The following is a 113283-nucleotide window of genomic DNA, read 5'->3' on the forward strand; positions in this document are numbered from 1 at the left end:
TCGTCGGCCTTAATGGGCTGACCTGTTTTAGGGCGCGGCTTCGGATGCTGCCGTTTTGGGATAGCGAAGGGTTTTGGCAAGGGCCTAGCATCGAATCCAGCGTGCAACCAAAACAATAAGCATCTGGACAGCGGTGAAGCTGGCCGCGCCCCGATCCTACAGCGACTGCCTCATACAATAAGGTCAAGAGAAATGAGTGTGTCTTTCCCGATCAGCAGCTCGACGGAGCTGAAGCGAGGCGCCCTGGGCGTTGGCTTCATTATTTTCTTTGTGATTTCGGCGGCGAGCCCCTTGAGCGTCATCGCCGGCGGTTTCCCCATTGGCATCATGCTAGGCAATGGCGCCGGCACACCGGCTTTGCTGCTCCTGGCGCTACTGGTGTTACTGGCCTTCTCGGTGGGCTACACCGCCATGTCCCGTCACATGACCAACGCCGGTGGATTCTATGCGTTCACCGCTCGCGGTTTGGGTGGCTTGGCCGGTGGTGCGGCGGGGGTGCTGGCGATGTTTGCCTACAACATTCTCCAGGTCGGCCTGTACGGCATGTTCGGCGGCGTGGTCAGCGGCACGATGGCCAGCGTCTTTGGCCTGGATTTGCCGTGGTGGACGTATTCGCTCCTGGCGATGGCGAGCATTGCGATTCTGGGTTATCGCAAGATCGACCTGTCGGCCCGGGTGCTGTCGGTAGTGGTCATTGCCGAGTACCTGGCGATCCTGACCCTGGATTTCGCCATTCTGAAAACCGGTGGTGACAGCGGTATCAATCTCGATTCCTTCGACCGCAGCCATGTGTTCAGTGGTACGCCGTCCATCGGCTTGCTGTTCTGCTTTGCAGCGTTTATCGGCTTCGAGGCCACGACTATCTATGGCGAAGAGGCCAAGAATCCGCACCGTACGATACCCATCGCAACCTACAGCTCGGTGCTGCTGATCGGTGCTTTCTATGCCCTGTCGGTCTGGGCGATGGTGATTGGCGTAGGGGCCGACAAGATCGTGCCGACCTTGCAGGCACTGCAGGATCCGACCACGTTCATCTATGGCATGTCCGATCATTTTGTCGGCCCGCACCTGACCCAGATCATCCGCGTGCTGTTCATGGTCAGCATCTACGCTGGGCTGTTGGCGTTCCACAACGCCGCGGCGCGTTACTTCTATGCCATCGGGCGTGACGGTTTGCTGCACAGCCGGTTGGGCACCACCCATCGCGTGCACCAGAGTCCGCACATGGGCTCAGTCCTGCAAAGCCTGATCGCGGCGGTGGTGGTGCTGATCTTCGCCGCGCTGGATGCCGATCCGATCCTTCAGTTGTTCGCTTGGTTTTCCAATCTGGCGACGCTGTGCGTGATCTTGCTCATGGCCCTGACCTCTGCAGCGGTATTTGTCTATTTCCGCGCGCACCCGGAACTGAAGCTGGGACTCTGGCGCGGTCGGATTCTGCCGGGTTTTTCGTGCCTGGCATTGCTGGCGGTCCTGGTCCTTGCAGTGATTCATTTCGACGTGCTGACCGGCGCCAGCCAGCTCTTGTCCTACGGTCTTTGCGCGATCATTCCCGCCGCACTGATCGTCGGCGTGTTCCTCGCCGCCCGATTGCGCAAGGCCTCGCCCGAGCGGTTCATGGCGCTGGGCAGCCACAAGCTCTAGGGCGTCCGCGACATCGTCAAACCCCACAAAAAACAACTGCGCTGTCGTTCGGGACGGTCCGACAGCGCGTGAAAGGAAGGTGTCATGCACGATTATCAAATGCTCATCAATGGGGCCGGGGTCGACGGCGATAACGGTCACTTCGATGTGGTCAATCCGGCGACCGGTACGGTGTTCGCCCGGTGCTCGGCAGGTTCCCTGGCCCAGCTGGACCTTGCCGTCGAAGCGGCGCAGTCGGCCTTTGTCGAGTGGCGCCACAGCACCCACGAAGACCGCCGCCAGCGCCTGCTGAGCATCGCGGCGCAGATCGAGCAGGACGCCGAGTCGTTGGCCCGACTGATTGTTCTGGAGCAGGGCAAGCCGCTGGAACTGGCGCTCTTTGAAGTGATGGGCGCGGTGGCCTGGACGCGCTACACCGCCGAGCAGCAGATCCCCGTGGAGCTGGTGGAAGAAACCCTGAGCCAGCGCATTGAACTGCACCGCAAGCCGTTGGGTGTCGTCGCGTCGATCACGCCCTGGAACTGGCCGTTCATGATTGCCGTCTGGCACATCATGCCGGCGCTGCGTGCCGGCAACTGTGTGATCAGCAAGCCGTCCAGCCTGACCCCGTTGAGCACCCTGCGCCTGGTGGAGATCATCGCGCGCCATGTGCCTCGAGGCGTGATCAATAGCGTGACCGGTGAGCAAGGGTTCGGCAGTGCGATCACCGCGCACGCCGGTATCCAGAAGATTGTCTTCACCGGCTCGACCGCCACCGGCCAAAGCGTGATGCGCGGCGCCGCCAGCAACCTCAAGCGTCTGACCCTGGAGCTGGGCGGTAACGATGCCGCCATCGTGCTGCCCGGCACGCCGGTCGAGGAGGTCGCCGATGACATTTTCCAGGCGGCCTTCCTGAACATGGGGCAGACCTGCGCCGCCCTCAAGCGTTTGTACATCCACCAATCCCAGTACGAGGCCTTTGCCGAGGCCCTGGCCCTGATCGCTCGGCGTCAGGTGGTAGGGGATGGTTTGGCGCCTGGGGTCACGTTTGGACCGGTGCAGAACCTCGAACAGCTAGCGCTGGTGGAGGAACTGGTGGCGGATGCCCGTGCCCATGGGGCGCGGGTGTTGTGCGGCGGTGCCCGCCTGGACCGACCGGGCTTTTTCTATCCGCCGACCCTGGTCGCTGACGTGACCGACGGACACCGACTGGTGGACGAAGAACAGTTCGGTCCGGTGCTGCCCCTGATTGCCTACCAGGATGTCGAGGACGTCCTGCGCCGCGCCAATGCCAGCGACATGGGGTTGGGTGGATCGGTCTGGGGCCCTGATGTCGAGCAGGCACAGGCATTGGCCAGTCGCCTTGAAAGCGGCGTGGCCTGGGTGAATTGCCATGCACAAATTCAGCCCAATACGCCATTTGGCGGCAGCAAGATGTCCGGATTCGGTGTCGAGTTCGGCCTTGAAGGGTTGCTGGAATTTACTGGCCAGCAACTGCTGTACGTACGCAAGCGTGAAACAGAATGAGGACTGCAACCATGTACGAGCAATACAAGACAGCACAGAAGAAGTTCTGGCACCCGATGAGCTCTGCGGCGCCAGCCAATCGCTCCAAAACGTTGATCATCGCCCGTGGCGACGGTAACTACATCACCGATATCGAGGGCCATCGCATGCTCGATGGTGTCGGCGGCCTGTGGAACGTGAACGTGGGCCATAACCGGGCTTCAGTGAAAGCGGCCATCGCTGCGCAACTGGACGAGCTGGCTTATTACCAGACCTTCGACGGCATTGCCCATCCCCGGGTGTTCGATCTGGCCGAGCGACTGACGTCGATGTTCTCCCAGGAGAACATGGCGCGGGTGTTGTTCAGTTCCGGCGGTTCCGATGCGGTCGAGACGGCACTGAAAATGGCCCGCCAATACTGGATTGCCAGCGGCGAGCCAGGGCGCACGCGCTTTCTGTCGTTGCGCAATGGCTACCATGGCGTGCACGTGGGCGGTACATCGGTGGGCGGCAATGGGGTCTATCACTACAACCACGGGCCGCTATTGGCCGGCTGTCATCTGCTCGATACGCCCTGGCTGTACCGCAACCCCTGGGACTGTCGCGATCCGCAAGAGTTGACCGCTCATTGCATTCGCCAGTTGGAAGACCAGATCGCGTTGCTTGGCCCACAGACCATTGCCGCGCTGATTGCCGAACCGGTACAAGGCGCCGGCGGCGTGATCGTGCCGCCCGCACACTACTGGAAGCAGCTGCGCGAAGTCTGCGATCGCCACGGCATCCTGTTGATCGCCGATGAAGTGGTGACCGGCTTCGGCCGCACCGGCTGCATGCTCGGCAGTCGTGGCTGGGGTGTCGCGCCCGACGTACTGTGCCTGGCCAAGGGCATCACTGCCGGCTACATCCCCATGGGCGCCACGGTCTTCAACCAGCGCATGGTCGATGCCATCGAGAATGGCCCGGGCTTCAGCAGTGTGATCATGCACGGCTACACCTACAGCGGTCATCCAACCGCATGTGCCGCGGCCCTGGCGGTACTGGATATTGTCGAAGCCGAGGACCTGCCGGGCAATGCCGGAAAAGTCGGTGCCCAGTTGCTGGAGCAACTACAACCGCTGACCGAGCGTTATGCGGTGGTGGGCGAAGTGCGTGGCAAGGGCTTGATGATTGCCGTGGACCTAGTGGCGGACAAGGTAACGCGCGAGCCGCTTGACCCGGCCAACGGCCTGGCCTCGCGCATTGCCGAGCAGGCGCGCCGGGCCGGCGTACTGGTGCGCCCGATCGGCAACAAAATCGTGATGTCGCCACCGCTGACCCTCACCAGCGACGAGGCCGCCCTTATGGTCGGCGCGTTGGACAGCGCGCTCGCCGACTGCCGCTAGCCTGTTCGCCGGCGCAGTGTCTTGCGCCGGCTCCTGAATACAAAGACAGCCTTCAAAGGCGCACCACAAGGAGCTCCAGCCATGCGGTCTCTATCGCGTATGGATTTTTTCGGCAGTGGCCTTGCCTGTACGCTGGCGCTTTGTGCCACGAGTCAGGTCCAAGCCTATGAGTTGTATGCCGATGAAGACACTCATCTCAACGCCGACATGCTGGCGGTGTTCGGTCATTTCAACAGTCGCAAGAACTACGACGGCAGGTCCGGTGGTTCAACCTGGCGCGAAGGCTTCATCAAGTATGGCGTCAGCGGCGACCAGGGCCTGGCCGGCCGGGGCATCGCCTACGGTGCGTTCAGCCTTGTCAGTTCCGCTACTTGGGGCGATGGCGACCCTTCCGGGAATACGCTTGGGAGCGAGCGCACGACGAAGATTGAAGACGCTTACCTGGGCTGGCGTTCCGCGGATCTTTTTCCCGTGTTGGGACAGGACGGTGTCGATATCTCTGGCGGACGCCAGGTGGTCAAGGTGGGGCGAGGTTTCCTGATCAACGATGACGGGCCAAACCTGGGCAAGGGGCCTGCCGATGGCCGCTTGAATCGAGGGGGCGCCTATTACCTGGCGGCTCGGCACGCGTTCGATCAAACCGCCGTTCTGCGTCTGGGAGGGCAGGACGGCATGCATGGCAGCGTGGCGTGGCTCAAGTCCGATAACCGCGCCCAGGCCGAAACCGAACTCACCGCCGCTACGCTGGATTACACCGCCAAGGCCGGTACGTTGGGCCTGACGTGGATACACGGCATCGACGTTAATGACCGCTGGGCCAGCGATTTCCAGAAGCAGCGCAAGGGTATGGATGTCTACAGCATTCGCGGTGAAGGCGATGCGGGTATCGAAAATGTCAGCCTGGCATTTGAATACGCCTGGCAAGACAAGGACGCCGGACCTGAGAAGGCCTGGTACGCCGAGGCCGGATATACCTTTGCAAGCGTTGCCTGGGCGCCGAAGCTGACCTATCGCTACACCCGCTATTCGCAGAAGTGGGACTCACTGTTCACCGGGCAAAGTACCGGCTATGGCACCTGGTTCCAGGGCGAAGTCGCGGGTAACTATGCCGGACCCTTCAACAGCAATACGGGGATCCACCATGTCGGTCTGAAGGCCACACCATTGGAAAACCTGACCCTCGGTGCGTTGTACTTCGACTACAACACAGTGCGTAAAAGCAATGCCCTCAACCTCGACGCCCGTGAGCTGGATGTTTATGCCGAGTGGGTCGTCAATGAGCACTTGATCGTCACGCCGCTGATAGGTCTCTACAAACCGGATCGGGACGCCACGACGGGGGGCAATCAAGTGACAGGCAATGGCACTAACGTGTACAGCCAGGTGAGTGTGGCCGTGCCGTTCTGAAACAGGGGTTGTTCGGTAAACCCTGTGGCGAGGGGATTTATCCCCGCTAGGCTGCGCAGTAGCCCCATACAGCCAACTCAATCTATCTGACACACCGAGTTGTTTGGCTTTTAGGACTGCTGCGCAGCCCAGCGGGGATAAATCCCCTCGCCACAGAGGCATCGTTTCCCTTTAGTGAGCCGCGCCTGGCTGTTAGCCGACTGCAGGCGGATGTTGCATCCGCTCGGCAATCCTCCGGGTGGTGTCCATCACCATTTCAACCACGGTTTCCTGGCGCAGTAGCTTGAAGCTGTCGGTGCTGCCCACGGCCGAAAGGCTGCCCACCACTTCGTCGAGCTCCGGGTTGAAGATCGGCGCTGCGATGCCGGTGAGCCCCAGGTTGAGTTCGTCGTGGGTCATGCAATAGCCGTCTTTGCGGATCTTTTTCGCGGCCTTGGAGAAGCTTGTCCAGTCATGGCCGCTGTCGGGGTCGTGGGCCAGGTGTTCTTCGAACAGGCGTTGCAGGCGCCGACCCTTCTGGAAGGCGATCAACACCTTGGATTGCGCACCGCGAAAAAACGGCAGCGGTTGGCCGCGGCCGAATGAAAACTGATAGGTGTCACTGGGTTCGGCGATGTAGGTGTTGATGATGCGCCCGTCGTAGAAAACGCTGGCGAACACCGCCAGGCCGGTGGCTTCAGACAGCTCGTGCATCAGCTCGCGGCCTGCCACCAGGATCGGGTCGTACTGGCGCATCATCCAGTCCAGCTCAATGATGCGTGGCCCCAGGCCGTAGCTGCCGGCATCCACCCGCACCAGCAGGCCGGCATCGCACAAGTCCTTGACGTAGCGGTACACGGTCGCCCGTGACAGGCCCATGCGCTCGGCGATGGTATCGGGGTCGATCTTCAGTGTGGCCGGGCCGAACAGGTCCAGGACACTCAGCATTTTGCTCAGACTGCTCATTTCGCTCCTAAAGGGGGAATGGCGCGTAGGGGGCGTTGGGTGAGCACTATAGGTAGCCGCGGCGGTGATGAAAAGCCCGCGTGCTCGCTCAGGAGCGCCTTGTCACGGTAATCCATTGCTTGAGAAATATGAATGGATTTCCAATATTTTGATCTGATAAAAACTGCATTAATCTCAAAATATGATTTTAATGTAGAAAAACAGCTTGTTTTGTCGATCTTCATGTGTGATAAATCTCAGCCACTGCAAACGCTCGAGCGAGAGGGCTGGAAATGAATGGTGCGCAACTGATAGTGAAGGCGGCGGTGGCGAGCGGTATCGAATACTGCTTCGCCAATCCCGGAACGACCGAAATCCCCTTGGTGGCCGCCATGGCCAGCGCACCTGCCCTCAAGCCGGTGTTGTCCTTGTTCGAGGGGGTATGCACCGGTGCTGCGGACGGCTACGGCCGGATTGCCGGCAAGCCGGCGATGACCCTGACCCACCTGGGGCCTGGCTTTGCCAATGGTATTGCCAACCTGCACAACGCCCGTCGCGCCAATACCCCGATCGTTAATGTCATCGGCGATCACGCGTCATGGCACGTCAATTACGATCCGCCGCTGGCCAGTGATATCCAGGCGCTGGCCGGGAGTGTTTCCGGGTGGGTGCGCACATCGCGCACCGCGTCAGGTGTAGGGGAAGATTTCCAGGAAGCCGTGCGTGCGGCCTGGCAAGCCAAGGGGCAGATTTCCAGCCTGATCCTGCCGATGGACTTGCAAGCCAACGAGGTGGAGCGCGAGCGCGCCTTCACCGCGTTGCAGGCCCCGGTTCGTCGTTTTGCCGGTGACCGGATCGAAGCCGTGGCCCAGGCACTGCGCAATGGCCAGCGCCTGGTGTTTATCGTGGGTGATCAGGGCTTGTCCGTCGCTGGCCTCGAAGCGGCGGGGCGTTTGGCCCAACTGCCGGGTGTGCGGATGTTCGCCGAAACCTTTCCGCGCCTGAGCTATCGCGGTGGTGGTTTGCCTGATCTGGATCGCTTGCCGTATTTCCCCGAGGTTGCCATTGAGATCCTTGATCAATACGACGCCGTGGTTTGCGCCGGGGTCCCGGATCCGATCAGTTACTTCGGTTACGAAGGCATTCCTTCGCGCCTGGCGGAACGTGATCGCCTGCTTTACCTGGCAGAAGTAGGGGACGACGTTGCGGGTGCGCTCACTGCGCTGGCTGATGCGCTTGAGGCTCCGGCTTATGTGCCCACGTCGCGGGCTATCGAGCTACCAGCGGGCAGTGCCGAGCTGACGCCGCAGTCGATCGGGCAGGTGTTGGCCGCCTCGCTGCCGGACGATTGCATCGTCTCCGTGGAGGGTGGGACCTGCGGTTATCCATTCTTCACCGCTTCGGCCCATGCCGCACGGCATCGGGTGTTGACCAACACCGGTGGGGCCATCGGCCAAGGCATCCCGGTGGGATTTGGCGCCGCCCTGGCGGAGCGCGGCAATACGGTGTTCTGCCTGCAATCGGACGGCAGTGCCCAGTACACCATCCAGACTTTGTGGAGTATTGCCCGGGAGCAACTGCCGGTGGTGATTCTGATTGCCGCCAACCATCGCTACGCGATCCTGCAGAACGAGTTGCGCCGCTTTGGTATGACCGAGCTGGGCCCTGAGGCCCTGAGCCTGACGGTGCTGGACCGTCCTCGCATCGATTGGAAAGCTCTGGCCAAAGGCTACGGCCTGCCGGCCAGCACCGTACACACCAATGCTGAATTGCAGCGCGCCCTGGCCAACGCCAAGGCCGATGGCGGTCCGTGCCTGATTGAAATGGCGCTGTAAAGGAGGAGCTATGAGTCAGATCCAATTGTTACCTGCCGTCGAACAATTCCTGTCACAACCTGGGCGCCTGTTTATCGGCGGCACCTGGCAGGACGCCGCCAATGGTCGCCGGTTTGCCGTGGAGAACCCGGCCACTGAACACACCCTCGCTGAAGTTGCCGAAGGCGGCGAACGCGATGTGGATGCCGCCGTCGCTGCCGCCCGCGCGGCCTTTACGGGGACTTGGGCGCAGCAGTCGCCGGCCCAGCGCGGCCTGCTGTTGTTTCGTCTGGCTGAACTGCTCGACCAGCACCGCGAGGAGCTGGCGCAACTGATCACCCTGGAAAACGGCAAGCCGATCGCCGCGGCCCGGGGTGAAGCGGCCAGCGCGGCCAACATCATCCGTTACTTCGCTGGCTGGCCGACCAAGATCGAAGGCAGCACGCTCCCGGTATCGCCCTCCAGTGGCGCGCCGATGCTCAATTACACCTTGCGTGAGCCGGTGGGTGTCTGCGCGTTGATCGTGCCGTGGAACTTCCCGTTGACCATGTGCGTGTGGAAGCTCGGTCCGGTGTTGGCGACCGGCTGTGTCGCGGTACTCAAGCCCGCCGAACAGACGCCTCTGGTTGCGATTCGCCTGGTGCAACTGATCGAAGCCGCTGGTTTTCCGGCCGGGGTGGTCAACCTGATCACCGGCCTGGGCGTGCATACCGGCGGACCGCTGGCCCAGCACCCGGACGTGGACAAGATCGCCTTCACCGGCTCGACCCAGGTGGGGCGGCTGATTGCCCAGGCGGCCACCGGCAACATGAAGAAAGTGTCCCTGGAGCTGGGGGGCAAGTCGCCCAACATCATCTTGCCGGACGCCGATATCGTCCGTGCGGCCAAAGGCGCCGCCGATGGCATTTTCTACAACCAGGGCCAGGTCTGCACCGCCGGCTCGCGCCTGTATGTGCACGCCAGTGTTCTTGACCAGGTACTTGAAGAACTCCAGCGCCATGCCGCCGCCCATGTGCTGGGGCCAGGGCTGGATCCGGCCAGCAGCATGGGCCCGCTGGTCTCGGCCCGGCAGTTGGGCACGGTGCGTGGCTACCTGCAACGGGGCCAGGAAGAAGGTGCCGAACTGATCTGCGGCGGCGACCGGCCGGCCCATCTGGAGCGCGGCCACTTCATCCGCCCCAGCGTGTTTCTCGACCGCGCCGAGCGCGCCTGTGTCGCCCGGGAAGAAATCTTCGGCCCTGTGCTGACCGTCATGAGCTGGACCGAAATCGATGAACTGGTGCTGCGCGCCAACGACTCGCCCTACGGCCTGGCGGCCGGTCTGTGGACCCGCGACTTGCGTTCAGCCCATCGCGTGGCGGCACAACTGAAGGCCGGATCGGTGTGGATCAATTGCTGGAACGTCGTAGACCCGGCCTCGCCGTTTGGTGGTTACAAACAATCCGGATGGGGCCGGGAAATGGGTAAGAACGTGATCGATGCCTACACCGAAACCAAAAGTGTCTTCGTCGATCTCGCCTGAGCCGAACAATCACAAGAGGAACTGCTATGGATCTGGAATTGCAAGGCCGCGTGGCGATCGTCACGGGCGGTGGTATGGGCATCGGCAAGGAAGTCGCGCGTTTTCTGTCCCAGGAGGGATGCAAGGTGGTGATCTGTGCGCGGCGCATGGAGTATCTCCAGCAGGCCGCCGAAGAAATCAGCGCACAGACCGGCAACGAAGTGCTGCCGCTGTTCTGTGACACCAATCAGATGTCGGCCGTTTCCGACATGGTGGAAGCCGCCCATAAGCACTTTGGCCGCATCGACATCCTGGTCAACGGCGCCGCCGCACCGTCCGGCGTGGTGCGCAATGACATTGAACATGCGGGCGACGATGAGTTGCTCTCCGACCTCAACACCAAGGTGATCGGGTATTTCCGGTGTGCCAAGGCGGTGACCCCGCACATGAAGGCCGGGGGCTTTGGTCGCATCATCAACATCGGTGGCTTGACCGGGCGCGGCAGCAAGGTCCTTTCGGGCATGCGCAACCTGGCCATCGCCCACATGACCAAAACGCTCTCCGATCAACTGGGCCCTTCGGGCATCACCGTCAATCTGATTCACCCCGGTGTGGTGGATACCCCGCACATCCAGGAGCTGTACGAGCGCGAAGGCGTCAAGCAGGGCAAGACGCCGGAGCAGGTGGAGCAGGGCTACATCGACGCAACGCCGATCCGCCGCACGTTGGCGCCCATCGAAATGGGCTGGCTGATCGGTTTCCTGGCGTCGCCCAAGGCGGGCGCCGTGACGGGAGAGTCCATCGGCATCGATGGCGGCCTGACCCGTGGCATCTTCATTTGAGGAGCAACAGTGATGAGTAACGGAACCCTTTTGGTCGCCACTGTGGGACAAGCGGTGATCCGCAGCGCCGACGATGGTCATACCTGGCATCGCCTGGGTCTGGGACAGGATCTGGAGTTTGATGCAATCACTCGATCCCTGAGCGTTCATCCCGATGCGCCTGAAGTGATCTATGCCGGGACCGACGTCGGCCTGTGTGTCAGTCATGACGCCGGAGGCCATTGGCAGCGAGTGGATTCGCCATTCAACGGGCAGACCGTGTGGAAGGTTGCAGTGGATCCACAGGATGCGCAGCGCATCTTCGTCGGTACTGGTGCACCTTCGCGCGCCGTGCTGTGGCGCACCCTCGACGCCGGCCTGAGCTGGGAGCGCGCGCCGGTGGATATTCCGGAGTTCTGCGAAGGTGTCAGTCGGCCGCGCTTGCTGGCTTTCGCTTATGACCCGACTGATCGCGACCAGCTCTGGTTCGGCCTGGAGGAGGGCGGGTTGTTCCACAGCCGTGATGGCGGTGATTCCTGGACCCGTGTCGATGATCGGCTGCTGTGGGACTTCAACTCGGACGTCCACAACATCCTGGTCCTGCCCAACCATGGCCAGAAGGTCATCGTGGTGGTGTGCGTCAACGCCGTTTACCGCAGCCTCGATGAAGGGCAAACCTGGACTGGCATCATTGCCCGGGAAACATTCGGCCTGTACTACGTGCGCGCCATGAACGCACCGCTGGGCAGTGAAAGCACCCTCTACCTGAGTATTTCCGACGGTACGCCTGGCACGACCAGCAAGGTACTCATCTCTCGGGATGCGGCCCTCAGCTGGGAGGTGCTGCCGCTGTCACAACAACCCAACTCGTGTGTCTGGGCCATTGCCTTCAACCCTGGCAACCCTCGTCAGATCGTTGCCGGGACCAAATACGGACACCTGTTCACCTCCGAGAACGGTGGGGACGGCTGGCAGAAGCAGTGGCGTGAGTTCAGTGAAATTGCTGATGTGCTCTGGACGCCCGCCGTGGCGCAGATCAAGTCCGGGCATCAATCCATCGTCAAACAGAACTGAGGTATCGCACGATGAAAATCGAGGTCGTTCGAACTCACCTGTCGCTGTTTGTCAGCGACCCTGAAACCTCGGCACGTTGGTACGCCGATGTTCTGGGTATGCACGAAAGCGCCCGGGGTGACAGCTGGGTCATGATGGCGTTTGGTGCCAAGCATCACGATATCGCTTTGATCCGCGCAGAGCCGGGGGCCCATCAGGGCGGCCTGGGCTTGCAGCACTACGGGCTGGAAATCGCCGGCGACATGACTACCCTGCGCCAGCTCTACGGCATGTTGCTTGCCAAAGGGGTTGAGGTGGTGAAGATCACCGATCACGAAATCGGTAACGGCGTGTACTTCAACGATCCCGATGGCAATCGCATGGAATTTTTTCTCGAGACCGAACATGACGACGCGCGAGGCAAGGCCCGTTTCAAGGCTGCCGGAGCGCCCAGCCGAAATTTTGATCTCGACCCACTTTGAAAGAGACCTGTCCGATGAAAACCGCAAATTTCGCCAGTTACCACATCCGCAAATGGTATAGCTTCGTCGAGGAAACCCTGGCCAACGAAAGTGGCCAGTTGGCCGATGGTGAACCGTTGTTCAAATACGCCATTGGCGCCGTGATCGCCAATCCCTATGCCGGGCGCTACAGCGAAAGCCTGGCCGAGCTGGTCGAGCCATCACCTTTGTTGGGGCAGGAGTTTGGTCGTCGCATCCAGGCACTGGCTGGCCAGCGTGAGATTGTCAGTTATGGCAAGGCGTGTCTGGTGGGCAGCCAGGGCGAGTACGAACATGGCAATGCACTGCTCACCAATCCAGCAGCGGATCCGATTCGGGTGGCATTGGGCGGTGGCAAATCCTGGGTGCCTTCCACGGGCAAGCGTGGCGGGCCTGGCGTGACCATCGATGTCCCGCTGGCCCATAAGGATGCGCTGTATGTCCGCTCGCACTACGACAGCATTTCGCTTTCGTTCGGTGATGGCCCCTCGGCGGACGAGTTGATCATCATCTGGGCCTTCGCCACTCGCGGGCGTTTGCATGCGCGCCTGGGTGGTCTCCAGGCTGCCGACATCAAGGGCAATGATGGCCTGCATTGAGGTGGGTTGACCGTGGAGACCAAACGAATGTCTGCAAACAGCCACTTCTTCACCAATCGCTCGCAGATGCGCCTGCACTATCTGTCGTGGGGCAACCCGTCGGGCATCGCGGTGGTGTTGTTGCACGGGCTGCGCTCCTATGCCCAGACCTGGGATGGCCTGGCTAATGCGCTGGGGGAGCAGTACTGTTGCTATGCCCTTGACCAGCGCGGTCGCGGTTACAGTGACTGGGCGGATCCCTCCAGTTACCGAACCGAAGCTTATGTCAGTGATCTTGAAGATCTGGTGGCGCACTTGGGACTGCAGCGTTTTGTCCTGGTGGGGCATTCCCTCGGCGGAACCAATGCACTGGAGTATGCGCGACTCAATCCGGGCCGACTGCAGGCCTTGGTGATCGAGGACATCGGTCCGGGCTCGTCGGTCAGTGGAGATGGTGCCGAGCGCATTCGGCGCGAGATGAGCCAGACACCGCTGGTGTTTGCTGACTGGGAGAGTGCCGCGCAATTCTGGCGCCAGGCTCGACCTGGCCTGTCGCTGGAGGGGCTGGCCTCCAGGCTGATGTACTCCATGAAGGAAACACTGGCCGGAATCGAATGGCGTCACGACCAACAGGGCATTGCCCAGGCGCGCCTGAGTATTGCTCCGACTGACCTTTGGCCTGCGGTACGGGCACTGGATTGCCCGACGCTGTTCATTCGAGGCGCGCGTTCCGATTTCCTGCCCTTGGCGACCCTTGAGGCGATCAAACAGACCAGTCCATGGGTGCGGGCAGAGGAAATCGCCGACGCCAGTCATTACGTCCATGATGACCAGAGCGAAATGTTCAACCTTGTCGTCATGGATTATTTGTACGACCAACGCCTACAACCACAACAACAAAGCGGTGAATAGCGATGAAGCAGGAGAAAACCCAGGTTGTCATCGTGGGTGGCGGCCCGAACGGGATCACGGCTGCCCATTACATGGGGCTGTACGGAGTCGACTGCGTCGTCCTTGAATTGGCTGACGGCGTCCTGCCGTATCCGCGCGCGGTGGGCATGGATGACGAGGCGTTACGTGTGTTGCAGGGCATCGGCATCGCCGAGCTGGCCGCGCGCGACATGATCTGCAACGTGCCCTTGCGTTACTACAATGCGCGAGGCGTCTGTTTTGCCGAGGTCAAGCCGAGCACGGCAAACTATGGCTGGCCGATGCGCAATATCTTCATGCAACAGTTGCTTGAAACGACGTTGCGCGAACAATTGGGCAAACACGCCAGTGTCGAGTTGCGCCAGGGCCATGAAATGCTCGACCTGGAGCAGGATGCCGAGGGCGTGACCTTGCAGGTGCGCGATGTCGGGGGCGAGCTCTATCAATTGCAGGCGCAGTACGTGATCGGCGCCGATGGCGGACGTTCCAGCGTGCGCAAGAAGCTCGGTATCGAATTGCTGGGGCTGACTCATCCACGCAAATGGGTGGTGATCGACACGGCCAACGACACCCTGGATGCACCTTATACGGCCCTGCATGCCGACCCTCAGCGGCCCTTTGTCTGCATCTACCTGCCATATCAGCAACGGCGCTGGGAGTTCATGCTCCTGGAGGGCGAAGACGAGACCAGGATGTGCGAGGAGGCAACGATCCGGGACTTGATCCGTGGGCATATCGGCGATGCGGTCGATCAACTGGAAATCATCCGGATCCGCGCCTACACCCATAACTCCCGGGTCGCGGCGCGCTTTGTCCAGGGCCGGGTGGCACTGGTGGGGGATGCGGCGCATATTTCCCCGCCATGGGCCGGGCAGGGGCTCAATTCGGGCTTGCGAGATGTCGCCAACGTCACTTGGAAGCTTGCGGCGATTCTCCAAGGGCGAGCATCGCCGGCGATTCTTGCCAGTTACGATCAGGAACGCCGTGGGCATGCGACCGATCTCATCGCGTTGGCCGACAACATGGGCGCCGTCCTGGGGCTGACCAACCCGCTGATGGCCGGTGTCCGGGACTGGTTGTTCCAGGCCGTCAACAGCGTCGACAACCTGCGTTCGCACTTGTTGGAGTTCAAGTTCAAACCCAAGGCGACCATCACCAAAGGCCTGGTGTATCACGAGCGCGCCGAGCTGCATGAGGATGATCTGGTCGGGCAGTTGTTCATCCAACCCTCTATCGAAGATGCCCAGGGCCAGCGCCGGCGTCTGGACGAGGTGTTGGGGCATTCCTATGCGGTGCTGGGGTATCGGGTCAATCCGAGCGAACCGCTCAGCGAGCAAACCGCTGCCTATTGGGCGCGCTGGGACACGCGCTTCATCCAGATCAATCGTTCGCGCAGTGGCGTGGGGCGCAACCAACCCTTGTCTGCCAATGGTGCCCTTTGCGTCGAGGACGTTGATAACCGCCTGGGCGAGTGGTTTGCCAAGGTGCGTGACTGCATCGTGGTAGTGCGGCCGGATCGTTTTGTCGCCGCGATCACCACACCCGAGCGGCTCGAAGGCGTATTGCGCAAACTGGCGGAGCAACTCTCATGAGGCGTGAAGATGATCTGCTGGTCCGGCTTCACGATGCCGCACACGCCGTACACGCCTTGCCTTCGTTGGAGCCTCAGGCCTTCGACCTGTCGGCGGGCTACACTTTGCAGCGCGAGGCATTGCGCCGGCGCCAGGTCGCTGGTGAGCAGTTGACCGGATGGAAGGTGGCCTTCGCTGGCCGCGCCGCCCAGGACCGTTTCGGTATCGATGAACCGGTATTGGGCGGGCTGACCGATGCCATGGCGGTGGAGCCCGGCAGTACGGTGCCGCTTGCACGGCTGATCCAGCCCAAGCTGGAAATCGAGTTGGCATTTGTCCTGGGGCGTACCCTGGAGTCAGGTTTCTACAGCGACGAGGACATTCTGGCCGCCGTGTCCGAGGTCGCGCCGGCGTTCGAGATTGCCGATTGTCGCTGGCAGGGCTGGCGTTTCGGTGTCGGGGCGTTTCTTGCCGACAATGCCGCCGCGGGACTTTATTGCCTTGGCTCGCGGATCAGGTTTCATCCTGAGCTATTGGCCCACGTGACCTATCGCCTGGAATGCGACGGGGCGCCCTGCGGCGAAGGCGATGCCCTGGCGCGCGAGGACACGCCCCAGACAAACCTGTGCTGGCTAATCCGGCGCCTGCTGGCCGACGGACAATGTGTTGAAGCGGGTCAGGTCGTGCTGTCCGGAGCGTTGTTGCCACCCATGGCTATCCAGGCGGGCGAGTACCGGTTGCATATGCTTGGCACGGAACTGGCTTTGGCTTTCCAGGCATAAACCCCAGCCATCGTCAGGGAGGATCGAGCCACTTAAGACAGGCCGACAATAAGAACAGCGCCTCTGAGGAACGATGACCATGCTCGCCGAAGTCCGTACCTTCAATGATCCCCAGCAACACGCCGGTTCCATCCTGGGCTGGCAACAGGTCTATGACCAGCTTGGTCGTGGATGTCTTTCCAGTGAGCTGCGACAGATTTGCGCCGACCGTTTTCAGATTTTCCAGGAAGTGTTGGATAAACGTGTGGTGCAGCGAGGTTGCGCACCAAAAGGGCGATTGTGCATTGCCATGTCGCTGGGCAGCGCGCCGGTGGTCCAAGGGCATCAGGTGGGCGCCCACAGTGTGGTGCTGCTGCGAGATGGAGAGGACTTTGTCTTGCATGCCCCGGAAGGTACGCACTTCTTTGCGGTCAACGTCGACACTGTTCGTTTCGCCAAACTGGCGGCTTACGAATTGTCGGGCGAACAGCTCAAGCGTTTGAAAAGCGAATCGCAGATCAGCGTGGATGAGGCGGTGTTGCTGAGCGTGCAGCAAAGGATCCATCCGTTGTTCCGTCACCTTCTGGAACAAGCGGACGCCATCACTCCAGCCTCGGAAAAAATGTTGGAGGAGGTGCTGCTTAACGCATTCCTCGATCTGTTCAGTCACGCCTCTGACGAGGTTCGTGGCCGTCGCGGCAACGTCGCTGTCAGTGCCTATCTGGTCAAACGTTGCCAGGAACTGGTCGTAGACAGTGGTGACACATCGCTGAGCATTCTTGATCTGTGCGAGCAATTACGGGTGAGTCGCCGGACCCTGCAGAACAGTTTCCAGGCGGTAACCGGGATGCGTCCGGTCGAGTACCTGCGTAACTTGAGGCTCAATGCCGTACGGCGGCGCTTGATCACGACCCGTGCGACCACGCTGAATGTCGGTGAGATCGCCGTTGCCATGGGCTTCTTCCACCTAAGCCACTTCGCCGCTCATTACCGAGCGCTGTTTGGTGAGTCACCTTCGGACACTCCCAGGGCTGGCTGATTGAGTGTTACCCGGCTACCACTGTGCACACTAATGGGCGTCGCTTGAGCCATTTGGTAGCACGTCTACCCAATTGACGCCGGGCCCGTGCACGCCCCATAGCAAGACCCTTTCCTTCAAATCAATCACTTGCACATCGATCCATTCAGTTGGCACGCATTCTGCTTTTTTGAATTTATGGATAATTGGATACAAAAATTCAAAAGGTGCTGCCATGCAATTCGCTCCGAGTTACGTTGGGCGCCCGCCGATGACGGCCGAGGAGGAGGCTTACAACTTCCTGCTGGACGCCATTTGCGGGGGACGATTGCGCAAGGGTGACCGGCTGATCGCTGAAGACATCGCCAGCGAGATCGGTATGAGCCGGATGCCGGTGCGCGAGGCGTTCCGTCGATTGGACGCCCAGGGCCTGGTGACCCTTAGGCCCAATCGCGGGGCCGTTGTCAGTGGCCTGGATATCGATGAGCTGCACGAAGTCTTCGAGATGCGCAGCGTCCTCGAAGGCCTGGCGATCCGTGTCGCGGTAGCCAGGATAGGCGAGCGCCAATTGGCAGCCTTGGAGCGTCTGCTGGACGAGATGGACGATTACCGCGAGGAAAGCGCCGAGTGGGTCAGCCGGCATCGCGCCTTTCATGAATACCTGTGCAGCCTCAGCGGTCGTCCCCGGTTGCTGAAGCAGATCAGTGCCCTCTATTCCTTGATCGAGGCGCCCATGCGCCTATGGCTTGAGCACGTGGAAAAACCGCTGAGTGCGCGCCAGGAACACGCGGTGATTCTCGAGGCGATTCGTACTGGCGACGCCGATAAGGCCGAGGCAGTGGTGCGTGCGCACATCGAAGGCACCGTTCCTGAGTTGATCCAATTTCTGCAATCGAAAAAATAACCAGTGCGGGCCCCGAGCCTGCCGTTGTTTTGACTTTGAGTACTGCCCGTTACTAACTGAACTGGAGTGTCTGGTCATGCATAAGCCTCGCCTGTTGGTTGCCGCCCTATCCTTGGGATTCTGTGCTCAGTGGGCGGTTGCCGCGCCCGTTGTTCCGGAGCGCTTGCTCAAGGTCGAAAAACTCGTCTATTGCTCAGGCATGGATTCGCCGCCCCTGGTGTCCTTCGATGAAGCGCAGAAACCCAGGGGCTTGACCGTTGACCTGGGCCTGGAAATCGCCAAGCGGCTGGGCGACAAGAAAGTCGAGTGGCGGGTGATTCCCTTTTCCGGGCTGCTCCCGGCTTTGCTCGCCAAGCAGTGCGACATGATCGTCGACCAGTTGTTTGACAAGCCCGAGCGCCGTGAGGTGATCGATATCGTCAACTACATGTACTCCAGCCAGGCGGTGGTCGTGCCCAAGGGTAATCCGAAGGCAATCAAGACGCTGTCGGACCTGTCCGGGCATAAAGTCGCGGTGCTCAATGGCTCCACCATCAAGACGCTGCTCGACGCCGAGAATGAAGCGCTGACCAAGGCTGGCAAGCCTGGAATGAAACTGGTGGTCTACAACACCGACACCGATGCATTCCAGGCCTTGCGCATCAGCCAGGTCGATGCCTACGGCACCACGGTGGAAACCGCCGGTTATTACGCCACCATGGCCCCCGATTTGTTTGAGGAAGGGGTGCCTGCCTTCAGCCGGATTCTTACCGGACTGGGTATTCGCAAGGACGACACGCAACTGAGCGCCGCAGTGCAGCAGGTGATCAACGACATGCGCAGTGATGGCAGCTACAGCCAACTGCTCAGCAAATGGCATGTCGCCAGTGACACTCTTGATTGAGGTGAGCGTTGATGAACTTCAATTGGGATGTGTTTTGGCAGTACCTGTTGCAGCCCAGTGATGTTTACCTCACCGGGCTCTGGCTGACCTGCGTGATCAGTGTGTTGGCGATGCTGCTGGGCTGCTTCCTGGGACTGGCCGCGGCGTTGATACGGTTGTCGAGCAATCCGTTGCTGCATTTACCGGTGCGTTTTTATGTGTGGCTGATGCGCGGCACGCCGTTGCTGGTGCAGATTGTCTTTCTCTATACAGCACTGGCGGCAGGGGGGATTTTCCGCTTCGAAGACATCGATCTGTTCGGCCTGGTGATTCCCGGCAATATCCAGGCGGCGATCATTGCCCTGGGGCTCAACGAAGGTGCCTATATGGCCGAGATCATCCGGGCCGGCATCGGCGCGGTGGACAAGGGCCAGTACGAAGCCGGGCGTTCCCTGGGCATGACGTTCGCCAAGCTGATGCGCCGCATTGTCTTGCCCCAGGCGTTCCGGGTCATCGTCCCGCCACTGGGCAACGAGTTCAACGTGATGCTCAAGAACACCACGTTGGTCAGCGTGATCGGCGTACAGGAACTGTTGCTCAGTACCCAAATGGTCACGTCGGCGACGTTTCGGGTGTTCGAGTTGTACCTGGTGGTGGCGATCTATTTCCTCTTGTTGACCACTCTCTGGGGCTTTTTCCAGCGCTGGCTGGAAGCCCGTTTCGGCCAATCGGACCGACCCTCGTCACCACCGCCGGCGTCGACGCGGATGTTCGGTCGCAGCACCCTGAACCTGTTGAGGGCACGTTAGCCATGGCGCACAAAAGTGAAGAGCTGATCATCGAGGCGCTGGATGTGCACAAGTCCTTTGGTGAGCTACAGATCCTCAAGGGCATATCCCTGCAAGTACGGCGCGGCGAAGTGGTGGTGCTGATCGGTGCCTCCGGCTCGGGCAAGACCACCTTTATCCGCTGCATCAATCTGCTGGAAGACATCCAGGGCGGGCGCATCCGCGTCAATGGCCGGGCCATGGGCTATCGCGAGCGGGCTGACGGCAGCCTGATGCGTGAGTCGGAGCGCAACATCGCCCGCCAGCGCCGGGACATCGGCATGGTGTTTCAGCGCTTCAACCTGTTCCCCCACATGACGGCCCTGGAGAACATCATCGAGGCGCCGATCCAGGTGCTCGGGATGCCTCGCGCTGCGGCGCTGGAACAGGCCCGCAACCTGCTGGAGCGGGTCGGTCTGGCGGACAAGGCCAACCACTACCCGTCGATGCTCTCCGGCGGCCAGCAGCAACGGGTGGCGATTGCCCGGGCGCTGGCGATGAAACCTCAGGCCATGCTGTTCGATGAACCCACCAGCGCCCTCGACCCGGAAACCGTTGGCGAGGTGCTGCAAGTGATGAAAGCGCTGGCAGAGGAGGGCATGACCATGGTCGTGGTCACCCATGAAATGGGCTTTGCCCGCGAAGTGGCAGACCGTGTGGTGGTGCTGGACCAAGGTGAACTCATCGAGCAAGGCCCGCCGGAGCAGATCTTCAGCCATCCCACGCACCCGCGAACCCGGGCTTTCCTCAGTCGCGTGTTATGACCGTTCCGGGGTGTTCGCCCTGAGTCCCGCCAATGAATCCTTGTGTTGAAGAGTCTTTGCCATGCTGAAATTTTCTGCTCACGAGTACCCTTATCCGTCGCAACGCCAGAGCGTTTTTGCCCGCCGGGGCATGGTCGCCGCGTCCCAGCCTCTGGCTGCCCAAGCGGGCATCGAGATCATGCAAAAGGGCGGCAACGCCATTGATGCGGCCATCGCCACGGCGGCGGCGCTGACGGTGGTCGAGCCCACGGGTTGTGGCATCGGTGGCGATGCTTTTGCCTTGGTCTGGTGCAAGGGCCAGTTACATGGCCTCAACGGCAACGGCCATGCACCGGCGGCCCTGAGTATCGAGGCGGTCAAGGCGGCCGGCCATGAACGGATGCCGCTCTATGGCTGGACGCCGGTAACCGTCCCGGGTTGCCCATCGGCCTGGGCCGAGTTGTCGCAACGCTTTGGCAAGCTGCCCTTTGCCGTGTTGCTGCAGCCGGCGATCAGCCTGGCGCGGGACGGTTTTGCGCTGTCGCCGGTGGTTGCCCATCAATGGCAGATCGCTTTGAACGAATTCACGCCTCATCGTGATCAGGTCCTGGATGCCTGGTTCCAGACCTTTCTGATTGACGGTCGCGCACCACGGGCCGGGGAGATTTTCCGCAACCCGGCCCAGGCCCGTACCCTTGAAGAATTGGCTGCCACCCGCTGCGAGAGCCTGTATCGCGGCGCCTTGGCCGAACGCCTGGATGCCCACTCCCGGGCCAGCGGCGGCTACCTTCGCGCCACGGACCTGCAGGATTATCGCGCCCAATGGGTGGCACCGATCCACGTCAACTATCGAGGCGTCGATGTCTGGGAAATCCCGCCGAGCGGACAGGGGCTGGTGGCCTTGATGGCGCTGAAAATACTGGAGGGCTTCAGCTTCGATCACCGCGACAGCCAGCAGACCTGGCATCGCCAACTGGAGGCCATGAAGTTGGCCTACAGCGACGGCCTGCACTACATCACCGACCCTCTGCACATGCGTGTGGCGGTGACTGACCTGTTGAGCGAGGAGTACAGCGCCTGCCGTCGCGCCCAGATCAGCGAACAGGCCCAGGCACCCAAACCCGGCGATCCCCACGCCAGCGGCACGGTGTACCTGGCGACTGCTGACGGGGAAGGCAACATGGTCTCGTTCATCCAGAGCAACTATCACGGATTCGGCTCCGGCGTGGTGCTGCCCGACAGCGGGATTGCCTTGCAGAATCGCGGACAGGAATTCAGCCTGGATCCGAGCCACGCCAATTGCCTGGTCCCGGGCAAGAAGACTTTTCACACCATCATCCCTGGTTTCCTCACCCAGAATGGCCAGGCCCTTGGCCCTTTCGGCGTGATGGGCGGTTACATGCAGCCCCAAGGCCATGTGCAGATGGTGATGAACCTAGTGGACTTCGGCCTGAACCCGCAAGCGGCGCTGGACGCTCCGCGCTGGCAGTGGCTTGGTGAGATGAAAGTTGGCATCGAGCAGGGTGCCTCCGGCGACTTGGCCAATGCCTTGGCGCGGCGCGGTCATGAAGTGCAGATCGCCAGTGACCGGACTGATTACGGACGAGGCCAGATCATTCTCCGCGACCCGGTCAGCGGTGTCCTGTGCGGCGGCACCGAGCCCAGGGCGGATTCTCATATTGCTGTGTGGTAGGCACGATGAACCGGCCGTGCTTGCAGGGACTCCCGGGGGCGTATGGTTGAGAACCCGGGAGGACGAGCGCCGCCGCAGGCAACACTCCATGACCGATGAAACACTCATTGCGTCGTGATAGCACTCAAGTGAATAAAAACGATTGAAAAAACCCTCTGGACGCTATACACCGAAGGCTCACTGGCATATTGCCCGGCAATCAGTCATTCAATCTCGCCACTGTGGCGCAGGGAGCGCTGATGAGTTTTCGCCCATTGAGCGATCCCCCGCAGCCATCGAACCATTACGGTGTGGCAATTCACCTGCAAGAAAACCCGGATGCGGCCGGCATGGCATACGTTGGCAACGAAGACGCGATCGAACAATTGCTGGAATCAGCGCGCACCTGGACCCACACTACCCAGTGGGTGGTTTATCGCGCCGGTGAACAACTGCATCTGCTGGGGCAGGGCGACCCAGGGCAACAGTGGCCGGCCAGCGTTGCGAACGCAGAGTTCGAGACCTTCTGCCGGACCAGACGGTTGTGCCGCTGGCCGACCGGTCGGGGCGAAAGTGTGCTGGGTTGGCTACTGGCGCCAGTCACCGATACCGAGGAGCCGGCCCTCGCCGAGTTTGCCCGATGCCTGGGCATCCAGGTACAGACCAATACCCTGGCCCGGGCCCAGATTACTCAGCGTGTGCTGTATGAAATTACCTACCTGGCCAGCTCCACCCGCGACCGCTCCGTGTTCCTGGTGGGGGTTCACCGGCTGCTCGCCAGCCTGATCGATGCCGAGAACTTTTATCTCGCGCTGTATGACCCCCACAGCGGAAAAATCGACTACCCGTACTACGTCGACATCATCGACGTCGATGCCGTGGAGTCCCAACACTACGAATACCTTGACCCTTCACGTCTGTCGTTGACCGGCCAGGTGCTGACCTCGGGCCAGCCGTTGCTGATCGATGCCGCGGGCATTTGCGCCGCTCAGGCCGAGGGTCGTTTCTATTGCGTGGGTGATCGTCCCGAATTCTGGATGGGCGCTCCGCTGAAAAATGCCGCCGATGAAGTGTTTGGCATGCTTGCCATGCAGGTCTACGACGTTGCACGCACCTACAGCGCCGAAGACCGCGCGCTGTTTCTGGTGGTGGCCCGGCACGTGGCCATGGCGCTGGACCGGATTCTGCACCGTGAGGGCATGGAAGAGACGGTGATGCGTCGCACGCTGGAACTGTCGGCAGTCAATGACGCGCTGAGGCAGGAAGTGGCAGATCGAGAGCGCGCCGAACACCTGCAGAGTGCGCTATTTCAGATTGCAGAACTGTCGAGCCAGCCTGGCGACATGGCGGAGCTGTTCCAAACCTTGCATGGCATTGTCGGGGATCTGCTGTTCGCGGAGAACTTCTACATCGCGCTGTTCGACGACGCGATCGGTGAAGTGACCTTTCCGTATTATGTCGATGAGCGCAAAACCACCCTGCCTGAGGCACGCCGTGGGTGCCGGGGCCTGACCGAGTACGTTATCCGCCAGCGTCGTCCTTGCCTGATTGATCCTTTCGACGCGGATCGGTTGTCTGCACAGGGTGAACTCGAAGTGGCCTACGAGTCGGTCCGCTTCCATTCCTGGCTGGGCATTCCGTTGTTCGATGGCGATGTGGTACGGGGTGTGCTGGCGGTGCAAAGCTATACCTCCCAGGTGCGCTACACCTTGCGCGACCAGGAACTGCTGACGTTCGTGTCACGGCACATTGATACGGCATTGTCGCGCCGCACGGCCGCAGAAGCGATCCATGCCGCCAACCTCAAGCTCGAAGCCAGGGTGCAGGACCGCACCCGCGAACTGGATCACGCCAACGCCAAGCTGCAACACGAAAACGCCCATGATGCGCTGACCGGGCTGCCGAATCGCTCCTACCTGCAGCAGCGCCTCAATGTGGCCTGGGCGCGGTTCGAGAGCGAAGGCGGGCAACTGTCGGTGATGTTCATCGACCTCGACCGCTTCAAGATGGTCAACGACAGCTTCGGCCACCATTTTGGCGATTTGCTGTTGATGCAGGCCGCCCACCGCTTGCGCAGTTGCCTGCGTGACACCGACATGCTGGCCCGCCTGGGGGGCGATGAGTTTTCAGTGCTGGCGCCCGAGGCGACACTGGAGGTGGTGATCGAAATCGCCGAGCGGATTCTGTCGGTGTTCGACCTGCCGTTTTTCATCAATGGCCACGAAGTGTTTTCGTCGTGCAGTATCGGTATTGTCAGCGCCGACAGTCAGTTTCACCACGAACCCGCGGACTTGCTGCGCGATGCCGATGCGGCGATGTACCGGGTCAAGAATGCCGGGCGCGACAGTTACGCGGTGTTCAACCAGGAAGTGCGTCGTGAAGTCTCGGACCAGGTTGAGCGTGAAGGGCACCTGCGCAATGCGCTCAAGCGTACCGACGAACTGCTGCCGTATTTCCAGCCGATTGTCAGCGTCGAAAGCGGCGAGCTGGTGGCCCTTGAAGCGCTGATCCGCTGGCATCAACCGGGTGGCCGGATCATCGCGCCGGGCGAGTTTCTGCCCGATGTCGAGGGGTTGCGTCTGATCGGTCGACTGGATCTGTACATGCTCACCAGCATCGTGGCGATCCTCGCACTACCGCAACACGCCAATTGGCCACCGGTGCATGTCAATTGCTCCAGCTACAGCATGACGCGCCCGGATTTTGCCGATGATGTGCTGGCACTGTTGGCCCGTTACAACGTCGCGCCGTCGCGGATCTGCCTGGAGTTGACCGAAGGTGCGCTGGTGGCCGAGCCCGCCATTGCCCGACTGACCATGCAGCAATTGGCCGACAACGGCATGTCGGTGGTGCTCGATGATTTTGGCGCAGGATTTTCCTCCCTGAGCTATGTGCATCAATACCGTTTCAGCGGTTTGAAGATCGACAAGTCGTTCATTTTCGAACTGACCACCAGCCCCCGCAGTCGCGCGATCGTCCGGGCGATCGTGCGTATGGCCGAATCACTGGACCTTAGCGTGGTGGCCGAAGGTGTCGAAGATGAAGCAACGTTGCTCTTGCTGCGGGAGATGGGGGCAGGGCAGGCCCAAGGTTATTATTTCGCCAAGCCGATGGGGCTGGAGGCATTGCTGGCGACTTCGCTGGTTGGTGGCTAGGTGCGTGGAACGGGCGGTTATTTCTGCCTGAGGGCGGCGATGGACAGGCCTGAGACGATGAAGGTCAATCCCGCCCCGAGGTTCAGTCCGTTGGCAAGGCGAGGGCGTTGACAGATGTATTGCGACAGGCGCGTGGCGAAGACCCCCATCAACGAGAACCCCACGGCCGTCAGCAGGGCGAACCAGAACCCGTAGACCAGCATCTGTACGGTGACCGAGCCGAGCGCGGGGTTGATGAATTGAGGGATGAACGCCAGGACGAACAACCCGGGTTTGGGGTTTAGCGCCGCCGAAAGAAAGCCTGTAAGCAAAATGCTTCGCAGTGGCTGTCGTGCGGCGGGCGCGAAGGTTATCAGGCTTCTGGAGCGCAGCACCTTGATCCCGAGCCAGACCAGATAGGCCGCCCCTACCAATTTGACGACCCAGAAGGCAACCGTCGAGGTCTGGATCAACAGCGTCAGCCCCAACGAGGCGGTGGTGACGTGAAACAAAATGCCCAGCCCAGACGACAGGCCGGACACGATGGCGGCCAGGCGACCCTGGCTCAGCCCCCGTCCTATGGCCAGCAGATTGTCAGGACCGGGTGACAAGACCAGCAGCACGCAGGCTGCGGTGTAGGTGAACCAGATATCCATCGGAAACACGGTGAAGCTCCCTGTGAGGTATGAATGGGGTCAACGGATGATGCCCGCGAGGCTGTCCTGGATTGTGGCGCTGGCAGAGACAAGGCCAAGGTCTTTCATTTCTAGCAGCGGTGAACCGGTTCGGCAACTCAATAACGGGCCCCGAACTCCTCGGCAGCGGGGCTGATGGGGGGAGTAACGCTGGGATCAACGACCGTTTCATGAGGATTCGCTTCACCCACTTGAACGTCTGCTACCACGCGGCCTCTGACGTAATGCAGGGCGAACATACGCCGCTCATTCCGATTTGGAGGATAGGTTTACATGAACATTCTAATGGTCCTGACGTCCCACGATCAGTTGGGTGACACCGGCAAGAAAACGGGGTTTTGGCTGGAAGAATTCGCCGCGCCCTATTACGTGTTTGTCGACGCCAAAGTGACGGTTACGCTCGCCTCACCAAAGGGAGGGCAACCGCCGCTGGACCCCAAGAGCGACGAGGAACAGGCCCAGACGGACGCCACTCGCCGCTTCAGCGCCGATACCCGGGCCCAGGCAGCGTTGGCCGACACGGTGCCGCTGGGCGAAATTGATCCCTACGACTTCGATGCCGTGTTCTATCCCGGAGGTCATGGGCCGCTGTGGGATCTGGCCGAGGACACTGATTCCAAGACCCTCCTCGAAGCCTTTTACGCCGCGAATAAACCCATCGCGGCCGTCTGTCACGCGCCTGGGGTGCTCAAGAACGTCAACGCGCCGGATGGCCATCTAGTGGTCAAGGGCAAGAAAGTGACCGGGTTCACCAACTCTGAAGAAGAGGCCGTGGGATTGACCCAGGTGGTGCCATTTCTGGTGGAGGACATGCTCAAAGCCAGAGGTGGCGAGTATTCAAAGGCGGCAGACTGGGCGAGTTACGTGGTCGAGGATGGCCATCTGATCACCGGCCAGAACCCGGCTTCTTCCGAAGCCGCCGCCAACGCGCTGCTCAAGCGCTTGCAGCAAGAGCAGAAGGCTTGAGTCAGCTCAAACAAGGGCCGGATCGCAACCGACGCGTCGGCCTTGAGGCCGTCGCGCGTTCACCTCGCAAGGGCGCATGCCGTTATGTTCGAATGCACAGTCGCGGACAATCAATGAGACTCGCGCAAGACCTCGATGAAGGCCTGCAAGCCTGATGGGATATAGCGGTGCCCCGGATAATACAGAAACAGCCCAGGAATCCTGGGGCACCAATCCGCGAGGACCTCGACCAGACGGGCGTCTGCCAAAGGTTGCGATACCGTCTGCTCTGGCACGTAAGCGATGCCGAGCCCGGATATGGCTGCATCGACCATGATTTCGGCATTATCGAGGGTTAGCTGTCCTTTGGGCTCGATGACCAAGGATTGTCCGTTCCTGGAGAATTCCCATCTATAAGGTTTACCACTGGGCATCCGGATGCAGATGCATTGATGTCCTGGCAGATCATCCGGCGTAAGGGGGACAGGATGAGTCTTCAGGTATTGGGGGGACGCCACGGTAATAAATCGCGTATCCGTTCCTATCGGCACGGCGATCATGTCTTGGGGGATCGCTTCACCTAAACGGATACCGGCGTCGAAGCCCTCGGCTACGATATCGATCAGACGGCCCTCGGTCACGAGGTCAACCGACATCTGGGGGAAGCGTTCCAGGAATATCGGAAGGGCAGCTTTCATCAAAACGCGCGCGGCCTGTTCGCTGGCATTGATCCGTAAAGTGCCGCTGGGAAGATCCCGGTATTCATTGACTTCCTCAATCGCCAGCTCGAATTCGCGCAACACAGGCGCCAGTCGTCTTAGCAGACGCTCTCCCGCTGCCGTCGGTGAAACGCTGCGCGTGGTGCGGTGCAGCAAACGCACCCCAAGACCGGCCTCCAGCGTTTTCATCATATGACTCAGGGTAGAGGCTGACAGGCCCAACTCATCGGCCGCTTTACGAAAGCTGCGATGAGCAACGATGCGGGTCAGCGCGCGTAAATCGGCAAGCGAAAGGGGCAATTGATTCATGGCTATATTTCATTAGCTCATCCGAATTCTGCCCCATAGTAGCAGCAGTCCGGCTGACGTAGTTTGGTCTCACATCGATGGCAACTCACCCTTCATTCGGAGATCAAGCACATGAGCAAAACTTGGTTAGTGACTGGAAGTTCGTCCGGCATTGGTCTGGCGGTGGTCGAACAATTGCTGGAACGGGGGGACCGTGTGGCGGCTACTTTGCGTAAGCCTCAGGCCTTGAGTCACTTGAAGACACGCTACGGCGAGCAACTGTGGACAGCGTTGCTCGATGTAAACGACGCATTGGCCATCCGCGCTGTGGTTCATCAGGCGTTCACCGAGCTAGGACGTATTGATGTTGTGGTGAGCAGTGCGGGCTACGCGTTGTTTGGTGCGGCGGAGGAAGCCAGCGATGAACAGATCGACCAGCAGTTGCAAACGAATCTGCTCGGTTCTATTCAACTCATCCGTGCCTGCCTACCGTTTCTGCGCAAACAGGGGGGCGGTCGAATTCTTCAAGTGTCCTCGGAGGGCGGGCAGCTCGCTTACCCGAACTTCAGCCTTTACCACGCAAGCAAATGGGCCATTGAGGGATTCGTTGAGTCGGTCGCTCTGGAGGTTGCGCCTTTTGGGATCGAGTTCACCCTGGTAGAGCCGGGCCCGACACGAACTAATTTCGGCGCCGCGCTGGTTCGTCCGCCCGCGATGGCTGAGTACGAGCAAACGCCTGCCGGTGAAGTGCGTAAAGCAATCGCCGAGGGTACTTTCCCGCTTACCGGAGACCCGCAGAAAATGGCCAGGATCATGCTCGAGATTGTCGACGTCGATCCCGCACCCAGGCGTCTACTGCTAGGCAGCGGGGCTTACGAGCGTGTTCGCAATGCCCTGGTCCAACGGCTGGCTGAGCTGGAGCAATATCAAGCGCTTGCAATGAGCACGGAGGTTGACTGAGATCGGCCCGTTTCTCATCCAGTCCTGATCATGGACCCCGAAAAATCAGTGTTCCCATTGTTCAAGCAATATCGAGACAAATTTTTCCGCGGCCGGGGAGAGTGATGCGCCCCTTCGATAGACCAGGCCCAGCGATCGGTTTACCACCGGATCAATCAACGGCACGCTGACCAATGTCGGGTGATCCTCGGCTGGCATTGCGAGGCTGGGCATGGCCGACACCCCGAGGCCGGCCTCGACCAACCCCAACGATGTAGACAAGTGCTGCACTTCGTAGAACCACTGCGGACGCCAGCTCAAACCCGATAAAGCATGGTCAAGCAGCATTCGGTTGCCGCTGAGACGACCGACACCGATCAGTCGGTAATCGCTGAGCTCAGACCAGCTTACCGAGCTGCGTCTGGCCAGTTCATGGTCGCGTCGACAAGCTAAAACGAAAGGTTCGTTGACCAATGGCACGAACTCGATATCCGGGTGCTGGCCACTCATCATATTGATACCGAAATCGGCTTCGCCACGCAGTACCGCCTCGAGCCCTTCGTTTGCGCTGAGGTCGAGCAGGCGGATGCGGATTTTGGGGTAGCGCTCGTTATAGAGGCGGATCACCGAAGGCAGGAAATAGAAGGCCGCGGTGGGGATGCAGGCCAAGGTCACCCGACCGATCTGGCGCTCCGCCAGTTCGCGAATATTGAGAATCGAGTCGTCGAAATCATCCAGCAAGCGCCGCGCCTTGGGCAGGAAATCGCGCCCGACGCTCGTCAGGCTGACCTTGCGGGTGGTGCGATCCAGCAAGGCGGTCCCCAGGCCTTCCTCGAGTTTTTTCATGCGCCGGCTCAGGGCCGGTTGAGAGAGATGCAACGCATCGGCGGCTTCATGAAAACTGCCTAGTTCAGCGATTTTCACGAAAGATCGTATGTCCTGAAGCTCGTATTCCATGTTCTTTCTCACCGGGCAAGAGCGATGCGCTGGGAAATCATCGTAAATTAATTCATTCGTGAAACGCAATAATTGCTCTGATCTTTGCATTGGAAACACTTTTAGAACCCTGCCACTCTTGTGTCCAGAACATCAATTATCCAGATTGATCAACAAGAGTTAGTGTTCATGCAGCGAATTCCTTGTGTGCTGATGCGCGGTGGTACTTCCAAAGGGCCCGTATTTCTTGCCTGGGACCTGCCCAGTGCCATCGCCGAACGTGATGAGCTGCTGCTCAACCTGATGGGGTCCGGCCATGAGCTGGAAATCGACGGCATCGGTGGCGGCAGCCCGCAAACCAGCAAAGTGGCAATCGTCAGCCCATCGTTGCACCCGGACGCGGATGTCGACTATCTGTTCGTCCAGGTCATGGTTTCCCAGCGCCGGGTCGATACCGCGCCCAACTGCGGCAATATGCTGTGCGCCGTCGGCCCGTTCGCCATCGAGCAGGGGCTGGTCAAGCCTTCCGGCGATCTGACCCGCGTGCGGATCCGCAACCTCAATACCGGGACCTTCGTAAATTCAGAGGTGCAAACCCCTGAGGGCAAGGTCAGCTATGAAGGGGACACCGCCATCGACGGCGTGCCTGGCACGGCGGCTCCGGTGCAACTGACCTTTCTGGATGCGGCTGGCAGCAAGACCGGCAAGCTCTTCCCGACGGGGCAATCGCTGGACCTGATCGATGGTATCCCGGTGACCTGTATCGACATGGCGATGCCGATGCTGATCGTCGAGGCCAGTCAGCTTGGCAAGCGCGGCGATGAAAGCCCCGCTGAACTGGACGCCGATAAGGCGTTCCTGCAACGCCTGGAGTCCCTGCGACTCAAAGCCGGCCTGGCCATGGGCCTGGGTGATGTCAGTGACAAGGTCATCCCCAAGCCGGTGCTGGTGTCTCCTGCCAAGTCGGGCGGGACGGTCCAGGTGCGCTATTTCATGCCGCACAACTGTCATCGCGCCTTGGCGATCACCGGCTCCATCGGTCTGGCTACCGCTTGCGTGACTGAAGGCAGCGTAGTGGCGCAGTTGCTCGGCGGCATCAGCGAGCCGCGTCTGCAGCAGGTTCGTATTGAGCACCCAAGCGGCGGTATCGATGTCGTGCTGTCCTATACCGGCGAAAAGGGTGAGACCATTCGTGCCTCGGTGGTGCGTACCGCCCGCCGGCTTTTCTCAGGTTTCGTCTACGCCACCGCTTCACACCGGCTGGCCGGATAGTCCAGGCAGTCATTGTCGTTTGCATCAGAACAATTCTAAAAATGGGTGATGCCATGAAAGTTGTTAAATCGCTCTACTTCCAGATCATCTGCGCCGTGCTGCTGGGCGTGCTGGTCGGGCACTTCTGGTCGCAACAGGCGATTGCCTTGAAGCCGCTGGGTGATGCTTTCATCAAGTTGATCAAGATGATGATCGCACCGGTGGTGTTCTGCACGATTGTCACCGGCATCGCCGGCATGAGTGACAAGCGCTCGCTGGGGCGCTTGTTGAGTAAGACCATGCTGCTGTTCCTGGCGCTGACGGTGATCAGCCTGATCATTGGCCTTGTGTCGGTCTACCTGTTCAAGCCCGGTGCAGGCATGAACATAGACCCGACCCAGTTGAGCACCCAGGGCCTGTCGCAATACACCGACTCCGCTGCGAAGCTGAGTGTGGTGGACTTCTTCATGCACATCATTCCCGACACCTTTATTGGCGCTTTCAATAAAGGCGAGGTGCTGCCGGTGCTGTTTATCGCAGTGCTCTGCGGCTTTGCCCTGTCGTCCTTGGGCGAGCGCGGCAAGCCAGTGCTGGATGTGCTGGAATCAGCTTCGCACATGGTGTTCAAGATATTTTCCTACCTGATGCGTTTTGCTCCGATCGGCGCTTTCGGAGCCTTGGCCTTCACGGTCGGGCAGTACGGCATCACGTCGCTGGGCTCGCTGGCCAAGCTGATCATGACCCTGTACGTCGCTTGCGCCTTCTTCGTCTTCGTTGTGTTGGGCAGCATTTGCCGTGCACACGGCTTCAGTTTGTGGAAGCTGTTGCGTTATCTGCGCGAGGAATTCCTGGTGATGCTGGGCACTTCTTCGACTGAACCGGTGATGCCGCGGATGTTGGAAAAGCTCCAGGCCCTGGGTTGCAAGAAGGGAGTCGTGGGGCTGGTGCTGCCAACCGGTTACTCGTTCAACCTCGATGGCACGGCGATCTACCTGTCGCTGGCGGCCATCTTCATTGCACAGGCCTGCAACATCGACCTGACGCTGACCCAGGTCATCACCATGCTGGCGATCATGTTGCTGTCTTCCAAGGGCGCCGCAGGTGTTACCGGCAGCGGCTTTGTCGCGTTGGCCTCGACCCTGACCGTCATCCACGATATTCCTCTGGCCGGTTTGGCCCTGTTGATCGGGATCGACCGGTTCATGTCCGAGGCGCGGGCGCTGACCAGCCTGGCGAGCAACGCAGTGGCGACCGTGGTGATCTCCATCTCGGAGAATGCCTGCGACCGCGATGTGCTGTTGCAGACCCTGGATGGCAAACCCTCCCCGAGGCACATCCAGGCAACGGAGCACGCCTGGGACGACACAAAGGTCGCGAATCACATCTAACCGGTCACGGCTGACCCGACATCACCGCGTTATCTTCCTGAATACCTGCGCCAGGCAATCATTCGCGTGTCGCCTGGCGAGTGGGATGGCGTGCGCCTGAATGTCGGCCAAGCTACTCATAACAACAAGAGATCTGACTTATGCTCGCTTTACTTGGCTTGGCCATGGTGGTGGTCTTCACCTTCCTGATAATGACCAAACGTTTGTCACCGATCGTCGCCCTGACGGTGGTGCCAATAGTCTTCGCGGTGATCGGCGGGTTTGGCGGTACCACCGGCAAGATGATGCTGGACGGCTTGAAGATGGTCGCGCCGTCGGCGGCGCTGCTGTTGTTCGCAATTCTGTTTTTCGGCCTGATGATCGATGCCGGTCTGTTCGACCCGCTGATCCGCAAGATCCTCAAGCGAGTTAACGGTGATCCGATGAAAATCGCCGTGGGCACGGCGCTGCTGTCGCTGTTGGTGGCGCTGGACGGTGACGGCACGACCACGTACATGATCACCTGTGCAGCGATGTTGCCGCTGTACAAGCGCATCGGCATGAACCCGATGATCCTGGCGACCATTTCCATGCTCTCGTTGAGCATCATGAGCGGCATGACGCCCTGGGGCGGCCCGGCGACCCGTGCGATCGCAGCGCTGGGCCTGGATGCCGGTGAGTATTTTGTGCCTTTGCTGCCGACCATGATCGGCGGTGCGATGTGGGTGGTGTTCACGGCGTTCCTGCTGGGGCGTGCCGAACGCAAGCGCATCGGCAACACCCATCTGCAAAGCGGTGGGGGTAATTGCTACATCAAGGCGATTATTGAAGACACGCCGCACAAGCGCCCGAAACTGGCCTACGTCAACCTGCTGCTGGTGACGGCGGTGATGGTTGCGCTGGTCATGGGCCTCATGCACTCGGCGATCCTGTTCCTGATCGGTTTTGTCCTGGCGTTGATGATCAACTATCCGCAACTGGATATTCAGAAAGAACGAATTCTCGCTCATTCGGGCAACGCCATGACCGTGGTTCTGCTGGTGTTTGCCGCGGGTATCTTTGCCGGGATCTTCTCTGGGACGAAAATGGTCGATGCGCTGGCGCAAACCCTGGTCGACTGGATCCCGCCATCCTGGGGCCATTTGTTCCCGCTGGTGGTTGCCATTACCAGCATGCCGCTGACCTTCGTACTGTCCAACGATGCCTACTACTTCGGTGTCGTGCCGATCCTGGCCAACGCCGCAGCGGCCTATGGCATTGATCCGGTCGAGATTGCACGGGCCTCCATTCTCGGCCAGCCGGTGCACCTGATGAGTCCGTTGGTGGCCTCGACCCTGCTGCTGGTCGGCATGGTCGACCGTGACCTGGGCGACTTCCAGAAAGCCACCGTCAAATGGGCGGTGCTCACTTCCCTGGTGGTAACTGCGTTGGCCTTGCTGACTGGGGCAATCAGCCTGTTCTCCTGATCCTCCAAACCTCTTTGACATCTGACGCCCCATGCCAGTGGGGCGGACGGTCAGCTGCATTCCAAATAACAACAATGAGTAGTTTGATATGACCTCTGTTTATAACCGTGGAGCTTTATTGACTCTCCTGGCTTTGTTGCCGCTGGCCAATGCCAATGCGCAAGGCTTTATCGACGACAGCAAACTCAAGCTGCAATTGCGCAATGTTTACATCAATGAAAATTTCCGCGATGAACATGGCATGAGTGCGCGAGCGGCAACGACCGCCAAGAGCGAGCGCACCGAATGGGGCCAAGGCTTTTTGCTTGATTATCAGTCGGGATTCACGACTGGCAGCCTCGGCCTGGGTATTGATGCGTTGGGCCTGCTGGGGATCAAGCTCGACTCGGGCCGCGGTCGTAGCGGCACCGGCCTGCTGCCTGTGCATGATGACGGCCGTGCCGCCGATGAATTTGCGAGCTTCGGGATGACTGCCAAGGCTCGATTTGCCAAGACCACCGTCAAATACGGTACGTTGCTTCCTAAAACGCCGGTGCTCATTTACAACGATTCCCGACTGTTGCCTCAGACCTACCAGGGCGGCCAGTTCACTAGCGCCGACATTGACAACCTTAGCCTGACGGGCGGCTATCTTGATCGTTTCAAGTTGCGAGATTCGAGCGACAGTATGCCCATCGTGCCGGACGGCTATCGTGGCGATAAATCAGGAGATTTCAGTTACGTCGGTGCCGATTACAAGTTGGGCAAGACGATTCGCCTCAGCTACTTTCATGGCGAACTGGAGAACTTCTATCGGCAGAACTTTGCGGGTGTCCAACATGATCTGCCGCTCGGCCCAGGCGTGCTGACCAGTGATCTGCGCTACTTCCGCAGCGTTGATAGCGGTTCTGCCTATGGCGGTAAAATCGACAACCATATGCTCAGCGGCCAGCTGACTTACGCTGTCGCAGGCCATACCGTAGGCGGCGGCTATCAAACACTGAAGGGCGACGCCGGGCTGCCCTACATCAGTGGCGCGTCCGTTTATTCTTTCAGCAACGCCGGCATAGGCAAGTTCGTAGAGGAAGACGAGAAGACATGGATGCTCAACTACGGCTACAACTTCGCCGCCCTGGGCGTCCCCGGCCTGACGTTCTCCACGCGTTACCTTAGCGGCGACGATGGAGAGTCCAACACCACCATCAAAGAGTGGGAGCGCGATGCTGAACTGGCTTATGTGGTGCAGCAAGGCTCCTTCAAAGGGTTGGGCGTGAAGCTGCGCAATTACGTCTACCGCTCTGAATTCTCGAGGGGACGGGACAGTAACCGGATCTACCTTACCTACGATATCGCCCTTTGGTGATCGTTCGTCGCCCGCCTGATGGCGGAGGGGTGGGCGGTCATCGTCGATTTTCCAGGGCCGGGCAGGGTGGCCCAGCAAGGGCCACCAAGCCTGCAACGGTCTACTCCTGAACGCTCACCGCGTGTTGCTGTAGCCAGAAAAATGGCAAACAGCAGTACGAGGTTGATCCAGATCAAACGGCATTCGTTGATCGGCGCCATTCTTTTGATAAGCATGGGGCAGAGATACGGTCATGACAAACAACAGACCCATCAGCGGGGCGCAGGTGGTTCAGGACCGGAGCAAATCCGCATTGCCCGGGTTTTTGCATCTTCGGGGCACACGCTCGAGAAAACGTCAGGCAGCCATTTTGCTGTCGATTCTGGCGGTGCTGACCTCGGGATATTTCACGGTGTCGTATTTCGCCACCCATGCGATGCAGGATCTGGCAGACACCTGTACCGAGCGTTATGAGCTTGAGCTGGAGAATGCCGATATAGGCCCGCTGCCAGAGGCGCTGCCGCGTTCCTTGTGTGAATGTCTGGCAAGTTCGCTTCTCGACAAAAACGGAATCATGCGTCTGGCATTGGTCGACAGGGGCCTGCTTGAACCGCTGGCCCTTGAACCTGTGACGCAGAAGGACGCTTCGGCCTGCATTGATGCCCTGTGGGTGCCGAATGTCGAACTGGCCACGGGCTTGCCCCATGAATGAAGTTCAACAGGACTAAAAAGCCGCTCTATGCGGCACCTGTCCACCCAAGCAGGAATGCGCAGGGACGCCATTTTTATCATCGGATGCCGAGGTGTGAAATGACTCATCCATTGCGTTTACTGTTTCTTGCCCCCCCTCAGGCAGCTCACTCTCCCGGATTGGAGTATGCCGGCGATCTGGCACGCGCCCTGGGCGTGCCACTGCACGTGGCGATGTTCACTGAGCCCCACGGTGTAGAGCCGCCCGGCCATGCAGTCACCGAGAGGCCCGACATCGTGCGCGATAACTTAATGTCGTCGCGTCGCAAATGGCTGGAAAGTGAAAGTGCGCACCTGCAGGAAAAAGGCGTGGATGTCCATCCAGAGCTGGTATGCGCCAGTTCCTCGGCAGTCGAATGCGTTGCCTATGCGCAGCGTGTTGAAGCGGACTTGATCATCAAGGACATCCAGGAACGCCCAGGCCTGGCGCAGCGCGGTTTGTCAGCACTGGACTGGGAACTCTTGAGCGTCAGCCCGATTGCCGTGCTTTATGTGGTGCCGGGCCCGATTCAGACACCCAGCAAGTTTCTGGTAGCGGTTGACATGGAGTCACAGGCGAAAGGAAACCGCGACAATCATTCGCTCATCGAGGCGGCCAGGCACCTGGCAAACGCCTGCGGTGCCTCATTGCACGTGATCAGCGTTTACGACTGTGCCGCTGCCAGCCACGGTGACCTGTCCCTCTATGAGGCCCAGGTACAGGCGTTCGATGCCTTGGCCAGCCAGCATGGTATTGCCAGCCAGCATCGGCACTTCATTCCCGGCGCTCCGGCGAATGCAATTCATGCTTATCTGCAGCGCAGTGCTTACAACCTGTTGGTCATCGGTGCGGCCGATCATCATATGCAGGCCTCTGATATCGGCTTGACCGCTGAAGGGATACTCGAAGACCCCATGTGCAGCGTCCTGATGATCAAGTTGCCAGCCGACGCAGCGCCGCAGCAGGCCAAACGATACGGTTAGACCGCTGCCTCTATGCCGCTGTGGCCTGCCGGCGGCGTGAAGAACGGCAGCCTTGCTCCGGTTGATATTTATCAACGTCAGGCATCTTCCGACGGCGCAGTCTGAAATGACGCTGGTGCCCGATCCGGCGCAGATGTCACGGCTGAATGTGTAGCTGGCAGTGGCAGAGGTTGAGTTTCACCTGTCTGGAGGCAGATCATGGGCCGGTATCAACAGCTGTTACTCATCACCCACCTGGCCCTGCGCCATTCTCCGGTGATCGACCATGCCGCAGCGCTTGCCAAGGCCAGCGCTGCACGCTTGCATATAGCGGCGTTGATTCCTGCCTTGAACCTGTTGTCGCTGCTTGAAGAGGGTGACCGTGAAAAGACACGCGAGCGTTACCTGCAGGACCACCGCGACTGGTTGGGGGAACAGGCGAAAAAGCTACATGCCAGAGGGGTCGATGTGACCACCGAGCTGGCGTGGGCTGATGACATGGAAAAGGACATCCTGGACCACTTCAGCGAATTGCAGCCTGACCTGTTGATCAAGGAAATCCAACATGAGTCGGTGCTCAAGCGTGCTTTTTTCACCCCGTTGGACTGGCACCTGCTGCGTTACTCACCGGTACCGGTGTATCTGGTGGGCGGGGTTCGACCTGCCTTGCCGTGCAAGGTCGTGGCGGCGGTAGAGGCGTCGCTGGCCGAGCCTGGACAAAATGAACTCAATGATCGCGTTATTCGCCAGGCCTGCAGTCTCGCCGAACAGTGTGATGCTGAACTGCACTTGCTGTATGCCTACGACATATCCCAAGACTACCAGGCGTCAGACACAGGCTTAACGCTGTCGGAGCTGACCCGATGGCAGCGCAAAGCGTTGGAACAATCGTTTCTGAAACTGGCCAGTCGATACAACGTTCCGCCTGGCCGCAGGCATTTCGTTCTGGGACACCCGGTTGCGGCGCTGAGTGAGTTTGCCAACACACATCACATGGACGTCATCGTGATGGGCAGAGTCCAGGATCCAGGCGGAGAGAAACTGCTTGGCAGCACCACCGAGCATATCTTGTATCAGGTGCCTTGCAGTGTTTTGGCGGTCTAGCGCAACTGCATCGGGCTCACCCCGAGCCGTTGCTTGAACGTGGTTGCCATGTGCGCCTGGGAATTGAACCCGCAGGCGAGGGCGATTTCCGACAGCCTGGCGGTGGAATCACGCATCAGTGCCCGGGCCTTGGCCAGACGCCGGTCGATCAGGTAGCTGTGCGGGCTTTTGCCCGTGGCGAGCTTGAAGGCCCGCATGAAATATCCTTCGGACAACCCCAGCAGACCTGCCATCGCCGACACGCCCAGCGACCCTTCTAGATTTGCCTCGATAAACTCATCAAGCAGGCGCATGCGCCGGGGAGTGATAGCGCCTTGGTCCAGTGTCGATAACGCGCTATCACCGGTTGCCCGTTGCGCCAGCGCCAATGCCCAGGTTTCCCAGTCGTCTTCCACGCAGGCACGTAACAGCGCGCCGCGCATTCGCAGCGCGAGGTCAATGGCCTGTTGATCGATGTGATTGTTGAATGGGCGATCCCCGCTCAGGGGGATGCCGTCGGTCCGCGTTACGCGCAGGTATTCACCGCCCATGAGCGACTCGGAGAACACGTCGCAGCCGGCGGGAACGAATGCCATGCCGTTGGGCATGGCCTCGAAAGGATGCACCCGGTCGCTGCCCAAGGCGTGCAGGCCGCGCTGGCTGTCGAAGGCAAACCCGATGGAGGCCTGGGCCGCCACATAGCGGGTCGAGTAAGCGGCGCTGGGCAACAATTCGATCGCCCAGGACCCGGTCTCGACACGGCGGACCGGTTCAGACAAGGGCGATGGCTGTAGGCGGTTTTGATGGTTCATGAGCGCCATAGTAGTGAAGAAGCGGCGCAAAAGTCAGGTCGGTTTTTTGAAAGCCGACCCACGGCGGCGATGCCTAGACTGGCTAACCACTCAGGGAGATAACTTCATGCACCGGCTGACTCGTGACGATATTGAACAGGCTGCTCGCCATGTGTACCAGGTGATGCCCGCCACCGCCCAGTATGCCTGGCCCTTGCTGGCTCAGCGGCTGGACTGCACGGTGTGGGTCAAGCACGAGAACCACACCCCCACCGGCGCTTTCAAGATACGCGGCGGCATCACCTTCATGCATTGGCTCAAACGTGAACATCCCGGTGCGAAGGGCATCGTCACCGCCACCCGCGGCAATCATGGCCAGAGCCTGGCGCTGGCGGCGAGCGCGCTGGGTTTGAAGGCGTTGATTGTCGTGCCGCAGGGCAACTCGGTGGAAAAGAACAATGCCATGCGCGGCTTTGGCGGCGAAGTCATTGAGTGTGGGCGGGATTTTGATGAGGCCCGTGAAGAGGCCGCCCGTTTGGCGCAAGCGCATGACCTGTTCCTGGTGCCACCGTTTCACACAGAACTGGTCAAAGGCGTGGCCACTTACGCCCTGGAACTGTTCACTGCCGCGCCGCATCTCGATACCGTCTACGTGCCGATTGGCTGCGGATCGGGCATTTGTGGCGTGATCGCCGCCCGCGACGCACTGGGCCTGAAGACCCAGGTGGTGGGCGTGGTGTCCCGTGAAGCCGCGGCGGCAAAGTTATCTTTTGAGGCGGGCGAAATACAGGAAACCGCTTCGGCAAATACCTTCGCCGATGGCCTGGCCGTGCGCAAACCGATCCCCGCAGCTTTTGCCCTCTACGCAGCCGGGGCCGCACGGATCGTAGCGGTCAGCGAACAGGAAATTGCCGAGGCCATGCGCGTCTATTACACCGACACCCATAACCTCGCCGAAGGAGCCGGGGCCGCCGCCTTGGCGGCGCTTATTCAGGAACGTGAAGCTCGGGCGGGGGAGACAGTGGGGGTGATTCTGTCGGGTGGCAATGTCGATCGATCGGTGTATGCGGGCGTAATCGGTTAGTGACCGTCAGCCACCTTGCGCTCGATCTCCGCGATTTTTCGACTGAGCTCCTCTGCTTCCTGCTCCTTGGTTTGAGTTGAGGGGGGCGTAGCGCTGTCCTGAAGATTCTTATCGACCGGTTTGCCAGACGTATCGGTCGGCGGGGTACTCGAGGTTGCTTCTGATTCGATGCCGTTATCGCTGTTCATAATCGCGTTACCTCTGTTGATCTACACATTAGAGGCAGGGGTATGGAATGAGTTCGAGATTATTGCAGACGATAAAGTCAGGAATTGACGCCTTTCAAACAGCTTCACCTTGAGCCCCCACAACAGCACCTGTTTACCTACGCCGCTCGGATGGCCTCAGGCCTTGACCTTACTCATCGACACGTTCAACGAAGTCGAGCGGGCAATGACGCTGATGATCGTCAAGGCTGCAATCACCAAACCGGGCGAGGTGGCCAGCAGGACACCGGTGGTGCCGGCTCCGGCCGCCAGAATCTGCCCGGCCGCCAAAGGCCCGGCCACCGAGCCCAAACGACCGATCGCTACCGCTGCGCCGACGCCGGTGGCGCGCACTGAAGTTGGGTAGGAAGGCGGGGCCAAGGCGTAAAGCACCAGTTGCGCAGCCATCACAAACAACCCCGCGGCAAAACCGGCGATGGCCATGGGGATGATGCCCACGGACAGGCCAACCCCGCCCAGCGCTGCCAGCAAGCCGGTGTACACAAACAGCACCACCTTGATGCCGTTGCAGCGATCCAGCAACACTCCGCCGAGCAGGGAGCCGAGGGCGCCGCCGATATTGAAGAGCATCTGTACCAGGCCTGCCTGGGGTTTGCTGAAACCTTGTTCCAGCAGTAACGAGGGCAGCCAGTTGAGCAACATGTACATCACGGTCAGGGTGAAGAAGTAGCTCAACCATAACGCCAGGGTAACGCTGGCGCGGCCTTCGCCGAACAAGGCCTGGCCGGTTGAAGTGCGCGTCGGGTTGACGCTGTTTTGTTGTTGGCGAAAGGCGTTGGATTCAGGCAGCAGCACCATCATCAGTGGCACCACCAGCAATGGGGCAAGGCCGCCGATGATGAAGGTCGTCTGCCAATGTTCGGGAAACAGCATGGCGACCACCGCCGCCAGTGCCCCACCCAATGGCACGCCGGCATACATGATGCTGATGGCCGTACCGCGACGTTGCTCTCCCACGGCTTCGGCACACAGGGCGATCAGGTTGGGCAGGGCGGCGCCCAGGCCCAGGCCAGTCATGAAACGCACCAGCAGCAGGCCGGAGAAAGAGCTGACGTAGGCGGTGCTGAGCGAGAACACGCCAAACAGCAGCACCGCTGCGATGAGGATTTTCTTGCGACCGATGCGATCGGCAATCCAGCCACCGAAGAAGGCGCCCGGCAGCAAACCGATGATGCCGGCACTGAACACCCAACCCATCATTTTCGGGTCCAGGGCAAAGGTCTGACGCAACCCTGCGGCGGCAGTGCCGGCCGCTTGCAGGTCAAAGCCTTCAATCAGAGCGACGATAAAACACAGGGCAATAGTCAGCGTCGTGCGACGTGATGGAGTGTCCATGGCAAACCTCTTTATTGTTTTTGTGAGTGTGCTGACGGGCGCACGCAGGCTTGCTCGCATCCAGCAATGCAAAGCCGCAATTAAGATTAACAAAGATAACTAAAAAGTGAACGCTAACGGAAAGTGTCCAAACGCATCGACATAAACCTATTCAAATCAACAGGATGTCATGTGTTTTTTAGGTTTTCTTGGAAATAGATACGAATATTAATGTTCGATTATCGGCCATTGTGGATTGACGGCACCTCCGGCTTTTCCCACTCTCTGGCCCGAGATCGCGGCTGGATGGCTGGCGATCACGTTCAAAAAAACAACAACAATAAGTGGACATAGGACATGACGAATTCACCCCGGGGCGTCCTTGCGACGACCTCAGACTTACCTCTTCGCGCACGCGGTTTCGTCCTGTTGGGCTTATGTGCGGTCGCCACTCCAGCGCTGTCGGAAGGTTTCATCGACGATAGCCGCGGCACATTGACCTTACGCAATTTCTACCTGGACCGGGATTACAAGGACGAGGGGGCGAAAACCGCGGCCCGGGAGTGGGCTCAGGGTTTCATCATGAATGCGGAGTCGGGTTTTACCCCGGGCGCTGTCGGCTTCGGCCTGGACGCCCGTGCATTGATCGGGGTCAAGCTGGACTCGTCACCGGACCGCAGCGGCACCGAATTACTGCCGGTATCCAGCAGCGACAAGCGCGCGGCGGATGAATATTCGCGCCTGGCCATGACTGCCAAAATGCGCTTTGCCCAAACCACGGTGAAGACCGGCGATGTGTCGATTTTCCTGCCGTTCGCCTTTGCCAGCCCGTCGCGGTTGCTGCCGCAGACTTTTCGCGGCACCGCGCTCAGTTCCAAGGACATTGACGGACTGACGCTCAATACCGGCTATATCGATCGCATCAACAGGCGTGACTCCACTAACTACCAGCCGATGAGCATCGCTTCGCCGAACGGGCGTTTCAACGGTGCGGCCACCTCATCGCACATGGCTTATGTCGGTGGCGATTATCAGGTAAACAAAGACCTCAGCCTGCGCGCCTACCACGCCGAAGTGGCCGACCTGTACCAGCAGAACACCCTGGCCTTGCTGCATAACATGCAAGTAGGCGAGGGCACGCTGACCACTGATCTGCGCAGTTTTTTCAGCGACGAAGATGGCAGTGCCAAGGCTGGCAAGGTGGACAACCGCAACCTGTCGGCGCTGTTCGGCTATCGCCTTGGCGGGCATCACCTGAGCCTGGGTTACATGCACGCCAGCGGCGACACAGCGACGCCTTATGTGTCAGGCACTGAGTTGATGGGCATGAGTGAATTGACCATGAGCTCGGACTTTCTCAATGCCAAGGAACGGACCTGGCAGGCAATCTACGACTATGACTTCGCCGCCGCCGGAGTGCCCGGCCTGAAGAGCCGGCTGCGTTACGTGCGCGGTGACAATATCGCGCTGGCGGCGCTCAATGCCGACGACCGCAAGGAGCGGGAGTTCCAGATGGAGCTGGGGTATGTGATCCAGAGCGGTCCGCTGAAGAATGTCGGGTTGATGGCGCGCAAGTCGATCTATCGCAACGACTTCCCGAGCGGCGCGGCATTTCGTGATGAAAACCAGACCCGCTTCCTGGTGCTCTACACGGTGCCGATCTGGTAAGCCGTGGGGCGAGTGGATACCAGCAGTGCGCAAGCGTGGGCTGAGCAGTGCTCAGCCCACTCATGAATTGAGTCGGCCCCGCAGGGCTGCTCGCGACGTAGAGTTACTTTACCCGCTCCCAGATGATGTGAACCTTCGTGCCATCGGGGCGCTGGAAGTTTTCCACCATCCGGTTGCCGTCGACTTTCAGTTGCAGGTCATCTTGAGTACGTGTCGCACCCACCCAATTCGGGAACGTAGATCCTTCGACGGTATTGCCGGTGAACTCGCCGTTCTGGTCGACGGTATATCGTCCGAAAAAACCGATGCTCCCAGCCATCGCTGCCCGGTTTTCCTCATCGGTTCCTTCGCCCCGAGCGTTGGATCGAAACGCGGGCACTCGCGGATCGGTGAGCACCTCGACGAACGTCAATTCTTCAGTGAACACCAGCCATCCATGTGGATTGGGGCCGTACGCATCCGACCGGGTGCCCTGACGTTCAATGGTTGCGCTGACCATTTTCCATGTCCCGACCAGCGGGCTTTTCATGGCGGAAAACACTGCCGTGCAAACCGAAAGGGCCATGATCGCACCTACCGTCAGTACCGATATTTTCAGGGTCATTGGAATCACCGTTGTTGGTTATCTGAACACTGTTGTAGAGAGTTAAAAACATCACGCATTCATCAGGGCAACCAGGGCAGGCACAGACAGTACGGCTGTGTAATAGCCCATGAACTGCACACCGATGTTGAAACCCAAAAAGCGTGAGAGGAAACCGCCCAGCAGGCCGATGGTGACGATCACCAGCAACCCCAGCAGGCCACCTTCCCAGATGCCGATCACCAGGATCAGGCCAACAAAGGTCGAGATCACCGCTTCGTGACTGATCTTGCGCGACACGTAGGATGCGGCTCTGTGGGCGTAATTCATGGTGAAGGGGTAAGCGATCAGGATGGCCACGACCACCGCCAACACGCCGTAGCCAAAAAATTCCCAGGTGCTGAGCAATGAATGCAGGTTGTTCACCTGGCCTGTCGTCGCGTCGACGCTAAAGCGCGGCGGGGCGTTGAACAGTGGCGCTGCCGGGCCCGCTGCGACAGGGCTCAGGGGCAGGCCGAAAGCGATCAGCGGGATCAATGCTTCGGCCAGATAGGTTGACTCCGTAACGCCGTTTCGAGCGGTGATGACAGTGGTCAGGCGATGGTAGACATGCTTGACCCTCGAACCGACGAGCTCGCCCATGATCACGGTCATGGCCACTGGGCTGAACACAAAGGTCGCGCTGGAGATCACCGCCGTAATGGCCGTCCACATGCTCTGCTTGCTGTCCAGCACCTTGAGCGGATTAGGAAAGAATCCACCCCAGCTTTTTACGTCGGGCGACAGGGAAAACGTGCGCACTTGCTGGCGTCGCATGGTGTCCCGTTCGGCGGGTGCGAGCAGCGAGAACAGCGCGGCGATCAACGGGCCAATCGCGATGCCCAGAAAGTAACTGACACTGAGCTTGACGCCGAACTGCGCGGTCATGGTTTGCAGGCCAACAATGATCATGACGAACGGGATCAGCGTCAGCACGGCCGCCAGACGGCCTTTGGAGAACCACGCGATCGCCACCGCGGCAAGCAGGAACACCCAAGGCGCAGCCTGCTTGATCATGTCACCGAACGGCGCGAGCATCAGCGCGAACAATACGGCCATTGGCACCGCGATCAACGCAGCAATGACCGCCCCGGAAATCATCTTGCGCAGGGCAATGTGGGGTACGCCCAGATTGCGCAGAAAGTTGGCCTCGCGCATCAGTGGCGTCGCCATGGTGTCGCCAGGAATACCCAGTAGCGCCGTCGGTACGGCGTGGGTCATATGTTTGGCGACGGCGCCGGCCAGAAAGAATGTCAGCACGCCGGGGGCAGGTACGCCCAGCAGGACGACCAGCAAGGTCAAGGGGGCGAGGGTAGTGGTTTCATCGCTCCCTGAGATCAGCCCGATCCCGGCAAAAATCACCGCCCCCAGGATCCCCATGCCCAGTGCCATCAGGACCTGATCCATCAGTGGAACGATCATGATTGACCTCCATTGCCACTGACTGCACCGACGCCAACAGTGGGTGTTGCAGCCGGGCTCTTCTCGGGAGCGACAAGGCTTTTCTCGTAATCGGCGAACAGCTCATAAAGGTCCATTTCCCGCAGTTCCGCGATCGTGGCCGGCGGCAGATCAGCCAGACTGCCCAGTGGGCCGTACTCGTTCTGCAACTCAATCAGGATTTTTGCGCGCCAGGCCGGATCAGCCAGATGTTCGATGACATTGCGCTTGGGTTTGAAAAGCAGCGCACTGATGGCGCCACCTGCCAGGCAGCCGACAATACCTACCAGCATCGCGTAGGCGCGGGCCATTTGCACGGAATCCACCCAGCCGACAAACAAGTGCTGGGCGATAAAAAAAGCGCCGAGGCTGACGGCTGCACCGATGCCTATGGAGTAGAGCAGGTGGCGACCATCAACCGTGTCGCCCCATACTTCGAACAGTTCGGGTTTCATAAGGATTCTCCCACCTCCCCTGAGGGGTTTTATTGTTATGAACGTGAAGAGATGTGGTTGAGTTCGTGACTACGAGCCCGACTCCTGCGCGCGTTTTTGCTCAAGCAGCTCAGCGGCTTTGTCCGAGCGCACGTCCCGGGCTTCGACCATCTGCGCGACCAGCCAATTGACCTCGTCGCCCCTGGCCCCCGCTGAAAGCGCAATGTTGCGTGCATGCAAAGCCATGTGCCCGCGTTGTATCCCCTCGGTCGACAGCGCCCGCAATGCGCCCAGGTTTTGCGCGAGGCCGACCGCTACCGCTATCTCGGCAAGTTCCTGGGCGCTCTTCACTCTCAGGATGCGTAACGACAGTTGCGCCAGCGGGTGAGTCTTGGTCGCGCCGCCGACCAGGCCGACGGGCATGGGCATTTCCAGCGTTCCCACCAGATGGCCCTTGCAATCTTTTTCCCAGGTCGTCAGTGAACCGTAATGCCCGTTGCGACAGGCATAGGCGTGTGCCCCGGCTTCCACCGCGCGCCAGTCGTTGCCGGTGGCGACGATCAAAGGATCGATGCCGTTCATGATGCCCTTGTTGTGAGTGGCTGCACGATAGGGATCGACGACCGCAAAGTTGTAAGCATCGAGGATGCCTTCAATGACGTCTTCGCCCTTGTAGGCCTTGGTGGTGAGATGTTCAGGTGCAATGCGGATCTGCGCCCGGGCAAGCCGCAGGTCGGCGAGGTTCGACAGAATGCGCAGCCGTACCTTGCCGCCGGTAATCTGCTCCATCAGCGGGGCCACCGCTTCAGCCATGGTGTTTACAGTATTGGCTCCCATCGCATCGCGCACATCCACGATAAGGTGTGCAACCAGCATGGGGCCGCGCGGGCTCTGGGCGAAGGTATGCACTTCGATGTCGCGGCAACCTCCACCTAGCTGGTTCAGCAGTTGATCCTTGCGGTTGGCCAGTTCGATGATTTCGTCCTTGCGGCGCAACAGACTCAAACGGGCATTGAAGGGATCGTCGATTTCCACTATCTGCACTTGCGCGCGCATCAGCGGCAGCGAGCTGGAGGTCTGAAAACCACCGGCTTCGCGTGCCAGTTTGGCCATGAACGAGGCGGCGGCGACCACCGAAGGCTCCTCGACGACCAACGGCACGATGACGTCGCGTCCATTGATCTGGAAGTTGCTCGCCACAGCGTAGGGCAACTCGAATTTTCCGATGACGTTCTCAATCATGCCATCGGCTATTTCCAGGGGCAGGGCGCCTGCGTCGCGGAGCAGGGCAACGTCATCTTCTGCAAGCTCAAGCAGTTGTTGCAAGTGGCTCAGGCGTTCGGCGGGCGACAGGCTGCGGAACATCGGGAGGCGGGAGTCGATACTCATGGTAGCAATCCAGTTGCAGTTATTGTTTTCGAATGCCTGCCACCCTATGCGTATGTGTCCTGGCAAAAAAGGTACAGTTTGGACAGACAGTACCTAAGCTGTACCCTCTGCGAATAATTCATCCAGGACTTCGTACAATGGCGCGACTGACGCTTGCCCAAGAGCTGACGGCCTCCTTGGTGACGCAGATCGGCAACGGTACCTACCGAGTGGGCGACCGTTTACCGTCCCTGCGCGAGTGCATGCGCTTGTTTGGTCATTCGAAAAACACAGTGATCAACGCTTATGAATCGCTGGCCTCCCAAGGACTGGTAGAGGCGCGTCACGGGCAGGGTTTCTTCGTGACACGAGGCGCCCCGAGCAGCAGCGAACCGGAAGAGCCGCTGCCCTTTACCCGGGCGATGGACACCATCTGGCTCATGCGCCAGCAATTTGTCCGTGAGCCGGGTCACTCGCCGCTTGGGGAAGGTTTTCCGCCCGTAGAGTGGCTGATGGATCTGCGATTGGACAAGTTCACCCGTCAGATCATGCGCATGGGGGTGACCACGCTTTTTCGCTACGGCAACCGGCTGGGCAATGCTGCACTTCGTCAACACCTGGTGCAAAAACTGGCGAGCTATTCGATTACCGCCAGTGCTCGGCAAATCGTCACGACCCATGGGGCCAATCACGCACTGGATCTGATCATCCGCCGCTTCATTGCCCCGGGCGATCAAGTTTTTGTCGAAGACCCGGGTTATTACCCGCTGTTCGGCAAGCTGCAACTGCAAGGGGCGCGAATGTTATCCGTACCCCGATTGCCGGACGGGCCGGACCTGCAAGTGCTGGAGCAGCATCTTCTGTTGCACAAGCCGAAATTGTTCTTCCTCCAGTCGGTTGGGCACAATCCGACGGGCTCCGATATTTCCCCCGGCAAGGCTCATCGACTGGTGCAGTTGGCCCATGAGCACAACTTCATTCTGGTGGACGACGACGCTTTGGCAGATTTCAAGCCCGCGTCGGCCATCAAGGTGTCTGCGCTGGATCAGTTGAACCGTTCACTGTACGTGGGCAGTTTTTCCAAATCGGTTTCCGCGGCATTGAGGGTGGGGTTTATCGCCGGGAGCAAGGACGTCATCGATGAACTGGGTGATCTGAAAATGCTCCTGCATACCAGCACCTCGGAGCTGTGTGAGCGAACCATTGATGTCATCCTGACCGAGGGGCATTTTCTGCGACATCAGATCCGCCTCCAGGAGCGGCTCAAGAGTGCCACTGCGGCAGGTTTGCAAATGCTCGATGAGATAGGCGCCGAGGTGTTCTTCCGACCAGAGCAGAGTCTGTATTTGTGGGCCAGGTTCGCCCACATTGACGACGCCAGGGAGCTGACCCGGCAACTACTGCCGAAGGGATTCATGATTGCTCCCGGCCATATTTTTTCACCGGAGCAGTCGCGTATAAATCCCTGGACCAGATTGAATGTCGCCTACCTGAATGACCCGTTGCTTAAAGCCGAGTTGAGTGGCTGAGGGCGCACCGCTCATGCTGCTAAGGCTGGGTTTGCGTTCCGGTCGAGACCACACTTTCGTTCCGATCTACGCCCCGCGCCTCGGCAGGCACCCATAGGCGTTCGCTGCGACATTTGAATTTCACACCTTTGCGCGGCGCCATCGTCCTGGCTGAGTCCATGCACACAGCCCTGGACGCATAAGTCGGCCCCGGCTGTCGCTCTTCTACACAACCTTCAACGCCGCTGCAGATAGCCATAACCACAAAATAAACAGTCATCATCCTGAATGCTCCTATAGAGCGATGCGATCAATACATCTGCGTCAGGCCTGAAAATGCTGGCTGTGACAGACGGATGATGAGCCTGCATTCAAATCCCCAGCAATGGCTTGCACGGGCCAATCGTCGGAAAAATGTCGTTAGTTCAGGTTTATTCAGATTTGGATTTTTCGACGCCAATTCGTTGGCGTTTGTTGCCGCTTCAGTGGGTATTCCCTATGGGAAAAGCTGCGTGGCAAAGGAGCGTGAGCGGGAGAGCGGCTCACTCGAAAAGATTGTAATGGGAGCAGTCCGCGTTTAAGGTTCGCGCGTGATTTTTGCGCGGTTACGCGCTCCAAGGCGAATACAAGACGGGACCGTGGGCAACGGTATTGAACAGGAGCAGCCGTTGAACGAACAGACATTGTCCCAGCGCCTGGAGCGTGTGGCCGCGCATATACCCGCAGGTGCGCGTCTGGCCGATATTGGCTCGGATCACGGCTACCTGCCGGTGGCATTGATGCGCCGTGGTGTGATCGCAGCGGCGGTGGCTGGCGAGGTGGCGTTGACGCCGTTTCGTTCGGCTGAACGCACCGTGCGCGAGAACGGTTTTACCCAGCAAGTCGTCGTGCGTCTGGCTGACGGCCTAGCGGCGATCGAGCCGGAAGATGGGATCACGGCAGTCAGCCTGTGCGGCATGGGCGGTGAGACGATCCGCGACATTCTCGCCGACGGCAAGGCGCGCCTGAGCGGTGAGGAACGGCTGATCCTGCAGCCCAACGGCGGCGAGCAGCCACTGCGTCAATGGCTGATGGAAGATGGTTATCGCATCTGCTTCGAAGAAGTGCTGCGGGAAAACCGCTTCTACTACGAAATCATCGTCGCCGAGCGCGCCGGGCCGGTGACGTACACCGCGCAGGAGTTGTACTTCGGGCCATTGCAGATGCGCGCCCGCAGCCCGGCGTTCCTGGCCAAGTGGCAGCGCATGCTGCGCCTCAAACAGCGGACCCTGACTCACTTCGCCCGGGCGCGACAAGCCGTGCCCGAGCAGAAGGTGCAGGACATCGCTTTGCAAACCCGCTGGATCACCGAGCTGCTGGCCTGAGTCCGGTACTCGGAAAATAACCAAGCAATCATCCCTCGTCGACCTCGTCACCGCCCCCGGAAAACTTCGATATGAGCGTTAAGCGCTCGCAAGGGCTTGCCCCTGTCATGTGAACCTTCCGCCCATGCAGCGCTCACTTGTTAAGTCGCCGCGTTGAGTGATCGCGCTGTCTCATTGCCGATAAGGAATTCGCATGCACCCAACTTCGCCAACCATCGCCCTGGATTACCCTGTCGAACGTGAGCTGAGCCTGCGAGCGGTCAGTACGGGAATCGTGATTGGTATCCTGTTGACGCCTTCCAATGTGTACGCCGGCCTCAAGATTGGCTGGTCGTTCAACATGTCGATCATTGCCTTGCTGATCGGCTATGGCATTTGGCAAGGCCTGGCCAAGCGTTCGGCCGCTCAACAGCCCTGGACCCTGCACGAAAGCAACATCAACCAGACCGTGGCCTCGGCCGCAGCGTCAATCATTTCCGGTGGGCTGGTTGCGCCCATCCCGGCCTACACCTTATTGACCGGTCAACAGTTGGACGTCATCCCGATGATCGCCTGGGTGTTCTCGGTGAGCTTCCTGGGGATCTGGATCGCCTGGTACCTGCGACCCTCGCTGCTCAATGACAAAGCACTGAAATTCCCCGAAGGCATGGCGACCCTGGAGACCCTTCTGCACATCTACAACCAGGGCCACGAAGCGGCGAAGCGCTTGAAGGTGCTGCTCAGCGCTGCGCTGCTGTCCGGGCTGGTCAAGTGGGTCGATACCTTCTTCTGGGCTTTCCCGCGCTGGTCGCCGACCCCGCAGTTGGAACGCCTGACGTTTACTGCGGACCCTTCGCTGTTGTTGGTGGGTTTCGGCGGGATCATCGGGATTCGCGTTGGCCTGACCCTGCTGCTCGGCGCCTTGCTGGCGTGGGGTGGGTTGGCGCCGTGGCTGCTGGAGCAAGGTCTGGTGCAACTGCCGCCGGACAGCAGCGGCCCGCAGTTCGCGGCGCTGGTGGAGTGGTTGCTGTGGCCGGGCGTGAGTCTGATGGTCTGCTCGACCCTGACCTCTTTGGCGATTCGCTTGTGGGCATTGCACAAGTCCACCAAGGCGGGCGGCGGGACGACTTGGGTGGTGCCCAAGACCGGACCTGCCAGCGGTTTCCTGGTGGCGATCGTGTTGGTGGTGAGCCTGCAAGCGCTGTTGTTTGGTATCAACCCCTGGATGGCGTTGTTGACCATTCCCTTGGCCATCTGCCTGGCCGCCGTGGCCGCCCGGGTGGTGGGGGCCACGGGCATTGCGCCCATCGGCGCCATCGGACAATTGTCCCAACTGAGTTTTGGCATCGTCGCCCCGGGGCAGGTGCCGATCAACTTGATGAGCGCCAACACCGCGGGCGGTTCGGCTGGGCAATGCACGGACTTGATGAACGACTTCAAGGTGGGCCGGGCGATTGGCGCCACGCCGCACAAGCAGTTGATCGCCCAGACCCTGGGGATCTTCGTCGGAAGCATCGTTGGGGTATTGGCCTACCTGGCCCTGATCCCGGACCCACAATCGATGCTGCTCACCCAAGAGTGGCCGGCCCCGGCGGTCGCTACCTGGAAAGCCGTGGCGCAAACCCTGACCCTGGGGCTGGATTCACTGTCAGCGAGCATTCGCTGGGCGGTCATCATCGGTGCCGTGGCCGGCTTGCTGTTGGGGATCCTCGACAGTGTATTGCCGGCACACCGGGCCCGTTATTTGCCAAGCACGGCGGCTTTGGGCCTGGCGTTCGTCTTGCCAGCTTCGGTGTCGCTGATGATGGCCCTCGGCGCGGTACTCACCTGGCTGGTGAGCTGCCGCTGGCCCAGCCTTACAGAACGCTTTGCCATCACCGCGGCGGCGGGGTTGATTGCCGGGGAGAGCATTACCGGGGTGGGGGCGTCGTTGTGGCAGATGGTTGGGAATGGCGGATGATCTCAAACCGGCACGCATGAATGAGCGGGTATTTTCCCGCCTGCAACCGTACTGAGAAGGAGACAAAATGATTGCTCGCTGGCGCTGGCTGTTGACGCAGCTGACTAAACAGCTGTGGTTCAAGGCTACGTTGTTTTCGCTGCTGGGCGTGGTCACGGCGTTGCTGGCCATCGCGCTCAAGGAATGGATTCCGTTCTCCTTGTCTGCCCGGATAGGCGCCGATGCCGTCGACAACATCCTTGGCATCATCGCTTCCAGCATGCTCGCGGTGACCACCTTCTCTTTGAGCATCATGGTTGCGGCGTATGGTGCAGCAAGTACGGGCGCCACGCCCCGTGCCACAACGCTGGTGATTGAAGACACCACGACGCAGAACGCACTCGCCACTTTTATCGGCTCTTTCTTGTTCAGTCTGGTCGGCATTATCGCGCTGAGTACCGGCGCTTACGGCGGGCAAGGGCGCGTCTTGCTGTTCGCAGTGACGATCGGCGTGGTGATTCTGATCGTGTACATGCTTTTGCGCTGGATCAATCATCTGTCCAAACTGGGGCGGGTCGGCGAGACGATTGATCGCGTAGAGAAGGCGACCATCGCCGCGATCAACCATCGAGTTCGATGGCCGTTTCTTGGCGGTTGTGCATACCCCGACGGCTGGGTCATGCCGTCGTCTGCGCGACCGGTCGTCAGCGGCACCACCGGTTATGTCCAGCATATCGATGTACAGGCACTCAATGAGGTTGCCAGGGGTTGCGAGGCGCAGTTATTCCTGGAGATCTTGCCCGGAAGTTTTGTCCACCCTGGTATGCCGCTTGTCCATATCGCGCGAGCCAGCGAGGAAGGGCTCGACGGGGACGACCCGCTCGCCAGTAAAGTTCTCGCCTGCCTGAGCATCGGCGTTCGACGAACCTTTGAACATGATCCGCGTTTCGGGCTGTCAGTGCTTTCGGAAATCGCCTCACGGGCTTTATCAAGTGCGGTCAACGACTCCGGAACGGCCATTGACGTGCTGGGCCGTGGTGTTCGCAGCCTGGCCTGCTGGGGCACGTTTGAGCTTCATGAAGCGGTAACGCAACCGGAATGTGACCGTGTGTTCCTGCATGGCCTGAACGTTGACGACCTGTTTGATGATTTTTTTGGTCCCATTGCCAGAGATGGCGCCGGCATTGTCGAAGTGGATATTCGGATGATGAAGGCGCTGATTGCTCTCAGCCAGATCAATCCTGGATTGTTCAGCGCAGCCGCGACCAGGCAGGCTGATCGCTTGCTCGCGCGAGCCGATGCCGCGTTGGTGCTCGATGAAGAGAAGCAGCGGCTCAGAGCGCTTGCCGCAAGGCTTGTTTGCGCAACGGCTTAGTTTTTTTTGTCGGTGCCAGGCGCAGCGCTTTGTGAACGCAACGTTAGCCGCACTTGAAATGTACCCAATGGACCCCTCTGCCCAATGCTAGACATTATTGCGATATTCCTCTGTATCACAGCAGTACTCGCTTACCTCAATCGGCGCTACGTAGGGCTACCCCCGGCCATTGGCGTGATGGGTATTGCCTTGGGCTTATCGTTATTGAACATGGCCTCCGATGCGCTGGGCTTTCACTCCCTGCACACGCTTGAGCAATCACTGGTGGAGTCCATCGATTTCTCCGAGTTGCTGATGGAGGGCATGCTGTCATTGCTGCTGTTCGCGGGGGCCCTGCATGTCGACTTGTCGCAACTGCGCGCCTATCGATGGCAGGTGGCGTCCCTGGCTGTGGTTGGCACGACTGTATCGACGCTGTTCATCGGCTTCGGGCTATGGTGGCTGCTGTCTTTTACCGACCTGGAGTTGCCGCTTGCCTACTGCCTGGTGTTCGGTGCGCTGATTTCACCCACCGATCCGATTGCGGTCATGGGCATTCTGAAATCCGCCGGTGCTCCAAGTAGCGTGGAATTGGTGATTTCCGGAGAGTCGCTGTTCAACGATGGGGTCAGCGTTGTGCTGTTCTCACTGATTCTGGCGATGATCGCCAGTGGCGACGCGCCCTCCGTTACCGGCGTTTCGCGGCTCTTGCTGGAGGAGGCGGGCGGCGGTGCGCTTTTGGGCGCGGTTGTTGGGTACGTCACGTTCCGCATGCTCAAGAGTATCGACAGCTATCAGGAGGAGGTGCTCATCACCCTGGCCGCTGTGCTCGGCGGATATGCCCTGGCCACTCATTTGCACGTGTCCGGCCCGTTGGCGATGGTGGTGATGGGGTTGATCGTCGGTAACCATGGACGCTCTTATGCCATGTCTGAGCAGACCGAGAAAAACCTCGACATGTTCTGGGAGTTGATTGACGAAATACTCAACGCGGTCCTGTTTGTACTGATCGGTCTGGAAGTGATTCTGATCCACTTCACCAGTCCGCTCATTGTCACGGGCTTGATGGTGATCGTGCTGACCTTGTTCTCCCGTCTGTTGACGGTAGGCGTACCGATAGCGGTCCTGGGGCAGCGTTTCCGGTTACCTGAAGGCTCCTGGAGCGTGCTGACGTGGGGTGGGCTGCGCGGCGGGATATCGGTGGCCCTGGCGTTGTCGTTGCCACCGGGGGATGCTCGCGATGTCGTGGTGGGCATGACCTACCTGGTCGTGGTGTTTTCGATTCTGATCCAGGGTATGACCATCGGTAAGCTGGTCAAGCGCGTGATCCCTTGCTCGGGTGGATAGCTACATGCAAGTCGTGGACGTGACTCCTTGACTTGCATGATCTGCGTCGCTGCTGCGTTGAGTGTTTCTAGGGCTGCGACGTGGTCACAAGCTCGGCGCTCACGGTTGAGCGCCGATCAATGCGTGCCACGACATAGGCACACACTCCAAGTACCGCAGGGCATAGAGCCAGTACTGCGAAGCTCTTCACCACGGGCATGCCGCTGTTGAGCACATAGGCCCCGAGTAACGGCCCGCATACAGAACCGATCTTACCCATTGACGCTGCCCATCCGGCGCCGTTGCCGCGAATGGCACTGGGGTAGAAAACCCCGGCGATGCTGGTGATGCCGTAGTGGCTGCCTTTGACGAAAATAGCGCCCATCAGGCTCAGTGCAATAAAGGCGTCTCCTTGCAGTTCGCCAATGCCCAGGACCAGCAGAAGAGGTAACGACAGCAGGGGATAGATCATCACGGCGTAGGCCCCCCGGGTGTCGACCACTCGCATCAATACGAGCCCGGCCATGGCGCCGCTGAACGAGGCGAAGGAGCTCACCCATGACGCGGTCGCCCGGTCGAAGCCGGCGTACTGGTACACCAGCGGGCTCCATGACGCGAGAAAATACATGGCCATGGAGCTTGCTCCAAAGCCAATCCAGATCATGGGAGTGATCCATTTCAGTTTGCCGATGAACAACTGTCCGACACGGAATGGTCGGTGGCCGATGTCGATTTCATCGGCAAGAAAATAGCGGTCCCCGGCGCGAAGATCGATGCCCGGATCCAGGCGCCTGAGGATCCGCGCCACGGTTTCGGGCCGTCTTTGCTTGCTCACCAGAAATCGCACCGATTCTGGCAGGGTGAAGAACAACAGCACACTGGAAAGCAACGTTGCAATGCCGCCCAGCGCAAACACACTGGCCCAGCCGTAGTGTGGAGCCATCCACACGGTCAGGGGGCCGGCAACCGCGCCACCCAGGCTGAAGCCAACCATGATGATTGTGATCACGGTTGCACGGTAGCGCTTGGGCACAAACTCGATATTCAGAGCCCAGCAGAGTGGCAACATGGCGCCCAAGGCAAAGCCATTGAGAAAGCGCAAGATCAGCAGCGAGGCGTAGCTATCGGCTAGGGTGAACAGCAAAGTCATCAGGCCAAAGGCGCTGGTGGACAGGATGATGGTCGGGCGACGGCCGATCCGGTCACCCAGATAACCGAAAAAGAATCCACCCAACATCATGCCGAACAAACCTATGGAAAAGATGTTGCCCAGTTGCAACTTATCCAGGCCAATGTCCTCGGCCATGTAGGCGGCGGTATGGGAGAGCATCAGCAAGTCAAAGCCGTCGAGGAAGGTGATCAGCACCGACACACAGATGATCAGATAGTTGAAACTCGACAGTTTGCGCCCCTCAATCAAGGCGGCGACGTCAATTGCGCGTGACGGGATCATGATTGCTCTCCACACAGTAAGACCCAAGTGAGCGTGTTCCGGCTTGCCGTGTTCACCACAATTTCCAGGTGTAACCGACGATCAGGCGATTTTCATCGAGCTGCTGGGTCAGACCATCCCCAGAGCGGTACGTGACGTTGCGCCAGCGCAGGTTCAGGCCCTTCAGGGCACCGCTCTGGAAGACGTAGGTCAGGTCGGTATCACGTTCCCACTCAGTGCCGTCGTTGACCGTACTGGTGCGGATATCGCTGCCTTTCACATATCGGGTCATGAACGTCAGGCCTGGCATGCCGAGGGCGGCGAAGTCATATTCGTAACGCAGTTGCCAGGATTTTTCGTTGGCTTTGGTGAAGGAGTTGTAGGTGACGAGGTTCGCCACATACGGAGTACCGGTGTCGATCACGGGGAACACACTGTCTCCGGATAGGTGCTGGAACGCGGCGGCGAATCGCTGGGCCCCGACGGTCAAAGTGAACATGCCATTGAAGTTGCGGTTATCGATCTTCCCGGCTTTTGCCGCGCCTGTGTCGCTACTGTCGACGTAGCGCAAATCGGAGCGCAGGCTCATGCCTTCCCCCAGTGGCAGGACGTGAATCACTCCGGAAAAGTGCTGGCGGTAGATGTCCTGCAGCTCACCCTGGTGGTAGCGCAGGGTCAGGTTCTTGCCCAGCGTATAGTCTCCGCCGAGCAGGTCCAGATGATCGCTGCTCTGGCCGGCATAGCTGATGTCGTCATTACTGGAGGAGTCGCGACCGTTAGCCTCTGTCAATCTCGCTGCGGTGACGGTCAGGTTCTCGACTTCGTTCGACGTCAGGTAGGCACCGGTGAAGGTCGAGGGCAATAGTCGGGTGTCGCTGTAATACGCCAGCGGGTGAATCGGCATCAGGGTTCCTACCTTGAGCCGGGTCTGGGACAGACGCATTTTGGCGGTCAGCCCCAGTTCGCTGTACTCGTCGACAGGCTGGTTGCTGTCGGGCCCGTAGGGCAACAGTGCGGTGCCCCGTCGACCTCGGCCCGAGTCGAGCTTGATCCCCAGTTCACCCAAGGCGTCGAGACCAAATCCAACGGTACCTTCGGTGTAGCCAGACTGAAGTTCGGCGAAGAAACCTTGGGTCCATTCTTCGGCCTTGGCCTGGGGGGCGCCACTCTGGCGAAAGTCGCGATTGAGGTAAAAATTGCGCGTGGTCAACGTCGCGCTGCTGTCCTTGAGAAAGTCTGCCTGGGCGTAGCTGCCGTGGCAGAAGAATGCAAATGCGGTGAAGAAGGCTAGATTCCTGTTCATTTTTTTATTGCTCTCAGGAGAGGGAACACGATTATTCAGGGCGAGTTTTGCCTGACCGCGTCGGTGACGACGCGGCGCAGCAGGCGTGGCTCAAGGTGTTGTGAATCAGAGGCAGGCGGTCACGTCTGTGACGGGGCGGGCAATGGATCCACCGCAAGGTCGTGGCGGGTCAGGTGACCGATCGCGAATGCACAGGCGGCCAGCATTGCCGGACATATGGCCAGGACCAGGAAGCTCTTGACCACTGGCATTCCGCTGTTCAGTACATAAGCGCCCAGCAATGGGCCGAGGATCGAGCCGATCTTGGCGATCGAGGTGGCCCAGCCCGCGCCATTGGCGCGGATAGCGCTGGGGTAGAAGACCCCGGCGATACTGAGGATTCCATAGTGGGAGCCTTTGACGAACACGGCCCCGACCAGGCTCAGCATCAGGAACGCGGTGCCCTGCATGCCGGTGATGCCCAATACCAGCAGGAAAGGCAATGCCAGCAGCGGATAGATCATCACCATGTAAGGGCCGCGGGTATCGACGAAACGCATCATCGCCAAGCCCGCCATTGCGCCGCTGAACGAGGCGATCGAACTGACCCACGAAGCTGTCGCGCGGTCAAAGCCTGCGTACTGATAGACCAGTGGACTCCACGAGGCGAGAAAGTACATGGCCATGGAACTGGCGGAGTAGCCCAGCCAGATCATCGGGGTAACCCATTTCAGGCGGCCGATAAACAGCTGGCTGACCCGAAATTCCTTGCGGCCCAGATCCGGCTCGTCCAGTAGGACGAAGCGGTCGCCAGGTCGCACATCCAGGCTCGAATCCATACGCTTGAGCGTTGCCGTGATTTTTTCCGGGCCTTTGCGTTTGCTGGCCAGAAACCGCACCGATTCGGGCAGGGTGAAAAACAGGAGCACGCTGGCGGCCAGGGTCAGTACACCGCCGAACACGAACACGCCCTGCCAACCGATATGCGGCGCCAGCCAGACGGTGATCGGGCCGGCCATCGCGCTGCCCAGGCTGAATCCGACCATGATGATGGTCACCACCGTCGAGCGATAACGCTTGGGTACGAACTCAATGTTCAAGGCCCAGCACAACGGCAGCATGGCACCTAGGGCAAAGCCGTTGAGAAAGCGCAGGACCATCAGCGATTCATAGCTGTTGGCCAAGGCAAACAGCAAGGTCAACACGCCAAATGAGCAGGTGGAAAGAAGAATGGTGGGACGCCGCCCGATTCGGTCACCCAGGTAGCCGAAGAAGAATCCACCGAGCATCATTCCCAGCAGGCCGATGGAGAAAATCTCACCCAGCTGGATCTTGTCCAGACCGACCTCATCGGCAATGTAGGAGGCCGTGTGCGACAGCACCAGCAAATCGAAACCATCGAGGAAGGTGATCAGAACCGAGACCAGAATCACCACGTAGTTGAAGCGTGAAAGTTTGCGACCTTCTATAAGCGCCGCTACGTCCAGGGTGCGGGACTGTGACATGTGCGTTCTCCAGTGCATTTTTTATTTTTGTTGGAGTGGCGCCCCCCCTATGGATGGTGGGCGCGTCGAACTGCTTTAAGCACTATTCCAGATTGAACGCCAGCCGCTCGCGCAATGCCGGGGCAGGTATATCACTCAACCTGCCATCGGGGCCCGCGAGGTCCAGCGCGTGGGCCGCAGCGGCCCCCATTGCGATACAGGGGCCCATCACCCGGACACTCGACAGCGCGGCCGCATCGGCGTCGATGCAGCGACCGGCCACGACCAGGTTATCGCTGCCTTGGGCAAGCATGCTGCGCAACGGCACACTGTGAACGTGATCGTCACCAAAGGGCTCCCACTGGTAACCGCTGGTATTGCCGTGCAATTCCACCGGCCAGGAGGTGCGAGCTACCGCATCCGGGAATATCGTTGCCGCCCGCACTTCGTCAGTCGTCAGATGGTGATGTCCGACGATCCAGCGGGTCTGGCGAATACCTGGCAGCGCGTACGCCCGTACCTTGGCCTTGCTGTAGACCTCGGGGTATTCCGACTTGAGGAAGTTGATGACCTGGTCCACCTGCTGGCGTCCGGCGATCGCGACATGGGAAGCGGCCACCGGATCCAGAGGCGTTTCGATGTGAGTCATGTTGAAGGCTGCGGTGCCACGGCCGGGGAACTGAAAGAACAGTCCGTCGTCGCGTTCGATACCGTAGCTTTTGGCTTTTTGTTTGACCCGTTCGGTGAACTGCGCGCGGGTGGGCAAGTACGCTTCATTGATATGCTCAAGGACGAACATCTGGGTGCCATAGATGGGGGTGTCCGGCTCGCGACAGGCAAGTCCGGCATTCCAGACTAACGCCGCGTCTCCGCTGGCGTCGATAAAGCCGTTGGCTGCGACACGCACATCGCCGTAGCGAGTGGCCAGTTCCACTTCGCGGATCCGCGGACCTTCGCGCACGACATCGCGTAACACCGCACCGAGCACCACGGTGATCCCGGCGTCGAGCACTTTCTGGCCAATCCATCGACCCAAGGCAACTTCGTCGTAGTAAACAACAGTCGTCAGGGGGCCAATGGCCTGGTGCAAGTCCCCCGAGGCGCCCAGGTCACGCAGGATGTCGTCGGCGATACCGTGGGTCAGCAACCGGCGGTTAGGACCATTGGAGAACAGCCCGCAGAAGGTCCCGATAATTGAGCCGACCGCCTGACCGCCGAGCATCGGCAGGGCATCGAACAGCACTACGCGTTTGCCGAGCGCAGCGGCCTCCAGAGCGGCGGAAATACCGGAAATACCCGCGCCGGCAATGCATACGTCGGCCTGCAAGCGTTGAGCGGTGGGGGCGCTGGTACGGCGTACCGTGCGAATGACATGAGCCATAAAACTACCTTTGAGATGTAAAAAGGGCAGCCGATCCCGAGCCCGATGACCGAGGGTCACGGGAGCGGTTGTTGCGGCTGGCAGATTCCGGTTACGACAGGTCTCGCCTTCGCTCCGACCCGGTCGGGTGTTGCGATACGAACTGGTCGGTTTGCAGCTGACGCGGAGTCACTTCAACGGTCCCGGCGTCGGCGTCGACGCGAACCCAATCCCCGGTTTGAATCCGGCTCAACGGGTCTTCGGTGAAGTCGGTCATGGCGGGCGCATGGACGACTACGGCGCCAAGGCCCATTTTTGCGGTCATTTCGTTGAACAACATGGCGCCAGGGGCTACGCCGGCGAGACGGGCGATATGGAACTGCGAAGACCAGCCGGACGAGCCTTTGGCGCCGGGAAACACCAGCACTTTGCCGGCGAAACTGATGCCCTTGAGTTCGTGACGGGTCTCGATGACGGTGCCGCTGCGCGGGTCGATACCGCCCCAGCCGGAGATGCGGTCCCGGGTCACCAGGGCCTCGCCTTCGAAACAGCCGCCGACGACCTTGCGGCCTTTGAGGGTGAAGGTTGTGCTCATCTCAATACTCCTTTCCAACGGCCCTCGATGGCGGCCTGGACGCAATCGGCGGTGCTACCGAACCACGCCTGGATACCCATGATCGCCGGCAGGTAGTGCGCCTGTTTGGCCGAATCGACTGCCGCCACCCGCGTGCCCGTGGGAAGTACCTTGCCAATGGCTGAGCAGGTATCGGTCATCAGATGCCCTCCGGCCTGTTCGATGATGCGGGTGTAGCCGGCGACGTCGGCCAGTTGCTTGATCGACGCCGCCGTAAATATCCAGAGCTCGGTATTCGGACTCAGGCGTTGGCCTTCCAGCAATTGGCAGACCTCCCAGATCTGTTCGAGGCTGTAGTGCGGGCAACCGAGCATCACGAAGTCAATCTCGTCATCGCGAGCGGTGATATTGACTTGCTCGTAGGCCCAGCGCCGTTCGGCCTCGCCGAAGCGTATTGCGGCCAGGGGAGGGGACGCGCCAAACGCCTGCTCGCTGGTTTGGGCTTCAGGCGTCACCCCAACCAGGTGATACATCTCCACCCCACCGCTGGAAGCCGCCGCCGCCCCGAAGTGCTTGAGGCGAGCCAGGTTGGGTTGGTGACTCACGCCTTGGATGACCGGGATGCGGTCCTGCACCTGCTCGCCGACCCAGTAGCCGAGCAATCCCCAGTCAGCCGTGGTACTCACGTCTATGTCCAGCTGGATCAGGTGGGTACCGCGACGGTTTTCCTCGATGTGCAGGCCCCAATAGGGGATCTTGCCGGTCAGCATCGCCGCGCCCGTGCTTTCCCGGCCTTCGGCATTGGTGCGGGCACCGAGTACCGAGTTGATATAGATCACCGCAGAGGATTCCATCCATGCGCAGTGTTCGCCTTTTACCGGCACGTTGCCGACTTGATAGGGCGTACAGGTATTCAAGGGTTGTACCCCCAGACCGCTGCTGTAAGCCTGACCTGTTTCATAGATGCGGACCACGTCTGGCGAGATGCCTTGGCGTACAGCGTGCCGGGGGTCGATGCCTTGCTGCAGGTGGCTGCTCGGGACCTTGACCCGAGGAATCTTGACCAATTCGGCGCTGTCGAGGTTGAACTCGCTGAACACCGCATCCATACCGCCATTTTGGTCTGCGTACTGACGCAGAAAGGGCGTGGTGGCTCCGATGGTACCGGCGACATTGCGCGTATCCACCAGACATTGCGCATCCAGGGCTTCGCCATAGCGCACCAGCAACTCCATGGCTTTTTGCACCGCCGGACCTTGATCGCCAGCGAGCATGGCTTTTTCGTCGTCGCGCAACTTCATTGCGGTTGCTCCCCGGGATGGGTGATATCCAGTGGCTTTATCAACACCGCACCGTGTTCCATGGAGGACACATTGTGGCGGTATATATCCAGCCAGCCACCACCGAACTGGGGGGCCGCAGGTATCCAGCGGGCGCGTCGGGCTTGCATTTGTGTTTCGCTGATATTGGCGTCAAGGGTGTTGAGATCCAGGTCGATGTCGATGATGTCCCCGTCTTCCACCAGTGCGAGGGGGCCACCGACGGCTGCCTCAGGAGCCACCTCCGCCACGACCAGGCCTTTGCACACCAGCCCCGAGAGGTGACCGTCGGTCAGCATTGCCACGTGGTCACCCAGCCCGGCCCCGTCAATGGCGAACACTACCTTCGAGGCGCCACCGCCCATGGCGGGCCCGCCCTGTACACCTGCGCCCCGCATGACCACGACATGGCCGGGCTGAATGCGTCCATCCTGCAACGCTTGGATGGCATCGGCGGAGCGCTCGAAGCAGATCGCGGGGCCCTTGAACTGGCGTGGCTTGCGCGGGTCGATGCCGTATTTGACGATGCCGGCCTGCGGGGCAATGTTGCCGCGCAGCATCACGATGGCCGGTTGCGTGGCAAAGGGAGCGTGCAACGGGCGGATCACCTCGTCGTCACTGACGGTCACCCCCTGCAGGTTTTGCGTCAGGGTTTTGCCGGTGACGGTCAGCACGTCACCGTGCAACAAAGGTTCAAGGCGCTTGAGCAGCCCACGGCCACCCCCCGCTGCTTCCATTTGCTCAATGCTGTGTTCGCCCACTGGTCGTACGCCGACCAGCACCGGTATCTTTTTTCCCAGTTTCCTGAAGAGTTGGTACACGTCCACGTCAATGCCACCTTCAGCCGCCACCGCCTGCATATGTTTGATGGTGTTGACCGAGCCTCCCGCAGCAAGAATTGTCGCAACGGCGTTGGCAAAGGCAGCAGGCGTCAGGATGTCGCGAGGTTTGAGATCTTCCTCGATCATTTCCACAATGCGCTTGCCTGCCTGGTGAACGAAATCGAACATCTGCGGGCTATTTGCTGCAATAGGGGAACTGCCGGGCAAGGCCATGCCCAAGGCTTCACATACCAGATGCATGGAGTTGGCGGTGCCCATGCCCGAACAGACCCCAGGCCCTCTGATGGCGTTGCGTGCCATGCCGGCCAGTTCCTCGACGGGCAGTGTGCCGGTGACCACGTGCATGGAGCTGATGAATACATCTTCGATATCGACGTGCTGACCATTGTATTCGCCGCTTGGCTGATACCCGCACACTACGATCAACGTCGGGATGTTCAGCCGGGCAGCTGCCATCAACTGACCGGGTACTGTTTTGTCGCAAGAGGCCAGGCAGATCATGCCGTCGAGCTGAGCGCCTTCGACCGCGACTTCGATGTCATTGGTGATGAGGTCTCGGGCGGCGAGCATATAGGCGCCTCCCGCACCGGCTCCGGTGATGAAGTCACTGGGCGCGGCCGTACGAATTTCGAAGGGCAGCGCACCGGCATCGCGTATCGATTGCTTGAGGCTGGCAGCGATACCATCCAGATGACTGAAGCAAATCGCCAGGTTCGAGGACGAGTTCACGATGGCGATTTTCGGTTTTTCCAGCTCGCTCTCCTCAATGCCCAAGGCGCGCCACTGGGCGGCGCGCACAGCCCACAAGTAGGATCCGTAGGGGAAATTACTGCGTAGCTTCTTGGGCATGATTCGCTCCGTTGTTTTTATTAGATGTCGATTCGGTTAATTACCTTAACGATCTTGTACCGAGTCTAGGCTTCGACCTAGAATCCGAAAACCTTATTTTACTTATAGATAAAATCCAAAATATGGATATCAAGGACGTCGATCTCAACCTGCTGAAAGTCTTCGATGCGCTGCGCAAAAAGCAAAGCGTGACCCTGGCCGGTGATCTCATGGGGCTTAGCCAGCCAGCCATGAGCTTCGCGTTGGCCAAGTTGCGCACGCTGTTCGATGACCCATTGTTCATTCGCACTTCACGTGGCATGCAACCTACGGCCAGGGCCCTGCAGATCGCTGAGCCGGTGCAACGGATTCTGGAGATGGTCAGCAGCGAGGTGTTGCCATCCACCGGTTTCATTGCCGAACACTCCGAGCGACAACTGGTGCTGTGCATGTCGGATATCGGCGAAATGGTGTTCCTGCCCAGGTTGATGCGAATGCTCGACAGTAAGGCGCCCCAGTTAAGAATCCGTACCCTGGCGTTGTCCTCGGAGCAGTTGGAGGAGGGGCTGGATGCCGGCGAGGTGGACGCGGCAATCGGCTATTTTCCGCGCTTGCTCAATACCTCGATCCGGCATCGCGCGTTGTATCGCCATTCGTTTGTCTGCATCGTTCGTCGTGATCATCCCACCATCGGTGACAGCATGAGCGCCGAGCAATACCAGAGCGCAATGCATGTCGCGGTCCAGCCTGACGGGCGTGGAATGAGTGGACTGGATCGTGAGCTGGCGAGCCACGGCATCACCCGTCGAGTGCGTTTCAGCCTGCCACGGTTTATGGGCGTGCCATTTCTGGTGGCCGAGTCCGACATGATCGCCACTGTACCCTTGGCAGTCGGACGCAGGTTTGCCGACATCACGGATGTGCGCCTGGTGCCGCTGCCTTGGGATATTTGCGGATACGACATTCACCTTTACTGGCATACGCGGTTCCACCATGACCCAGCGAACCGCTGGTTGCGACAATCCTTCATTGAATTGCTCGATGACTTTTCTCCCGCAGACCAGATACAGATTTAATAGGTATCGGAAATAGTTAATTGACATAACTAATATGGCCGGTTAGTTTTTTGCTCACCTTCAAGTGCGCAACAAGAGAGCAGAAGCCATGGAGCTCAGGGCGTGAGCAGTGCAGGGCAATATTCAGCCTTTGTCGATGTAGCGATTTTCGATGCGGTGCGCACCCCCTGGGTTGATCTTGGTGGTGCCCTGGCCCAGGTTTCGCCTATCGATCTTGGGATCAAGGTTGCTCGTGAGGTGCTGGCCCGGGCCGGCATCGATCCTATGGCCGTAGACAGCGTGCTGGCCGGCTCCATGGCCCAAGCCAGCTTTGACGCCTATTTGTTGCCGCGGCACATCGGGTTGTACAGCGGCGTGGCGCAAACGGTTCCTGCGCTGGGGGTACAGCGCATCTGCGCCACCGGCTTTGAGCTGCTGCGCCAGTCTGCTGAACAGTTGCGCGATGACGTTCAGTTAGCCTTGTGCGTGGCCAGTGAATCGATGTCACGCAATCCGATCGCCGCCTACACCCACCGGAACGGGTTTCGTCTCGGTAGCGAGGTGCAATTCAAGGATTTTCTCTGGGAAGCCCTGTACGACCCGGCCCCCGGGGTGGATATGATCGCCACCGCCGACAACCTGGCGCGACGCTATGATCTGTGTCGCGAGGCGGTGGACCGTTATGCGTGCGACAGTCATCAGCGAGCCTTGCAGGCCCAGCGCGCAGGTGCCTGGTGTGAGGAAATCGTCCCCATCGATAACCAGGTGTTCGAACTGGAAGGCTATCAGCCAAGGGGCATCAGCCTGCCGCGCGGCACCGGTATCGTCACCCAGGACAGCCATCCACGACCTACTGACTTGTCGGCTCTATCGCGCCTGCGGGCGTTACATGTGGGGGGTGTACAAACCGCCGGTAATAGCTGCGCAGTCGTCGATGGTGCGGCGGCGGCCCTGGTAGGACGAGGCTCGGCCTGCACGCGTGTGCCCCTGGCTCGCTTGCTGGCCAGCGCGGTGGTCGGTGTGGCCCCGGAGTTCATGGGCATCGGCCCGGCACCAGCGATCCGTCTGTTGCTGCAACGCAGCGGATTGAGCCTTGATGACATTGCCCGTTTTGAGATCAACGAAGCCCAGGCGGCCCAGGTACTGGCTGTCGCGCAGGAGTTGGAGCTGGATCATACGAAGCTCAACGTCCAGGGGGGCTCTTTGGCCGTCGGGCATCCACTGGCTGCTACCGGCCTGCGGTTGGTCATGACCCTGGCCAGGCAGTTGCGCCAGCACAATCTGCGCTACGGGATAGCCGCAGCATGTGTCGGTGGTGGCCAGGGCATGGCGTTGTTGATCGAGAATCCGACCTGCCACACCTGAGTTTATGCCCGCCCGCAGTGGTGGGGCGGTCTGTTTTATATCCTGACGAGGTGACTTATGTGGAGCTACCAGGCGCCTCTGCGCGATATGCAATTTGTGTTTGAGCATTGGTTGCAGGCGCCCGCCACATGGCGTCGCTGTCAGGCGTTCGATGCGCTTGATCTGCCGTTGGCGATGCAGGTGCTGGAGGAGGCGGGGCGCTTCACTCAGAACGTGCTGGCCCCGTTGAACAGCAGTGGCGATCGTCAGGGTTGCCGTTGGAGGGCAGGCCATGTCAGTACCCCGGACGGCTTTGCCAGTGCCTATCAGGCCTACGTTGACGGTGGCTGGCCAGCGCTGGCTTGTGGCGAGGCGTTGGGTGGACAGGGGTTGCCGCAATTGCTCGATGCCGCGCTGCAAGAGATGCTCTATGCCAGCAACCATGCCTGGGCCATGTACACCGGCATCGTCTACGGTGCGTACCTGTGCCTCAAGAGCCATGGTGCTCCTTGGCTGCAAGAGCGCTATCTGCCTGAGATCGTCAGTGGCCTAACCCTGCCTACCATGTGTTTGACCGAGCCCCAGGCAGGCAGCGATGTCGGCCTGCTGCGCTGTCGCGCCGAGCCTGGCGTAGATGGCAGCTATCGCCTGCATGGTAACAAGCTGTTTATCTCCGGCGGCGAGCACGACCTTACGGAAAATATCCTGCACTTGGTCTTGGCACGCTTGCCCGATGCGCCGTCGGGCAGTCGCGGCATCTCGCTGTTTCTGGTGCCCAAGCGACTGGACGATGGCCAGGCCAACGGTGTGCGCTGCGACGGTCTTGAACACAAGATGGGTATCAAGGGAAGTGCCACTTGCTCCCTGGTGTTCGATGGCGCTCAAGGCTGGTTGATCGGCGAAGCCAATCAGGGCCTGGCGGCGATGTTCGTGATGATGAATTCGGCGCGCTTGCATGTCGGCCTGCAAGGCTTGGGGCATACCGAAGTGGCGTGGCAGAACGCGAGGAAATATGCCGCCGAGCGCTTGCAGATGCGCGCACCGCTGAGACCCGAAGGGGTGCAAGCGCAGGCTGCCGACCCGCTTCACTATCATCCGGCCATGCGCCGGGTGTTGCTGGAGTTGCGCGCTGCCAGCGAAGGCATGCGAGCCATCGGCTATTGGGCCGCCCATTTGCTGGATCAGGCCGAACATGCCGTGGATCCACAGACCCGGCAGCATGCCAGTCAACTGGCGCAGCTGTTGACGCCGATCATCAAGGCGTTCTTTACCGAACAGGGTTTCCGCCAAGCCAGCAGCTCCTTGCAAGTGTTCGGCGGTTACGGCTGTGTCACCGAGTTCGCCATTGAGCAGACCTTGCGTGACAGCCGCATTGCCATGATCTATGAGGGCAGCAACGAAATTCAGGCCAATGACCTGCTGCTGCGCAAGGTGCTGGGAGACCATGGCCAGGCGTTTGGCTTGCTGCTGGCGCAGCTGCGCGAAGAGGCGCGGCTGGGTGGCGACTGGGTTGAGTGCCAAGGGTTCGCCGCGGCCCTGGAAAATCTCTGCAACTCGCTGGCGGCTGTGGTCGAGGACGTGGTCGAACGGACACGAGAAGACCGCGAATACCCCTATCGAATCGCAGGGGATTTCCTCCAGTTGTGTGGCGTAACGCTGCTGGCCTTGTCCTGGGCGCGGGCAGCCCGGGTCTCCAGGGCATTGCCTGAAACGGATCCGCTACGCGCCGGCAAGTTGCAAAGCGCGGGGTTCTTTTTTGACTACCTGCCGTCCAGGCTGGCACAGCATCTGGCTGCTATCGTGGATGCTCGGGCTACCCTGGCGTTTATCTGAGGGGCGAGGGCGGGGGTGTTCGCCCGAGCGCGGGTACTCAAACCCGGATAGGGTCAACCAACCGCTACGGCCAAGACAACTCAAACAGCAGGCCCGGCTCCGCGCGCTTTGCAGACAGCATCCAGCCATGGGCCCGGGCAATTTCCTGGCAGATCGTCAGGCCAAGCCCCGCGCCATGATCACGGCGATGTGGCCCACGCCAGAAGCGCGTGAACAGGTGCGGCAATTGCTCGCGATCAACGCCGGGGCCCCAATCGCGCACCCTGAGTGCGCCCGCGCTGACGTGCATCCTGACCTCAGTACCGCGGGGGGCGTGTTGAATGGCATTTTCCAGCAGGTTCTTGAGCAACGTGAAGAGCGCGCTTCGATCGGCCTGCCATTGGCCGCCTTCAGGCGTTTCGTCAACCAGAACAAGACGTACGTCGACGGCCTCGGCCATACGCTGCAGATAGCCGCAGGCTTCCCTGGCGACATCGGCTATTTCCACTGTGGCAAAACTGTAATTCTGAACCTCACTGGCTTCGGTCAGGAGCAGCAGTTGCTGGACTTGCCGTGTCATGTGCGCCACATCATCGAGCAGGGCATTGTGCGCGTGACTGTCTTGCATCAGTTCGATTTGCGCGCGAATCAGCGCCAGCGGTGTTTTCAACTCGTGCGCGGCGGTTGCAAGAAACTCCTGCTGGACACGATAACCTCGCTCCAGGCGCGCAAGCGCCTGGTTGAAGCTGGTGACCAGCGGCTCGACCTCGGACGGCACGGTTTTTACCTGCAACCGCGAGTGCAGGGAGCGAGGGGAGATGGCCGCCGCTGACTCCGACACTTCACGCAAGGGTTTGAGGGTGTAGCCCAACGTGAAATAAGCGCAGGCGCCGAAGACGAACAGCAGCACCAGGCTGAACAGCGCGATCCCGGCCCCCATGAATGGCAAGGCAAATCCCCCATGGAGCAAATCCATTAGCCTTTCGCTGGCGGCAAATTGCAGATACCAGGTCTTGCCTTGGTGCTCGACAGCCGCGGTGGCGGCGTACATGACGATGCCTTCACGTTCGAACTTGAATCTCGGTTGTTGCGATGGAGGATTCGATGCGACTGAAGACCAGAACGTCGCGTCGGTGGAGGTCAGGACCACATTGCCCGTTGAATCCAGCACGCGGTGGCCGATTTCCCGCCCCAGGCTATCGAAGGTCCAGACTCGGTCACCCTCGCTGCTGTCGAAGCCGTTGGGCCGGCCAGTGGCATCGAACTGGAGCTTGCCGGCCAGTTCATGGGTGCGCTCGGCGACGTCGGTGGTCAATAAAATATCGCTCTTTGAGGTGACGAGCGCGAGCACCCCTAATGCAATCAGCAGAATACTCAACCCCACGCCGACCACGTAGGCGAGCAGCACCTTGAAGCTGATGCTATTGCGCCACGTCCTCTTGACGAAGGGCATAACCGAGACCTCTGAGGTTGATGATTCGTTGGCGGGAGCCGATGGCAAGCAGCTTGCGGCGGATCCGGTGAAGGGCCACATCCAGTGCGTTAGGCGTCACGGCTTCGCTCAAGCCCCAACCTGCCGCTTCTATCGCGGCGCGACGCACGATTTCTCCTGGCTTTCGCAACAGCAACAGCATGATCTGCATTTCCGCCGGCGCGAGAGGAATGCTTTGGCCGGCACAACACATGATGCCGGTATCGGGTTGCAGGCTCAGGTCACCATGACTCGGCGCAAGTGGACGACAGTCCACGGGACGCCTTAGCAACGCCCGCACACGCGCGACCATCTCATCCATGGCGAATGGCTTGGGCAGATAATCATCTGCTCCAGCATCCAGGCCTGCGACACGGTCGTGCAGCGCGTCGCGCGCCGTGAGAACAAGGCAGGGCAAGCCAAGCCCGGCGTTGCGCAAGCGCTGCAACAAGACGAGCCCGTCGCCGTCCGGCAAGCCGCGATCAAGAATCAGCGCCTGGTAAGGGACCCGCCCGATAGCCGCCCACGCGCCATCGATGCGGTTGACCACATCGACGGCGATGCCGGCGCTCGCCAGGCCTTTGCACACCAGATGCGCCAATCGCTCGTGGTCTTCGACCAGCAGAATACGACTCATCAGAAGCGGTACAGGTAGCCGAAGAGCACGCTGTTGTCGGTAGAACGGTCTACCAGCGGGCTGTCCTTGATCTCATCGGCGAGGCGGGTGGCCTTGACGTCAAGGAACACGGAATGATGGTCATCGAACATATAGTTTCCACGAACGCCAAGTTCGGTATTGAGGCCGGATTTTCCATCATAGGCCGCTCGATCAATGCGAGCTTCACTTTCGCGAACACCAAAATAATAATCAACGTACTTTTGGTCCTGCCATATCGCCGCCACTCGTGGCGTGAGGGTGAGGTGTTCACCCCATTGCCAGGATCTCTCAAGACCCAGGGTGAAGCGCTGGCCCTTGCTGTTGCCCGATACGTCCGTCAGCCACTGGGCGCTGACATCGGCCAGAGGGTTGCTCCACTGCACCTTGGCGCCGGCCCAGAAGCCACCTTTACGATCACTCATGCCATCCAGGAAGCGGGCATCGTCGTTGTCATAACCACTGAAGTCGTATTCACCGACGATGCTCAGATCCAGTTGCTGGGAGTCGTCGAGAGTGAAACCCGGCAGCTTGATCTCGGCGGTAGGGCCGAATACTCGTACGTAGTCATTTTCAAAGTAGATCAATGGTATGGCCTGAGTTTCACGGTCGACGCCCTTGTACGGCTGCTGGCTGCTGACCGCCCCAATGCCAAGGCCCCAGGATGAAGTCGACTCGGCGTTTGCCGACTCAGCGGCGAGCGCGACCATGGATGAGCACAGACCGAGCACCAAGGCTTGAGTGGTGGCAGTCAACCGGATCGCACTTGAAACGGCAGACAGGGGCGTGCAATGCATGGGGTTCTCCAGATCGATAGGATGAAAGCGACCCTATCGTCGAAAAGTTCTTCTTACTCGACACTTACCATCAACCGACATCGATCCCTTCCTGGTAAGAGTCGCCAAGGATTCCCTATCCGATAGTGGGCACCGGTGCCCTGCAGCCCTTTGAATATGCTTGTCAGTCGATTCTGACAAGAATGTCAGCAAGCGGTCAGTTTGCGGACACCTTGATTGTCTAGACTGGTGGAGGGTAGCTACAGGCTACTTTGCAGGTCGTGTGCAAAAATTACCCAAACCTGGATCCCTGATTGCCCGGTTGTCCCGCTTCCCGAGAGGAGTTACCTGATGCGCTTGCTCATCGTCGAGGACGAAGAAAAGACGTCCTCCTATGTGCATCGTGGCCTGAGTGAGCTCGGCTACATTGTCGATGTGGCGAGTAACGGCATCGATGGGCTGCACTATGCGCTGGAAATGGACTATGACGTCGTGATCCTGGATGTCATGTTGCCGGGCAAGGACGGTTACAGCGTGCTGGAGGGTTTGCGCCAGCAGAAGAAAACCCCGGTCATCATGTTGTCGGCCAGGGGGACGGTGGATGATCGCGTTCGCGGGTTGCGCGAGGGCGCTGATGACTACCTTGGCAAACCTTTTTCCTTTGCCGAACTGGTCGCCCGCGTTCAGGCATTGATCCGTCGTCGCACCGCAGACACGGCTGACCTGACCCATCTGCGCATCGACGACCTGGAGGTCGACCTGCAAGCGCGCAAGGTGACCAGGGCCGGGCTGCGGCTGGATCTGACGGCCAAGGAGTTTTGTCTGTTGAGCCTTCTGGCGCGGCACCAGGGAGAGATTCTTTCCAAACTGATGATTGCCGAGCAGGTCTGGGACATGAATTTCGACAGTGACGCCAACGTGGTCGAGGTTGCGATCAAGCGCGTCCGGGCCAAGGTCGATGTGCCTTATTCGCGCAAACTGCTGCATACGGTCCGGGGCATGGGCTATGTACTGGAAAGTCGTGAAGCCGATGCCAGTCAAGGCAGTACCCGGTGATGAAGGGGTCGATAGCCAAGCGGCTGGCATTGATGTTTGCGCTGGCGGTCTTGCTGATCATTTCCATCAGCGCGACGCTGCTGCGCTGCTCATTGAAGACATCGCTCGAAGATCAGATGCAAAACGAGTTGATCCTGCGCCATTCCGTACTTGATCCCGTGCTCACAAAATACGATTCACCGGCATTCTGGGTCGGTTTGCGTGAAAAGCTCGATGGCCTGACGCCCACGGATCAGCGGGTGCGTTATTGGGTCCTGGTTGACGACCCGGCCTACAGCTATGGCGGAGCGATGCCGGACGGCCAGGATTGGTCGAAGCGCCCGGATGGATTTTTCAGCATGGCGATACCTGAACGGGATCGTCCCATGGTGCTGCAAGTCAAGACCATCTCTGCCATGGGTAACCGCCCGGAGTTGCGCTTTATCGTGGGGCTCGATTCAACGCCGTTCATGAAGACCCTGGACCATTTCACCAAGACGCTGATCCTGACTTCGGCGCTGGGCATCGTACTGGTCGCACTGCTGGGTTACTGGATCGCGCGTTTCGGCCTGGGGCCGGTCAGGCGCCTGAGCCGTCAGGCCAACAGCCTGCCGCCGGGTGATTCAAAGCAGCGACTGGACACCGAGGCACTGCCCGACGAGTTACAGGAACTGGCGGTGTCGTTCAACGGGGCCCTGGCTCGCCAGGAGGCCGCCTGGTGCCAGCTCGAAGGGTTCAATGCCAATGTCGCCCATGAGCTGCGAACGCCGCTGACCAACCTGATCGGGCAGACCCAGGTCGCGTTGGCCCACGGGCGTGATGTGGCTGAGCTTCAGGATCTGCTGCAATCGAATCTGGAAGAGCTTGAGCGCATGGGCACCATCGTCAATGACATGCTGTTCCTGGCGGGTGCCGAAAGCGGGCAGCGTGCGACCGAGCTCAGTGATGTCTCGCTCTACGAGGAGGCGTCCAAGACGGTGGAATACCTGGAGCCCGTCTTGCACGACAAACAGTTGGACGTGGTGATCAAAGGCGACATGCGCGTATGCATCGACCGACGCCTTTTTCACCGCTCTTTGGCCAATCTGCTGCAAAACGCGGCGCGATACGCGGTGCCGCAGAGCACCATTACTGTAAGCCTGGAACGTCTTGGCGCGCAGGCCAAGGTAAGTGTTTCCAATGCGGGTGAGCCCATTGACGATGTGCACCTGCAGCGCTTGTTCGAGCGTTTCTATCGCGCCGATGTCGCCCGGGCGCGAAGCGACGCACACCATGGCCTGGGGCTCTCCATTGTGCGAGCTGTGGCGTCCATGCACGGTGGCCGTGTGTTCGCCCACAGCAAGGATGGCTTCAATACCTTCGGATTCTCCCTGACCAGCCAGGCAGCCCGTTAGTCGCCGTCAACCGATGGCCGGCGTGGCTCGCCGGCGTTTGACATCTTCCTGTCAGTCAGCAGTCACCTTGACGTCAGTCACCTCCCCCTAGAGTGCTACGACCATCCCGGTAAAGGACAGTCGTGGAGTCCACTATGAACATTCAAAACGTGTCGATCGCCAGTCTTCTGGCATTCATCACTCTGAGCGGTTTGCCTCTGTTCGCCGAAGAGAAGGCGGATGTGCCTGCCTACGAATATGGCATGCCGCTGGATATCGCCAGGGTCATCCGCATTGAAGAACCGGAGTCGCGGGTGTGCGAGGTCGTGCGCGCAAAGATGACCTACGTGAATACGCAAGGGGTCACAGAGCGCGTCAGCTTTCTGAAGCAGTCTGAGGTGTGCGTGCTCCAGTGACCGTTCGGCAGTGCTGGTTCTTCATCCAAATAGAGAGCTCAACCATGTGCATCAGAACAGCAGCAACCGAAACGGGCCTTTCAAATAACCTGAGCCGACTGGTGAAGCTGGCTCGAACACTGACCGTTGGCGCCGTGCTGCTAAGCGCGGTCAGTATCGATGCGTCCAGTCGCGTCGCGCCGAAACCGGACTGGTCGACCCGCGACATGCCTTCCCAGGAAGGTCGAATCGTCCTGATCACCGGCGGCACGAGCGGCATGGGGTACGAGGACGCACTGGCACTGGCCCGGGCCGGCGCCGACGTCATCATTGCTGCGCGCAACCCGGAGCGTGGCGCGCAGGCCATCGCGCAAATCAAAACGTCCGTACCCGACGCCAAGGTGCAGTTCGAGGCCGTGGACCTGGCCAATCTTTCATCGGTGCGCAGCCTGGCCCAGCGTCTCAATCAGAGACTGCCGCGCCTGGATGTGTTGATCAATAATGCCGCCGTCATGGCGCCTCCTGAGCGGGGTACCTCCGCGGATGGCTTCGAGCTCCAGTTGGCGACCAACTACCTGGGGCACTTCGCACTGACCGGCCTGCTGGTGCCGTTGTTACGGCAAAGCCAGGACGCTCGCGTGGTGAGCCTTTCGAGCATCGCCGCGGCTCGCGGAACAATGAACTTCAACGACCTGCAGGCTGAGCAGCAGTACCAACCTTTGGCCGCCTACGCGCAGTCCAAGCTGGCCATCCTGCACTGGACTTTTGCCTTGCAGCAGCGCAGCGAGGCCGCAGGTTGGAACATTCGCAGCATCGCTGCGCATCCAGGCGTCGCCGTCACCGAGTTGGTCGCGCGTGGTCCGGGTCTGAACAGCGAGTTCGGCCAGCGATGGGCCAAGGATCGCGACGTATACCATTCAGCTGCCCAGGGGGCGCTGCCCACGCTGTATGCCGCCACCGCGCCTGAGGCGGTTGGCGGTGCCTACTACGGCCCCACCGGCGACGAGGAAAAACGCGGCCCATTGGGCTTCGCCAGGATGCCGCCGGCCGCCACCCATGAGGCGGATGCCGAACGGCTCTGGACCGTCTCCGAGCGACTGACCGGCGTCACCTACCGCTGATCATGCCTTGGGCACGGCAATCCGTTGCGTGCCCACTCTCTTGCCTGTTGTCGCCTTCCAGGAGTCTCCATGAGTGCGCCTTCCTACTTGCATCGACTGAGCCTTGCCGTGAACGCCCGTGACGATGAGCTGCGTCCGGCGCTGTGCGGGTTCTTGTTGTTCCTCTGCCTCTTTACCGGCTACTTCATGCTGCGCCCGATACGTGAATCGATGGGCATCGCGGCGGGCGTGGAGAATCTGCAATGGCTGTTCACTGCCACGTTCCTGGTGATGCTGGCGGCCGTTCCGTTGTTTGCCTGGGTCAGTTCCCGGGTCCCGCGCCTGCGCCTCGTTGATTGGGTGTACGGCTTCTTCGGGATCAACTTGCTGATGTTCGTTGAATTGTTCGAGTTTCAATCGGACAGCGTCTGGCTCGCCCGTACTTTCTACGTATGGATATCGGTTTATAACCTCTTCGTGGTGTCCGTGGCCTGGAGCCTGATGGCGGATGTATTCGACAGTGAACAGGCCAAGCGGCTGTTTGCCTTCATCGCTGCCGGCGCCAGCATCGGCGGTCTGCTGGGGCCGGCCCTGAGCGCGGCGCTTATTGAGGCCATTGGTGCCTCGGGCTTGATGTTTCTGGCCGCGCTGTTGCTGGGTGTCACATTTGTATTGAAGCGGGCGCTGATGGGCTGGCGCGAAAAGGGCGGGGCTGGGCGGCCTGGTGCGGCACCGACGCAAAGCCCCGGGCAGCCACTGCAGGGCAATCCGTTCAGCGGTTTGACGGCGGTGCTCAGGTCACCCTACCTGTTGGGGATCGCCGGGTTCGTCGTGCTACTGGCGACGGTCACCACCTTTCTCTACTTCGAGCAGGCGCGCCTGGTGGCCGAACATTTTCCGAGTCGTGAGGCGCAGGTCCGGGTTTTCGGCACCATTGACTTCATCGTGCAGGCTGGCGCTCTGGTGTCTCAGCTGTTCATCACCGGGCGCATTGCGCCGAAGCTGGGGGTGCGTGCGTTACTGGCGATCGTGCCGCTGCTCATGTGCATCGGGTTCGTGGGTCTTGCGCTGGCCCCCGGCTTCGCACTGCTTGCCGCCCTGATGATCGTGCGGCGAATCGGTGAATACGCGTTCGTCCGGCCGGGCAGGGAAATGCTCTTCGCACCCTTGGATGCCGAGAGCAAGTACAAGGCCAAGAACTTCATCGACACCGTGGTTTATCGCGGCGGTGATGCGCTGAGCGGTTGGGCCAAGAGCCTGCTCGACATGCTGGGGCAGGGCACTGGCCTGGCGGCTCTGATCGGCGCGGGCTGCGCGCTGCTGTGGGCTTATCTGGGATGGCAATTGGGACAGCATGCCGATAACCAGCAGCAGGCACGGGGAGTGGCCGCCAGCGCCAGCGCCGTCGAAACATAACCCGGAGTACACAAAAGGCCACGCGGCGGGAGTGCGCGGGGTGGTTCATCATCGCATGAGTCCTGCCGGTCATCGCGTTCCCGGAATGCGCTGGAGATCAAAGTTTTATTCTGAAAAGTGTGCAGGCTCAGACGAACTTTCAGCGGTGTTGAACTTAATCGATAAAAGTATATTTCGGTCAGCGAATTAATGGAGGCGAATGCTCGGAAAGAATGCCCGGCAACCCATTGGGTAACGGGCCTATATTGATAATTTTTGTCCACTTGTCAACACGATTACAGCCCTTATTATTGCCTGACTGAGTGAATCGGAAGAGGGTTTTATGGGGCAGGTATTTGAAGGTTGCGTCAAAGTGATCGTTCCTTGTGGTTCATTAGGGGCGGGCGTTCGTGAAGAAGAAATTACTTATGGACTGGTGGCCGGTGCGCAAGCAATTGCCACGGACGCCGGTTCTACCGATAGCGGAGCTGCGTATCTCGCACTTGGAAAATCGAAGAATAACCGCGGGGCGGTCAAACGCGACTTGACGATATTAATGAAGGCGCAGGCCTGGTCCGGGGTGCCGATAATTGTCGGCACGGCAGGACAGGCCGGTGGCGATCTCAACCTGGACTGGACGCGCGATATAGTCCTGGAGGTTGCAGGAGAGTTGGGCGTCACACCAAAGATTGCGCTCATATATTGTGAACAGGACAGGGATACCGTTAAGCAGCTGAACGCACAGGGGCGTATCAAACCGCTGCCGCCTCACGGTGAGCTCGATGACGCTACGGTGGACAGCTGTGAACACATTGTGGCGGCGCTGGGTGTAGAACCGTTCATTGCCGCGCTTGAAACAGGCGCCGATATCATTTTGGCGGGTCGTTCGACCGACACGGCGGTCATTGCCTGTTATCCGATCTGGAAGGGCGCGCCCTGGGGGCCGTCCTGGCATGCCGGCAAAACGGGGGAGTGCGGTGTCCAGTGCGCCGTTAACCCGACATTGGGCTCGGGAATATTGCTCAGCGTTGATGCGCAGGGTTTCGACGTTGAGCCATTAAGTAAAGACAATCAGTGCACGCCCCATAGCGTCTCTGCACACATGCTTTATGAAAATAGCGACCCGTTTCGATTGGTGGAACCCGGCGGTATCCTGAACGTCGCACAAGCGCGCTACCAGAAGCTGAACGAGCGAGCCGTTCGTGTCGTAGGGTCTGAATGGGAGACGATGCCCTACACAATGAAGCTGGAGGGCGCCGCGGCCGGTCTCTATCAGACAATCATGTTAGTGGGTATCCAGGACCCCGATGTACTCAATGATATTGATGGGTTTCATGACCGCCTGCTGGAAGCCCTGTACACCCGGACCCGTCAATCCATCCCGCCGCAGGAGTTGGGAGAGTTTCATATCTCGCTGCGAATGTATGGCTGGAACGGCGTCACCGGCGTAAAACCCCCCGTTGGAACTTTGCCTCCGCCGGAAATAGGCATGCTATTTGTCGCCACAGCAGCGACTCAAGAAATGGCAAATACGATTGCCCAAGCATGCAACCCCTACTTTTTTCACTACCCCAGCGTAATGGGCAAGGAATTGCCTTCTTACGGCTTTGCTTTCACCCCAGCTGATATACCTCGTGGTCAGATTTATGAGTTCAAGTTAAATCACGTAGTGCAATTGGAGGACCCATTTGAGTTGGTGCGTATTCAATGGATCGATCTTTCCGAGTCAACATTGGCTGTGAAGGAGTTGAGTTAATGGTTAAGTTGCGTGATGTATGCCGACATGTTCGATCCAAACAAGCCGGACCGTTCTGGATTACCTTCGATATATTTTTTGACGGGCGTGAAAACTTTGAGCGTTACTCACAAAGTGCAGCACTTTCATCGGCGCAATTCGCAAGGCTCTATGGCACCGATCCGGCACGGGTGAAACATATTCCCGTTGCTGACCTGGAAATGGTCAAGATTTCCTACCCTCGCGCTACGCCGCAAGGCGGGATGGTGGAGCGCGACATGCATGCCGGCCAGCAATACGTACGTTTACTCGACGTCATTCTGGACTGAGAACCGCACGCGTCACCTGGCAACAGGTGATGCCGTCGCCGCCATCGGCGCAGACCCAACCCTGGTGCAGAACAGAGGCAACCATGAGCAATACGACTATTGCGCTGCAACTTGCAGAGTACGCGCATAAATTCAGGCATCAGCGACTGCCCGAAGAGATCATCGCGTTGGTGCGACAGCGCTTCATTGACAGTCTGGCGTGCATATTGGGGGCCTACGGAGCGGCGCCTGTGAATGCCGCTGTGTGTTATGCGGTTGCCAATCCCGCGCAGGCGTCCAGCGTGTTCGGAACAACTGTCCAAACAACGCCAGAGATAGCGGCGTTTGCCAATGGCGTGATGGTCCGTTTCCTGGACTACAACGATGGTTATATGGGGCTGGAGCCGGGCCATCCGAGTGACAATATTCCGGCCTGCCTGGCGCTAGCAGAGGCCGAGGGGGCCACCGGGGCAGAACTCATTTCGGCCATTGTGCTGGCCTATGAGATCCAGATGCGACTGCAGGACGCGGCCAGCCTGAACAAGCGCGGCTGGGACCACGTCAATTACATAAATGTGGCGATGGCCGCGGCGGCTTCCAGTCTGATGAAGCTGGATGTGGCGCAGACCGCACAGGCAATCAATATAGCGTTGAGCGCTCATCTGGCCATGCGCCAGGTTCGCAGTGGATCCCTGTCGGACTGGAAGGGCTGCTCGGCCGCAAACGCTGCACGTAATGCGATCTTCGCTGCCCAGCTGTCGCGTCACGGCATGACCGGCCCGTCGCCGGTGTTCGAGGGGGACATGGGATTCTTTAAATTGGTCTCAGGCCCGTTCGACCTGGATACGGATCGTTTTGGTACGCCCGAGAATGGTGATTACGCTATACGGCGCTCCCTGACCAAGACCTTTCCCACCAACGGTGAGTTGCATACTGCGGTGTGGGCAGCCCTGGATATACGTGCTCGGATTAACGATCTCGACGATATCGCTTGCATCGTTATCGAAACGTCCGAGTTCAATCGTCGAGTGTTGGCAGACACCCCTGAAAAATGGTTGCCCAAAACGCGAGAGACGGCGGATCACAGTTTGCCCTACAACGTGGCCCGGGCGCTGCTCGACGGTGACATCACCATAGATTCTTATTCGCCGGAAAAGATGGCTGATCCCATGGTGGTTGCCCTGATGGGCAAGATCAGCGTGGTGGAGGATGGCGCGCTCACCGCGTTGTTTCCGCGTCATCTTGCCAACCGGGTCAGCGCCACGCTGGTGTCAGGCGAAATCGTCGTAAGCGAGATGATCAGCGGGCCCGGGTCCGTCGAAACACCGATGACCGATAGCGATTTTGAACGAAAATTCAGGAGGATGGCCTCACCTCATCTTGAAGAGTCGGCGCAGGCCAAGGTGCTTGGGTATGTGGCTGAACTTCAACACCAACCCGAATTCACATCGCTGTTTGCGGCCATGGTTGCTTCTGTCTAGTCACTGGCGAGGTGGGTCGCTCGTGGCAGAGTTCCCGTGTACCGAGCGCGGGGGCGAGCGTCATGATGCTGGTTGTATTGCTCGCTGGCGTGGGCTATCCAGCCGATCAATCTTCCGACACCCGCCAGTGCGATTTCCTGCCGATGCAACCCAAGCTTTCTACCGATGAAACTCACCAGGAGAATGAACTCCGGGGGGTATGCGACGAGTTCCGAGGCGACCGAAAAAGCTTTCTGCAGCTTGGCAAATTCGGGGTCGCCCTCGAAGGCAGCGGTCAACGCTTTCATCAGATTGGTAGCACGTGGGTCACTGACTGAGTGGACATTAGGTCCGAACCCGATGATGTGCCCCTCCTGACTGTACCGTTGCAATATCGGTTGGGTGGGATCGGTAGCTGTACAGATTTCCTCGATCATCCTGCTGGCGGCTTCGTTTCTGCCATAGGCGATCTTATGACCCCTGGCGGCCGCGAGTCCCGCGATCGCTGCGTAGTAGGGGGTGGCGCCGGTCGTGGCGGCAACGCGAACGCTGTGAGTGGCGTGGTCCAGTTCATGATCGACGCTGAGGATCAGAAGACGCCTGATCAGATCGGCGTGGGCCGGCGGGGCTGCGCAGGCCTGGGTAATGAATTCGTGCAAGGGTTGTGTGCTTGGTTGGGTCGCGCCCACGACCAACGCGGCAAACCATCTCACAACATCGGCGCCGGTGCGTGCATAGCTGTCGATGGAAAGATCGAAGGCTTTGGGGTTCTCCCTTTGAACCAGCGGGAAAAGTGCAATTGCCTTCTCCGGCGCTGACATGTGCTCATAGATCTTCAGCAGTTTGACGCTATCCTTCGGCGCGCGCGGCAGCGACGGTCCGAAGGCCGATGGCACCTGCCACATCAATCCGGCGACCTCCTCGACCGTGGCGTGGTCGGCGAGCTCGACGACGTCGTGCCCCCTGTAGAAGAGGCCGTCATCGGTGATCAATGTAATGGCGCTGTCCGATGACGACGAGCGCTTTGCAGCGTGCCCCGCGGGGCTTTTCACCAAGCGCTGGATGTCTTCGGCCCAATAGCGACGCTTGGGCGTGTTGGCGATCTTGACGGACCGAATGTTCTTCCGGCTGACGTAGGCATAAAGGGTTGGAAGGCTGACCCCCAGCATTCCAGCCGCTTCTTCTGCCGAAAGGTAAAGGTCTTCTTGATCAGGCATGACGGATCCGAACAGGTTGATGGGGGTTTGTACATATTCATTAAATATACCTGCCTTGCGTCAATGTCTACCAGGATATCCATTTCGTCGTGTTTTCAAAGGGAGTCAGCAATGGACGGTCTACACAGAGGGACCGACGGAGGCGGGCATTGAAAGCCGACCAGCGTCCCTGAGATATCTTTTCACGAGCACGTTTGCCCCAGTATTTGCGGGATGTTGACGAAAAAAATCAAGATTTACAGGGTTTTCTCCCCTATGTAGATTCCTCGGGAGTGGCCGGTCGTTCACATTGATTTGCTACGACATTGATAAAAAAAACAAGAAAAGGTGATAGGCATGGCTTGGTTAGGTTTCGCAATGGTCATCACGTTTATGGCGTTGATCATCAGCAAGCGACTTTCTGCTGTGACAGCGCTCATCCTCATCCCGATTGCTTTCGGGCTGGCCAGCGGCGCAGGACCGGAGTTGGGCGGCATGGTGATGGAAGGCGTCCAGCAAGTGGCGCCAACGGCATTGATGTTGATGTTTGCAATCCTGTATTTCGCAATCATGTTCGACGCGGGGCTGTTCGAGCCCGCGGTTCGCCGGATTCTGCGTTATGTGGGAAATGATCCCCTTCGTGTGGTGCTCGGCACCGCTTTGCTGTCGTCGGTCATCTCCTTCGATGGGGATGGGGCAACGACGGTGCTGATCGTGACAACGGCGTTTTTGCCGCTCTACCTTCGCCTTGGGATGAACCCGCTCATCCTTGCACTGATGCTTCTGTTGACCAATACGGTCGTTAACATCATCCCTTGGGGTGGGCCGGTAGCGCGGGCTGCCAGCGCGCTGCATCTGGATGTCAGCGAGATATTCCTGGGCCTTGTACCCGCCATGTTTGCAGGTCTGGCCTACGCGTTTATCGTGGCAGTGTGGATAGGCCGCAAAGAGCGACGTCGTTTGGGGTGGACGCCCATGGCAAAGGACACTGTGTCTGAAGAGCTGCCTCTACCCCTTATCGAATCGGCCACGCAAAACCCCAGGCTGTTCTGGGTCAACCTGGCACTCACGGCCGCGCTGATGTACGCCATGGGTACAGGACTGGCACCGTTACCCCTGGTGATGATGGTGGGGTTTTCCCTGGCGTTGCTGATCAACTATCCACGTTTGGCGGAGCAGAAAGCGAGAATCGCCGCTCATTCCGACAGTGTGTTGACGGTCATTGCCCTGATATTCGCTTCAGGGGTCTTCACTGGCATTCTATCCGGCACGGGAATGGTCGATGGGATGTCGGCGCGGATCGTGCAGATGATTCCTGATGGCGGCGGGCAGTACTTCAGCATCATTACCGCCCTTGTCGCGCTGCCGCTTAATTTCCTGCTTTCCAATGACGCGTTCTTCTTTGGGATCTTGCCGGTGCTTGGCGCGGCGGGCGCGGAATATGGTATTGACCCGATGCATATCGCCCGCGCCTCGGTGCTGGGGCAACCGGTTCACGCATTAAGTCCACTCGTTGCCGCTGTTTATCTCATCAGCGGGATTATCCAGCGGGACATGGGCGAGATGCAAAGATACTGCTTGTTGTGGGCAATCGGCAGCAGCCTTACGCTCATAGCAACGGCCATCGTTACAAGAGCAATTATTTAAAGATCCACCTGTATTTCTGCCCTGCTTGTTTAAAGCAGTGCCAGCTCACGCCTGCTCATTGAGAAAATAAAAATAATAATTGAGGTGATCATGAAATCGACTAAAGCCGTCGCAATGACATATCTCGCTACGCTGTTTGCATCGGGCAGTTGTTTTTCTGCGAGTATCAGTTATCCGGATAGATTTCAGCATGAAGGCAAGTTGAATGCTTATCTTCGATCCGCGTACATCAATACGCGAATATCCAACGACCTGATTGAAGACCGCTTCGGCGGGTTCTCGACCGGCTCGGAGTTGGGTGGGGTAGGGGTCGGCGCGATCCTGGATTACAACTCTAACTACTGGGGCGGCGTTGTCGGCTTTGATGCGTCCCTGTACGGCGTGGCAATGATCGATTCCGAGCAGGACAGCCGTGACTTGTTTGATAATGACGATGGTTCTAACGGTGGCTTTGCAAAAGTCGGGCAAAGTTACTTGAAGTTGCGCCACGTCGGCGAGGGATGGAACGCAGACTCACAAATAGGCCGAGGCCGATTTGACGCGGGCACCCTGGTCAGCAATGACACGCGACTCGTGCCGGGTTCCTATCAGGGCGCGCGAGCCCATTTCAACCTGACTGACGTGGGCATCGGCCCGCTACCCGGAACGATGGCTTTCGAAGCAGCTTATATCGATCGAAGTTCTCCGCGGGACAGGCAGGCGTTCGGAAAGCTGCTAAGCCAGTCGGGTGAGGACATAAGCAACGTCTACACCTATGGGGTCACCTACGATCTAAAAGCCGTTGAGTTGAGCTATGCCCGTGGTGTGTCAAAGGACTTCAATGAAAATACCCGTTATGGCTTGACCCTGCAGGCACCTATCGGTGAAACGGCAGGGGTCATTTTAGACACCCAGTATTATCAGTTCCAAAAAGCGGGACGGCTGTGGGAGCAAGATTGGTCCGCCGGTGACGCGGCCTATGATAAAGAGGCCACGTGGTTAAACGTCAATCTTGGTTTATTGCTCGATAAGTTGCGCCTGGGTGTTTCTTTCTCCGAGACACACGCCGAACTGAGTAATGGCAACCTTGGCTACGCCTACTTCGATCACGCGGATAACGTGGACGGGAGAATGGATGCGTGGACCCGTTCCGGCAACGATTTCAACAATCATGGTGAAGTAACCTGGCAGCTAGGGGCCGAGTACGACCTGAGCGGTATTTCACTCTTGGGGGCGTCATTGGACGGGTTTAAAGTCATGGCGCTCTATAAGCAGGGAAACTTTGACGCCGTGAACCCGTTCAGTGGTCAGAAGACGGATGTTTGGGAAAGGCAAAACGAATACCGCGTTTATTATCGGTTCGATGACAAAGAATACGCCGGCCTTTCCGTGGGATTGATTTATATCGACTACAGAATCGACCAGGATTTTGTTGCGCTTGTTTCCGCCCAGCCGAATAACGTTGTCAATGGCTCAGAAGCCCGGGTGTATCTGGATTATGCGTTTTGACTGGAGTGTGTTCATGGAATTCGGGTTGTTCAAACTAAGTCGAGAGGTGGGCGATGCCTAAACTTCGTCATCGGGTGGTCGTCACTCAGCGTTTTTTTGATTCGGCGACCCTTGATTTTCTCAAGCATTGCGGTTGCGAAGTCATCATTGCAGAACTTGCGCCGGGAGTTGCCGACGGGAGTTTGAGTGAGCGGCAATTGATCGACCTCCTGGTTGACGCTGATGGGTGGATTTTAGGGCACGCCAATGTGACGGCCAGCCTGCTCGGTTCGCTCCCTCGGCTCAAGGTGATCTCCCGCCGTGGCGTGGGGTATGAGCGCATTGATACGGCGGCGGTGGAAGCGGCCGGAAAGGTCGCAACGATCGCCGTCGGTGGAAATGATGCAAGTGTCGCTGACCATACGATTGCACTGATGCTCGCGGTGTGTCGCAAGCTAAAACAATGTCAGGCGGGGCTGTCTGCCAACGACTGGAGCATTCCCTTGGGCGGTGACCTGTATCGCAAAACGGTCGGAATCGTTGGATTGGGCAGAATCGGCAAAGGCGTCTTGCTGCGCCTCGCCGGGTTCGAAGTCAAACCCCTGATTTATGCCCCTCGCCCAGACAGTTCACAAAAAGCCAACGGGGGGCAAAGCTGCTTTGTAGATCTGGAGACCCTGTTTCAGGAAAGTGACTTCATTACGCTTCATGCCCCCCTTAACCCGCAGACCCGGGGAATGATTGACCGCCGCGCTTTAAAGTCGATGAAAGCTGGCGCCGTGCTGATCAATACCGCCCGAGGTGGCCTGGTGCGCGACGCGGATCTGTTGAAAGCCCTGCAACAGCAAGACATCGCCGGGGCAGGACTCGATGTGTTCGAAAGCGAGTCCGACCCTTCACTGTCGGCAGTGACAGAGCAGCTCATCAAACTTCCCAATGTGGTCGTGACCCCCCATGCCGGCGCCTCTACGGTGGAAGGCTTGAATCGCACCAATTTAATTGCAGCCCAGTGTGTGGTGGCGGTCCTGGAAGGGCGGAGCCCGCCTGGGCACTGTGTCATCGCAGACGGCCGTCGACATACCGTTGCAAAGGAAAATACATGAACGTCAAGATCAAGGTGCTTACACCAACGGGTGCAATCGGCACCGGATTCCCGAGAGATGCGTTTGAGAAGGCGCTTCTGGAATGTCCCGATGTGATTGCAATGGATGCGGGGTCCACCGACTCGGGTCCGCACTATCTCGGTACGGGCACGACAAAGTCTTCTGCTTCGATATTGCGCGCAGAGCTTCGGGTCTTCATGCAGGCCCGGGAAAAGCTGGGGATCCCGCTCATCATTGGCAGCTGCGGAACCTGTGGTTCCGACGCGGGTGTCGATTTGATGCGCGGGCTCTGTGAGGAGGTCGCGGCAGAGCTGGGGCAGACCGTACGTATCGCGGGCATCTACAGCGAGCAGCCAGCAAGTGCTGTGAAAACAGCACTTTTGGAGAAACGGATCAAACCGCTGCAGCTTGATTTTATTGATGATGCCTTGGTGGATCGCTGTTCTCGAATAGTCGCGCTCATGGGCGTGGAACCCTTCATTCATGCGCTCCAGGAAGGCGCGGACATCATCCTGGCCGGTCGCTCCACGGACACCGCCGTCATGGCGTCGCTCCCGATCATGCGAGGGGGACATCCAGGGGCCGCCTGGCACGCCGGGAAGATTCTAGAATGTGGCGCGTCCTGTACCACCACACCCGCCCAGGCCGTGGTCATGGCAACCATTGACGAAACGGGATTCACCATCGAGGCGATTGGTGAGGGGGCCCGGCTTACGCCACGATCGGTGATGGCTCACATGCTCTATGAGAACAGCAATCCCTACGTGCTCGTCGAGCCGGGTGGTGTGCTGGATGTCGAGGGGGCTGTGTACACCGCGATCGACGAGCGAACGGTGCGGGTAGAAGGCTCGATCTGGAAACCCAGTGAAGACTACACCGTCAAGCTGGAAGGTGCGGCGCCTTGCGGGTTTCAATCGGTTGTCATGAGTATTGTCCGGGACACCGAGTACCTTGAGCGCTTCGATGAATGGCTCGCCTGTCTCGATTCGGTGATGCGCCAGCGAATAGAAAAACATCTGAACATCGGATCGGGCGAGTACGACCTGCAGTTTCGCGCGATTGGCAAGAACGCGGCGTTGGGGGACTTTGAGTCGCGATCCGCCACCCCAGTGGAAATAGGCGTCATGGCCCTGGCGACTTCCGCAACGGCCGAGCGCACGAAAGACATCGTCGCTTTGCTCAATCCTTACCTGTTGCACTTCCCGTTGCCAGGTGACAAAGACCTGCCCACCCATGCGTTTCCATTCTCTCCAGCCTCGATGGATCGGGGAGTGGTTTATGAGTTCGTGCTCAGCCATGTGATGGTCGTGGCGAATCCGTTGGCACCTTTTCGATTTGACATGAAAACCATTGAGGCGGCGTGAGATGAATACCATGGAAGCACTCGGCTACGAAATTCGCTCCAAGAACGCCGGCCCCTTCTCTTTGACCATTGATGTGTTTTGTCAGGACTCGGATGTTTTTGCCCGGCTGGCGGGCGAACCGAAACTGCAAGCGCCGGCCATTGCTCAGCTCTTTCGCCGGACCGTCGAGTCGATCAGCGTGTTTCGGATCGATGCATTGAATGTGATCAAGATCAGCCTACCGCGCCCCGTAATACAGGGGGCTCTGCAGGATCGTGATATGCACGGTGCGCAATGGGCCTTCATGGTGAGGGACGCGCTCCTGGAATCCGATTAATCATCAGCGCCAATCAAGGCAGGTCCTAATGGCGCCATTGTTCAGCGTGGCGCCAGACAACCGATAATCAGAGGTGGCGATGTCCAGGCTCGGTGGGAAGTGCGAAAACCCGAAAGTGGGCGGCGAGGGGACAGACGGGGTGCTCGTCGATCCGAACGAGGTTCATCCAGACCTCATCGGCGTCGCGGCGACGTTACGCCAACTGGGTCTGCTTCCTGTCGTCGAAGGAGAGATTCAGAAGGTTCGCGCGCAGTTGCAACGAATCAGCGCATGGGCGTCGCGACCCAGCGTGCCTTTGTCCTGCGAGCGCATGTTGGAGTTTTCGGTCAATTGTCGGGTTGTTCCGTGCAAGCTGTATTGGCCGCAAGACGATGAGACGCCCTTGCTGCTGTTCTATTGTCACGGCGGCGGGTTTCGACACGGAGCACTCGCCGATTGGGACGCTCCTCTGCGCCAGTTGGTGCGTGACAGCGGCTTGGCGGTGTTGTCCATCGGCTATGCCCTCTCGCCGGAGTACCGTTTTCCAGTGGCGTTTAACGAGGTGGTGTCGATAGTCAGCAGGGTCATCAACCTGGGGACAATCACTCATTGTCCGGTGCGCGGGTATGCCCTGGGTGGCGACTCGGCGGGCGCCAACCTGGCCCTGGGCGCCGCCCTTGCGCTGCGCGACGCTGGAATGGATACGTTGCGACAGTTGATGCTGTTCTACGGCTCCTATTCCCGAGGTGTTTCTTCCGATTCGTGGCAGAGACTCGGTGGGTATGGCGGGCAGAACTTGTCTGCCAAAACGATGAATGCTTACTGGGCGAGCTACCTGGCCGAGGATGAAGATGACTGGCGGGTGCAGCCGATCACCGCTGATCTGGCTGGACTCCCGCCTGTGCGCTTGATCGTCGGAAACCTTGATCCGTTGTACGACGAAAACTGTGAGCTGGCGGTTAAGTTGCACGCTGCCGGTGTGGCGACGCACCTGGAAGTCCTTGCGAACATGACCCACGGGTTCCTGCGATTCAATGAAGTTGCACCTGTCGTACGGGATGTGATTTTTACCCAAGCCACTGCGTTGCGTCAGGCACTGGCGTAGTGCGCCGTCCGGCCAGTCATCCTGATCCTGAACACTGACTCTCGTGGCCTCCAGACCATTGTGCTGGGGCCTTCTTCATCATGAGGCGAACGCTAAATGCTGATTCTTCGAACCCTTGCTTCTTCACTTGTGACGCGGATCTGTCTTGGGAGCATCATGACCCTTGCGTTCAGCGCAATGGCTGCCGGTGAACTTCCGGTCGGGCGTGCCGCAGGTGATATGGAGCTTTCTGCGTTTTATCGCTGGCAGGACCCAATGCCCACTGTTCCCGGTGTCTTGCTGAGGAGCGAAACGCTCAAACCGCAGGAGCGGGTGCCAGCAGCGGCGCAAACCATACGCATGCTCTACAGTTCCACGGACCAGCGTTGGCACTCAGGCCAGGTGCCTATCAGCGGCACGCTGTTCATGCCGAGCGGTCCTGCTCCGTCTGAAGGTTGGCCGCTCTTGGCCTGGGCCCACGGTACGCTGGGGATCGCCGACATATGCGCGCCCTCGTGGACCGGGTTCAGAGCGCGTGACGCTGCGTACATCAATCGTTGGCTGGAGCGCGGATTCGCCGTCGTGGCAACTGACTATCAAGGTTTGGGGGGGCCAGGGCCTCACCCGTATACGGTCTGGCAGGCCGAAGGCAGCTCTGTCCTGGATGCAGTTCGTGCCGCTCGCGCACTCAAGCCCGGTGTGATTGCCAACCGCACGATCCTGGCGGGGCAGTCCCAGGGGGGCGGCGCCGCTCTGGGCGCGTCGATACTCGCCGCCAGCTATGCACCTGAACTCAATATTCTCGGTGCGGTTATCACAGCGCCCAATAGTACATTCCCCGACGGGCCCATCGCGCTTGAGGCGCGCCATTCCAATACGATCTTCCTGTCGTTGGCCACTGGCGGGTTACGCGACAACGCACCCCGAATAGACGACCTACTGACGCCTGAAGGGCTGCAGCTTCTCGACGTTGCCCGGCAAAGCTGTACGCGGGAAATTGCCCTCAAGTCGCGGGAGCTGAAAATCGGTTCGTTTTCGCAGTTGCTGACCATCAGTGCGCAAGCGTTGAGCGCTCTGCGCACGCCCACGACCGATATGCCCCAGGCAACGATCGCTTTTCCATTGCTGATTGCCACCGGCCAGGCCGATGAGACCATCACCCCGGTACGACAGTATGCGGTGGCGGCGGCGCTGTGCGCGGCTGGAAACCAGGTCACCTGGCAAACCTATGAAGGATTGGGGCATGACGGGGTGATGCACGGCTCGTTGAATGAAGCGTTTGCGTTTGCACGCGCCCAACTCGAGGGGCAGGGCTATGATTCGAACTGCGCCACGATCCAGCGACCTGGGGCGCCGGGTGAAAGGGATCCGAGCGCTCCATTCAACGATGATTGAACACGGGTGAATCCTTCGCTCATCATCTAACCGCCATCCTTATCGACTGTCAGCCGATGCCGGTCGATAAGCGCTGCGAAGGCGTCAGAATTCACGCCCCCATAGGCGGTCCAGTGAGTGACGACCGGCCCCCTTGAAGGCGATATAAGTGAAAAGAAAGCCCATCAATACCGGGTATTCGATGCCACGGTCTATCCAGGGCCAGTTCGGGCCAAGGATGTAAGCGATCGCCGCCATCTGTATGGCCATCGCCACCGCCAATGGCCGGGTGGCCAACCCTAGCGCCAGCAGCAACCCACCCAAACCTTCAAGCCAGGCGACGAACAGGCCCAATAGCGCGGGGAATGGCAGGTGCAGGACGTTTGCGATCAAGTGAATCGAACCCGCCATGGGATCCGCCATCGAGCCGTGTGAAGTTCCCAACAGCTTGGGCAAGCCATGGGTCACCATGATGATCCCCAGGCATAACCGGAGCATTGCATAGGCGAGAGGCTCGCCCCATTGATAAAAAATACCCAGGGCCGGGACGACCAGCTTCGAGGGCTGTTCAGCATTGGGAGCGTGAGATGTCGGTTTCATCTGAATGATGTCCTGGGTCGTTTATTAAAAGGTTGACGAGGACAGTGTGGTGTCTTCCTGGCGATGGATAAATCGACGGGGCTGCCATGACCATTCACCTCCCATAAACAATCGGCCCACGCTGGACCTTGCACCGTCGTGAAAGTGATACTGATTGCTTCGATGGGGTGGATTAGTCAGGCATCGCGGGTAAGACTGTTCATCTCTCACCAATAAAAGGGCGTCACACGATGGATAAATTCGATGCCTTGCAACTGTTCATTCGCATCATCGAGCAAGGCAGTTTTACTCGTGCCGCCAACGGTCTGAATATCCCGCGGGCCACAGCTACGCTGGCCATCAAGGAGCTGGAGCGGCAGCTCGGTGCGCGTCTGCTCGAGCGTACAACCCGGCGGGTGCGGCCGACACTCGACGGCCAGGCCTTCTATGAGCGATGCAAGGCTGTGCTCGCAGATCTGGAGGACGCCGAGTCTTCACTCAGCACGGTCGTGGCGAATCCGCGCGGCACTTTGCGTCTGGATTTGCACGGGACCCATGCGACTCGGATCATCCTGCCGAACATCCAGGATTTTCATCGGCGCTATCCCCAAATCAACCTGGTCATCAGCTGCGGCGACCGGCTGGTGGATCTGGTGAGCGAAGGCGTCGATTGCGTGGTCCGTGCAGGTAACCCGCGTGATTCGTCGCTGGTGGCCAAGCGGCTGGCGTTGATGCCTGAAGTGGTCTGTGCCAGCCCCGGCTATCTGGCCGAACACGGCACGCCTATGTTTCCACAGCAGCTTGCTGAACATCAGGCCGTGGGCTTCTTTGCCAGCAATCATGACATACGTTACCCGTTCACCTTTGTCATTGACGGCCAAGTGGTCGAGCTGGAGCCGGGGGGCTGGATTTCAGTGAATGACGCCGAGTCTTACTGCTGCTGTGCGTTGAACGGCTGTGGACTGATCCAGGTGCCGCGCTTTCGCGTGGAGCAATACCTGGCGTCAGGGGAGTTGGTCGAGGTTCTCGGTGACTGGCCCAGTCCCGGACTCCCGGTTTCGGTGTTGTATCCCTATCATCGCCAGCTCTCTCCACGACTCAAGGTGTTTGTCGAGTGGGTGAGCGCCCTGTATGCCGAACGCTTTGGCCCGCTAACCTGAAGGCCTTCGCTTCATGTACTGCTCGATGGACGCAACGGCAGTTCGCGCAAGCGTTGACCCGTCAGGGCGAAGACCGCGTTGGCCACGGCCGCAGCGATGGGGGGCGTTGCGGGTTCGCCTACACCGCCAGGGCTCTCGGTGCTGGGCAGCACATGCGCCTCGATCTGCGGCATTTCGTTGATGCGCAGCACCCGGTAATCGTGAAAGTTGGACTGTTGGATACGACCCTCCTTGATGCTCATCTGCCCGAACAGCGCTGCGCTGAGGCCGAAGACAATAGCGCTTTCCATCTGTGCCTTGATGTTGTCAGGGTTGACCGGGATGCCACAGTCGATCGCGCACACCACGCGATGAACGCGGATATTCCCACCTTCGATGGAAACCTCCACCGCTTGAGCACAGTAGCTGCCAAATGACTGATGCACGGCGAGGCCGTGGCCGCGTCCCGGTGCTGGCGTGCGCCCCCAACCGAAGCGTTCGGCGGCAAGGTTCAACACGCCCAGGTGCCGTGGGTCCGATTCAAGCAGCAGGCGGCGATACGCCAGTGGGTCCTGTCCGGCGGCGTGTGCCAGCTCATCCACCGCGCTCTCCATGACGAACGCGTTGTGGCTGTGTCCAACGGAGCGCCAATACCATACCGGAATGTTCGACCGAGGGGCGTGCGCTTCGACCCGATAGGCCGGGCTGCGCATGATGTAGGGCGAGTCGCTCATGCCTTCGACAGACGTCGGGTGAATGCCCGACGCATCCGGAAATATCGATTGCCCCGCCGTGGTTTGCGACCAGGCCTCCGGTCGCCCGTCCGCCCCCAAGGCAACGCGCAGGTGTTGGGCGAAGGCTGCCCGGTAGTAACCACCCTGCATATCATCCTCGCGGCTCCAGAGGGTTTTCACCGGCACATTCACAGCCTTGGCGACTTCCACCGCTTCGGCGATGAAATCCTGCAGAGCACGCCTGCCAAAACCGCCGCCCAGGAAGGTGGTGTGAATACGGATTTGCTCAGGGGCAAGACCGGTGATCCTTGCCGCGGTTCGTTGATTGAACGTTTGCATCTGGCTGCCGACCCAGATGTCACAGCCATCGTCGCTGAGCTTCACGGTGCAGTTGAGTGGCTCCATTGTGGCGTGCGCGAGGTAGGGCACGCTGTACGCCATCTCGACTACCCTGCGGGCAGACTTCAGGGCTTGCTCCACCTCGCCGCGTTGCGTGACGACTTCACCCTCTGTGTGGGTCAGGGCGGTTAAATCCTGGCGTTGCTGGTCGCTGTCGAGGATGACGGTGCCGCTTGCAGCCTCCCATTGCACTTGCAGCGCATCGCGCCCGCGCTTGGCCGCCCAGTAGTGATCAGCGACGACCGCAATGCCGCTGGGGACCTGAACCACATGGCGTACGCCGGGCAGGGCCTTGGCCTGGGTCGCATCGAAGGCGCGGACGCTGCCGCCGAGCATCGGCGCCCGTGCAACCACGGCGCAGAGCAATCCTTCGAACTGGATGTCGATGCCATACTTCGCGCGACCGCTGATCTTTTCTGGCGAGTCCAGCCGTAGGGCGCCCTTGCCGATGAGCGTCCAGGCTGCCGGATCTTTCAGGGGCAGCGTCGCCGGATCCGGCGACGGCAGCGTGGCGGCCTGTTCGGCCAGTTCGCCATAGCGCAGACGGGTGTTGCCGGCGATGACCTCGCCATGTTCTGTGCGCAATGCGCTGGGTGCCTGGCCAAGACGAATGGCCGCTGCCTGGATCAACAGCGCCCGCGCCATTGCGCCCGCCCGGCGATAACGCTCGAACTCATCACGAATGCTGGAAGAGCCGACCGTGCCCTGAAACCCACGCCGCAGACTGGCATAGACGGCGGCAGCCGGCGCATGCTCGACCTTGAGTGTGCTCCAGTCCGCGTCCAGTTCTTCGGCGATGAGCAGGGTCAGGGTGGTCCAGACCCCCTGACCCATCTCGGAATGGGCCAGGAAAATGGTGATGCTGTCATCCGCGGCTATGCGCAGAAATGCATTGGGCGCGAATTCGGCGGACTCCAGGTCTTGCGCCATCAGGCGTCTGCCAGCGGGCACCGTGAAACCGACAATCAGGCCAGTGCCGAGCACGGTGCCAGACTTAAGAAAACTGCGACGAGAAGAGACAATCATGGCATTCATTGCAGAGCACTCCCTGGCTGAAAGGTGGCTGAGAGAATGGGGTCAGGCTTTGCTCAGTTCGGCGGCCCGGTGGATTGCCAAACGAATGCGCTGGTACGTACCGCAACGACATAGATTGCCGGCCATGGCCTGATCGATGTCGGCGTCGGTGGGGGCAGGGTTGCTGGCCAGCAATGCAGCGGCGGCCATGATCTGACCGGACTGGCAATAGCCGCACTGGACCACATCCAGTTCGGTCCAGGCACGCTGAACCGGATGGCTGATATCGGCTGACAGCCCTTCGATAGTGGTGATTTTTTTACCGGCCAGGGCGCCGACCGGCGTGATGCAACTGCGCTGGGGCGAGCCGTCGATATGCACGGTGCAGGCGCCACATAGGCCCATACCGCAACCGAACTTGGTGCCGGTCATGTTCATGAGGTCTCGAATGACCCATAACAGCGGCATATCGGCGGGCGCATCCACCTCCAGTTCGCGTTCATTGACCTGTAGCTTCATCGTTGACTCCCAGTCTGCGAAGAGAAGATCCGTGGCGACATTGAAGACACCGATGGCGACGGATACCGGCGCGCTCAAACCGGATCGATCATCGGCAATCACTCACCGGGTTTGTCGCCAAGAGGGATTGAGAGGGAGCTTACAAGGCAGCTGCTCCGGCTATAAAGCCAGCAGATTTGAATGGTCTGTGCAGGGCGCAATAACAATATCGGCCGATTCTGGAGGGGGCGGTGAGGCGCTCGACTATCGGCGCGGTAGCCTCGGCCCGAGGCTACCGGCTTGGTATCTATTGAGCTTTTGCATAGCGTCGGTCGGACTTGCCGGCCTTGAGGATTGCCCCTGGCACCGGGTGGCCGACCAGCGATGGCAGGGTGGCCGCCGCCGCCAGCAGTTTGTCCAGGTCGACACCGGTGTCCAGGCCCATGCGTTGGAACATGTGCACCAGATCTTCGCTGCAAATATTACCGCTGGCGCCAGGTGCATAGGGGCAGCCGCCCAGCCCTCCGAGCGAGGCATCGAAACGATCAATACCGGCGTCCAGTGCCGCCAGGGCATTGGCCAGTCCCATGCCTCGGGTGTTGTGAAAGTGCAGGGTAAACGGGGTCTGCGGCCAGCGCGCCAGGGCTTCACGGCAGATGCGCGCGACCTGCGCCGGATCGGCCATGCCAGTGGTGTCACACAAGGTCACGCCCTGCACGCCAATGTCCAGCAAGCGTTGGATCAGCCCGTGGACCCGCGCTTCGGCGACCTGGCCCTCGAACGGGCAGCCGAAGGCGGTCGACAACGAGGCATTGATGAACACGCCGCTACCCTGGCTGACGGCAATGATCTGGCGGAACTGCTCGAGCGATTGTTCGGCAGTCATGCGCAGGTTGGCCACGCCGTGGCTGTCGCTGGCCGACATCACCAGGTTGATCTCGTCAACCTCGCAGGCCAATGCCCGCTCACAGCCCTTCACATTGGGCACCAGCACGCTGTATTCCACTCCTGGCACGCGACGGATGCCGCGCATCACCGCTTCGGCATCGCGCAGGCTGGGGATCGCCTTGGGCGAGGTGAAGGAGGTGACTTCGATCTTCGCCAGACCGGTTTGTGCCAGGCGATCGATCAGGGCGATCTTGTCTTCGCTGGGGATGAACTGGGCTTCGCTCTGGAAGCCGTCGCGGGTGACGACTTCCTGGATGTACAGGCGTTTGCTCATGGGGGGGTCTCCGGGTAACGGTGAGGGGGCGCAAGCTGTTTGCAGGCGCGCCCTTGTTCAGATGATGCCGCGCTCGCGCAGGCCGCGGACCTGTTCGCCGCTCAGGCCCAGACCGGCCAGCAGGTCGTCGGTGTGCTCGCCCAATTGCGGGCCGCCGGCGCCGAGACGCCCTGGGGTGCGGCTGAGTTTGGGCAGTACACCCGGCACTTTCAGCGCGCCGGCGCTGGTCTGCACGGTCTCGATCATCTGGCGGGCGAGGTAGTGCGGGTCCTTGACGATATCGGCGGCGGTGTAGGGGAAACCGGCCGGCACCAACGCCTGATTCAGTGCTTCCAGGACCTGGTCCCGGTCGCGTTGCCGGGTCCACTCGGCGATGGCCGCATCGATGCGCTCGGCATGTTCGCCGCGTCCGTCGTTATGCGCCAGGCGCGGGTCCTCGGCCAGATCCGGGCGGCCGATCAGGTGCATCAATCGTTTGTAGATACTGTCGCCATTGCCGGCAATCAGTACGAAATGCCCGTCGTTGCAGGGGTAGGAGTTGGACGGGGTGATACCCGGCAGAGCGCTGCCGGCGGGCTCGCGAATGTACCCGCAGGCGTCGTACTCCGGCACCAGGCTTTCCATCATCGCAAACACCGATTCGTACAGCGCCACGTCAATGAACTGGCCCATGCCGCTGTTCTGGCGCTCCTGCAAAGCAAGAAGCACGCCGATGACCCCATACAGGGAAGACAACGAATCGCCCAGGCTGATGCCGACCCGTACCGGTGCCTGACCCGGATAACCGGTGAGGTGGCGCAGGCCGCCCATGGCCTCGCCGATGACACCGAAGCCGGGGCGGTCGCGATAGGGACCGGTCTGCCCGTAGCCGGAGATGCGCAGCATGATCAGGCGCGGGTTGATCTTCGACAGCGTGTCCCAGCCCAGTCCCCAACTTTCCAGGGTGCCGGGGCGAAAGTTCTCGACCAGTACATCGGCTTCGGCCACCAGCCGGCGGACAATCTCCTGACCTTCCGCTGCTTTCAGGTTGAGGGTCAACGACTGCTTGTTGCGTGACTGCACATGCCACCAGAGCGAGGTGCCGTCCTTGAGCTTGCGCCACTTGCGCAGCGGGTCGCCAACACCCGGCGGCTCGATCTTGATCACCTGGGCACCAAACTCACCGAGCATCTTGCTGGCGAACGGGCCGGCGATCAGTTGGCCCATCTCCAGGACCTTCAGGCCTTGCAGCGCCATGCTGCTTGCGTGTTGTTCTGTCATGTCTGCACCTTTGGGTCGTGCGCTGTTCTTTGTCAGGCAGGATGGCTCAGGCCCATGGACTGAACAATTGATCAATGACCAAGCCAGGCTTCGTATCCTGCGAAGTACCACCTGTGAGAACCTTGAAACTGTTCTTCATCGTGCTGCACGTCGTGATACACGACTGACAGGAGGCCGCGCCTATGCGTCGTATCGATTTCGTCACCCTCAAGCTGTTTGTCGCCATCGCCGATGAGCGCAGCCTGACCAAGGCCGCCGAGCGCGAGCACCTGGCCCTGGCGGCGGTGAGCAAACGGGTCAGCGACCTGGAAAACCAGCTGGGAATCGCCTTGCTCTACCGCCAGCCCAAGGGCGTCGAACTGACGCCGGCCGGGCATGCGCTGCTGCATCACGCGCGCAATATGATGGACAACCTTGCGCAGATGAATGCCGACCTCAGCGAGTTCAGCGAGGGGGTCAAGGGGCATGTGCGCATTCACGCCAACACCTCGGCGGTGATCGAATTCTTGCCCGAGGACCTCAGTGCTTTTACCCGGTTGCACCCGCAGGTCAAAATCGATCTGGAAGAGCGGGTCAGCAGCGAAGCCATCCGTGCGGTGCGCGAAGGGCTTACCGATATCGGCATTTTTGCCGGCCATGTGCCCGCCGACGAGCTGCAGGTGTTCAACTACCGCCACGATCGGTTGGTGCTGGTCACTCCACGCGCGCATCCGCTGGCCGAGCGCAGCCGCATCAGCCTGCACGAAGCGGTCAGCTACGACTTCATCGGGTTGCAGCAGGACGCCTCGTTGCACGGCCTGCTGCAGCAGGCAGCGCGTCATTTGGGCACGCCATTGCGCCTGCGTATCCAGGTGCGCAGCTTCGAAGCCATTTGCCGGATGATCCACACCGGCATGGGGATCGGCATCCTGCCGGAGCTTGCCGTGCGGACCTATCTGCCGGCGCTCGATGTGCAGGTCATTGCGCTGGACGATCCCTGGGCGCGTCGCGAGTTGAAGATTGCCGTGCGCAGCCTGGAAGCGCTGTCGATGACGGCACGCCAGATGCTCGAACACCTGATGAGCAGCGAACAACGGGAAGCTTCCATGGTCGAGCCTTCGTGAAAGCCGAAGGCAGCATTGTTCAAATATGAATTTCAGTGGCGTAGGGACGGGGGGTAGAGTCCAAACGGACTGAGGGGGATACGTCCCCAACGCTCGAACAAAAACAATAGGAGCTCACCATGAAGTATCCATCCGTGCGTCGTTGCCTGACCGGGGTGCTTGCCAGCTTTGCCCTGGTCGGTGCGTTGTCTGTCCAGGCCGCCGAGCCGATTCTGATCAAGTTCTCCCACATCACCGCCGACAGCACGCCCAAGGGGCAGGGCGCCCTGATGTTCAAGAAGTTGGTGGAGGAGCGCCTGCCGGGTAAAGTCGAAGTGCAGGTCTACTCCAATTCGTCGTTGTACGGCGATGGCAAGGAGATGGAAGCGTTGCTGCTGGGTGAGGTGCAGATGTTGGCGCCGGCACCCTCGAAACTGGAGCAGTACACCAAGCAATTGCAGTTGTTCGACTTGATGTTCCTGTTCGACGACGTGGCGGCAGCGCAGCGCTTTCAACAGTCGGACAAAGGCAAGGCGCTGCTCAGGTCAATGGAAGGCAAGGGCATCACCGGGCTGGCCTACTGGCTCAACGGTATGCGCCAGTTGACCGCGAACAAGCCGCTGGTCAAGCCAAGTGATGCCCGCGGGCAGAAGTTCCGCGTGCAGCCCTCTGACCTGCAGGCCGCGCAATACAGCGCATTGCGCGCAGTGCCGCGCAAGATGGCGTTCGCCGAGATCTACCAGGGCCTGCAGACGGGGGTGGTGAATGCTCAGGACAACCCCTGGTCGAACATCTATTCCCAGAAATACTATGAAGTGCAGAAGTACATGACCGAGTCCAACCATGCCATCGGCAACTACCTGCTGATCGCCAACACCAAATTCTGGAATGGTTTGCCGGCAGATGTACGCGATGAGCTGGAGCAGATCATCGATGAGGTCACTGTCGAAGTGAACAAGCAGGCCGAGGTGCTCAATCAGAAGGCCAAGCAGGGCATCATCGATTCGGGCAAGAGCGAGATCATCAGCCTGACTCCGCAGCAACGTGATGCCTGGCGCGATGCCGTGCGTCCTGCCTGGAAAGCCTTCGAAACGCAGATCGGTACCGAACTGATCGAAGCGGCCCAGGCGGCCAACCAATCCAACTGAAGTTCCCCAGCCACGGTCGCCCATTCGGGGTGGCCGAAGGCGTCTCTCGAAGTTTGCCTTGCTGCTGGTTCTGATCGTGACCACTTACATCCCGGCCATCTCCCCGGGGCTGCCGAACGGGTTGGGTATGAGCTGACGGGGGGCGGGTCAGTAGATGCTATCCTTCGCAAAAAGTGGAGCAGGCCGGGCAGTCATGACACCAGAAAACACATTTCGTGTTCAAACGCCTCTGCCGGAGGACCTTCGGGTCTTCCTGACCGTCATTCGCAAATCCAGCTTTGCCGGTGCCGCGGATGAGCTTGGGCTCTCGCCGGCCTTCGTGAGCAAACGGATTCGCGTGCTCGAGCAGACATTGCGCACGCGGCTTTTGCATCGCACCACTCGACGCATTGCGCTGACTGAAGCGGGAGAAAAAACCCAGCGCTGGGCGATTCGCTTTCTCGACGACATGGATGATTTCGTTGGCGAGCTCACCGAGATTCGCCAAGCCCCTCGTGGCCTGCTGCACATTTGCAGCAGCTTCGGTTTTGGGCGCAATCATGTTGCCCCTGCGATTGCAGAGTTGTCATCGATCTACCCGGAACTGGAGGTGCGGCTGGATGTGTTCGACCGCGTGGTAGACATCGTTGCCGAAGGCTTTGATCTGGAGATCCGCGTGGGTGACGACTTGCCGGGCCATCACATCAGCCGCAAGCTGCTCAGTAACCACCGAGTGCTCTGTGCCACACCGGATTACCTGGAGCGGAGAGGGGTCCCGATCACTCTCAAGGATCTTGCTCATCATGATTGTCTGGTCCTGAAGGAGCGGAACAATCCATTCGGTGTGTGGCATTTGAATCAGGCCCACCGCGATGAGGTTGTACGGGTCAGCAGCAGATTGTCATCCAACAGCGGAGAAATCGTACTGCAATGGGCCTTGGCTGGGCGCGGGGTGCTTCTGCGGTCGTTGTGGGATGTTCAGCCACTGTTGGATCAAGGCAAGCTGGTCCGCGTGTTGCCCGATTACACCCAAAGCGCGAACGTCTGGGCGGTGTATCCGACCAGACTGGCGGATTCGGCCAAACTTCGCGTGTGCGTGGAGTTTCTGGAGAGCTATTTGAAAAGGCTGCGGCTACCGGAGACGGCCCGCGCCTGACGGCGGTTCTGGCCGGCTACGCAGGCCCTTGTTCGCTCGAGGCTCAGGCAAGCCAGGGGTTCAAACGATGGTGCAGTGCCTCGAAGTCGCGGATTCGTGACGTGTGCTCAAGCGTTGTACCAATCGCATCGAGACCTTCCAGCAGCGCTTTTTTACGCAAGGGGTCCATCTCGAACCCAATCATCTTTCCGGTTTTAAGGTGAATCTGCTGGGCATGCAGATCGATCGTGATCTGCGAGTTTTCAGGTGACCCAACGAGATGGCTGATCTCCTGCTGTTCTGGCTCCTTCAATTGAATGAGAAGAACACCATTGCGCTGGCAGTTGTCGTAGAAAATACCAGCGAAACTCGTGCCGATCAGTGCGCGTATACCCAATTGCTTCAGCCCCCAGACCGCGTGCTCGCGGCTGGAACCACAACCGAAATTAGGTCCGGTGATCAGGAAACTGGCGTGATCCCAAGGGGCCTGATTGAGAATGAACGCCGGATTGGGGACGCCATCGGCCAGGAAACGCAAGTCAAAGAAGACCCCGCGGTCCAGCCCATTGCGATCGATGCCCTTGAGGAACTGCTTGGGCATGATGACGTCGGTGTCCACATTCGCGGCGGGCAGCGGTGCGGCGATACCGCGAACGATGGTGAATGGCTGCATTTCAGCTCTCCATGGACAGTTGACGAACGTCGGTGAGATGGCCGCAAATCGCTGCGGCGGCGACCATCGCCGGGCTCATGAGGTGAGTTCTTGCTCCGGCGCCCTGACGGCCCTCGAAATTTCGGTTGGTACTGGAGGCACAGCGATCACCCGGCGACAGCACATCATCATTCATCGCCAGGCACATCGAGCAGCCGGACTGGCGCCATTCGAAGCCGGCATCCTTGAAGATCTGCGCCAGCCCCTCCGCTTGCGCCTGATCACGTACCCGTGTGGAGCCCGGTACGATCATCGCGCGCACGCTCGCCGCTACTTTGCGACCCCGAACGATGCGCGCGACATCGCGCAGATCCTCGATGCGTGCGTTGGTACAGGAGCCGATAAAGGCGTGACTGATCGGCACCCCGGCCAGTCGGGTTCCCGGCTCAAGGCCCATGTAGCGCAGTGCACGCTGCAGGTCCTGCCTGCGGATCAGGTCGCTCTCCAGGCGCGGATCCGGTACGCACTCACCAATCGGCGCGGCCTGGTCAGGGCTGGTTCCCCAAGTCACCATCGGCTCCAACGCGCTGGCATCGAGTTCGACTTCCTTGTCGAAATGCGCTCCAGGGTCGGAATAAAGCGTTTTCCATTTCTCGACAGCCTGCTCCCATAGCGCCCCTTTCGGGGCTCGCGGTTTGTCTTTGAGGTAGGCGTACACCTTTTCGTCCGGCGCCATGAAAGCCCCACGGGCACCGGCCTCTACGGCCATGTTGCAGATGGTCATGCGCGCTTCGACGCTGAGGGACTCAATGGTGGGGCCGGAGAATTCGATGGCGTAGCCCGTCGCACCGGACGCACCGATGTCGCGGATCAAGGCCATGATGATGTCTTTGGAGGTGACGCCTGCGCCCATCCGCCCGTGCACATTCACGCGCAGGGTCTTCAGACGTTTATAGACCAACGTCTGTGTGGCGAGCAGGTGTTCAATTTCCGAAGTGCCGATACCAAAACCAAAGGCGCCCAGCGCGCCATAGGTCGTTGTGTGGCTATCACCTGCGGCCACGACCATCCCGGGAAGAATGAAGCCTTGCTCAGGGGCAACCACGTGCTCAATGCCTTGTCGCTTGTCCAGGACATCGAACAACTCGATTCCGAAGTCTCGACAGTTCTGCTCGAAGTAAGAAACCTGAAGCGCGCCACCCGCATCCGGCATGGCCGCGACGCGATCAGGCGCGGTCGGGTTGACGTGATCGACCACGCACAACGTTGATGACGGGCGCCATACCGTTCTGTTCGCCTCTCTCAAGCCGCTGAAGGCCTGGGGGCTGGTGTATTCGTTGGCGACCTGGCGGTCGATGTAGAGCAACACATGGCCATGGTCGTCCAGCGTACAGACGGTGTGGGCATCTATATGCTTCTGGTAGAGCGTTCTGGGGCCTTTCATGACGGTTCTCGCGAGTGATCGGAAGGCGCGCCGGGAGGGCCTCACGATGCGCCGCGCTCAATGAGCAGTCATGCCAGCATAGGGAATGTGATTGCAGGTTCAATGGCTGAAAAGTCAATCATCGATTCACGATTCGTGTTTAATCCGCGCGGCGGTCAGCGATTCGGATAGCGCCCGGCCCACCGCGGTTGCTATCCGGTGCTGACAGGAAAAGACCGGCCCGGCCCCTTCAATCCAGATCCTCAGCCCGATGCCGCTCCGGCACTTGGCTCGCTTCATCACCCCACGTGCGGTTCACTCGTTGCCCCCGGATCACTGCCGGTCGATTGGCGATCTCCTCGGCCCAGCGTTGCACATGGGTATATTCGTGGGCAGCCAGGAACTCGGCAGCCGAGTACACGTTGTCGCGCACCAATTGACCATACCAGGGCCAGACCGCGATATCGGCGATGGTGTAGCTGTCTGCGGCCAGGTATTGGCTTTCGCCAAGACGGCGATTCAGGACGTCGAGCTGGCGTTTGGCTTCCATGGTGAAACGATTGATGGGGTACTCAAGTTTATCGGGCGCGTAAGCATAGAAATGCCCGAAGCCTCCGCCCAGATAGGGGGCTGCGCCCATTTGCCAGAACAGCCAGTTCAGGGTTTCGGTGCGCCCGGCCGGGTCGGTGGGCAGGAAGGCGCCGAACTTTTCCGCCAGGTACAGCAGGATCGAACCGGACTCGAAAACCCGGATCGCCGGCTCCACGCTGCGATCGAGCAACGCCGGGATCTTGGAGTTCGGGTTGATCTGGACAAAGCCACTGGAGAACTGGTCGCCCTCGTTGATGCGAATCAGCCAGGCGTCATATTCGGCGCCGGTGTGCCCCAGCGCCAACAGCTCCTCCAGCAGGATGGTCACCTTCACGCCATTGGGCGTGGCCAGTGAATAGAGCTGCAGCGGATGTTCGCCCACTGGCAATACTTTTTCATGGGTCGGCCCGGCGATAGGGCGATTGATGTTGGCGAACTGGCCGCCAGACGGGGCGTTGTATTTCCAGACTCTGGGCGGTACATAGGGCGCTTTGCTCATGGGAGGGGCCTCATTGCCGACTTGCAGTGACCGCGTGAACCGCGGAAAAAAGCTCTGGCCCAAGCCTGCCATAGGAGGGTCAGCGTCAGCAAATCACCCCGCCTGCGCGACAAGTATTACGTTCACCTGCTAACGCTCTTCAGTCATGATCCGATCCACTTCACCTGAAGCCTTGAGCGTCGCGAAAGCCTGTTGAGCCCGGGTGACGATTTCGTCTGGGGTGCTCAGGCTAAACGCCATGTGAACGCGGTGGGGTTGTTCATCCAGGGAAAAGACCTCCTCCAGCGTGGTGAAATCCACTTGTGCATCTTTGCTCATCAGGCGCGCAGTATTCTCGGGCATCGGCAGCAACTGAATCTGCTGATTCAACAGTTTCTGAAAGTTATCGTGGTTGTCCGCCGATACCACCAGCCGGGTAAAGCCTTTCTGCTGCAGGTAAACCTGCTTGGCGTCATTGCGCACCACGCCTATGGTGTACTGCTTGGCGTCTTCAAGGTTGTCAACGGCGATGCCGTCACGTCCACGCAGCTTGTAAAGCTTGGTCGTCGCCCGATGGATTTCACCCACCCACTTGAACATCTGCTCACGGGCCGGGGTGCGATCGAGCGGGAAGATCATCACATTGGGTTCATGCAGCGCTTTTTCGTAAGCGCGTGCCCATGGGTACAGCAACATGCGGTAATCGCTGATCCCTGCGCCTCTCAAGGTTTCGTCGGCTATTCGAGTGCCCGGGCCGACGAGCGCGCCTTCACGCAGGTAGGCGTATAACGAGTCTTCGGTCACGACTTCGATCGCCTCGGCGTGACTTTTCACGCTGATCAAGGCCAGGAGCAAGCACGAGCAGAGCATCAGACGATAGTGCATACAGACCTCGCAGCACACGGTGGTTTTATAAAGCGACGCAATTGCGCCCCTGGCGTTTGGCCCGGTATAACGCCTGGTCGGCGCGTTGCAGCAGTTGATCGAAGTGGTCCATGGTTTTGGTGTCCAGCTCGGCGACGCCAATGCTCAGGGTGACAAAGGGCGAAACCGCTGAGCCGCCATGGGGCAGTGCAAGTTCAGCCAGGCTTTCACGAAACCGCTGGGCTGCCTCGCATGCCTGGCTGGCGTTGATATTGGGCAATACCACGACAAACTCCTCACCCCCCAGGCGAGCAGTCAGTTCGCCGGAGCGGCCGAAGACACTGCGCAGGGTCCCGGCGATCTGTTTCAAGCACTCGTCCCCTTTGATATGGCCGTAGGTGTCGTTGTAGATCTTGAAGAAATCCACATCGCACATCAGCACGGCCAGCGGGGTGTTGTGGCGGATCGCACGGCGGAATTCGACATCCTTCAGTTCATCGAAGTAACGACGGTTGGCCAAGCCCGTCAAGGCATCGTGACGCGACAGCGCTTCGAGGGCCTGGTTGGCGGCCTTGAGTTCCGAAGTGCGCGCCTCGACCAGTTCGGCCAACTGGTCGCGACTGGCTGCAAGGGCCAGTTCGTCCGAGTGCTGGCGCTCCAGATGGGCGTGGAGGTTGTCTTGCAGTGCATTGACTTTGGATTCGAGCAGGCTCAACTCGTCCTGGCGCCGGGCCGAACGTTGCAGCTTGAGGTGGAAGTTGAGTGTTTGTGGTGAGAGTTTCCCCAGATGCCGGGCGATATGGACAACGTGCACGGTCACCAGGCGGTTGAACATGGTCATGACCAGGCCGGCCAGCAGCAACGACTGGATCACCTGCGTGATCACGATGCTGCGGGCTTCGTCCCAGAGGCGTTCCCAAAGCAGGTTGTTATCGCCCTCGATGGTCAGTTCACCGACCTTTTCGTTGGCGCCGATGTAGGGCTGCGCGACGAGCTGGCGATGCAGCACCGGCGCCACGCTGGATGCATTGCTGGCATATCGATTGAACTCGATGATTTCTGGCGACTGTCCGGGTCGCAGGATATTGAGTACCACGCGTCCCACCGGCGCCGCATTCGCAACGCTGGTGATCTGCTTGTCCAACGATTCACGGTCCATTTCCCAAATGGCATGGGCCAGGGTGTTCTGGAACACCTGGTCGATCAGGACCAGCTCGGAATTCATCTGCGCCAGATTGTTTTCCCAAGCCTGCCAGGTTCGCAGCGTGACCATCGCCAAGGTAAAGCACAGGCAGAACACCAGCGTGGCCAAAACCAGACGCCGTCCCAGCGAGCTGAACGTCCTGGTTTTTGGCGGATGGATGGGGACAGTCCGAAAATCGTCGGCCATGTCATAACCACTTGCGCATGATGGCGTCGTAAACGCCATTACGGCGGATGGTCTCCAGGCCTGAGCGGAATTTCTCGACCGTCGCGGCCGGCGTCTTGCGACTGAACGCCATGCTCAAGCCGTCCTGACTGCTCAATTCGGGAAGCGGCAGCGAGCGGATCAACACTTTATCCGGGTCTTCACCATTCTGGCGGGTCAGGTACAGCGCGTTGAGCTCGTTGGAAATCCATAGCTCCACGTGATCGACCTTGAGCTTGCGGTAGTTGTGTTCGTACTTGTTGCTCGACTGCAGGTCTTTACCAATGCGGAAACCCTTCGACACCAGGTATTGCTCACCCACGTCCTGATTGACGGTGGCAATCTGGTGACCGTGCGCATCGTCCAGCGAGTTGAGTTTTACCGGGCGCTCAGCCAGCGAATACATGTACCACTGGGTTGGGGCGATGGCCCCGACCCACTGGAAAAGTGATTCACGCGCAGGCGTTCGAACGATTGAATAGATCAACACGTTACTTTCATTGAGCGCCAGTTCGTAGGCCCGCGCCCAAGGCATGGGCTGGATGGACGCCTCTACGCCGAGCTCCTTGAGCACCGCCTGGACCACCTCGGTGCTCATACCGGTCACTCGCCCGTTCTGCGTCATGTTATAGGGCGGCAGTTCTTCCGTAACGATGCGCAGCGCAGTCTCTGCGGCGGCGTTTGGCACGGCTGTGCTTGCAGCCAGGAACACCAGGACGCAGCTCATCAGCAGACGGTTAAACGGCAAAATCATCGAGAGTTACCCTATGCAACCAGCAGTGCCGGCGCGGCCTGGGGGCCGTTGACTTAATGTGTTATCGGCTGGGCCTATACGCGCTTGAGTGTCATCCGTCGAAACCGGGGGGGCATTGAACCTGGGGCGGTCGGGCCAGACCCTGTGAAAAACTTGAGTGTGGCCTCTCTTGTTCCAGCTGTCGATTCGGCGACATTTAATGAACCCGGGTTTGTTCGGCCGTGTCAGTCGTTTGTCAGGAACGACAAATGATGGAGCCGCTGATGCGACCACTGTATTTCACCAGCCTGTCCTTCGCCGCGTGGCTGTGCGCGGCTTGCTCAAGCCAACCGCCCGCGACCTGGGGCTACATGGATGCCAAGGAACGGGCCAATCTGCCGCCCGACCAGGCATATCCCGAGTTGTTCGAAGCCGTGCAGAACAACCAACTGTTCACCGACCAGAAGCATTTCGTCGACGCACTGCCCACCCGCGACCCCTCGAAAATCCGTGCCGAATACCTGGCTCTTCGCGACAACAGCGACTTCGATCTCGAAACCTTCGTGAAGGACAACTTCATCGAGTCCGGCGCAGCGCAAAGCCCGGCACCGAAACCGGGCGCGCCCATACAAGAGCACATCGACAGCCTTTGGCCCGTGTTAAGCCGTACCTATCGCCAAGTGCCGCCCTACAGCAGCCTGTTGCCCTTGCCACAACCCTATGTCGTTCCAGGCGGACGCTTTCGCGAGATGTACTACTGGGACTCCTACTTCACCATGCTCGGGCTTGAACAAAGCGGTGATCAGGCCCAGGTGCGCCAGATGACCGATAACTTTGCCTACATGATCGACACGTACGGGCACATTCCCAATGGCAATCGCACCTACTACCTGAGCCGCTCACAACCGCCATTCTTCGCTTACATGGTGCAGTTGCAGGCGCACATCGAAGGTGACCAGGCGTTTGGGCGTTACCTTCCACAACTGCAGAAGGAATACGCCTATTGGATGCAGGGCGCCGAGGGGCTCAAGCCGGGTGCCGCCGCGCAACATGTGGTCAAGCTCGCCGATGGCAGCGTGCTCAATCGCTATTGGGATGCCCGTTCGACGCCGCGACAGGAATCCTGGTTGCAAGATGTCAAAACCGCCGAACAGGCCTCAAACAGACCCAGGCAAGAGGTCTGGCGTGATCTGCGTGCCGGGGCGGAGAGTGGTTGGGACTTCAGTTCGCGCTGGCTCGGCGACGGCCAGAACCTGGCAACCATACGCACCACATCCATTGTGCCCGTGGACCTGAACAGCCTGCTCTATCACCTGGAGCGCACCATCGCCAAGGCGTGTGAAACCGTGCAAAACACGCCATGCGTCCAGGCCTATGGTCAGCGCGCAGAACGGCGGCAGCGTGCCATCGAGCAGTATTTGTGGAATGCCGATGCAGGGTTCTACGTGGACTACGACTGGCAGCAGCACCGTCAACGCCCGCAACTGACAGCCGCCACGCTGTTTCCTCTTTACACCGGCCTTGCCTCCGCGGACCACGCCAATCGCACGGCCGAGGCAGTCCGTGATGGTCTGCTGCGCCCTGGCGGCATTGCCACCACGCAGGTCAGCAATGGCCAGCAGTGGGACGAACCCAACGGTTGGGCACCGCTGCAGTGGGTGGCGGTTGAGGGGCTGGATCGCTATGGGCACACCGCGCTGGCGCAGCAGATTGGTACTCGCTTCCTGCAACAGGTACACAATCTTTACCGCAAGGAAGACAAGCTGGTAGAGAAGTACGACGTATCCGGGCGGGGAGATGGCGGGGGAGGTGGCGAATATGAGTTGCAGGACGGTTTCGGCTGGACGAATGGCGTGACGCTGAAACTGTTGAGCAAATATGGCGCACGTTCCTCCGCAACGACTGTGGGTGAATGAGCTGGCGCTAAGAGCAAGGGACAAACCTGGGCAGGACTTATCAGTTCCTGCCCAGGTGCCCGGCACTGTTATCCGAGAATGGCGTTGAAGAGCAACAGGGTGAGCAGGGAGGTGAACCAGCCGATCGTGGTCGGAATCGACCAGGTCAGCATCTGATGCTTGGCGTTGGTGACCCCGAGCATGCGGTTGACTACCCAGAAATAGCTGTCGTTGAAGTAGCCAAAGACCATCGAGCCAATGGCCGCCGCCTGGGCGGCGAAGACCATGTTAACGTCGGGAATCGAGGCCAGGATCGGTGCCGAAATCGAGGCGCCGGTGATCATTGCCACGGTGCCGCTGCCCTGGATCAGGCGCACCAGGGACGCGATCACGAAGGGGATCAACACCGCCGGCAGCGGCAAGGTGGCGACCCATTCGCCCATGTACTGACCCGCACCGCTGTCGCGCAACACGGCACCCAATGCACCACCGGCACCGGTGACCAGCAGGATGATGCCGGCGCTTTCCACGCCTTTCTCCATGTGCGCGATGACTTCCTCACGCGGGCGCCGCGGCACCAGGCCATACAGTGCCGCCACCACCCCGAGGCCGACTGCGATGACCGGGTTGCCGACGAAAGCGATGGTCTGACCGAACAGGCTCTGCGTCAGGGTGCTGTCACCGTTGAGTTTGCCGAGGGCGACGACCAGGGTGTTGGCGAAGATCAGCAGGATAGGCAGCACGATCGGCAGCATCGACAGCCACAGCGGCGGCAGTTCGGCCTCGCGGGCATCGGCGCGTTCGAGCACTTCACGATAGGCGGTGGCGGGTTCGACCGGTGTCTGGCCGCTTTGCGCGATCATCGCCTCGATGCGTGGGCCCATGAAGCGGGCGTAGGCCACCAGCACGAAGGTGCCGGGAATGGTGAATACCACGCCCCAGAAAATCATCAACCCCACGTCGATATTGAAAATCCCGGCAATCCCCAGTGGCCCTGGCGTCGGTGGAACCGCATGGTGGGTCAGCATCAGGCCGCTGGCCAGGGCAATACCCAGGGTCAGCATCGATTTGCCGCTGTTGCGCGCCAGCGCCCGGACCAACGGGTTGAGGATGACGAACGCCGAGTCGCAGAAGATCGGCACCGAGACGATGTAGCCGGTCACCATCATCGCCCACTCTTCGCGTTTGTTGCCCAGCCAGCGCACGAAGGTATAGGCCATTCGTTCGGCGGCGCCGGAGACTTCCAGCAGGCGGCCCATCATCACACCGAAACCGATGACCAGGCCGATGGTCGACAGCGTGGCACCGAAGCCGGTGGTGATGGATTTGACCAGCGCGTCGGGCGCCATGCCGCCACCCAGGCCGGCGATCGAGGCGGCGATGATCAGCGCCAGCAGGGCGTGGATGCGGGTCTTGAGAACCAGCACGATGAGTATGACGATGGCCAGGACCAGGCTCACCATCAGCTGTGGGCCGGCGATAGAAGTTGCGTCCATTGGGTAATCACTCTTGTTGTTATTGGATGGAACGACGGCACCACACGGCGCCGCCTGGGTCAGTGATTCATGCTGAGCTGGTGCGCCCTTACCACGCTGTCGAAGTCGGCATCACCGCGAAAGCCCAATTGCAGCGGCCGCTGGATGTCGAAGTCGCCGGGCCAGCTGCAGACGATGCGCTGGATCCGCTCGTCCGGCTCAAAGCTGACCCGCGCGCGCGCCGCCTCGCCACCGACACGGGCGAGACTGTCGAGCATTTCGCTGACCCGCACGCTGATGCCGGGCAGGTTGAGGGTCCGCCGCAGGCCAAGCGCCTGGCCGTCCAGGCGCGCGGCATGGAGCAGGTTGTCGACCACGGTCTGCGGCGAAGACAGCCACATGCGGGTATCCAGTGGTACCGGACAGTTGCTCGCTTCGCCGGCCAGGGGCTCGCGCAGGATGCCGCTGGCAAATGACGAGGCCGCAGCGTTGGGTTTGCCGGGGCGAACGGAAATGGTCGGCAGGCGACACACCCGGCCATCGATGAAGCCCTTGCGCGAGTAGTCATTGATCAGCAGTTCGGCCATGGCCTTCTGCGCGCCATAAGACGATTGCGGCAGCGGTGCGAGTTCTTCGGGCACCTGCTCGGGCATCGGCCCACCGAATACCGCCAGTGAGCTGGCGAACACGAAACGCGGTGCCTGGGCCTGTTGGCGGCAGGCTTCGAGCAGGGCGCGGGTCGCATCGAAATTGACCCGCATGCCAAGGTCGAAGTCGGCTTCGGCCTGGCCACTGACGATCGCGGCCAAGTGATAGACCAGGGAGGTTTCTGGGCCGATCAGCGATTTGATAAAGGCGGGGTCGCAGATGTCGCCTGTGTGCGACACCACCCGAGGGTCATTGATGGGGCAGGGCGCCAGGTCGACCGAGACGAGGCTGGCACCGGGGGGCAGCAAGTCACTCGCGGTGGGCGCCAGCAGCGCTTCGATCAGACGGGCGCCGAGAAAGCCAGCGCCGCCAGTTACCAGGATCTTCATGTATTGCACTCCGCTTAAGGAGAATATTCGGGGCAGGGTGCCGAACGCCCCGTATTCTTGTTATTTGACGAACCAGGTGACAAGCAGTTGTCATGTTGTATGATGAATTTAACGTGGACGCAACCGTTGCGTGTTTTCTTCTTGCCCACAGCGGGTGGCAAGGCAGCGCGACGATTGCCGGGAGAATCTGAGTGGACAGTCTGAACGACGTTACCCCCAAGCTGGCCGAACGGCTGGCCAAACGCCTGAGTGCAGCGGTCCATGACGGCCAGTTGGCCGCCGGGAACCGCCTGCCCACTGAGCAGGCATTGTGCGAGCAGTACGGTGTCAGCCGCACGGTGGTGCGCGAAGCGATTTCGATGCTCAAGCGCGAAGGCATGCTCACTTCGCGCCAGGGCAGCGGCACCTTCGTCGTGCCCAATCCCAGTGTCGCGCTGCGCCTGTCTCCACCCCAGGGCAACTTCGAGGCGGTGGTGGAGATCCTCGAATTGCGCAGCGCGCTGGAGATCAAGGCCGCCGAACTGGCTGCAGCGCGGCGCACCAATGCGCAATTGCGGGCGATGCAAAACGCCTTGGCCGAGCTTGACGAAGCGGTCGAGCGGGGTGAAGACGGCGTGCGCGAAGACCTCGCCTTCCACCGTTCGGTGGTGGCCGCCACCGGTAACCAGCACTTTCTCGAAACCATCGATTTTCTGCACCAGCTGCTGCAACAGGCGATCAGAGTGACCCGTCGCAACGAGGCGCGTAACGCCCAGTACATGTGTCAGGTCGATCAGGAGCACCACGCGCTGCTCGCCGCTATCGCCGCAGGTGACAGTGAGGCGGCACGTACCGCGGCCTCCTCGCATCTGCGCAACGCCGAAGTCCGCCTGCGCGAAGCGCGAAGCGAGGCCGACGCGTCCGGATAACAACCACAAGAGGATTCACCCGTGACAGCAATATCCAGTATTGGTGTGGTCGGCCTGGGCTCCATGGGCCTGGGCATGGCGCGCGCACTTTTGCGCGCTGGTCTGCCCGTATGGGGCTACGACATCCGCGAGGATGTGCGTCAGGCCTTCATCGCCGAAGGTGGCCAGCCGGTCAGTGCCCTGAGTGACAGCGCCGCGCTCAGCGACCTGCTCTTCATCGTGGTGGTCAACGCCGCGCAAACCGAGCAACTGCTGTTCGGCGAGCAGGGTATTGCCGCGCGGTTGCGTCCGGGTTCCGTGGTCATTGCCTGTGCAACCATCTCGGCGGCGGCTGCGCGGCGCATCAGTGGGCGCTTGGCCGAGCATCAAGTGCTGATGCTCGATGCGCCGATTTCAGGCGGGGCGGTGCGCGCCGAAGCGGGCGAGTTGACCATCATGGCCTCGGGGCCGGAGGCCGCCTTCGAACGGGCGCAAACGGCACTTGCCGCCGTCGCCGCCAAGGTCTACCGGCTGGGTGAAGAGGCCGGGCAAGGCTCGCAGATCAAGCTGGTCAACCAGTTGCTCGCCGGGGTCCACATTGCCGCGGCGGCCGAAGCCATGGCCTATGGCATTCGCCAGGGCTGCGATCCCGAGGCGCTCTACGAGGTGATCAGTCACAGCGCTGGCAATTCCTGGATGTTCGAAAACCGCGTGCCGCATCTGCTGGCGGGTGATTATCGACCGCGCTCGGCGGTGGATATTTTCGTCAAGGATCTGGGCCTGGTGCTCGACAGCGCCCAGGAGGCGGTCTTCCCGCTGCCGCTGACCGCTAGCGCCCACCAGATGTTCAAGCAAGCGTCGGCTTCCGGGCTGGGGCGCGAGGATGATATCGCCGTGGTGAAGATATTCCCCGGCATCAACTTGCCTGCCGCCGCCAACGAGGAGATTTGACCATGCCCCTGATCGGATGCATCGCCGATGACTTCACCGGAGCGACCGACCTTGCCAGCATGCTCGTGCGCGGCGGTGCTCGCACTGTGCAGACCATTGGTGTCCCGCACGGGCCCTTGGCGGTGGGTGAAGCCGACGCCCTGGTGGTGGCACTCAAATCGCGCAACCTGGCGCCCGATGAAGCCGTCGCTCAGTCGCTGCAGGCGCTGGAGTGGTTGCGCCAGCAGGGCTGCCGACAGTTCTACTTCAAGTATTGCTCGACGTTCGACTCCACCGCTGAGGGCAACATCGGCCCGGTCAGCGATGCGTTGCTTCAAGCCCTGGGCAGCGACTTCACCGTGGCCTGTCCGGCCTTTCCGGAAAACCGCCGCAGCGTGTTCAACGGCTACCTGTTCGCCAATGACGTGCTGCTCAACGAAAGCGGGATGCAGGACCATCCACTCACGCCTATGCGCGACGCCAACCTGCTGCGCGTGTTGCAGCCGCAGACACGCCACCCGGTCGGCCTGATCGACTACCGGACCCTGCGCGCCGGCGTCGAGGCGACCCGTCAGCGGATCGCCGCGTTGCGCGCCGAGGGCGTGGGCATCGCCATCAGCGACGCTATCGATAATGAAGATTTGCAGGTGCTCGGCGCGGCCTGTGCCGATCTGCCGTTGGTCACGGCCGGCTCGGGGCTGGCGCTGGGCATGGCCCAGGATTGGCAGGCCAGAGGGCTGTTGCAGGCCAACGGCGAAGCCAGCCGGCTGGAGGCGGGGTGGGGGCGCCAGGCGATTCTCAGCGGTAGCTGTTCGCGAGCGACCCTCGGCCAGATCGAGCAGGCGGCAGCGGTCTATCCTGCCTTTCGTCTTGAGGCCGCCGAGCTGATGGCCCGCGGTGACGCACTGGTGGCCGAGGCCCTGGCCTGGGCTGCCGGCCACCCGGGGCCGGTGCTGATCTATGCCAGCAGTCCAGCCGACGAGGTACGCCGGGTGCAACAACAGTTCGGTGCGCAGCAGGTCGGTGAACGCATTGAATCGGCCCTGGCGGCGATTGCCCGTGCGCTGGTCGAACAGCAGGGCGTGGGCCAATTGCTGGTGGCCGGTGGCGAAACCTCCGGCGCAGTGGTCGGCGCGCTGGGCATCGAAGGTTTGCGCATCGGGCCGAGCATCGACCCCGGCGTGCCTTGGACCCAGACGCTCGGCCAATCCGGTCGGCCGCTGACGCTGGCGCTCAAGTCCGGTAACTTCGGTAGCGCCGATTTCATGATCAAGGCCTGGGAGATGCTGGCATGACAGAAAGCCAATTGCGCGAAGAGATCGTCGAGATCGGCCGTTCCCTCTACCTGCGTGGGCTCAGCCCTGGCTCCTCCGGGAATATCAGCGTGCGTCTGGACGATGGCTGGCTGCTGACACCGACCAACGCCTGTCTCGGTCGTCTGGACCCGGCCGACATCGCCAAGCTCGACTGGCAAGGTAACCACCTGGCCGGCAAACCCGCCTCCAAGG

General features: G+C 60.0%; 100 protein-coding genes (1 of these 100 only partly in view). 63 read left to right on the forward strand and 37 right to left on the reverse strand.

Annotation, left to right across the window (positions count from 1 at the left end; genetic code table 11):
* The first annotated feature begins 192 nt into the window (after positions 1 to 192).
* From PSEUDOMOFG3G_RS09760 to PSEUDOMOFG3G_RS09775, 4 genes are all read left to right on the forward strand, one after another.
* Positions 193 to 1641 (forward strand): APC family permease, encoded by a 1449-nt coding sequence (locus PSEUDOMOFG3G_RS09760; protein WP_139049795.1) that lies wholly within the window; start codon positions 193 to 195, stop codon positions 1639 to 1641.
* Positions 1642 to 1725: 84 nt separating this feature from the next.
* Complete coding sequence (locus PSEUDOMOFG3G_RS09765; protein ID WP_139049796.1) at positions 1726 to 3147, forward strand: aldehyde dehydrogenase family protein; 1422 nt, start codon at positions 1726 to 1728, stop codon at positions 3145 to 3147.
* A gap of 11 nt (positions 3148 to 3158) precedes the next feature.
* Positions 3159 to 4508 carry an aminotransferase class III-fold pyridoxal phosphate-dependent enzyme gene (locus PSEUDOMOFG3G_RS09770; protein ID WP_139049797.1) on the forward strand — a complete coding sequence of 450 codons (1350 nt, stop codon included), beginning with the start codon at positions 3159 to 3161 and terminating at the stop codon, positions 4506 to 4508.
* Positions 4509 to 4589: 81 nt separating this feature from the next.
* A complete protein-coding gene (locus tag PSEUDOMOFG3G_RS09775; protein WP_139049798.1) occupies positions 4590 to 5915 on the forward strand; it encodes a hypothetical protein in 1326 nt (441 codons plus the stop codon).
* 192 nt (positions 5916 to 6107) lie between these two features.
* Here the strand turns inward: PSEUDOMOFG3G_RS09775 and PSEUDOMOFG3G_RS09780 are convergent, their stop codons facing one another.
* Both PSEUDOMOFG3G_RS09780 and PSEUDOMOFG3G_RS09785 read right to left on the reverse strand, forming a co-directional pair.
* The gene (locus tag PSEUDOMOFG3G_RS09780) at positions 6108 to 6860 is read right to left on the reverse strand and encodes an IclR family transcriptional regulator (RefSeq protein ID WP_139049799.1); all 753 of its coding nucleotides are present in this window, start codon (positions 6858 to 6860) and stop codon (positions 6108 to 6110) included.
* Positions 6857 to 7084, reverse strand: a complete 228-nt coding sequence (locus PSEUDOMOFG3G_RS09785) for a hypothetical protein (RefSeq protein WP_139049800.1) — start codon at positions 7082 to 7084, stop codon at positions 6857 to 6859. Before PSEUDOMOFG3G_RS09785 ends, PSEUDOMOFG3G_RS09780 begins: the two co-directional genes overlap by 4 nt.
* Before the next feature lie 48 nt (positions 7085 to 7132).
* On the opposite strand from PSEUDOMOFG3G_RS09785, the gene PSEUDOMOFG3G_RS09790 reads away from it, so the two are divergent.
* From PSEUDOMOFG3G_RS09790 to PSEUDOMOFG3G_RS09835, 10 genes are all read left to right on the forward strand, one after another.
* Entirely contained in the window at positions 7133 to 8674 is a 1542-nt protein-coding gene (locus PSEUDOMOFG3G_RS09790; protein WP_139049801.1) for an acetolactate synthase large subunit, read from the forward strand.
* A 10-nt stretch (positions 8675 to 8684) separates the two neighbouring features.
* A complete protein-coding gene (locus PSEUDOMOFG3G_RS09795; RefSeq protein ID WP_139049802.1) occupies positions 8685 to 10175 on the forward strand; it encodes an aldehyde dehydrogenase family protein in 1491 nt (496 codons plus the stop codon).
* A gap of 26 nt (positions 10176 to 10201) precedes the next feature.
* Positions 10202 to 10996 carry an SDR family NAD(P)-dependent oxidoreductase gene (locus tag PSEUDOMOFG3G_RS09800; protein WP_139049803.1) on the forward strand — a complete coding sequence of 265 codons (795 nt, stop codon included), beginning with the start codon at positions 10202 to 10204 and terminating at the stop codon, positions 10994 to 10996.
* 12 nt (positions 10997 to 11008) lie between these two features.
* Positions 11009 to 12049 carry a YCF48-related protein gene (locus tag PSEUDOMOFG3G_RS09805; RefSeq protein WP_139049804.1) on the forward strand — a complete coding sequence of 347 codons (1041 nt, stop codon included), beginning with the start codon at positions 11009 to 11011 and terminating at the stop codon, positions 12047 to 12049.
* Positions 12050 to 12060: 11 nt separating this feature from the next.
* Positions 12061 to 12510, forward strand: a complete 450-nt coding sequence (locus tag PSEUDOMOFG3G_RS09810) for a VOC family protein (protein ID WP_139049805.1) — start codon at positions 12061 to 12063, stop codon at positions 12508 to 12510.
* A gap of 14 nt (positions 12511 to 12524) precedes the next feature.
* Positions 12525 to 13127: an amino acid synthesis family protein gene (locus PSEUDOMOFG3G_RS09815; protein WP_139049806.1), complete on the forward strand. Its 603-nt coding sequence runs from the start codon at positions 12525 to 12527 to the stop codon at positions 13125 to 13127.
* A 27-nt stretch (positions 13128 to 13154) separates the two neighbouring features.
* Positions 13155 to 14018 (forward strand): alpha/beta fold hydrolase, encoded by an 864-nt coding sequence (locus PSEUDOMOFG3G_RS09820; protein ID WP_139049807.1) that lies wholly within the window; start codon positions 13155 to 13157, stop codon positions 14016 to 14018.
* Between the two features lie 2 nt (positions 14019 to 14020).
* The gene (locus tag PSEUDOMOFG3G_RS09825; protein WP_139049808.1) at positions 14021 to 15628 is read left to right on the forward strand and encodes a bifunctional 3-(3-hydroxy-phenyl)propionate/3-hydroxycinnamic acid hydroxylase; all 1608 of its coding nucleotides are present in this window, start codon (positions 14021 to 14023) and stop codon (positions 15626 to 15628) included.
* On the forward strand, positions 15625 to 16389 hold the full coding sequence (locus tag PSEUDOMOFG3G_RS09830) for a 2-keto-4-pentenoate hydratase (RefSeq protein WP_139049809.1): 765 nt from the start codon (positions 15625 to 15627) through the stop codon (positions 16387 to 16389). The genes PSEUDOMOFG3G_RS09825 and PSEUDOMOFG3G_RS09830 overlap by 4 nt, the downstream gene beginning before the upstream one ends.
* Positions 16390 to 16468: 79 nt before the next feature.
* Positions 16469 to 17407, forward strand: coding sequence for a helix-turn-helix domain-containing protein (locus tag PSEUDOMOFG3G_RS09835; RefSeq protein WP_139049810.1), 939 nt, complete (start codon positions 16469 to 16471; stop codon positions 17405 to 17407).
* Positions 17408 to 17437: 30 nt separating this feature from the next.
* Here PSEUDOMOFG3G_RS09835 and PSEUDOMOFG3G_RS09840 read toward each other — a convergent pair whose 3' ends face one another.
* Positions 17438 to 17623, reverse strand: coding sequence for a hypothetical protein (locus tag PSEUDOMOFG3G_RS09840; RefSeq protein WP_139049811.1), 186 nt, complete (start codon positions 17621 to 17623; stop codon positions 17438 to 17440).
* On the opposite strand from PSEUDOMOFG3G_RS09840, the gene PSEUDOMOFG3G_RS09845 reads away from it, so the two are divergent.
* The 6 genes from PSEUDOMOFG3G_RS09845 (at position 17622) to PSEUDOMOFG3G_RS09870 (ending at position 25549) form a co-directional block, all read left to right on the forward strand.
* A complete protein-coding gene (locus tag PSEUDOMOFG3G_RS09845) occupies positions 17622 to 18290 on the forward strand; it encodes a GntR family transcriptional regulator (protein ID WP_139049812.1) in 669 nt (222 codons plus the stop codon). The two genes, PSEUDOMOFG3G_RS09840 and PSEUDOMOFG3G_RS09845, sit on opposite strands and share 2 nt — an antisense overlap.
* Positions 18291 to 18366: 76 nt before the next feature.
* Entirely contained in the window at positions 18367 to 19173 is an 807-nt protein-coding gene (locus tag PSEUDOMOFG3G_RS09850; protein WP_139049813.1) for an ABC transporter substrate-binding protein, read from the forward strand.
* A gap of 11 nt (positions 19174 to 19184) precedes the next feature.
* Entirely contained in the window at positions 19185 to 19961 is a 777-nt protein-coding gene (locus tag PSEUDOMOFG3G_RS09855; protein WP_139049814.1) for an amino acid ABC transporter permease, read from the forward strand.
* A gap of 2 nt (positions 19962 to 19963) precedes the next feature.
* Entirely contained in the window at positions 19964 to 20743 is a 780-nt protein-coding gene (locus tag PSEUDOMOFG3G_RS09860; RefSeq protein WP_139049815.1) for an amino acid ABC transporter ATP-binding protein, read from the forward strand.
* A gap of 61 nt (positions 20744 to 20804) precedes the next feature.
* Entirely contained in the window at positions 20805 to 22415 is a 1611-nt protein-coding gene (locus PSEUDOMOFG3G_RS09865; RefSeq protein WP_139049816.1) for a gamma-glutamyltransferase family protein, read from the forward strand.
* 239 nt (positions 22416 to 22654) lie between these two features.
* Positions 22655 to 25549 carry an EAL domain-containing protein gene (locus PSEUDOMOFG3G_RS09870; RefSeq protein ID WP_139049817.1) on the forward strand — a complete coding sequence of 965 codons (2895 nt, stop codon included), beginning with the start codon at positions 22655 to 22657 and terminating at the stop codon, positions 25547 to 25549.
* A gap of 17 nt (positions 25550 to 25566) precedes the next feature.
* Here the strand turns inward: PSEUDOMOFG3G_RS09870 and PSEUDOMOFG3G_RS09875 are convergent, their stop codons facing one another.
* On the reverse strand, positions 25567 to 26193 hold the full coding sequence (locus PSEUDOMOFG3G_RS09875) for a LysE family translocator (RefSeq protein ID WP_076384161.1): 627 nt from the start codon (positions 26191 to 26193) through the stop codon (positions 25567 to 25569).
* 303 nt (positions 26194 to 26496) lie between these two features.
* Here PSEUDOMOFG3G_RS09875 and PSEUDOMOFG3G_RS09880 point away from each other — a divergent pair, with 303 nt between their 5' ends.
* Complete coding sequence (locus tag PSEUDOMOFG3G_RS09880; RefSeq protein ID WP_139049818.1) at positions 26497 to 27189, forward strand: type 1 glutamine amidotransferase domain-containing protein; 693 nt, start codon at positions 26497 to 26499, stop codon at positions 27187 to 27189.
* 110 nt (positions 27190 to 27299) lie between these two features.
* Here PSEUDOMOFG3G_RS09880 and PSEUDOMOFG3G_RS09885 read toward each other — a convergent pair whose 3' ends face one another.
* Positions 27300 to 28196: a LysR family transcriptional regulator gene (locus PSEUDOMOFG3G_RS09885; RefSeq protein ID WP_047225547.1), complete on the reverse strand. Its 897-nt coding sequence runs from the start codon at positions 28194 to 28196 to the stop codon at positions 27300 to 27302.
* A gap of 111 nt (positions 28197 to 28307) precedes the next feature.
* Here PSEUDOMOFG3G_RS09885 and PSEUDOMOFG3G_RS09890 point away from each other — a divergent pair, with 111 nt between their 5' ends.
* Positions 28308 to 29135, forward strand: a complete 828-nt coding sequence (locus PSEUDOMOFG3G_RS09890; RefSeq protein ID WP_076384163.1) for an SDR family oxidoreductase — start codon at positions 28308 to 28310, stop codon at positions 29133 to 29135.
* Between the two features lie 45 nt (positions 29136 to 29180).
* Here the strand turns inward: PSEUDOMOFG3G_RS09890 and PSEUDOMOFG3G_RS09895 are convergent, their stop codons facing one another.
* Positions 29181 to 30071 (reverse strand): LysR family transcriptional regulator, encoded by an 891-nt coding sequence (locus tag PSEUDOMOFG3G_RS09895; protein ID WP_047225549.1) that lies wholly within the window; start codon positions 30069 to 30071, stop codon positions 29181 to 29183.
* A gap of 168 nt (positions 30072 to 30239) precedes the next feature.
* On the opposite strand from PSEUDOMOFG3G_RS09895, the gene PSEUDOMOFG3G_RS09900 reads away from it, so the two are divergent.
* The 7 genes from PSEUDOMOFG3G_RS09900 to PSEUDOMOFG3G_RS09930 all read left to right on the forward strand — a co-directional run bounded on the left by PSEUDOMOFG3G_RS09900 (position 30240) and on the right by PSEUDOMOFG3G_RS09930 (position 38251).
* Complete coding sequence (locus PSEUDOMOFG3G_RS09900) at positions 30240 to 31322, forward strand: 4-oxalomesaconate tautomerase (protein ID WP_047225550.1); 1083 nt, start codon at positions 30240 to 30242, stop codon at positions 31320 to 31322.
* Between the two features lie 41 nt (positions 31323 to 31363).
* On the forward strand, positions 31364 to 32689 hold the full coding sequence (locus PSEUDOMOFG3G_RS09905) for a dicarboxylate/amino acid:cation symporter (protein ID WP_139049819.1): 1326 nt from the start codon (positions 31364 to 31366) through the stop codon (positions 32687 to 32689).
* A gap of 140 nt (positions 32690 to 32829) precedes the next feature.
* Positions 32830 to 34134, forward strand: coding sequence for a CitMHS family transporter (locus tag PSEUDOMOFG3G_RS09910; protein WP_047225552.1), 1305 nt, complete (start codon positions 32830 to 32832; stop codon positions 34132 to 34134).
* A gap of 88 nt (positions 34135 to 34222) precedes the next feature.
* Positions 34223 to 35476 carry an OprD family porin gene (locus tag PSEUDOMOFG3G_RS09915; RefSeq protein WP_139049820.1) on the forward strand — a complete coding sequence of 418 codons (1254 nt, stop codon included), beginning with the start codon at positions 34223 to 34225 and terminating at the stop codon, positions 35474 to 35476.
* A gap of 232 nt (positions 35477 to 35708) precedes the next feature.
* Positions 35709 to 36167, forward strand: coding sequence for a hypothetical protein (locus tag PSEUDOMOFG3G_RS09920; RefSeq protein WP_047225554.1), 459 nt, complete (start codon positions 35709 to 35711; stop codon positions 36165 to 36167).
* Positions 36168 to 36265: 98 nt separating this feature from the next.
* Positions 36266 to 37168: a universal stress protein gene (locus PSEUDOMOFG3G_RS09925; RefSeq protein WP_171061354.1), complete on the forward strand. Its 903-nt coding sequence runs from the start codon at positions 36266 to 36268 to the stop codon at positions 37166 to 37168.
* A gap of 198 nt (positions 37169 to 37366) precedes the next feature.
* Complete coding sequence (locus tag PSEUDOMOFG3G_RS09930; protein WP_047225556.1) at positions 37367 to 38251, forward strand: universal stress protein; 885 nt, start codon at positions 37367 to 37369, stop codon at positions 38249 to 38251.
* On the opposite strand, the gene PSEUDOMOFG3G_RS09935 is transcribed toward PSEUDOMOFG3G_RS09930, so the two are convergent.
* Entirely contained in the window at positions 38248 to 39051 is an 804-nt protein-coding gene (locus tag PSEUDOMOFG3G_RS09935; RefSeq protein WP_139050061.1) for a helix-turn-helix transcriptional regulator, read from the reverse strand. The two genes, PSEUDOMOFG3G_RS09930 and PSEUDOMOFG3G_RS09935, sit on opposite strands and share 4 nt — an antisense overlap.
* A 97-nt stretch (positions 39052 to 39148) precedes the next feature.
* Here PSEUDOMOFG3G_RS09935 and PSEUDOMOFG3G_RS09940 point away from each other — a divergent pair, with 97 nt between their 5' ends.
* Positions 39149 to 40105 carry a threonine dehydratase gene (locus PSEUDOMOFG3G_RS09940; RefSeq protein ID WP_139049822.1) on the forward strand — a complete coding sequence of 319 codons (957 nt, stop codon included), beginning with the start codon at positions 39149 to 39151 and terminating at the stop codon, positions 40103 to 40105.
* Here PSEUDOMOFG3G_RS09940 and PSEUDOMOFG3G_RS09945 read toward each other — a convergent pair.
* Both PSEUDOMOFG3G_RS09945 and mhpT read right to left on the reverse strand, forming a co-directional pair.
* Positions 40102 to 40293 carry a hypothetical protein gene (locus PSEUDOMOFG3G_RS09945; RefSeq protein ID WP_139049823.1) on the reverse strand — a complete coding sequence of 64 codons (192 nt, stop codon included), beginning with the start codon at positions 40291 to 40293 and terminating at the stop codon, positions 40102 to 40104. The two genes, PSEUDOMOFG3G_RS09940 and PSEUDOMOFG3G_RS09945, sit on opposite strands and share 4 nt — an antisense overlap.
* 156 nt (positions 40294 to 40449) lie before the next feature.
* Positions 40450 to 41667: a 3-(3-hydroxy-phenyl)propionate transporter MhpT gene (gene mhpT, locus PSEUDOMOFG3G_RS09950; protein WP_240539566.1), complete on the reverse strand. Its 1218-nt coding sequence runs from the start codon at positions 41665 to 41667 to the stop codon at positions 40450 to 40452.
* 336 nt (positions 41668 to 42003) lie between these two features.
* On the opposite strand from mhpT, the gene PSEUDOMOFG3G_RS09955 reads away from it, so the two are divergent.
* Positions 42004 to 43314: an OprD family porin gene (locus tag PSEUDOMOFG3G_RS09955; RefSeq protein ID WP_139049824.1), complete on the forward strand. Its 1311-nt coding sequence runs from the start codon at positions 42004 to 42006 to the stop codon at positions 43312 to 43314.
* Between the two features lie 103 nt (positions 43315 to 43417).
* Here PSEUDOMOFG3G_RS09955 and PSEUDOMOFG3G_RS09960 read toward each other — a convergent pair whose 3' ends face one another.
* The 4 genes from PSEUDOMOFG3G_RS09960 to PSEUDOMOFG3G_RS09975 all read right to left on the reverse strand — a co-directional run bounded on the left by PSEUDOMOFG3G_RS09960 (position 43418) and on the right by PSEUDOMOFG3G_RS09975 (position 47199).
* The gene (locus tag PSEUDOMOFG3G_RS09960) at positions 43418 to 43918 is read right to left on the reverse strand and encodes a lipocalin-like domain-containing protein (RefSeq protein WP_139049825.1); all 501 of its coding nucleotides are present in this window, start codon (positions 43916 to 43918) and stop codon (positions 43418 to 43420) included.
* A 51-nt stretch (positions 43919 to 43969) separates the two neighbouring features.
* A complete protein-coding gene (locus PSEUDOMOFG3G_RS09965) occupies positions 43970 to 45358 on the reverse strand; it encodes a tripartite tricarboxylate transporter permease (RefSeq protein ID WP_080962847.1) in 1389 nt (462 codons plus the stop codon).
* Positions 45355 to 45831, reverse strand: coding sequence for a hypothetical protein (locus tag PSEUDOMOFG3G_RS09970; protein ID WP_107322835.1), 477 nt, complete (start codon positions 45829 to 45831; stop codon positions 45355 to 45357). Before PSEUDOMOFG3G_RS09970 ends, PSEUDOMOFG3G_RS09965 begins: the two co-directional genes overlap by 4 nt.
* A gap of 69 nt (positions 45832 to 45900) precedes the next feature.
* A complete protein-coding gene (locus PSEUDOMOFG3G_RS09975; RefSeq protein WP_076384183.1) occupies positions 45901 to 47199 on the reverse strand; it encodes a hydroxymethylglutaryl-CoA reductase, degradative in 1299 nt (432 codons plus the stop codon).
* 137 nt (positions 47200 to 47336) lie between these two features.
* On the opposite strand from PSEUDOMOFG3G_RS09975, the gene PSEUDOMOFG3G_RS09980 reads away from it, so the two are divergent.
* From PSEUDOMOFG3G_RS09980 to PSEUDOMOFG3G_RS10000, 5 genes are all read left to right on the forward strand, one after another.
* Positions 47337 to 48707, forward strand: coding sequence for a PLP-dependent aminotransferase family protein (locus PSEUDOMOFG3G_RS09980; RefSeq protein WP_139049826.1), 1371 nt, complete (start codon positions 47337 to 47339; stop codon positions 48705 to 48707).
* 647 nt (positions 48708 to 49354) lie between these two features.
* A complete protein-coding gene (locus PSEUDOMOFG3G_RS09985) occupies positions 49355 to 50050 on the forward strand; it encodes a tRNA (adenine(22)-N(1))-methyltransferase TrmK (protein WP_139050062.1) in 696 nt (231 codons plus the stop codon).
* A gap of 193 nt (positions 50051 to 50243) precedes the next feature.
* Entirely contained in the window at positions 50244 to 51989 is a 1746-nt protein-coding gene (locus PSEUDOMOFG3G_RS09990) for an OPT family oligopeptide transporter (protein WP_139049827.1), read from the forward strand.
* A 67-nt stretch (positions 51990 to 52056) separates the two neighbouring features.
* Positions 52057 to 53343, forward strand: coding sequence for a DUF2254 domain-containing protein (locus PSEUDOMOFG3G_RS09995; RefSeq protein WP_076384189.1), 1287 nt, complete (start codon positions 52057 to 52059; stop codon positions 53341 to 53343).
* Between the two features lie 84 nt (positions 53344 to 53427).
* Positions 53428 to 54669, forward strand: a complete 1242-nt coding sequence (locus PSEUDOMOFG3G_RS10000) for a sodium:proton antiporter (RefSeq protein ID WP_139049828.1) — start codon at positions 53428 to 53430, stop codon at positions 54667 to 54669.
* A 67-nt stretch (positions 54670 to 54736) separates the two neighbouring features.
* Here the strand turns inward: PSEUDOMOFG3G_RS10000 and PSEUDOMOFG3G_RS10005 are convergent, their stop codons facing one another.
* From PSEUDOMOFG3G_RS10005 to PSEUDOMOFG3G_RS10035, 7 genes are all read right to left on the reverse strand, one after another.
* Positions 54737 to 56101 carry an MFS transporter gene (locus PSEUDOMOFG3G_RS10005; protein WP_139049829.1) on the reverse strand — a complete coding sequence of 455 codons (1365 nt, stop codon included), beginning with the start codon at positions 56099 to 56101 and terminating at the stop codon, positions 54737 to 54739.
* 52 nt (positions 56102 to 56153) lie between these two features.
* Positions 56154 to 57383 (reverse strand): OprD family porin, encoded by a 1230-nt coding sequence (locus tag PSEUDOMOFG3G_RS10010; protein ID WP_139049830.1) that lies wholly within the window; start codon positions 57381 to 57383, stop codon positions 56154 to 56156.
* Positions 57384 to 57502: 119 nt separating this feature from the next.
* Positions 57503 to 58867, reverse strand: a complete 1365-nt coding sequence (locus PSEUDOMOFG3G_RS10015; RefSeq protein ID WP_047225575.1) for an MFS transporter — start codon at positions 58865 to 58867, stop codon at positions 57503 to 57505.
* Between the two features lie 82 nt (positions 58868 to 58949).
* Positions 58950 to 60227: an FAD-dependent oxidoreductase gene (locus PSEUDOMOFG3G_RS10020; RefSeq protein WP_139049831.1), complete on the reverse strand. Its 1278-nt coding sequence runs from the start codon at positions 60225 to 60227 to the stop codon at positions 58950 to 58952.
* Positions 60228 to 60318: 91 nt separating this feature from the next.
* Positions 60319 to 60801: an aconitase X swivel domain-containing protein gene (locus PSEUDOMOFG3G_RS10025; RefSeq protein WP_047225577.1), complete on the reverse strand. Its 483-nt coding sequence runs from the start codon at positions 60799 to 60801 to the stop codon at positions 60319 to 60321.
* The gene (locus PSEUDOMOFG3G_RS10030; protein ID WP_139049832.1) at positions 60798 to 62081 is read right to left on the reverse strand and encodes an aconitase X catalytic domain-containing protein; all 1284 of its coding nucleotides are present in this window, start codon (positions 62079 to 62081) and stop codon (positions 60798 to 60800) included. The genes PSEUDOMOFG3G_RS10025 and PSEUDOMOFG3G_RS10030 overlap by 4 nt, the downstream gene beginning before the upstream one ends.
* A complete protein-coding gene (locus PSEUDOMOFG3G_RS10035; protein ID WP_107322827.1) occupies positions 62078 to 63790 on the reverse strand; it encodes a dihydroxy-acid dehydratase in 1713 nt (570 codons plus the stop codon). Before PSEUDOMOFG3G_RS10035 ends, PSEUDOMOFG3G_RS10030 begins: the two co-directional genes overlap by 4 nt.
* Before the next feature lie 122 nt (positions 63791 to 63912).
* Here PSEUDOMOFG3G_RS10035 and PSEUDOMOFG3G_RS10040 point away from each other — a divergent pair, with 122 nt between their 5' ends.
* The 3 genes from PSEUDOMOFG3G_RS10040 (at position 63913) to PSEUDOMOFG3G_RS10050 (ending at position 68001) form a co-directional block, all read left to right on the forward strand.
* Positions 63913 to 64845 carry a LysR family transcriptional regulator gene (locus PSEUDOMOFG3G_RS10040; RefSeq protein WP_107322826.1) on the forward strand — a complete coding sequence of 311 codons (933 nt, stop codon included), beginning with the start codon at positions 63913 to 63915 and terminating at the stop codon, positions 64843 to 64845.
* Between the two features lie 102 nt (positions 64846 to 64947).
* Positions 64948 to 66189: a thiolase family protein gene (locus PSEUDOMOFG3G_RS10045; protein WP_076384201.1), complete on the forward strand. Its 1242-nt coding sequence runs from the start codon at positions 64948 to 64950 to the stop codon at positions 66187 to 66189.
* A gap of 57 nt (positions 66190 to 66246) precedes the next feature.
* Positions 66247 to 68001 (forward strand): acyl-CoA dehydrogenase, encoded by a 1755-nt coding sequence (locus PSEUDOMOFG3G_RS10050; protein ID WP_139049833.1) that lies wholly within the window; start codon positions 66247 to 66249, stop codon positions 67999 to 68001.
* A 64-nt stretch (positions 68002 to 68065) separates the two neighbouring features.
* Here the strand turns inward: PSEUDOMOFG3G_RS10050 and PSEUDOMOFG3G_RS10055 are convergent, their stop codons facing one another.
* From PSEUDOMOFG3G_RS10055 to PSEUDOMOFG3G_RS10065, 3 genes are read right to left on the reverse strand one after another with little or no spacing between them, the layout of a single operon-like run.
* The gene (locus PSEUDOMOFG3G_RS10055; RefSeq protein ID WP_257220707.1) at positions 68066 to 69481 is read right to left on the reverse strand and encodes a HAMP domain-containing sensor histidine kinase; all 1416 of its coding nucleotides are present in this window, start codon (positions 69479 to 69481) and stop codon (positions 68066 to 68068) included.
* Positions 69402 to 70088, reverse strand: a complete 687-nt coding sequence (locus PSEUDOMOFG3G_RS10060; RefSeq protein WP_139049834.1) for a response regulator transcription factor — start codon at positions 70086 to 70088, stop codon at positions 69402 to 69404. The genes PSEUDOMOFG3G_RS10055 and PSEUDOMOFG3G_RS10060 overlap by 80 nt, the downstream gene beginning before the upstream one ends.
* Positions 70088 to 70903: a MipA/OmpV family protein gene (locus tag PSEUDOMOFG3G_RS10065; RefSeq protein WP_139049835.1), complete on the reverse strand. Its 816-nt coding sequence runs from the start codon at positions 70901 to 70903 to the stop codon at positions 70088 to 70090. The genes PSEUDOMOFG3G_RS10060 and PSEUDOMOFG3G_RS10065 overlap by 1 nt, the downstream gene beginning before the upstream one ends.
* Positions 70904 to 71233: 330 nt before the next feature.
* On the opposite strand from PSEUDOMOFG3G_RS10065, the gene PSEUDOMOFG3G_RS10070 reads away from it, so the two are divergent.
* The 8 genes from PSEUDOMOFG3G_RS10070 (at position 71234) to PSEUDOMOFG3G_RS10105 (ending at position 79704) form a co-directional block, all read left to right on the forward strand.
* The gene (locus tag PSEUDOMOFG3G_RS10070) at positions 71234 to 71938 is read left to right on the forward strand and encodes a heavy metal response regulator transcription factor (protein WP_047225586.1); all 705 of its coding nucleotides are present in this window, start codon (positions 71234 to 71236) and stop codon (positions 71936 to 71938) included.
* Positions 71938 to 73311 carry a heavy metal sensor histidine kinase gene (locus PSEUDOMOFG3G_RS10075; protein ID WP_139049836.1) on the forward strand — a complete coding sequence of 458 codons (1374 nt, stop codon included), beginning with the start codon at positions 71938 to 71940 and terminating at the stop codon, positions 73309 to 73311. The genes PSEUDOMOFG3G_RS10070 and PSEUDOMOFG3G_RS10075 overlap by 1 nt, the downstream gene beginning before the upstream one ends.
* Before the next feature lie 134 nt (positions 73312 to 73445).
* Complete coding sequence (locus PSEUDOMOFG3G_RS10080; RefSeq protein WP_083714399.1) at positions 73446 to 73706, forward strand: DUF2790 domain-containing protein; 261 nt, start codon at positions 73446 to 73448, stop codon at positions 73704 to 73706.
* A gap of 44 nt (positions 73707 to 73750) precedes the next feature.
* On the forward strand, positions 73751 to 74806 hold the full coding sequence (locus PSEUDOMOFG3G_RS10085) for an oxidoreductase (protein WP_047225589.1): 1056 nt from the start codon (positions 73751 to 73753) through the stop codon (positions 74804 to 74806).
* A gap of 69 nt (positions 74807 to 74875) precedes the next feature.
* Positions 74876 to 76201, forward strand: coding sequence for an NTP/NDP exchange transporter (locus PSEUDOMOFG3G_RS10090; RefSeq protein ID WP_107322820.1), 1326 nt, complete (start codon positions 74876 to 74878; stop codon positions 76199 to 76201).
* A 322-nt stretch (positions 76202 to 76523) separates the two neighbouring features.
* Positions 76524 to 77936: an acyclic terpene utilization AtuA family protein gene (locus tag PSEUDOMOFG3G_RS10095; RefSeq protein WP_139049837.1), complete on the forward strand. Its 1413-nt coding sequence runs from the start codon at positions 76524 to 76526 to the stop codon at positions 77934 to 77936.
* Complete coding sequence (locus tag PSEUDOMOFG3G_RS10100) at positions 77936 to 78244, forward strand: DUF4387 domain-containing protein (RefSeq protein WP_047225592.1); 309 nt, start codon at positions 77936 to 77938, stop codon at positions 78242 to 78244. The genes PSEUDOMOFG3G_RS10095 and PSEUDOMOFG3G_RS10100 overlap by 1 nt, the downstream gene beginning before the upstream one ends.
* A gap of 83 nt (positions 78245 to 78327) precedes the next feature.
* The gene (locus tag PSEUDOMOFG3G_RS10105) at positions 78328 to 79704 is read left to right on the forward strand and encodes an MmgE/PrpD family protein (RefSeq protein WP_171061355.1); all 1377 of its coding nucleotides are present in this window, start codon (positions 78328 to 78330) and stop codon (positions 79702 to 79704) included.
* Here PSEUDOMOFG3G_RS10105 and PSEUDOMOFG3G_RS10110 read toward each other — a convergent pair.
* The gene (locus PSEUDOMOFG3G_RS10110) at positions 79701 to 80900 is read right to left on the reverse strand and encodes a citrate synthase (RefSeq protein ID WP_076384217.1); all 1200 of its coding nucleotides are present in this window, start codon (positions 80898 to 80900) and stop codon (positions 79701 to 79703) included. The genes PSEUDOMOFG3G_RS10105 and PSEUDOMOFG3G_RS10110 overlap by 4 nt on opposite strands.
* A 336-nt stretch (positions 80901 to 81236) precedes the next feature.
* Between PSEUDOMOFG3G_RS10110 and PSEUDOMOFG3G_RS10115 the strand changes: the two genes are divergently transcribed.
* The 7 genes from PSEUDOMOFG3G_RS10115 to PSEUDOMOFG3G_RS10145 all read left to right on the forward strand — a co-directional run bounded on the left by PSEUDOMOFG3G_RS10115 (position 81237) and on the right by PSEUDOMOFG3G_RS10145 (position 89234).
* Positions 81237 to 82526, forward strand: coding sequence for a CitMHS family transporter (locus PSEUDOMOFG3G_RS10115; protein WP_139049838.1), 1290 nt, complete (start codon positions 81237 to 81239; stop codon positions 82524 to 82526).
* A gap of 90 nt (positions 82527 to 82616) precedes the next feature.
* Entirely contained in the window at positions 82617 to 84014 is a 1398-nt protein-coding gene (locus tag PSEUDOMOFG3G_RS10120; protein WP_257220708.1) for an OprD family porin, read from the forward strand.
* A gap of 53 nt (positions 84015 to 84067) precedes the next feature.
* A complete protein-coding gene (locus PSEUDOMOFG3G_RS10125) occupies positions 84068 to 85096 on the forward strand; it encodes a phosphoglycerate dehydrogenase (protein WP_139049839.1) in 1029 nt (342 codons plus the stop codon).
* On the forward strand, positions 85093 to 86460 hold the full coding sequence (locus tag PSEUDOMOFG3G_RS10130) for an acyclic terpene utilization AtuA family protein (RefSeq protein WP_139049840.1): 1368 nt from the start codon (positions 85093 to 85095) through the stop codon (positions 86458 to 86460). Before PSEUDOMOFG3G_RS10125 ends, PSEUDOMOFG3G_RS10130 begins: the two co-directional genes overlap by 4 nt.
* 1 nt (position 86461) lies before the next feature.
* The gene (locus tag PSEUDOMOFG3G_RS10135) at positions 86462 to 86776 is read left to right on the forward strand and encodes a DUF4387 family protein (protein ID WP_139049841.1); all 315 of its coding nucleotides are present in this window, start codon (positions 86462 to 86464) and stop codon (positions 86774 to 86776) included.
* A gap of 79 nt (positions 86777 to 86855) precedes the next feature.
* On the forward strand, positions 86856 to 87860 hold the full coding sequence (locus PSEUDOMOFG3G_RS10140) for an alpha/beta hydrolase fold domain-containing protein (protein WP_139049842.1): 1005 nt from the start codon (positions 86856 to 86858) through the stop codon (positions 87858 to 87860).
* Between the two features lie 156 nt (positions 87861 to 88016).
* A complete protein-coding gene (locus tag PSEUDOMOFG3G_RS10145) occupies positions 88017 to 89234 on the forward strand; it encodes a lipase family protein (protein ID WP_257220709.1) in 1218 nt (405 codons plus the stop codon).
* Between the two features lie 84 nt (positions 89235 to 89318).
* Here the strand turns inward: PSEUDOMOFG3G_RS10145 and PSEUDOMOFG3G_RS10150 are convergent, their stop codons facing one another.
* A complete protein-coding gene (locus PSEUDOMOFG3G_RS10150; protein ID WP_047225600.1) occupies positions 89319 to 89813 on the reverse strand; it encodes a DoxX family protein in 495 nt (164 codons plus the stop codon).
* 230 nt (positions 89814 to 90043) lie between these two features.
* Between PSEUDOMOFG3G_RS10150 and PSEUDOMOFG3G_RS10155 the strand changes: the two genes are divergently transcribed.
* On the forward strand, positions 90044 to 90952 hold the full coding sequence (locus PSEUDOMOFG3G_RS10155; protein WP_047225601.1) for a LysR family transcriptional regulator: 909 nt from the start codon (positions 90044 to 90046) through the stop codon (positions 90950 to 90952).
* Positions 90953 to 90963: 11 nt separating this feature from the next.
* Here PSEUDOMOFG3G_RS10155 and PSEUDOMOFG3G_RS10160 read toward each other — a convergent pair whose 3' ends face one another.
* From PSEUDOMOFG3G_RS10160 to PSEUDOMOFG3G_RS10175, 4 genes are all read right to left on the reverse strand, one after another.
* Positions 90964 to 93099, reverse strand: a complete 2136-nt coding sequence (locus tag PSEUDOMOFG3G_RS10160; protein ID WP_139049844.1) for a xanthine dehydrogenase family protein molybdopterin-binding subunit — start codon at positions 93097 to 93099, stop codon at positions 90964 to 90966.
* A gap of 42 nt (positions 93100 to 93141) precedes the next feature.
* Positions 93142 to 93597, reverse strand: coding sequence for a (2Fe-2S)-binding protein (locus tag PSEUDOMOFG3G_RS10165; RefSeq protein WP_139049845.1), 456 nt, complete (start codon positions 93595 to 93597; stop codon positions 93142 to 93144).
* A gap of 286 nt (positions 93598 to 93883) precedes the next feature.
* Positions 93884 to 94798: a hydroxymethylglutaryl-CoA lyase gene (locus tag PSEUDOMOFG3G_RS10170; RefSeq protein ID WP_047225604.1), complete on the reverse strand. Its 915-nt coding sequence runs from the start codon at positions 94796 to 94798 to the stop codon at positions 93884 to 93886.
* Between the two features lie 57 nt (positions 94799 to 94855).
* Entirely contained in the window at positions 94856 to 96058 is a 1203-nt protein-coding gene (locus tag PSEUDOMOFG3G_RS10175; RefSeq protein WP_139049846.1) for a CaiB/BaiF CoA-transferase family protein, read from the reverse strand.
* A 182-nt stretch (positions 96059 to 96240) separates the two neighbouring features.
* On the opposite strand from PSEUDOMOFG3G_RS10175, the gene PSEUDOMOFG3G_RS10180 reads away from it, so the two are divergent.
* From PSEUDOMOFG3G_RS10180 to PSEUDOMOFG3G_RS10190, 3 genes are all read left to right on the forward strand, one after another.
* Positions 96241 to 97161, forward strand: a complete 921-nt coding sequence (locus PSEUDOMOFG3G_RS10180; RefSeq protein ID WP_047225606.1) for a LysR family transcriptional regulator — start codon at positions 96241 to 96243, stop codon at positions 97159 to 97161.
* A 119-nt stretch (positions 97162 to 97280) separates the two neighbouring features.
* Positions 97281 to 98288, forward strand: a complete 1008-nt coding sequence (locus tag PSEUDOMOFG3G_RS10185; RefSeq protein WP_139049847.1) for a TRAP transporter substrate-binding protein — start codon at positions 97281 to 97283, stop codon at positions 98286 to 98288.
* 193 nt (positions 98289 to 98481) lie between these two features.
* Positions 98482 to 99423 carry a LysR substrate-binding domain-containing protein gene (locus tag PSEUDOMOFG3G_RS10190; protein WP_257220733.1) on the forward strand — a complete coding sequence of 314 codons (942 nt, stop codon included), beginning with the start codon at positions 98482 to 98484 and terminating at the stop codon, positions 99421 to 99423.
* Between the two features lie 43 nt (positions 99424 to 99466).
* Here the strand turns inward: PSEUDOMOFG3G_RS10190 and leuD are convergent, their stop codons facing one another.
* From leuD to PSEUDOMOFG3G_RS10220, 6 genes are all read right to left on the reverse strand, one after another.
* Positions 99467 to 100075, reverse strand: coding sequence for a 3-isopropylmalate dehydratase small subunit (gene leuD, locus PSEUDOMOFG3G_RS10195; protein ID WP_047225609.1), 609 nt, complete (start codon positions 100073 to 100075; stop codon positions 99467 to 99469).
* Position 100076: 1 nt separating this feature from the next.
* Positions 100077 to 101498: a 3-isopropylmalate dehydratase large subunit gene (gene leuC, locus PSEUDOMOFG3G_RS10200; RefSeq protein WP_047225610.1), complete on the reverse strand. Its 1422-nt coding sequence runs from the start codon at positions 101496 to 101498 to the stop codon at positions 100077 to 100079.
* A gap of 229 nt (positions 101499 to 101727) precedes the next feature.
* Positions 101728 to 102567, reverse strand: a complete 840-nt coding sequence (gene yghU, locus PSEUDOMOFG3G_RS10205) for a glutathione-dependent disulfide-bond oxidoreductase (protein WP_139049849.1) — start codon at positions 102565 to 102567, stop codon at positions 101728 to 101730.
* A 129-nt stretch (positions 102568 to 102696) separates the two neighbouring features.
* Positions 102697 to 103431 carry an ABC transporter substrate-binding protein gene (locus PSEUDOMOFG3G_RS10210; RefSeq protein WP_139049850.1) on the reverse strand — a complete coding sequence of 245 codons (735 nt, stop codon included), beginning with the start codon at positions 103429 to 103431 and terminating at the stop codon, positions 102697 to 102699.
* 25 nt (positions 103432 to 103456) lie between these two features.
* Positions 103457 to 104800, reverse strand: a complete 1344-nt coding sequence (locus PSEUDOMOFG3G_RS10215) for a diguanylate cyclase (protein WP_139049851.1) — start codon at positions 104798 to 104800, stop codon at positions 103457 to 103459.
* A gap of 1 nt (position 104801) precedes the next feature.
* Entirely contained in the window at positions 104802 to 105572 is a 771-nt protein-coding gene (locus PSEUDOMOFG3G_RS10220) for an ABC transporter substrate-binding protein (RefSeq protein ID WP_139049852.1), read from the reverse strand.
* Between the two features lie 263 nt (positions 105573 to 105835).
* Between PSEUDOMOFG3G_RS10220 and treA the strand changes: the two genes are divergently transcribed.
* Positions 105836 to 107467, forward strand: coding sequence for an alpha,alpha-trehalase TreA (treA, locus tag PSEUDOMOFG3G_RS10225; protein ID WP_139049853.1), 1632 nt, complete (start codon positions 105836 to 105838; stop codon positions 107465 to 107467).
* A gap of 68 nt (positions 107468 to 107535) precedes the next feature.
* Here the strand turns inward: treA and PSEUDOMOFG3G_RS10230 are convergent, their stop codons facing one another.
* Together PSEUDOMOFG3G_RS10230 and denD are read right to left on the reverse strand one after the other, a co-directional pair.
* A complete protein-coding gene (locus PSEUDOMOFG3G_RS10230; RefSeq protein ID WP_076384241.1) occupies positions 107536 to 108942 on the reverse strand; it encodes a GntP family permease in 1407 nt (468 codons plus the stop codon).
* 59 nt (positions 108943 to 109001) lie between these two features.
* Positions 109002 to 109958, reverse strand: a complete 957-nt coding sequence (denD, locus tag PSEUDOMOFG3G_RS10235) for a D-erythronate dehydrogenase (protein WP_139049854.1) — start codon at positions 109956 to 109958, stop codon at positions 109002 to 109004.
* Positions 109959 to 110149: 191 nt separating this feature from the next.
* On the opposite strand from denD, the gene PSEUDOMOFG3G_RS10240 reads away from it, so the two are divergent.
* The 4 genes in view from PSEUDOMOFG3G_RS10240 to otnC are tightly spaced (at most 21 nt apart) and all read left to right on the forward strand, a layout consistent with a single transcriptional unit that may run on beyond the window.
* On the forward strand, positions 110150 to 110866 hold the full coding sequence (locus PSEUDOMOFG3G_RS10240; RefSeq protein WP_230682588.1) for a FadR/GntR family transcriptional regulator: 717 nt from the start codon (positions 110150 to 110152) through the stop codon (positions 110864 to 110866).
* 21 nt (positions 110867 to 110887) lie between these two features.
* Positions 110888 to 111796, forward strand: coding sequence for an L-threonate dehydrogenase (gene ltnD / locus PSEUDOMOFG3G_RS10245; protein WP_076384245.1), 909 nt, complete (start codon positions 110888 to 110890; stop codon positions 111794 to 111796).
* Positions 111797 to 111798: 2 nt separating this feature from the next.
* Positions 111799 to 113070, forward strand: a complete 1272-nt coding sequence (gene otnK, locus PSEUDOMOFG3G_RS10250) for a 3-oxo-tetronate kinase (protein WP_047225617.1) — start codon at positions 111799 to 111801, stop codon at positions 113068 to 113070.
* Positions 113067 to 113283, forward strand: partial view of a 3-oxo-tetronate 4-phosphate decarboxylase gene (gene otnC / locus PSEUDOMOFG3G_RS10255; RefSeq protein WP_047225618.1) — the 5' end (the start) only. Its footprint extends 422 nt past the window's final position; only the first 217 of its 639 coding nucleotides appear in the window; the start codon lies at positions 113067 to 113069; the stop codon falls past the right edge of the window. Before otnK ends, otnC begins: the two co-directional genes overlap by 4 nt.

This window comes from Pseudomonas sp. FG-3G, from assembly GCF_901007645.1.
Taxonomy (GTDB): Bacteria; Pseudomonadota; Gammaproteobacteria; order Pseudomonadales; family Pseudomonadaceae; genus Aquipseudomonas; species Aquipseudomonas rhizophila.

Coding starts and splice junctions, on each gene's coding strand:
- PSEUDOMOFG3G_RS09760 (WP_139049795.1), top strand. CDS start 193: ATGAGTGTGTCTTTCCCGATCAGCAGCTCGACGGAGCTGAAGCGAGGC.
- PSEUDOMOFG3G_RS09765 (WP_139049796.1), top strand. CDS start 1,726: ATGCACGATTATCAAATGCTCATCAATGGGGCCGGGGTCGACGGCGAT.
- PSEUDOMOFG3G_RS09770 (WP_139049797.1), top strand. CDS start 3,159: ATGTACGAGCAATACAAGACAGCACAGAAGAAGTTCTGGCACCCGATG.
- PSEUDOMOFG3G_RS09775 (WP_139049798.1), top strand. CDS start 4,590: ATGCGGTCTCTATCGCGTATGGATTTTTTCGGCAGTGGCCTTGCCTGT.
- PSEUDOMOFG3G_RS09780 (WP_139049799.1), bottom strand. CDS start 6,860: ATGAGCAGTCTGAGCAAAATGCTGAGTGTCCTGGACCTGTTCGGCCCG.
- PSEUDOMOFG3G_RS09785 (WP_139049800.1), bottom strand. CDS start 7,084: ATGAAGATCGACAAAACAAGCTGTTTTTCTACATTAAAATCATATTTT.
- PSEUDOMOFG3G_RS09790 (WP_139049801.1), top strand. CDS start 7,133: ATGAATGGTGCGCAACTGATAGTGAAGGCGGCGGTGGCGAGCGGTATC.
- PSEUDOMOFG3G_RS09795 (WP_139049802.1), top strand. CDS start 8,685: ATGAGTCAGATCCAATTGTTACCTGCCGTCGAACAATTCCTGTCACAA.
- PSEUDOMOFG3G_RS09800 (WP_139049803.1), top strand. CDS start 10,202: ATGGATCTGGAATTGCAAGGCCGCGTGGCGATCGTCACGGGCGGTGGT.
- PSEUDOMOFG3G_RS09805 (WP_139049804.1), top strand. CDS start 11,009: ATGAGTAACGGAACCCTTTTGGTCGCCACTGTGGGACAAGCGGTGATC.
- PSEUDOMOFG3G_RS09810 (WP_139049805.1), top strand. CDS start 12,061: ATGAAAATCGAGGTCGTTCGAACTCACCTGTCGCTGTTTGTCAGCGAC.
- PSEUDOMOFG3G_RS09815 (WP_139049806.1), top strand. CDS start 12,525: ATGAAAACCGCAAATTTCGCCAGTTACCACATCCGCAAATGGTATAGC.
- PSEUDOMOFG3G_RS09820 (WP_139049807.1), top strand. CDS start 13,155: ATGTCTGCAAACAGCCACTTCTTCACCAATCGCTCGCAGATGCGCCTG.
- PSEUDOMOFG3G_RS09825 (WP_139049808.1), top strand. CDS start 14,021: ATGAAGCAGGAGAAAACCCAGGTTGTCATCGTGGGTGGCGGCCCGAAC.
- PSEUDOMOFG3G_RS09830 (WP_139049809.1), top strand. CDS start 15,625: ATGAGGCGTGAAGATGATCTGCTGGTCCGGCTTCACGATGCCGCACAC.
- PSEUDOMOFG3G_RS09835 (WP_139049810.1), top strand. CDS start 16,469: ATGCTCGCCGAAGTCCGTACCTTCAATGATCCCCAGCAACACGCCGGT.
- PSEUDOMOFG3G_RS09845 (WP_139049812.1), top strand. CDS start 17,622: ATGCAATTCGCTCCGAGTTACGTTGGGCGCCCGCCGATGACGGCCGAG.
- PSEUDOMOFG3G_RS09840 (WP_139049811.1), bottom strand. CDS start 17,623: ATGGCAGCACCTTTTGAATTTTTGTATCCAATTATCCATAAATTCAAA.
- PSEUDOMOFG3G_RS09850 (WP_139049813.1), top strand. CDS start 18,367: ATGCATAAGCCTCGCCTGTTGGTTGCCGCCCTATCCTTGGGATTCTGT.
- PSEUDOMOFG3G_RS09855 (WP_139049814.1), top strand. CDS start 19,185: ATGAACTTCAATTGGGATGTGTTTTGGCAGTACCTGTTGCAGCCCAGT.
- PSEUDOMOFG3G_RS09860 (WP_139049815.1), top strand. CDS start 19,964: ATGGCGCACAAAAGTGAAGAGCTGATCATCGAGGCGCTGGATGTGCAC.
- PSEUDOMOFG3G_RS09865 (WP_139049816.1), top strand. CDS start 20,805: ATGCTGAAATTTTCTGCTCACGAGTACCCTTATCCGTCGCAACGCCAG.
- PSEUDOMOFG3G_RS09870 (WP_139049817.1), top strand. CDS start 22,655: ATGAGTTTTCGCCCATTGAGCGATCCCCCGCAGCCATCGAACCATTAC.
- PSEUDOMOFG3G_RS09880 (WP_139049818.1), top strand. CDS start 26,497: ATGAACATTCTAATGGTCCTGACGTCCCACGATCAGTTGGGTGACACC.
- PSEUDOMOFG3G_RS09885 (WP_047225547.1), bottom strand. CDS start 28,196: ATGAATCAATTGCCCCTTTCGCTTGCCGATTTACGCGCGCTGACCCGC.
- PSEUDOMOFG3G_RS09890 (WP_076384163.1), top strand. CDS start 28,308: ATGAGCAAAACTTGGTTAGTGACTGGAAGTTCGTCCGGCATTGGTCTG.
- PSEUDOMOFG3G_RS09895 (WP_047225549.1), bottom strand. CDS start 30,071: ATGGAATACGAGCTTCAGGACATACGATCTTTCGTGAAAATCGCTGAA.
- PSEUDOMOFG3G_RS09900 (WP_047225550.1), top strand. CDS start 30,240: ATGCAGCGAATTCCTTGTGTGCTGATGCGCGGTGGTACTTCCAAAGGG.
- PSEUDOMOFG3G_RS09905 (WP_139049819.1), top strand. CDS start 31,364: ATGGGTGATGCCATGAAAGTTGTTAAATCGCTCTACTTCCAGATCATC.
- PSEUDOMOFG3G_RS09910 (WP_047225552.1), top strand. CDS start 32,830: ATGCTCGCTTTACTTGGCTTGGCCATGGTGGTGGTCTTCACCTTCCTG.
- PSEUDOMOFG3G_RS09915 (WP_139049820.1), top strand. CDS start 34,223: ATGACCTCTGTTTATAACCGTGGAGCTTTATTGACTCTCCTGGCTTTG.
- PSEUDOMOFG3G_RS09920 (WP_047225554.1), top strand. CDS start 35,709: ATGACAAACAACAGACCCATCAGCGGGGCGCAGGTGGTTCAGGACCGG.
- PSEUDOMOFG3G_RS09925 (WP_171061354.1), top strand. CDS start 36,266: ATGACTCATCCATTGCGTTTACTGTTTCTTGCCCCCCCTCAGGCAGCT.
- PSEUDOMOFG3G_RS09930 (WP_047225556.1), top strand. CDS start 37,367: ATGGGCCGGTATCAACAGCTGTTACTCATCACCCACCTGGCCCTGCGC.
- PSEUDOMOFG3G_RS09935 (WP_139050061.1), bottom strand. CDS start 39,051: ATGGCGCTCATGAACCATCAAAACCGCCTACAGCCATCGCCCTTGTCT.
- PSEUDOMOFG3G_RS09940 (WP_139049822.1), top strand. CDS start 39,149: ATGCACCGGCTGACTCGTGACGATATTGAACAGGCTGCTCGCCATGTG.
- PSEUDOMOFG3G_RS09945 (WP_139049823.1), bottom strand. CDS start 40,293: ATGAACAGCGATAACGGCATCGAATCAGAAGCAACCTCGAGTACCCCG.
- mhpT (WP_240539566.1), bottom strand. CDS start 41,667: ATGGACACTCCATCACGTCGCACGACGCTGACTATTGCCCTGTGTTTT.
- PSEUDOMOFG3G_RS09955 (WP_139049824.1), top strand. CDS start 42,004: ATGACGAATTCACCCCGGGGCGTCCTTGCGACGACCTCAGACTTACCT.
- PSEUDOMOFG3G_RS09960 (WP_139049825.1), bottom strand. CDS start 43,918: ATGACCCTGAAAATATCGGTACTGACGGTAGGTGCGATCATGGCCCTT.
- PSEUDOMOFG3G_RS09965 (WP_080962847.1), bottom strand. CDS start 45,358: ATGATCGTTCCACTGATGGATCAGGTCCTGATGGCACTGGGCATGGGG.
- PSEUDOMOFG3G_RS09970 (WP_107322835.1), bottom strand. CDS start 45,831: ATGAAACCCGAACTGTTCGAAGTATGGGGCGACACGGTTGATGGTCGC.
- PSEUDOMOFG3G_RS09975 (WP_076384183.1), bottom strand. CDS start 47,199: ATGAGTATCGACTCCCGCCTCCCGATGTTCCGCAGCCTGTCGCCCGCC.
- PSEUDOMOFG3G_RS09980 (WP_139049826.1), top strand. CDS start 47,337: ATGGCGCGACTGACGCTTGCCCAAGAGCTGACGGCCTCCTTGGTGACG.
- PSEUDOMOFG3G_RS09990 (WP_139049827.1), top strand. CDS start 50,244: ATGCACCCAACTTCGCCAACCATCGCCCTGGATTACCCTGTCGAACGT.
- PSEUDOMOFG3G_RS09995 (WP_076384189.1), top strand. CDS start 52,057: ATGATTGCTCGCTGGCGCTGGCTGTTGACGCAGCTGACTAAACAGCTG.
- PSEUDOMOFG3G_RS10000 (WP_139049828.1), top strand. CDS start 53,428: ATGCTAGACATTATTGCGATATTCCTCTGTATCACAGCAGTACTCGCT.
- PSEUDOMOFG3G_RS10005 (WP_139049829.1), bottom strand. CDS start 56,101: ATGATCCCGTCACGCGCAATTGACGTCGCCGCCTTGATTGAGGGGCGC.
- PSEUDOMOFG3G_RS10010 (WP_139049830.1), bottom strand. CDS start 57,383: ATGAACAGGAATCTAGCCTTCTTCACCGCATTTGCATTCTTCTGCCAC.
- PSEUDOMOFG3G_RS10015 (WP_047225575.1), bottom strand. CDS start 58,867: ATGTCACAGTCCCGCACCCTGGACGTAGCGGCGCTTATAGAAGGTCGC.
- PSEUDOMOFG3G_RS10020 (WP_139049831.1), bottom strand. CDS start 60,227: ATGGCTCATGTCATTCGCACGGTACGCCGTACCAGCGCCCCCACCGCT.
- PSEUDOMOFG3G_RS10025 (WP_047225577.1), bottom strand. CDS start 60,801: ATGAGCACAACCTTCACCCTCAAAGGCCGCAAGGTCGTCGGCGGCTGT.
- PSEUDOMOFG3G_RS10030 (WP_139049832.1), bottom strand. CDS start 62,081: ATGAAGTTGCGCGACGACGAAAAAGCCATGCTCGCTGGCGATCAAGGT.
- PSEUDOMOFG3G_RS10035 (WP_107322827.1), bottom strand. CDS start 63,790: ATGCCCAAGAAGCTACGCAGTAATTTCCCCTACGGATCCTACTTGTGG.
- PSEUDOMOFG3G_RS10040 (WP_107322826.1), top strand. CDS start 63,913: ATGGATATCAAGGACGTCGATCTCAACCTGCTGAAAGTCTTCGATGCG.
- PSEUDOMOFG3G_RS10050 (WP_139049833.1), top strand. CDS start 66,247: ATGTGGAGCTACCAGGCGCCTCTGCGCGATATGCAATTTGTGTTTGAG.
- PSEUDOMOFG3G_RS10060 (WP_139049834.1), bottom strand. CDS start 70,088: ATGAGTCGTATTCTGCTGGTCGAAGACCACGAGCGATTGGCGCATCTG.
- PSEUDOMOFG3G_RS10065 (WP_139049835.1), bottom strand. CDS start 70,903: ATGCATTGCACGCCCCTGTCTGCCGTTTCAAGTGCGATCCGGTTGACT.
- PSEUDOMOFG3G_RS10070 (WP_047225586.1), top strand. CDS start 71,234: ATGCGCTTGCTCATCGTCGAGGACGAAGAAAAGACGTCCTCCTATGTG.
- PSEUDOMOFG3G_RS10075 (WP_139049836.1), top strand. CDS start 71,938: ATGAAGGGGTCGATAGCCAAGCGGCTGGCATTGATGTTTGCGCTGGCG.
- PSEUDOMOFG3G_RS10080 (WP_083714399.1), top strand. CDS start 73,446: ATGAACATTCAAAACGTGTCGATCGCCAGTCTTCTGGCATTCATCACT.
- PSEUDOMOFG3G_RS10085 (WP_047225589.1), top strand. CDS start 73,751: ATGTGCATCAGAACAGCAGCAACCGAAACGGGCCTTTCAAATAACCTG.
- PSEUDOMOFG3G_RS10090 (WP_107322820.1), top strand. CDS start 74,876: ATGAGTGCGCCTTCCTACTTGCATCGACTGAGCCTTGCCGTGAACGCC.
- PSEUDOMOFG3G_RS10095 (WP_139049837.1), top strand. CDS start 76,524: ATGGGGCAGGTATTTGAAGGTTGCGTCAAAGTGATCGTTCCTTGTGGT.
- PSEUDOMOFG3G_RS10100 (WP_047225592.1), top strand. CDS start 77,936: ATGGTTAAGTTGCGTGATGTATGCCGACATGTTCGATCCAAACAAGCC.
- PSEUDOMOFG3G_RS10105 (WP_171061355.1), top strand. CDS start 78,328: ATGAGCAATACGACTATTGCGCTGCAACTTGCAGAGTACGCGCATAAA.
- PSEUDOMOFG3G_RS10110 (WP_076384217.1), bottom strand. CDS start 80,900: ATGCCTGATCAAGAAGACCTTTACCTTTCGGCAGAAGAAGCGGCTGGA.
- PSEUDOMOFG3G_RS10115 (WP_139049838.1), top strand. CDS start 81,237: ATGGCTTGGTTAGGTTTCGCAATGGTCATCACGTTTATGGCGTTGATC.
- PSEUDOMOFG3G_RS10120 (WP_257220708.1), top strand. CDS start 82,617: ATGAAATCGACTAAAGCCGTCGCAATGACATATCTCGCTACGCTGTTT.
- PSEUDOMOFG3G_RS10125 (WP_139049839.1), top strand. CDS start 84,068: ATGCCTAAACTTCGTCATCGGGTGGTCGTCACTCAGCGTTTTTTTGAT.
- PSEUDOMOFG3G_RS10130 (WP_139049840.1), top strand. CDS start 85,093: ATGAACGTCAAGATCAAGGTGCTTACACCAACGGGTGCAATCGGCACC.
- PSEUDOMOFG3G_RS10135 (WP_139049841.1), top strand. CDS start 86,462: ATGAATACCATGGAAGCACTCGGCTACGAAATTCGCTCCAAGAACGCC.
- PSEUDOMOFG3G_RS10140 (WP_139049842.1), top strand. CDS start 86,856: ATGTCCAGGCTCGGTGGGAAGTGCGAAAACCCGAAAGTGGGCGGCGAG.
- PSEUDOMOFG3G_RS10145 (WP_257220709.1), top strand. CDS start 88,017: ATGACCCTTGCGTTCAGCGCAATGGCTGCCGGTGAACTTCCGGTCGGG.
- PSEUDOMOFG3G_RS10150 (WP_047225600.1), bottom strand. CDS start 89,813: ATGAAACCGACATCTCACGCTCCCAATGCTGAACAGCCCTCGAAGCTG.
- PSEUDOMOFG3G_RS10155 (WP_047225601.1), top strand. CDS start 90,044: ATGGATAAATTCGATGCCTTGCAACTGTTCATTCGCATCATCGAGCAA.
- PSEUDOMOFG3G_RS10160 (WP_139049844.1), bottom strand. CDS start 93,099: ATGAATGCCATGATTGTCTCTTCTCGTCGCAGTTTTCTTAAGTCTGGC.
- PSEUDOMOFG3G_RS10165 (WP_139049845.1), bottom strand. CDS start 93,597: ATGAAGCTACAGGTCAATGAACGCGAACTGGAGGTGGATGCGCCCGCC.
- PSEUDOMOFG3G_RS10170 (WP_047225604.1), bottom strand. CDS start 94,798: ATGAGCAAACGCCTGTACATCCAGGAAGTCGTCACCCGCGACGGCTTC.
- PSEUDOMOFG3G_RS10175 (WP_139049846.1), bottom strand. CDS start 96,058: ATGACAGAACAACACGCAAGCAGCATGGCGCTGCAAGGCCTGAAGGTC.
- PSEUDOMOFG3G_RS10180 (WP_047225606.1), top strand. CDS start 96,241: ATGCGTCGTATCGATTTCGTCACCCTCAAGCTGTTTGTCGCCATCGCC.
- PSEUDOMOFG3G_RS10185 (WP_139049847.1), top strand. CDS start 97,281: ATGAAGTATCCATCCGTGCGTCGTTGCCTGACCGGGGTGCTTGCCAGC.
- PSEUDOMOFG3G_RS10190 (WP_257220733.1), top strand. CDS start 98,482: ATGACACCAGAAAACACATTTCGTGTTCAAACGCCTCTGCCGGAGGAC.
- leuD (WP_047225609.1), bottom strand. CDS start 100,075: ATGCAGCCATTCACCATCGTTCGCGGTATCGCCGCACCGCTGCCCGCC.
- leuC (WP_047225610.1), bottom strand. CDS start 101,498: ATGAAAGGCCCCAGAACGCTCTACCAGAAGCATATAGATGCCCACACC.
- yghU (WP_139049849.1), bottom strand. CDS start 102,567: ATGAGCAAAGCGCCCTATGTACCGCCCAGAGTCTGGAAATACAACGCC.
- PSEUDOMOFG3G_RS10210 (WP_139049850.1), bottom strand. CDS start 103,431: ATGCACTATCGTCTGATGCTCTGCTCGTGCTTGCTCCTGGCCTTGATC.
- PSEUDOMOFG3G_RS10215 (WP_139049851.1), bottom strand. CDS start 104,800: ATGGCCGACGATTTTCGGACTGTCCCCATCCATCCGCCAAAAACCAGG.
- PSEUDOMOFG3G_RS10220 (WP_139049852.1), bottom strand. CDS start 105,572: ATGATTTTGCCGTTTAACCGTCTGCTGATGAGCTGCGTCCTGGTGTTC.
- treA (WP_139049853.1), top strand. CDS start 105,836: ATGCGACCACTGTATTTCACCAGCCTGTCCTTCGCCGCGTGGCTGTGC.
- PSEUDOMOFG3G_RS10230 (WP_076384241.1), bottom strand. CDS start 108,942: ATGGACGCAACTTCTATCGCCGGCCCACAGCTGATGGTGAGCCTGGTC.
- denD (WP_139049854.1), bottom strand. CDS start 109,958: ATGAAGATCCTGGTAACTGGCGGCGCTGGCTTTCTCGGCGCCCGTCTG.
- otnK (WP_047225617.1), top strand. CDS start 111,799: ATGCCCCTGATCGGATGCATCGCCGATGACTTCACCGGAGCGACCGAC.